Here is a 113,275-nt window from a genome sequence, read left to right as displayed (position 1 = left end):
TTTTTGACATTGCCGGCTCAGCGATGACCGCGCAATCCCAGCGACTCAACGTCAGCGCCAGCAACCTGGCCAACGCCGACAGCGTCACCGGCCCGGACGGCAAGCCCTACGTGGCGAAGCAGGTGGTTTTCCAGACCGATGCGGCGCCCGGCGCGGCGACCGGCGGCGTGAAAGTGGCGCAGGTGCTGGACGATCCCTCTCCGGCGAAGCTGGTCTACGACCCAGGCAACCCGCTGGCGGATGACAAGGGCTACGTGAAGATGCCGAACGTCGACGTGGTGGCGGAGAGCGTCAACACCATGTCGGCGTCGCGCAGCTACCAGGCCAACGTTGAGGTGTTGAACACCGTGAAATCAATGATGATGAAAACCCTGACGATGGGTTCTTAACGGAGAAACGACATGGGCATTGCGGTAGGCGTCAATGAGAATCTGGACCCCACGGTCCTCAGCTCATCCAGCAGCAGCACCAGCAACACGGCGCAGGATCTGCAAAATCAGTTCCTGACCATGCTGGTGACGCAGTTACAGAACCAGGATCCCACCAATCCGATGGACAACAGCCAGCTCACCACCCAGCTGGCGCAGATCAACACCCTGAGCGGCATTGAAAAACTCAATACCACGCTGGGATCGATCTCCGGCCAGATCAGCACCAGCCAGTCGCTGCAGAGTTCGACGCTGATTGGCCACGGCGTGATGGTGGACGGATCGCAGGTGCTGGTCGGCAGCGGCACCACCACGCCGTTCGGCGTCGAGCTGACCACCGCCTCGACCGCCACCACCGCCACCATTAAAGACTCAAGCGGCAACGTGGTGCGCACCATCGATCTGGGCGCGCTCTCTTCCGGCGTGCACACCTTCTCGTGGGACGGCACCCTGGCGGACAGCTCCACCGCGCCGGACGGCAAATATACGGTTTCAATCGCCGCCAGCAATGGCAGCACGCAGCTGGTCGCTCAGCCGCTCAACTACGCCTACGTCAACGGCGTGTCGACGGCAGACAGCACCACCAAACTGGATCTCGGCACCATGGGCTCCGCAACCCTTGATGAAGTACGTCAGATTCTCTGATTCATCTCTAAACAGGAGAAATACACATGTCATTTTCCCAAGCGGTGAGCGGCCTGGGCGCTGCCTCCAGCAACCTGGACGTTATCGGCAACAACATCGCCAACTCCGCGACCGCGGGCTTTAAGTCCAGCACCATCGCCTTCGCCGATATGTTCGCCGGCTCCAACGTCGGCCTCGGCACCAAAGTGGCGGCGGTGATCCAGAACTTTAACGACGGCTCGACCACCACCACCAGCCGTGGCCTGGACGTCGCGCTGAGCGGCAACGGCTTCTTCCGCATGACCGACACCAGCGGCGCGGTCTACTATTCGCGCAACGGCCAGTTCACGCTGGATGAGAACCGCAACCTGGTGAACACCCAGGGGCTGACCGTGACCGGCTATCCGGTGAGCGGCACGCCGCCGACCGTGCAGACCGGTGCCAACCCGGTGGCGCTGAGCATTCCGACCACGCAGATGGCGGCGCGCGCCACCACCACCGCGACCCAGGTGGCGAACCTGAACTCCACCAGCACCATTCCGAGCGTGACCACCTTCAGCGCCAGCGACGTCGACAGCTACAACGCCAAAAGCACCATGACGGTCTATGACTCACAGGGTAACGACCACACCCTGGACATGTACTACGTCAAAACCGCCGATAACAACTGGACGGTGCATGCGATGGACTCCACCACCGGCACCAGCGCGGGCGACTTTACCCTGACGTTTGACGCTAACGGCGGCCTGACCGGCATCAACGGCGGCACCGGCAACACGGTCAACCTGACCATCGACGGCTCCAACGGCGCGGCGGGCAACCAGAGCATCTCCCTGAGCATGCTCGGCAGCCTGCAGCAGAACACCGGCACCACTACCTTCGGCAACCCGACGCAGGATGGCTACGCGCCGGGCGACCTGACCAGCTACGCCATTAACGATGACGGCACCATTACCGGCAGCTACTCCAACCAGAAAACCCAGCTGCTGGGTCAGATCGTGCTGGCGAGCTTCTCTAACCCGGAAGGGCTGCAGTCGCAGGGCGACAACGTCTGGTCCGCTACCAGCTCCTCGGGTCAGGCGGCAATTGGTCTGGCGAACACCGGCACCTACGGCTCGCTGACCTCTGGCGCGCTGGAAGCGTCGAACGTCGATATGAGCAAAGAGCTGGTCAACATGATCGTGGCGCAGCGCAACTATCAGGCGAACGCCCAGACCATCAAAACTCAGGACCAGATCCTCAACACCCTGGTCAACTTGCGTTAATTCACTAACGGGATTGCTTTATGGATCACGCGATATATACCGCGATGGGCGCGGCCAGCCAGACGCTGGATCAGCAGGCCGTTACGGCCAGCAACCTCGCCAACGCCTCGACGCCGGGCTTTCGCGCGCAGCTCAACGCGCTGCGTGCGGTGCCGGTCAGCGGCTGGTCGCTGCCGACGCGCACGCTGGTGGCCGCCTCGACGCCCGGCGCCGATATGAGCCAGGGCGCGATGGACAACACCGGACGCACGCTGGACGTGGCGATGGGCGAGGATGGCTGGCTGGCGGTGCGCACCGCCGACGGCAGCGAGGCCTATACCCGCAACGGCAACATGCAGATCAGCTCGACCGGCATTCTGACCGTCCAGGGCAATCCCGTCATGGGCGACGGCGGTCCGATTGCGGTGCCGCAGGGCGCCGAGCTGACCATCGCAACGGACGGCACCATCACCTCGCGTAATGCGGGCGATGCGCCTAACGCCACGGTGCAGATCGGCAAGCTGAAGCTGGTGAAAGCCACCGGCAAAGAGATGCAGCGCGGCGACGACGGCATGTTCCGTCCGACCCAGCAGGCGCAGGCGACGCGCGGCGCGGCGCTGGCGGCAGACGCCACGGTGCAGGTAATGCCGGGCGTGCTGGAGGGCAGCAACGTCAAGCCGGTCGAAACCATGGTCGATATGATCGCCAACGCCCGACGTTTCGAGATGCAGATGAAAGTCATCACCAACGTCGACGAAAACGAACAAAAAGCCAATCAGCTGCTGAACATGAGCAGCTAAGGCAGAGGAAAACAGATGATTCGTTCCTTATGGATCGCCAAAACCGGTCTTGACGCCCAGCAAACCAATATGGACGTCATCTCCAACAACCTGGCGAACGTCAGCACCAACGGCTTTAAACGTTCGCGCGCGGTGTTTGAAGATCTGATGTACCAGACCCTGCGTCAGCCGGGCACGCAGTCGTCTGAACAGACCACGCTGCCGTCGGGCCTGCAGATCGGCACCGGCGTGCGTCCGGTCACCACCGAGCGCCTGCACACCCAGGGCAACCTGTCGCAGACCAGCAACTCGAAAGATGTGGCGATCAACGGCCAGGGCTACTTTGAAGTGCAGCTGCCGGACGGCACCTCCGCCTATACGCGTGACGGCTCCTTCCAGGTGGATCAGAACGGCCAGCTGGTTAACAACGCCGGCTATCCGGTGCAGCCGGGCATTACCATTCCGGCCAACGCCACCAGCATCACTATCTCGCGCGACGGCGTGGTGAGCGTGACGCAGCAGGGCCAGACCAACCCGGCGCAGGTGGGGCAGCTGACCATCAGCACCTTTATCAACGACGCCGGTCTCGACAGCATGGGCGAAAACCTTTACCAGGAAACCCAGGCGTCGGGCGCGCCGACCCAGAGCACCCCAGGCCAGAACGGCGCAGGCCTGCTCTATCAGGGCTATGTGGAAACCTCTAACGTCAACGTGGCGGAAGAGCTGGTCACCATGATCCAGACGCAGCGCGCCTATGAAATCAACAGCAAGGCGATCAGCACCTCCGATCAAATGCTGCAGAAGTTAACCCAGATCTAATTTCCGGTTATCAGGGCCAGCGCTGGCTGGCCTGAAGTCAACACATCTATAAGGTCGTGACTCCGTGGCGAAGCAACTGAATATAAAGCCTGGACATTGGTTGGCGGCGACACTGCTGCTGACCCTTAACGGTTGTGCGTTAGTGCCGCGCACGCCGCTGGTGGAGGGCGCAACGACGGCACAGCCGCTGCCTTCCGCGCCGCCGGTGGTCAACGGCTCCATTTTCCAGGGCGTCGCGCCGCTCAACTACGGCTATCAGCCGCTGTTTGAGGATCGTCGCCCGCGCAATATCGGCGATACGCTCACCATTACGCTGCAGGAGAACGTCAGCGCCAGCAAAAGCTCCTCGGCCAACGCCACGCGTGACGGCAGCGCCAGCTTCGGCCTCGACGCTATTCCTACCGGTCTGAACGGCCTGGTCGGCAGCGACGGCGCGAAAGCCAACCTCGGCGCCAACGGCAAAAACGATTTCGCCGGCAAAGGCGGCGCCACCGCTAACAACACCTTCACCGGCACCATTACCGTGACCGTGAATCAGGTGCTGTCGAACGGCAACCTGCGCGTGGTCGGCGAGAAGCAGATCGAGATCAACCAGGGCACGGAGTTTATTCGCTTCTCCGGCGTGGTGAATCCGCGCACCATCAGCGCCAGCAATGCGGTGCTGTCGACCGCGGTGGCCGATGCCCGTATCGAGTACGTCGGCAACGGCTATATCAATGAAGCGCAGACCATGGGCTGGTTCCAGCGTTTCTTCCTGAACGTTGCGCCGATGTAATGAGGTCATGATGAAAAGTGTGAAAAGTTTACTGTTGGGCCTGAGCCTGCTGCTTGGCCTCTGCCTGAGCGCCCACGCGGATCGCATTCGCGATCTCACCAGCGTGCAGGGCGTGCGCAACAACCAGCTGATCGGCTACGGCCTGGTGGTGGGCCTCGACGGCACCGGCGACCAGACCACCCAGACGCCGTTCACCACGCAAACCGTCAGCAACATGCTCTCCCAGCTCGGCATCACCGTGCCGCAGGGCACCAACATGCAGCTGAAAAACGTCGCGGCGGTGATGGTAACGGCGCAGCTGCCGGCCTTCGCCCGTCAGGGGCAGACCATCGACGTAGTAGTCTCGTCGCTCGGCAACGCCAAAAGCCTGCGCGGCGGCACACTGGTGATGACGCCGATGAAGGGGGTCGACAACCAGGTCTACGCGCTGGCGCAGGGCAATATTCTGGTTGGCGGCGCGGGCGCGTCGGCGGGCGGCAGCAGCGTGCAGGTCAACCAGCTCAACGGCGGCCGCATTACCGGCGGCGCCACCGTCGAGCGCGAGCTGCAGAGCAACTTTGGCAGCCAGAACACCCTTAACCTGCAGCTCAACAATGAAGATTTCTCGATGGCGCAGCGCATCGCCGACGCCATCAACGGACGCGGCGGCTACGGCGCGGCGACCGCGCTCGACGCCCGCACCGTGCAGGTGCGCGTCTCGCCCAACAACAGCTCGCAGGTGCGCCTGCTGGCGGAGATCCAGAACATCGACGTCGCCATCCCGATTGAAGACGCCAAAGTGATTATTAACTCGCGCACCGGCTCGGTGGTGATGAACCGCGAAGTGACGCTGAACACCTGTGCGGTGGCGCAGGGCAACCTGTCGGTCACGGTCAACCAGTCGCAGAACGTTAGCCAGCCGAATACGCCGCTGGCCGGCGGTCAGACGGTGGTGACGCCGCAGACGCAGATCGATCTGCGCCAGAGCGGCGGGGCGCTGCAGCGCGTCAACGCCAGCGCCAACCTGAACAACGTGGTGCGCGCGCTTAACGCCTTAGGCGCATCGCCTATCGAGCTGATGTCGATTTTGCAATCGATGCAGAGCGCGGGCTGCCTGCGCGCCAAACTGGAAATCATCTGACGATGGATACGCAATCGCTGACCAATGCGGCGTTCGACAGCCGCTCGCTGAACGACCTGAAGCGCGAAGCCAGCACCGATCCGAAAGGCAAGGCGCTGCAGGTGGCGAAGCAGGTCGAGGGGATGTTTGTGCAGATGATGATGAAGAGCATGCGCGAAGCGCTGCCGCAGGACGGCATCTTCAGCAACGAATCGACCAAAATGTTCACCTCGATGTACGATCAGCAGATTGCGCAGGAGATCGGCAAGCGCGGGCTGGGCATGGCCGATCTGATCGTTAAACAGATGCAGCCGGCGCAGGCGCCCGACGAGCGCGCCGGCACCGTGCCGATGCCGCTCGATGAAAGCTTTATCTACAGCGCGGCGGCCTCCAGCCAGCTGGAGCAGATGGTGCGTAAGGCGCTGCCGCGCCTGCCGGTGTCGCCGGCGAACCTGCCGGCCGACAGCAGCGAGTTTATCGCGCAGCTGGCGCAGCCTGCGCAGGCCGCCAGCGCCAGCAGCGGTATTCCGCACCATCTGATCCTGGCGCAGGCGGCGCTGGAGTCGGGCTGGGGCCAGCGTCAGATCCTGACCCGCGACGGCAAGCCGAGCTATAACGTCTTCGGCATCAAGGCGAGCGGCGACTGGAAGGGCGAAACCACCGATATCATGACCACGGAATATGACCAGGGCGAGGCGAAGAAGGTGCGCGCCAGCTTCCGCGTCTACCACTCCTATTTCGAGGCGCTGACCGACTACGTCAAACTTCTCTCGAACAACCCGCGCTACGCCGCGGTCACCAGCGCGCAGAGCGCCGAGCAGGGCGCGCACGCGCTGCAGGCCGCCGGCTACGCCACCGATCCCAAATATGCGCAGAAGCTGGTGGGAATGATCCAGCAATTCAAAAACATGGGCGAAAAAGTGGTAAAGGCGTACAGCAAAGATTTAAACGATCTCTTCTAGCGTTAAGCCTCAAGTTTCACTTAAGCACGCCGATAACAGTTGCAGATGCCAGACGCGTTTGCGCGCACGGGCGAGCACTATTGACTGCCAGCCCGGTTAACGGGAAAGAAAGGAACCGAGATGTCCAGCATAATAAACTCTGCGATGAGTGGGCTGAGCGCCGCACAGGCGGCGCTGAGCACCACCAGTAATAACATTACGAACTACACGGTGGCGGGCTATTCGCGGCAGACGATCCTGTTGTCGCAGGCCAACAGCACGCTGCAGGGCAGCAGCTACTACGGCAACGGCGCCAGCATCACCGGCGTGCAGCGCGAATATGACGAGTTCATCACGGCGCAGCTGCGCGGCTCCAGCGCCACCTACAGCGCGGCCAACACCCAGTATTCGCAGATCTCCAATATCGACGATCTGCTCTCTACCTCGACCACCAGCCTCTCGACGTCAATTCAGAGCTTCTTTACTAACCTGCAGAACGTGGTGAGCAACGCGGACGATCCCTCGGCGCGCCAGTCGATGCTGAGCTATGCGCAGGGTCTGGTGAACCAGTTCCAGACCACCTCGCAGTATCTGACTAATATGCAGAGCAGCGTCAACACCGACATCGCCTCGAACGTCGATCAGATCAACACCTATACCAGCCAGATCGCCGATCTCAACAAGCAGATCGCCAAACTCAGCACCGCCGACGGCGCGCAGCCGAACGATCTGCTGGATCAGCGCGATCAGCTGGTGAACAACCTTAACGATATCGTCGGCGTCAGCGTCTCGAAGCAGGATGGCAACTATATCGTCTCCATGGGCAGCCTGACGCTGGTTAACGGCAACAAAGCCACCAGTCTGGTGGCGATGCCCTCCAGCAGCGATCCGTCGCGCACCACCGTCGGCTATGTGGATAACAGCGCTGGCAATGTGGAAATCGCCGAGAAAAGCATCACCACCGGTTCGCTGGGCGGCCTGATGGCGTTCCGCTCGCAGGATCTCGACACCGCGCAGAACCAGCTCGGCCAGCTGGCGGCCGCCTTTACCACCAGCTTTAACGAGGTGCACAAGCAGGGCTACGACAGCAACGGCGATCAGGGCACCGACTTCTTTAACATCGGCAGCCCGTCGGTGGTCAGCAACAGCAAAAACAGCTCCACCACCACCGTGACGGCGGCCTGGACCGATAGCAGCGCGCTGAAAGCCTCTAACTACACCGTCAGCTATGACGGCACCAACTGGAACGTGACGCGCGCCTCCGACAACGTCAAGATCACCGCGACAGCGGGCACCGACGCCTCTGGCAACGCCACGCTGAGCTTCGACGGCCTGCAGCTGACGGTAAGCGGCACGCCAAACGCCAAAGACAGCTTCCTGGTGAAGCCGGTGCAGAACGTCATCAGCGGCATGTCGGTGGCGATCACCGATGAATCGCAAATTGCCGCGGCGGGTGCAACGGGCGGCGAAAGCGACAACCGCAACGCGCAGAAGCTGCTGGATCTGCAGGACGCCAACCTGGTGAACGGCAACGCCACGCTGTCACAGGCCTACGCCAGCATCGTCAGCAGCGTCGGCAACAAAACCAGCACGCTGGAAACCGCCAGCACCACGCAGAAAAACGTGGTGGATCAGCTGACGGATCGTCAGCAGTCCGTCTCCGGCGTCAACCTCGATGAAGAGTACGCCAACCTGACCAAATATCAGCAGTACTACATGGCGAACGCGCAGGTGCTGCAAACCGCCAGCACCATCTTCGACGCGCTGCTCAACATCAGCTAAGGAAAAGAACCATGCGACTCAGTACCAACATGATCTTTAACCAGCAGGTGCGCGGGATTTCCGATTCGCAAGCCTCCTGGCTGAAAGTCGGCGAGCAGCTCTCCAGCGGCCGCCGCGTCAACAATCCGTCAGACGATCCTATCGCCGCGTCACGCTCGGTGGTGGTGGCGCAGAGCCAGGCGCAGAGCAGCCAGTATGCGCTGGCGCGCACCTTCGCCAATCAGGGGCTGTCGATGGAAGAGAACACCCTCAGCAGCGTAACCAGCACCATTCAGGACGCGCAGACGCTGATCGTTTACGGCTCTACCGGCACGCTGAGCGACGACGACCGCGGCTCTATCGCCACCCAGCTGGAAGGGCTGCGCTCGCAGCTGCTGAACCTGGCGAACAGCAAAGACGGCAACGGCCGCTATATCTTCGCCGGCTACAAAACCGACAGCGCGCCGTTCGCCGACAACGGCAGCGGCGCCGTCAGCTATGTCGGCGGCACCGACGCCATCACGCAGAAGGTCGACACCAGCCGCACCATGACCGTCGGGCACACCGGCGACGATATCTTTATGTCGATTACCGGCAACGCCACTCAAGAGCCAGACGGCAGCGCCAGCGAAACCAATCTCTTTAATATGCTCGACAGCGCGATTGCTGCCCTGAAGACGCCGCAGGCAGATGCCGACGACGCTACTAAACAGACGTTCCAGGATGCGATGGATAAAACCAACCGCGGCCTCAGCAACTCGCTGAATAACGTGCTGACGGTGCGCTCCGAAATCGGCACCCAGCTCTCTGAGCTGAGCACGCTGGACGGTCAGGGCGACGACCGCGACGTGATCCTGAGCAGCGAAATGAGCAACCTGGTCGACACCGACTATACCTCGGCCATCTCCAGCTACACCATGCAGCAGACGGCGCTGCAGGCTTCTTATAAGACCTTTACCGACATGTCCAAGCTGTCGCTGTTCCAGCTTAACAGCTAATAAAAACCCCATTCGAGCATGCCTGAACCGGACATGCTCATTTTGTCCCACGACCCTGACCGGCATCGTGGGATTTTTTTTGCCTGTTAAACGGCGGCAATAAAAAACCCCGGCAAGCCGGGGTTTGGAAGGTTATTGCGTCGGATTAGAGGCTGTCAGGACGGGTCGCCGGGGCGGTGGCCTGATGCGAGGCGCTGTGACCGCCCGCTGAGCCTTTGCCCTCGAAGGCGAACGGCGCGCGCACCCAGTCGCTGTGGCGAACCGGCTCCGGCTGCCAGGCTGGTGCCGGTGCTTTGGTCATCGGCGCGGTAGCGTGATGGGTAAAGCGAACGGCGGCCTCCTGCGGCGCGGTTGCCTGCGGCGCGACGTCGCGTGCCGGGACCGGCGCATGCGGTTCGCTAACCGGTTCAGGCGCGCTTTCCGCCGCAACCGGCGCGTTCAGCACCTCTGCAACCTGCGCTTCCGCTTCCGGCGTCACGTCATGGGCCGCTTCAGCGGCGATCTCCGTGGCGACGGCAGGCGCCTCTTCTTCTACTGGCGCAGCCGGCTCCGCCTGTTCCGCGATCGCGTCTGCCTGCGCTTCGAGCGCGGCCGGGATCACGGCAGGTTCATGGTTAACCGGTGCGTCGATCGGCGCGGTGTTGTCGGTATTCACCAGCGTTACCGGCGTTTCCGCCTGCGGCTCAGCCTGATGCACAGTGTCAGCCTGCGGGGTCGCTTCAGCAGCAGCCTGCGGCACGATCTCGTCAGCCGCGACCGGCAGCGCGATAGCGGCTGCGGTTTCCTGCTGGATCTCGTCCTGCACGTCGTTCTGCGTTTCCTGCGTCTCAACCGGCTGAGCGACCGGATAACGTACCCAGACCTTGCCGGACGCCATCTCTGGCGACGCAGCGGCGGCGGCCAGCGGCATAGCGGACTCGGTCGGATAACGCTCGTCACGATAGCGACGACGACGCTGACCGCTGACGCGCAGGTGGCGCGGCGAACGGCGCGAGCGACGCGGCATATTGCCGTTATCGCGGTTTTCCGCGTCATCCTGCTCGATCGGCGCTGCCTCTTCGCTCTGCGGCGCGCTGTACGCCACCTCAGGCTGCGGCGCGACCGCATCTTCGGCCGGCTGCTCGCTCTCGCCGCCGACGCGCACCTTCTGCGCCAGCTGGCGCGGCTTGCGACGCGGCATCACCTGAACGCGCTCTTCTTCCTGCGCCTCTGGTGACTCAACGATTTCAGCGACCGCCGGTTCAACGGCTTTATTCGCGTCCTGCTGCGCGCGTTTCTCTTCCTGACGACGACGCTGGCGTTCAGCGCGCTGTTCGCGACGCTGCTGCTGCTGCTCTTCACGCTGCTGGCGCGCTTCCTCGCTCAGAACCGGTGTGCGCTCTTCGCGCGCCTCGTTCTGCGGCGCCTGGCGCTTGTTGCGGCGTGCGTCAGCGTTGTCGCGCGGTTCGCGGTTTTCACGCGGCTCACGATTTTCACGGGGTTCGCGGTTTTCGCGTGGCTCGCGGTTTTCACGCGGCTCACGGCTTTCACGCGGTTCGCGGCTTTCGCGCGGCTCGCGATTGTCGCCGTTGCGCGGCGTACGCTCGCGACGGTTATTATTGTTGCGGCGATTGTTGCGACGGTCGCCGCGCTCTTTGGCGCTGCTGTCGCTCTCTTCGCTGCTGGCCTGCGGCGCAGGCGCCGCCGCCTCCTCAACAACCGGTGCCGGTGCAGGTTCGTTGCTGCCAAACAGTTTTTTCAGCAGGCGGCTAAAGAAGCCGGTTCCGCTGGTGCTGGCGGCGGTTGGGGCAGGGGCCGCGGCAGGTTTGGCCACCGGCTGCGCCTCCTCTTTCGGCTGCTCTACCGGCTTCTCTGCTGGCATTGGCGGCGCGTCAGGCATGACAAACGCGGCCAGCGCAGGCTGCTCTGGACGACGACGCTCGGCGTGCTCTTCTTCTGACGGCATCGCCATTTCTGCTTCGTGCAGCTTCGGCAGATGGTAGCTGAGGGTCTGGGTCTCTTCCCCTTTGCGCACGCGCAGCACCGAGTAGTGCGGGGTTTCCATACGATCGTCCGGCACGATAATCGCGCGAACGCCGTCCTGGCGCTTCTCAATCGCATTCACCGCTTCACGCTTTTCGTTCAGCAGGTAAGAGGCGATCTGCACCGGCACAATGGCGTGCACCTCTTTGGTGTTGTCTTTCAGCGCTTCTTCTTCGATCAGGCGCAGAATCGACAGCGACAGCGACTCGTTGTCGCGGATGGTGCCGGTGCCGCTACAGCGCGGACAGACGTGATGGCTCGACTCGCCCAGCGACGGGCTAAGGCGCTGACGCGACATCTCCAGCAGGCCGAAGCGTGAAATATGGCTAATCTGGATACGCGCGCGATCCTGGCGCACCGCTTCGCGCAGGCGATTTTCCACCGCGCGCTGGTGGCGTACCGGCGTCATATCGATAAAGTCGATGACGATCAGACCGCCCAGGTCGCGCAGGCGCAGCTGGCGCGCAATCTCGTCGGCCGCTTCCAGGTTGGTATTGTACGCCGTCTCTTCGATATCGCCGCCGCGCGTGGCGCGTGCCGAGTTGATGTCGATAGCGGTCAGCGCTTCAGTGCTGTCGATAACGATAGAGCCGCCAGAAGGCAGACGCACTTCACGCTGGAAGGCGGACTCAATCTGCGATTCGATCTGGTAGTGGCTGAACAGCGGGATCTCGCCGGTGTAGAGTTTAATCTTGCTGCTGAAGTCCGGGCGGCCGAGCGCGGCGATATGCTGACGCGCCAGCTCAAGCACTTTCGGGTTGTCGATCAGGATCTCGCCGATATCCTGGCGCAGGTAGTCGCGGAAGGCGCGCACGATAACGTTGCTTTCCTGATGGATCAGGAAGGGCGCAGGGCGGTTTTCCGCCGCTTTTTTGATCGCTTCCCAGTGCTTCAGGCGGAAGCTCAGATCCCACTGCAGCGCGTCAGCGGATTTGCCAACGCCCGCGGTGCGCACGATCAGGCCCATGCCGTCCGGCAGTTCCAGCGAGGAGAGCGCCTCTTTCAGCTCGGTGCGGTCGTCGCCTTCGATGCGGCGAGAGATGCCGCCCGCGCGCGGGTTGTTTGGCATCAGCACCAGGTAGCTGCCCGCCAGAGAGATAAAGGTGGTCAGCGCCGCGCCTTTGTTGCCGCGCTCCTCTTTATCAATCTGCACGATCACTTCCTGGCCTTCACGCAGCACGTCTTTGATATTCGGACGACCTTGCGCGTTATAGCTGGCGGGGAAATATTCGCGGGAGATTTCTTTCAGAGGGAGAAAACCGTGGCGTTCAGCGCCGTAATCGACAAACGCCGCTTCAAGGCTGGGTTCAATGCGGGTGATTTTACCTTTATAGATGTTGGCTTTTTTCTGTTCGTGTCCGGGACTTTCAATATCCAGATCGTACAGACGTTGTCCATCAACCAGGGCAACGCGCAACTCCTCCTGCTGAGTTGCATTAATTAACATTCTTTTCATCGTATCTGACTCGTTATTCTCACATGAGTGATAAAGCTGCGGGCATAGTTACCCTGGACGAGTTCTGACCGATGGCCCCGTGACTAAGTGCTTTACGTCAACCTCCCGGTTGTCGACTGCGCGAGGGGCGCAAATAACGTCGGTGGCCTGTTTTTCATAAGGAAAAACAGCGCCGTTGCGCTGAAATGCCTGAGAGAGATTGTAAACTCCTGCATCTCAAACTTCCGTCCAGGCTGCAACCCGCAGCCCGCTAAGTGCCTGAATAAACATCACGTCTTACGCCATTGCTGCGTGTCCGTTTCATTCGGCAAAATGACTAATTAGCTCTTTTTCTGGCCTGAAAAGTGATCAGACGAGAAACTCAGGCATTATTCCATTGCTCACCTTCATATAGCAAGGCGACTTTCACCGCCTGATGAAGATTAGTGATGCTTAACACCTTAATATGTCGGACGATTGAGCGGGTTGCTGAAAAAGCCAGCGCACGCTGCGCTTTTTCGCGCGACACGAGGAGAGTTAAGCACAGAAAAAGGGGTGGCGCTATCACAGGACACTATTTAGAATCGCCGCCATGAAAACAGAGAATCCCGGCGTACAGCTTGTCGCCATTTCGGCTGAAAATGCCGGACAACGCATTGACAACTTTTTGCGCACCCAGCTGAAGGGCGTGCCGAAAAGCATGATTTATCGCATCCTGCGTAAAGGCGAGGTGCGGGTGAATAAAAAACGCATCAAACCAGAGTATAAGCTGGAAGAGGGCGACGAAGTGCGTATTCCGCCGGTGCGCGTTGCCGAGCGCGAAGAGCAGGCGGTGTCGCCGAAGCTGGAAAAGGTGGCAGCGCTGGCGGAGGCGATCATCTATGAAGATGAGCACATTCTGGTGCTGAACAAACCCTCCGGCACCGCGGTGCACGGCGGCAGCGGGCTGAGCTTCGGCGTGATCGAAGGACTGCGCGCGCTGCGGCCTGAGGCGCGCTTCCTTGAGCTGGTGCATCGCCTTGACCGCGATACCTCTGGCGTGCTGCTGGTGGCCAAGAAGCGCTCGGCGCTGCGTTCGCTGCACGAGCAGCTGCGCGAAAAGGGGATGCAGAAAGATTATCTGGCGCTGGTGCGCGGCAACTGGCCGTCGCACGTGAAAGCGGTGCAGGCGCCGCTGCTGAAAAATATTCTGCAAAGCGGCGAGCGCGTGGTGCGCGTCAGCAGCGAAGGCAAGCCTTCGGAGACGCGCTTTAAGGTCGAGGAGCGCTTCGCATTCGCTACGCTGGTGAAGGCGAGCCCGGTCACCGGCCGCACCCACCAGATCCGCGTTCATACGCTGCACGCCGGCCATCCTATCGCCTTCGACGATCGCTACGGCGAGCGCGAGTTCGACAGCCAGCTGGCCAGCACCGGGCTGCGTCGCCTGTTTCTGCACGCCGCCGCGCTGACCTTTACCCATCCCGCCAGCGGCGAGACGCTGCGTCTCGAGGCGCCGCTGGATGAAGAACTCAAGCGCTGCCTGCAGGCGCTGCGTCAGCAGAAGCGCTGACGCGCCGTCGGCATCATTCCAGCGGATTGATGCCGACCGTTCGTAACATGCCGCTGAGCGCAATCAGCGGCAGGCCGACCAGCGTGTTCGGGTCGCGCCCCTCCAGCCGTTCGAACAGGCAGATCCCCAGCCCTTCGCTTTTAAAACTCCCCGCGCACTGCAAAGGCTGCTCTTTCTCTATATAGGCGCGGATCTCTCCCTCGCTGAGATCGCGGAAGTGCACCACAAAAGGTTCACAGCACTGCAGCAGCCGCTGGCTGCGCGGATGGTAGAGCGCCAGCCCGGTATAGAAGGTAATGGCGTTGCCGCTCGCCTGGCGCAGCTGCGCGCAGGCGCGATCGGGCGTGTGCGGTTTGCCGGTGATCGCGCCGTCGAGCACGCACACCTGATCGGAGCCGATAATCCAGCTGTCGGCATAGTCGGCGGCCAGCGCCTGCGCTTTGGCGACGGCGAGGCGCGTCACCAGGGTTTCGGCATCTTCGCCGGGGCGCGGCGTTTCATCGACCGCAGGCGCGGCGGTGATAAACGGCAGGCCGAGCTTGCCTAAAAGCGCCTGGCGAAAAGGCGAGGTCGAAGCTAAAACAAGGGAGTCAGGCATTTTTTCACAATAGTAATGGCGAATTGGTGACACTCATTTTAAACTGTGCGCCGCACTGGATGCGAATAACTGGTGAAAGATGCTGTCACACGGCCTTTTTCTTTGACTCTATGACGTTACAAAGTTAATATGCGCGCCCTATGCAAAAGGTAAAATTACCCCTGACGCTGGATCCGGTCCGCGCCGCTCAAAAACGCCTGGATTATCAGGGCGTTTACACCCCTGAACTGGTGGAGCGCGTAGCCGACTCAGTTGTTAGTGTGGACAGTGACGTGGAATGTGCCATGTCGTTTGCGGTTGACAGCCAGCGCCTCGCCGTACTGCAAGGTACAGCGGATGTGCAGGTTACATTGCGCTGTCAGCGCTGCAACCAGCCGTTTCCTCACGCTGTCCACGTAAGCTATTGCTTCAGTCCTGTCTCAAATGATGAGCAGGCAGAGGCACTGCCGGAAGCCTACGAGCCGATCGATGTCGATGATTTTGGCGAAATCGATCTGCTGGCGGTGATCGAGGATGAAATCATTCTCGCCCTGCCGGTCGTTCCGGTGCATGATTCTGAACACTGTGAAGTGTCCGAGGCGGACATGGTCTTTGGCAAATTGCCTGCAGAGGCGGAAAAACCAAACCCATTTGCCGTATTAGCCAGTTTAAAGCGTAAGTAATAGGAGTAAGGTCCATGGCCGTACAACAGAATAAACCCACCCGTTCTAAGCGTGGCATGCGTCGTTCGCACGATGCGCTGACCACCGCTGCCCTGTCTGTAGATAAAGTTTCTGGCGAAACGCATCTGCGTCACCACATCACTGCGGATGGCTACTACCGCGGTCGCAAGGTTATCACCAAGTAAGACTTGCGCTTAGCAAGGTGATACTTTGACACGTTTGACCCTGGCTATTGATGCCATGGGCGGGGACTTCGGTCCCTGCGTGACAGTGCCTGCAGCTTTGCAGGCACTGGCCTCTCATTCGCATCTCAATCTTCTTCTGGTCGGCATCCCCGACGACATCACCCCATTGCTTGCCAAAGCGGATTCCTCCTTACTGGGGCGTTTGCAGGTTATTCCTGCGGAATCGGTTATTGCAAGTGATGCGCGGCCCTCTCAGGCGATCCGCAGCAGTCGCGGCAGCTCGATGCGCGTTGCGCTGGAGCTGGTAAAAGAGGGACGAGCGCAGGCCTGCATCAGCGCCGGCAACACTGGCGCCCTGATGGGGCTGGCGAAATTATTGGTCACACCGCTGGACGGCATTGAGCGCCCGGCGTTAATGACCGTGCTGCCGCATCAGCAGCGCGGTAAAACGGTGGTGCTGGATTTGGGCGCCAACGTGGATTCGGACAGCGAGATGCTGGTGCAGTTCGCCGTAATGGGCGCGGTAATGGCGGAAGAGGTGTTAGCGATCCCCAACCCGCGCGTGGCGCTGCTCAATATTGGTCAGGAAGAGACCAAAGGGCTGGAGAGCATCCGTGCCGCCGCCAGCACGCTGAAAGCGTCCGCACAGATTAACTATATTGGTTACCTGGAAGGCAACGACCTGCTTACCGGCAAAACAGATGTGCTGGTGTGTGACGGATTCGTCGGCAACGTCACGCTGAAAACCATGGAAGGCGTGGTAAGAATGTTCCTCTCTCTGCTGAAGTCGTCAGGTGAGGGGAAAAAACGGTCATGGTGGCTGAAGCTGCTGGGGCGCTGGATTCAGAAACGTCTGGCGCAGCGCTTCGGTCATCTCAACCCCGACCAGTATAATGGCGCTTGTCTGTTAGGATTGCGCGGAACAGTGATCAAAAGTCACGGCGCGGCGAATCAACGCGCGTTCGCCGTGGCGATAGAACAGGCAGAGCAGGCGGTGCGACGGCAGGTTCCCGAACGAATCGCCGCGCGCCTTGATGCTGTATTAGCCAGGAGTGACAAAGCCTAGATGTTTACCAAAATTATCGGTACGGGCAGCTATTTGCCTAGCCAGGTGCGTTCGAACGCAGATCTGGAAAAAATGGTGGAGACGTCGGACGAGTGGATCGTAACCCGCACCGGCATCCGCGAGCGCCGCATTGCCGCGCCGGATGAAACCGTCGCCAGCATGGGCTTCGCCGCCGCGCAGCGCGCGCTGGAGATGGCGGGCGTAGAGGCAGGCGAGATCGGACTGATTATCGTCGCCACCACCTCGTCCAGCCACGCGTTCCCCAGTTCAGCCTGCATGATCCAGCAGATGCTGGGCATCAACGACTGCGCCGCGTTCGACCTCGCGGCCGCCTGCGCCGGCTTTACCTACGCGCTCAGCGTGGCGGACCAGTACATTAAAAACGGCGCGGTGAAGCATGCGCTGGTGATTGGCTCCGACGTGCTGGCGCGCACCCTCGATCCTGAGGATCGCGGCACCATTATTCTGTTCGGCGACGGCGCGGGCGCGGTGGTATTAGGCGCAAGCGAAGAGCAGGGCATCATCTCTACCCATCTGCACGCCGACGGCCGCTACGGCAAACTGCTGACGCTGCCCTATCAGGATCGCGCGCATCAGGACGAACCGGCCTACCTCACCATGGCGGGCAACGAAGTCTTCAAGGTGGCGGTGACTGAACTGGCGCACATCGTTGATGAAACCCTGCAGGCCAACAATCTCGATCGCGAAATGCTCGACTGGCTGGTGCCGCATCAGGCTAACCTGCGCATCATCAGCGCCACGGCGAAAAAGCTCGGCATGGGCATGGATAAAGTCGTGGTCACGCTGGATCGTCACGGCAACACCTCGGCGGCGTCGGTGCCCAGCGCGCTGGACGAAGCGGTACGCGACGGCCGTATCAAACTCGGACAACTGATTCTGCTGGAAGCCTTTGGTGGCGGTTTCACCTGGGGTTCCGCGCTGGTTCGCTTTTGATTCACAGGAAAGAAAAATGACGCAATTAGCCTTTGTTTTTCCCGGTCAGGGTTCACAGACCGTCGGTATGCTCTCTGAACTGGCGGCAAGCTATCCGCAGGTGGAAGCAACCTTCCGCGAAGCGTCCGACGCGCTGGGATACGATTTATGGCAGCTGGTCAGCAACGGACCGGCTGAAGAGCTGAATAAAACCTGGCAGACGCAGCCTGCGCTGCTGGCCGCCTCCGTGGCGATCTATCGCGTCTGGCAGCAGCAGGGCGGCAAGCAGCCGGCGCTGATGGCCGGTCACAGCCTCGGCGAATACTCTGCGCTGGTGTGCGCCGGCGTGCTTGATTTCGCCGACGCCATTAAACTGGTGGAGCTGCGCGGCAAGCTGATGCAGGAAGCGGTGCCGGAAGGCACCGGCGCGATGCAGGCGATTATCGGCCTGGACGACGCAGCGATCCGCAAAGCCTGCGAAGAGAGCGCGCAGGGCCAGGTGGTGTCGCCGGTGAACTTCAACTCGCCGGGCCAGGTGGTGATTGCCGGCAACAAAGAGGCGGTTGAACGTGCGGGCGCCGCCTGTAAAGCCGCAGGCGCCAAGCGCGCGCTGCCGCTGCCGGTCAGCGTGCCGTCGCACTGCGCGCTGATGAAGCCAGCCGCCGATAAGCTGGCGGTGGCGCTGGAAAACATCACCTTCAACGCGCCATCGGTGCCGGTGGTCAATAACGTTGACGTCAAATGCGAAAGCGACGCGGCGGCAATCCGTCACGCGCTGGTGCGTCAGCTCTATAGCCCGGTTCGCTGGACCGAGAGCGTGGAATTTATGGCGTCGCAGGGCGTGACCCAGCTGCTGGAAATGGGGCCGGGCAAAGTGCTGACGGGCCTGACCAAACGCATTGTGGACAGCCTGACGGCGGCAGCGGTAAACGATCCGACGTCGCTTTCTGCGGCCCTTGAACAGGAATAAGAGGAAAAACATGAGCTTTGAAGGTAAAGTTGCGCTGGTCACCGGCGCGAGCCGCGGCATTGGTCGCGCCATCGCAGAAACGCTGGTGGCGCGCGGCGCCAAAGTGATCGGCACCGCGACCAGCGAAAGCGGCGCAGAAGCCATCAGCGCTTACCTCGGCGATAACGGCAAAGGTCTGCTGCTGAATGTGACCGATCCCGCATCGATCGAAGGCGTGCTGGAGAAGGTTCGCGCAGAATTTGGCGAAGTAGACATTTTGGTCAATAATGCAGGCATTACGCGTGACAATCTGTTGATGCGCATGAAAGACGACGAATGGGCGGATATCCTGGATACCAACCTGACGTCGGTTTTCCGCCTTTCCAAGGCGGTATTGCGCGCCATGATGAAAAAACGCGTGGGTCGTATCATTACCATTGGTTCCGTTGTTGGCACCATGGGCAACGCGGGTCAGGCAAACTACGCAGCAGCCAAGGCGGGTTTGATTGGCTTTAGCAAATCACTGGCGCGCGAAGTCGCGTCACGTGGCATTACCGTAAACGTCGTGGCTCCGGGCTTTATCGAGACGGACATGACGCGTGCACTGAGCGAAGATCAACGTTCCGGCATTTTGACGCAGGTTCCCGCAGGTCGTTTAGGCGACGCGCAGGAAATCGCCAATGCTGTTGCATTCTTAGCCTCTGACGAAGCAGCCTACATCACGGGTGAGACGCTGCACGTCAATGGCGGCATGTACATGGTCTGATATTCACGAAATCATTTGCATTATTTGCGGTAAAAACCGCAAAATAGCGTAAAATCGTGGTTCGACCAGCCGGGATTTTGTTGCATCTTTTTCAACATTTTATACACTACGAAAACCATCGCGAAAGCGAGTTTTGATAGGAAATTAAATAGTATGAGCGATATCGAACAACGCGTTAAGAAAATCATTGCTGAGCAGCTGGGTGTGAAAGAGGACGAAGTAACTAACTCTGCATCTTTCGTTGAAGACCTGGGTGCTGATTCTCTTGACACCGTTGAGCTGGTAATGGCTCTGGAAGAAGAGTTTGATACTGAAATTCCAGACGAAGAAGCTGAGAAAATCACTACCGTTCAGGCAGCGATCGACTACATCAATAGCCACCAAGGCTAATGAATACCTTCAGGCGGTCGCTCGACCGCCTGAGTTTTATGCTTGTCCCACAGAGTTTTTATTTCCCCCTCCCTGGAGGACGAACGTGTCTAAGCGTCGTGTAGTTGTGACCGGTCTTGGCATGTTGTCTCCTGTCGGCAAAACCGTAGAGTCTACCTGGAGTGCTCTCCTTGCCGGTCAGAGCGGCATTAACCTGATCGACCATTTTGATACGAGTGCCTATGCAACCCGTTTTGCAGGCATCGTAAGAGATTTTAATTGTGATGAAATCATCTCGCGCAAAGATCAGCGCAAGATGGATGACTTCATCCAATACGGCATTGTTGCCGGCGTGCAGGCCATGCAGGATTCGGGTCTGGTCGTGACCGATGAGAACGCAGCCCGCGTTGGCGCGGCGATCGGTTCTGGCATCGGCGGACTGGGTCTGATCGAAGAGAACCATACCTCGCTGGTCAACGGCGGTCCGCGCAAAATCAGTCCGTTCTTTGTGCCGTCGACCATCGTCAACATGATCGCCGGCCATCTGACGATTATGTACGGCATGAAAGGCCCCAGCATCTCTATCGCGACGGCCTGTACCTCAGGCGTGCACAACATCGGCCATGCGGCGCGTATCATCGCCTATAACGATGCTGACGTGATGCTGGCGGGCGGCGCAGAAAAAGCCAGTACGCCGCTGGGCGTTGGCGGCTTCGGCGCGGCGCGCGCGCTCTCCACGCGCAACGACAACCCGCAGGCGGCAAGCCGTCCGTGGGATAAAGATCGCGACGGTTTCGTGCTGGGCGACGGCGCAGGCATTATCGTGCTGGAAGAGTATGAGCACGCTAAAAAGCGCGGCGCGAAAATCTATGCGGAAATCGTCGGCTTCGGTATGAGCAGCGACGCTTACCACATGACTTCGCCGCCGGAAAACGGCGCAGGCGCGGCCCAGGCGATGGAAAATGCGCTGCGTGACGCGCAGCTGTCGCCTGAGCAGATCGGCTACGTCAACGCGCACGGCACCTCTACGCCGGCCGGTGACAAAGCGGAAGCGCAGGCGGTGAAATCGATTTTCGGCGCCGCGGCGAAAACCGTGATGGTCAGCTCGACCAAGTCGATGACCGGCCACCTGCTGGGCGCGGCGGGCGCGGTAGAGTCGATTTACTCGATTCTGGCGCTGCGCGACCAGGCTGTTCCGCCGACTATCAACCTGGATAATCCAGATGAAGGCTGTGACCTCGACTTCGTGCCCCATACGGCGCGCCAGGTCAGCGGTCTGGAGTACACGCTGTGTAACTCTTTCGGCTTCGGCGGCACCAACGGCTCGCTGATTTTCCGTAAGGTCTGACGCTTCACGTTCTGCCAAAAGGCTCGCACATGCGGGCCTTTTTTCTATTCAGAAAAACCCTGAAACGGATTATCACCACGCAACGCGCTACCATACCCCTTTTCCCTGCGAGAGAGAGCCATGTGGATAAACGGAACGGAGCAGCCCACGCTGCTGGCCAGCGACCGCGCCACCCAGTTCGGCGACGGCTGCTTTACCACGGCGGCCATTCGTCATGGCGCCGTGCAGCTGCTGGAGGCGCATCTGCGCCGGCTGCGCGAGGGCTGCGCGCGGCTGATGATGCCGCCGGTTGACTGGGCGCGGCTGGAGAGCGAAATGCGCGCCGCCGCGCAGCCGCACGCGCAGGGCGTGTTGAAAGTGATCCTCAGCGCCGGATCCGGCGGGCGCGGCTACAGCCGCCGCGGCGTCAGCGACGCCACGCGCATCGTCTCGGTCTCCCCCTGGCCAGGCCACTATCAGCCGCTGCGCGCCCAGGGCGTCAGGCTGCAAACCAGCCCGGTGCGGCTGGCGCAAAATCCGCTGCTGGCGGGCATTAAACATCTTAATCGGCTGGAGCAGGTGCTGATCCGCGCGCATCTCGACCAGAGCGACGCCGACGAGGCGCTGGTGCTTGACACTGCAGGCGCCGTGGTGGAATGCTGTGCGGCCAATTTATTCTGGCGGCAGGGCGAAAACGTCTTTACGCCCGACCTGAGCCAGGCTGGCGTCGACGGCGTTATGCGGCGCCACCTGATGGCGCAGATGGCCGCCGCCGGGCAGATTTGTCACGTTGTTCGCGCGGAGGCGGCGCAGCTGCTGGCGGCCGACGAAATCGTGATCTGCAACGCCCTCATGCCGCTCCTGCCGGTGCGGCAGCTGGACGACAGGCTGTTCAGCGCGCGCTCGCTCTATCACCGGTTACAGGACAGTTGTCATTTAATGGAAGCAAAATGAGTCGAACTAAAAAAATTCTCGCCGCCGTCATCGTGCTGCTGGCTGTGACGGCCGCCTTCAGCTACTGGCAGATCCAGCGTTTCGCCGCGACGCCGTTAACCATCGATCGCGAAACGATCTACACCTTGCCGGCCGGCACCGGCCGGGTGGCACTGGAGGCGCAGCTGGAGAGCCAGCATTTGATCCCGCCGAGCATCTGGTTCGGCCCGCTGCTGAAGCTGGAGCCGGAACTGGCCCGGTTTAAAGCGGGCACCTATCGGCTGGAAAAAGGCATGACGGTGCGCGCGCTGCTGGCGCTGCTCGCCAGCGGCAAAGAGGCGCAGTTTCCGCTGCGGCTGGTCGAAGGGCAGCGGCTCAAGGACTGGCTCGGCGAGCTGCGCGCCGCGCCCTACATCAAACACCAGCTGAATGATGACCAGTTCGCCACCCTGGCGAAGGCGCTGAACATCGATCCGCTGGCGCTGGAAGGCAGCTTCTACCCGGACACGTATCTCTACACCGCCAACACCAGCGATATCGCGCTGCTGCAGCGCGCGCACGCCCGCATGACAACGCTGGTGGATGAGATCTGGAAAACGCGCATGGCGGATTTGCCCTATAAGAATCCGCATGAGATGGTGACCATGGCGTCGGTGATTGAAAAAGAGACGGCGGTCAGCACCGAGCGCGCCCGCGTCGCCTCGGTGTTTATCAACCGCCTGCGCACCGGCATGAAGCTGCAAACCGATCCCACGGTGATCTACGGCATGGGCGATAAATACAGCGGCACCCTGACGCGTAAAGACCTCGAGACGCCGACCGATTACAATACCTATACCATTAGCGGTCTGCCGCCTGGCCCGATCGCCGTGCCGAGTAAAGCGTCGCTGGAAGCGGCGGCCCATCCGGAAAAAACGGATTACCTCTATTTCGTCGCGGACGGCAAGGGCGGTCATACCTTTACCACCAATCTCGCCAGCCATAATCAGGCGGTACAGGCCTACCGGAAAACGCTGAAGGAAAAAGATGAAAAGTAACTTTATCGTCATTGAAGGCCTGGAAGGCGCCGGGAAAACCACGGCGCGCGAGGCCATTGTCGCCACGCTGCGCGAGCGCGGCGTGCAGGATATCGTCTTCACGCGCGAGCCGGGCGGCACGCCGCTAGCGGAGCAGCTGCGTGTGCTGGTGAAGCAGGGCATCGAGGGAGAGCAGGTCACCGACAAAGCGGAGCTGCTGATGCTCTACGCCGCGCGCGTCCAGCTGGTCGACACGGTGATCAAGCCCGCGCTGGCGCGCGGCGCCTGGGTGATCGGCGATCGCCACGACCTCTCTTCGCAGGCCTATCAGGGCGGCGGCCGCGGGCTGGACAGCACGCTGATGCGCACCCTGCGCGACGCGGTGCTGGGCGACTTCCGCCCCGATCTGACGCTCTATCTCGACGTGACGCCGGAAATCGGCCTGCAGCGCGCCCGCGCCCGTGGTGAACTGGATCGTATTGAGCAGGAGTCGCTGCGCTTTTTTGAACGCACCCGCGCGCGCTATCTGGCGCTGGCGGCCGACGACGAACGCATTCTTACCGTGGATGCCACCCAGCCGCTCGACAGCGTGACGCAGGCAATTAAAACCACCCTGACGCGCTGGCTGGAACAGCAGGCATGAACTGGTATCCGTGGCTGAATCAGCCTTACCGACACATTATCAGCCAGCATCAGGCGGGACGGGCGCATCACGCCCTGCTGATTCAGGCGATTGACGGCATGGGCGACGACGCGCTGGTGTGGGGCGTCAGCCGCTGGCTGATGTGCCAGCAGCGGGACGGGCTGAAAAGCTGCGGCCTCTGCCACGGCTGTCAGCTGATGCAGGCGCAGACGCATCCCGACTGGTATCGCCTCGAGGCGGAAAAGGGCAAGAGCACGCTGGGCATCGACGCGGTGCGCCAGGTGACGGAGAAACTCTATCACTTTGCCCAGCAGGGCGGGGCGAAAGTGGTCTGGCTGCCCGACGCCGCGCAGCTGAGCGAATCGGCGGCGAACGCGCTGTTGAAAACCCTGGAGGAGCCGCCGGCCAACAGCTGGTTCTTCCTCAGCAGCCGCGAGCCGTCGCGCCTGTTAGCCACGCTGCGCAGCCGCTGTATGGCGCTCTCGCTGACGCCGCCGGACGAGGCGCAGAGCCTGCAGTGGCTGAGCCGTCAGATGTCGCAGGACGAGGCGGCGCTGCAGGCCGCGCTGCGCCTGAGCGCCGGCGCGCCCGCCGCCGCGCTGCAGCTGCTGGAGCCGGCGCGCTGGCAGGCGCGTCAGACCCTCTGCAACGCGCTGCCCGCCGCGCTGCGTCAGGATATCCTGCAGCTGCTGCCGGCGCTGAACAGCGAAGATGTCGCCGCGCGCATCAGCTGGCTGCTGGCGCTGCTGGTGGACGCGTTAAAATGGCAGCAGGGCGCCACCCGCTGGCTGAGCAATCCCGATCGGCAGGATGTGGTGGCACTGCTTGCCGACACCTTTTCCTCTCGCGCGCTGGATGAGAGCGCGCGCGAGTGGATGCAGTGTCGGGAGCAGCTGATCCATGTTGCCGCTGTTAACCGCGAACTTCTGTTAACCGACCGACTTCTGAGCTGGGCCGACAGACGCAAGCCCGGCGTTGTCGCTTAACGTTAAAACGAGAGTAACTATGTTTATTGTGGATTCCCACTGCCATCTTGATGGCCTGGATTATGAAAAGAGCCATCGCGATCTCGACGACGTGATCGCCAAAGCCGCCGCGCGCGACGTGAAATTTATGCTGGCGATCGCCACCACGCTGCCCGGCTTTCATACGCTGAAAGCGCTGGTGGGCGAGCGCGACAATATTGCGCTCTCGGTCGGCGTGCATCCGCTGAATCAGGAAGCGCCCTATGACGTGGAAGAGTTCCGTCGCCTGGCGGCGGATCCGCGCGTCGTGGCGCTGGGCGAAACCGGCCTCGACTACTACTACCAGCAGGAAACCAAAGCGCAGCAGCAGGCATCATTCCGCGAGCATATCCGCACCGGCATCGCGCTGAACAAGCCGATCATCGTGCATACCCGCGACGCGCGCGACGATACGCTGGCGATTTTGCGCGAAGAGCAGGTAGAGCGCTGCGGCGGCGTGCTGCACTGCTTTACCGAGGATCAGGCCACAGCGGCGAAGCTGCTCGACATGGGCTTCTATATCTCTTTTTCCGGCATCGTTACCTTCCGCAACGCCGAGCAGCTGCGTGACGCGGCGCGCTATGTGCCGCTGGATCGCATGCTGGTAGAGACCGACTCGCCCTATCTGGCGCCGGTGCCCTACCGCGGCAAAGAGAACCAGCCCGCCTACACGCGCGACGTGGCGGATTATCTCGCCGTGCTGAAAGGCGTTGATATCGACACGCTGGCCGCAGCCACCACGCAAAACTTCTCGACGCTTTTCCAGGTGCCGATGAGCCGCCTTGGCGGCTAAGCGTTTATTTCAAAGTCTGTAATAATTCAGTAATCGCCAACAATAGCCCTGTTTTTCGCGCCAGGGCTGTTGTTTTATGGTGCAATCTGACACTGAGTCACTCAGAATCTTCTGCTATCAACCGTGATGAATTCTGGAAACGTGATAGTCATCAAAGTAACGCTGAGGGATTTATTTTACCCTTCGTAATAATTAAAAGGCGGTCACCGTCAATTGGGTTGCGGATCCTCCCCCACGACCCCGCGCACTGCGCAAAATCGCACTCATACTCAGGAGCTTCAGGCTATGTTCAAGAACGCATTTGCGAACCTGCAAAAGGTCGGTAAATCGCTCATGCTGCCGGTATCGGTTCTGCCGATCGCCGGCATTTTATTAGGTGTCGGTTCGGCTAACTTTAGCTGGTTGCCGGCCGTGGTTTCCCATGTGATGGCGGAAGCGGGCGGCTCGGTGTTTGCTAATATGCCGCTAATCTTCGCTATCGGCGTAGCGCTCGGCTTTACCAACAACGACGGCGTCTCCGCGCTGGCGTCGGTGGTGGCCTACGGCATCATGGTGAAAACCATGGCGGTGGTCGCGCCGCTGGTGCTGCATCTGTCGGCGGAAGAGATTGCTGCGCATCATCTGGCGGACACAGGTGTGCTGGGCGGCATTATCGCCGGTGCAATAGCGGCCTATATGTTCAACCGCTTCTACCGCATCAAGCTGCCAGAGTATCTGGGCTTCTTCGCCGGTAAGCGCTTTGTGCCGATTATTTCTGGCCTGGCGGCGATCGTGCTGGGCGTGCTGCTCTCCTTTATCTGGCCACCGATTGGTTCAGCGATTCAGGAGTTTTCGCAGTGGGCCGCGTATCAGAACCCGGTGGTCGCCTTCGGTATTTACGGCGTCGTCGAGCGCGCGCTGGTGCCGTTTGGCCTGCACCATATCTGGAACGTGCCGTTCCAGATGCAGATCGGCGAGTTCACCAACGCGGCGGGTCAGGTTTTCCACGGCGATATTCCGCGCTATATGGCGGGCGATCCGACTGCGGGCAAACTCTCTGGCGGCTTCCTGTTCAAGATGTACGGCCTGCCGGCGGCAGCCATCGCTATCTGGCATTCGGCGAAGCCTGAGAACCGCGCCAAAGTGGGCGGCATCATGATCTCCGCTGCGCTGACCGCGTTCCTGACCGGCATCACCGAGCCGATCGAGTTCTCGTTTATGTTCGTTGCGCCGATCCTCTATGTGATCCACGCCATTCTGGCTGGTCTGGCATTCCCGATCTGTATCCTGCTCGGCATGCGTGACGGCACCAGCTTCTCGCATGGCCTGATCGACTTTATCGTGCTGAGCGGTAACAGCAGCAAAATCTGGCTGTTCCCGATTGTCGGCATCATCTACGGTCTGGTGTACTACACCATTTTCCGTCTGCTGATCGTCAAGCTGAACCTGAAAACCCCTGGCCGCGAAGAGACGACCACCGAGTCCACTTCTGCGACCGGCAGCGAGATGGCGGGCAAACTGGTTGCGGCCTTCGGCGGCAAAGAGAACATCACCAACCTGGACGCCTGTATCACCCGTCTGCGCGTGAGCGTGGCGGATGTGGGCAAGGTTAACCAGAATGAGCTGAAGAGCCTCGGCGCGCGTGGCGTCGTGGTGGCCGGCTCTGGGGTTCAGGCGATTTTCGGCACCAAGTCCGATAACCTGAAAACCGATATGGATGACTACATTCGCAGCATGTAATGCGTAGGTAAGAAAAAAGCCCCGCATATGCGGGGCTTTTCAGTTAAAGTGATGTTCAGGCAAGGCCGCTATTTTCTCTAAATAGCGGCCTTTTCTTATGCACGTATGAACATGCCGGTGGGGGCCACCGCGCCTCCTCTGCTGCCGGGCCGTCCTCGCGCCGCTACGCGGAGCCTTCGGCTGCAACGTCGTGCCGGCCGGACCGTTCGGGTACGGCCATCCTGGCCTGCCCGAACTGCCTGTCGTATCCCTGCGACCGGCTCCTGGCACAACGTTTCCGCCTCAGCGCTGCGAATAGCCCTCTACAGCAGAGAAGGCGCGGTGGCCTCAGACAGGGTGCCCTGAGCGGCACCAGACTGCGTTATCACCCCATGCTTCACTGACAAGCATTACGCACACACGGGGCTTTTTCTCTGGATGCTCTATCAGAGGTAAACGCGCAAATACTCCGTCAGGCACAGCAGCGCCATCGCCTGACCATAGGGCATCGAGGTGAGCGGCACGTTGCGGTAGTAGTCGAGGTCGCTGCCCATCGCCGTGCCGAACGACACCTGTTTCAGCTCGCCATCTTCGTCGATATTGGCCAGCACGCCGCGCAGCGCGGCGATGCCGGTCGGCAGATAGTCGGCGCTGAGATAGCGTTTACGCACCGCCTTAATAATGCCGTAGGCGAAGCCCGCCGTGGCCGACGCCTCCAGATAGCTCTCAGGATCGTCGAGCAGCGTATGCCACAAACCACTCGGATGCTGACATTCGCGCAGCGCTTTAACCTGGCTCTCCAGCACCTGCTGCAGGAAACGGCGCGTCGCATGCTGCTCCGGCCAGTTCATCATCTCAAGGAAGTCAGGGATCACGATGGTGAGCCAGCTGTTGCCGCGCGCCCAGCGCGCATTGGCAAAATTGTGGCGTCCGTCGAAGGTCCAGCCGTGGAACCATAACCCGGTCTGGCGATCCATCAGATACTGAGTGTGCAGCAGGAACTGATAGCTCGCCTCCTCGATAAACTCCGGGCGGTCAAGCAGCTGGCCGATTTTCGCCAGCGCCATCACGCTCATCATCAGCGTATCGTCCCAGAGCTGCTGATGGTTCTCGTTGTTATAGACGATATGCTGCAGGCCGCCTTGCTCGGTGCGCGGCATCTCGTACATGACCCATTCCGCCCAGCGCTCCAGCACCGGGCGCCAGGCGGCGTTGCCGGTCTCCTCGTAGCGGTAGGCCAGTGTCAGGAAGGGCGCGACGGTATTGACGTTTTTGGTCGGCATGCCTTCCGCCAGCCGTGCGGCGAACCAGTCGTCGATAATGCTCAGCGTTTGCCGATCGCCCGTCTGCTGGTAGAAGTGCAGCATGCCGTAAAGGCCGATGCCGTGCGTCCACTCCCAGCCTGCCCAGCCTTTGGTGTCAATCACGCGTCCGTCGTCAAGACGCAGCAGAAATTCTCCCGTTTCGTCGGTGATATTCACCAGGTTTTGCGTCAGCTTGTGAATCAGTTGCAACAGCTCCTGGCGCGGCAGCAGAAATTCTGGTTGGCACAAAAGAGCACTCTGTTTCACAGGAAATACAGTCATGGTTCATTCCTATCGTTTCAAGGTCGTAGTAAGGGGAGACGCGATCGGACGCGCAGACTTCAGCGGCGGCGCGGCCGGTTTATGACGGTTAAGGAAGCCGATATTGTTGTTGCCCCAGAGATTTTCATAAGGCATGCCGGCGAGGGTTTCGACAATCTCGCGCGCTTCCGGCGCAATGCGCTCCGGCAGGACGCGGTCGGCTTCGCGCATTTTCAGCGTTTCCTCGCGCAGCACGGTGTGGGTTTGCAGATTCAGCTTAAAGCGCAGCGATACGATAAATCCGCAGGCCAGCACGCACAGCGTGCCGAGGCTGAGAATGCCCAGAATGGTGTGGCCAACGCCCGGCGCCTGTGTCGCCTGGCCGGAGACAAAGCCGGAGAGCTGCAGCACGACGCCGACCAGCATCACCGCGCCCGCCTGAGAGGCTTTGCGCGTCAGGGTCATAATGCCGGCGAAAATGCCTTCGCGGCGCTGGCCGGTGATCACCTCGTCCACGTCGGCGATATAGGTGTAGGTATTCCACGGCACATAGTTAATGCCGCCGCGGCCCAGACCGGCCAGCGCGGAGATCAGCAGCAGCAGAGAGAAGTTGTCGTTCATGCCCGCATACCAGAGCCCGGCGTAGGAGAGCGCGGCGATGCCAAACAGCACCACCACCAGACGATAGGCTGGCGCCGGTCCCATGCGGATACAGAGCGGGATCATGCCCATCACGGCGATAAACTGCAGCACCGCCATGGTGCCCATCAGGTTAGAGGCGATCTGCGCGCTCTGCATCAGCACAAACACCACATACCAGGTAAACACCGCGTTAAAGACGTCCTGCGCGATATAGCCGCCCAGGTACATGCCAAGATGCTGACGGAAAATACGAATGCGCAGCGTCGAGGCAAGCTCGACGTAGAGACGCTTCAGATTCTGCATCAGCGTCAACTGCTGTTTCTCCTCTTCGGCGCGGCGCGACTCTTCGGAGAAGTCGGCGGGATCGCGTTCCCAGGTGAAGATCCAGACCAGGGTCAATACCAGCGCGCAGATTACCGAGAACACCAAGCTGGCGTAGAAGAAGGAGAGCGGGTTGTCTTTGCCCAGCGCGCCGATCAGAATGCCCGGCAGGAAGGCGGCGAGAATCGCCGACAGCTGCGCTAGCGCGATACGCGCGCCGGAAAAGCGGGTTTTCTGTTTGAAATCGTCGGTCATCTCCGGCACCAGCGTCTCGTAAGGCACCAGGATCATGGTGTAGACCACGTCAAACAGCAGGTAGGTGGCGAGATACCACCAGAATCCCATATCGCTCAGCCACATCAGGCTGTAGCTAAAGACGCAGGGAATGCCGAGCAGGATAAAGAACTTGCGGCGGCCGAAGCGTTTCCCCAGCCAGGTGGAGCCGAAATTATCGGTCAGAAAGCCCATCAGCGGGCTGACCACGGCGTCCAGCACGCGCGCAGCGGCGAAAATAAAGGTCGCCTGAATCGGACTGAGTCCGCAGAAGGTGGTGTAGAAGTAAAGCAGCCAGGCGGCGGTTAGCGCCGTGGTGCCTGCGCCAAGAAAATCCCCGGAACCATAAGCCAGATAGTGGCCAAAACCAATTTTACGTGAGCGCATACGGATGCTCCTTTTATTGCCATTGTCATACATCCCTTGTTATCCGGACGACATACTCGGAATAGATAGAAAGTAGAGCCGCAGGCCAGGGTAAACCTTCGCATTTTCGACAGAGTCCTGGCGTGTCTGGCAAAAATGCAAAGAAAAGGGCGGCGTATTTCTAATTTATAAAACAGCGTTTCATTTTACAGTAAGGCAAAGCGCTAATTTGCGAAGCGGCGCACAGGGAAAAGAACGCGCAAAAATGGCGCAAAGGCAGGCAGTTAATCAGGGAAAAGTGGCCCTGAGCTTGAAAGAAATCAAATTCCTCACGCATACTGATCGACTGTCAATCAGGCTTAAGGAATTGCACCATGGCTGAAGAAACCATTTTCAGTAAAATCATCCGTCGCGAAATCCCCGCCGACGTGGTGTATCAGGACGAGCTGGTCACCGCGTTTCGCGACATCTCTCCCAAAGCGCCGACCCATATTTTGATTGTCCCCAACGTGTTGATTCCTACCGCCAACGACGCCTTGCCGGCTCACGAGCAGGCGCTGGGCCGTCTCTTCACCGTGGCGGCGAAAATCGCGCGCGCCGAGGGCATTGACGAAGACGGCTACCGTCTGATCGTCAACTGCAATCGCCACGGCGGTCAGGAGGTGTATCACATTCATATGCATTTGCTCGGCGGCCGTCCGCTGGGTCCGATGCTGGCCGACTGATTTTTTCCACACGGAAGCGAGCTATGCGTCAATGGCTGATGTGCCTGCCGCTCCTGCTGACACTGGCAGGCTGCAGCAGTGATAAACCGCAGATCGATACGTCGCAGTCGCTGGTGATGGAGTCGTCTGTGCTCTCCGCCGGCATCATTACCGACGAGCCGGTGGTCGATGAAGAGGATGGGCAGCAGCGCGCGCGCAGCGTGCTCTATAATCAGCGCGAAACGCCGGTGGTGATCCACTATCGTTACTACTGGTATGACGACAAAGGCCTGGAAATTACGCCGCGCGAACCGGCGCAAAGGGTCACCGTTCCGGCGCACGGCAGCATTGTCGCCGCTTCCCAAATGGGCAACCTGACGGCCAGCAAGGTTCGTCTCTATCTTTATCTCTGAGGATTGCTACGTGATTCGCCGACTCCCTCGTTCCGGAGCGCTGCTAATGGCGCTCATTCTTTCCGGCTGCGTGATTAAACAGCAGCAGCCTGCGCCCGTTGAACCGACGCAGCCCACTGAACCGACCCAGCCGCAGCCCGTGCCGCAGCCGCAGCCGGTTCCAGAACCGACGCAGCCGGTGCCGCAGCCACCGAAGCTCAAAACCATCAACTGGGACGCCAGCGTACAGCCGCTGGTGGCGCAGATGCTGCGCTCCTCCAATGGCGCCGCGCCGGGCAGCGTGCTGATGGTGGATCGCATCAAAAACAGCACCAACGGCGCGCTGCAGAGCGAAAAAGCCACCAATGCGATTCAAAACGCGCTGGCCAACAACGGCAAGTTCCAGCTGGTGACCAACGATCAGCTGGCGCAGGCCAAGCAGACGCTGGGACTCTCGCCGGACGACAGCCTTAACTCGCGCAGCAAGGCGATCGGTTTGGCCCGCACGCTGAACGCGCAGTACGTGCTCTACAGCACCGCGCAGGGCGATGTGAAAACCCCGACGCTGCAGATGCAGCTGATGCTGGTGCAGACCGGCGAGATTATCTGGTCCGGCAAGGGTGTCGCCCAGAATTGATCGCTGGCTGCGGGATAACACCCTGTTGGGCGGCGCAGGAAGCCTGACGCCGCTGCAGGGGCTAAGCGGCCACAGCAGCAGGCTGGTGAACGAGCAGGGCGCCTTCGTCCTGCGTCCTGCGCCGTGCTCGCCGATCCCCTTTGTCGATCGCCAGCGCGAAGCCCGCCTGCTGCGCAAACTGCACCCCAGCGGCCTGACGCCGCGTCCGGTCATCGCCGAGGCGCGGCGGCTGGTGCTGCCGTGGCAAGAGGGCGAAGCCCTGTCGCCGCACGGTTTCCAGCAGCGCCGCGAGGAGGTAATCGCGCTGCTGCTGCGCCTGCATCAGCAGCCGCTGACCGGCTACCGGCTGCATCTGCTGCCGCTGCTGCAGCGCTACTGGCAGCTCTGTGAAAAGCGCAACCTGCGCTGGCAGCGCGCGCTGCGGCGGCTTGCGCGCAGGGGCGAACCGCGGCCGCTGCGCCTGGCGCCGCTGCATATGGACGTGCACGCCGGCAATCTGATTGCTGATGGGCGCGGCCTGCACCTGATCGACTGGGAGTACGCCGCGGACGGCGACGTGGCGCTGGAGCTGGCGGCGCTGTGCGCCGCCGATCCTGAACACGCGGCGCGCTGGCTTGATGCCTATGCGCAGGCGGCTTGCCTGTCGCCTGTGGCGCTGGCGCGTCAGGCGACGCGCTGGCAGCCCTGGCTGCGGCTGTTGATGGCCAGCTGGTATCAGCTGCGCGCCGAGCAAGGCGACGACCCACAGCTGCGTCAGCTGGCGCGGCTGAGCTGGCAACACCTTTAATTCGCGCGGCGACGACGCCGCGTCAGGAACAGATAATGACGACACAACATCCCGGCCCGCTGATGCTGGATGTCGAAGGTTTTGAACTGGATGCAGAAGAACGCGATATTCTGCAGCATCCCACCGTAGGCGGCGTGATCCTGTTTGCGCGCAACTATCACGATCCGGCGCAGCTGGCCGAGCTGGTGCGCCAGATCCGCGACGCGTCGCGTACCCGGCTGGTGGTGGCGGTGGATCAAGAGGGCGGACGCGTGCAGCGCTTCCGCGACGGCTTCACCACGCTGCCGGCGATGCAGTCTTTCGCGGCGTTGCACGATGCGCAAACCGGCGGCGAGCTGGCGGAGCAGGCAGGCTGGCAGATGGCGGCGGAGATGATCGCCATGGATATCGACATCAGCTTCGCGCCGGTGCTCGATCTGGGCCATATCAGCGCGGCGATTGGCGACCGCTCCTTCCATGAGGATCCGCAGATTGCACTGGCGATGGCGCGCCGCTTTATTGCCGGCATGCACGAAGCGGGCATGAAAACCACCGGCAAACACTTTCCCGGCCACGGGGCGGTGAGCGCCGATTCGCACAAAGAGACGCCGCGCGACCCGCGCGATCGGGAGACGCTGCGTCGTCACGATATGGCGATTTTCCAGGCGCTGTTCGACGAAGGCGCGCTGGACGCCGTGATGCCGGCGCACGTTATCTATACTGAGATCGACCCGCTGCCCGCCAGCGGCTCGCCCTACTGGCTGAAAACGGTGCTGCGTCAGGAGCTGGGCTTCGATGGCGTCATCTTCTCCGACGACCTGTCGATGGAGGGCGCCGCCATCATGGGCAGCTACGCGGAGCGCGCGCAGCAGTCGCTGTCGGCCGGATGCGACATGATTCTGGTCTGCAACCAGCGGCAGGGCGCGATCAGCGTGCTGGATAATTTGATCGCGATCGGCGCTGAACGCGTGCCGCGCCTGTACCATCGGGGAACTCTTACCCGTCAGAGCCTGCAGCAGAGCGCGCGCTGGAAGCAGAACGCGCAGCAGCTAAGCAACCTGCAGGCGCGCTGGCTGGAACACAAAGCGTCAGGGAAGTAATCCGTTCTCCCGGCGCGCCCAACGCTGAGGAGCATCATGATTATTTATCTGCACGGTTTCGATTCCAACAGCCCAGGCAATCATGAAAAGGTGCTGCAGCTGCAGTTTATCGATCCTGACGTCAGGATGATCGGCTACAGCACCCGCCATCCTAAACACGATATGCAGTTCCTGCTGAAAGAGACCGACAAGCTGCTGACGCGCGGCGGCGGCGCCCAGCCGCTGATTTGCGGCGTCGGCCTCGGCGGCTACTGGGCGGAGCGCATCGGCTTTCTCTGCGGCATTCGGCAGGCGATTTTCAATCCCAACCTTTTTCCCTTCGAGAATATGGAGGGGAAAATCGACCGGCCGGAAGAGTATCTCGATATCGCCACCAAGTGCGTCAGCGATTTTCGCGAGAAAAACCGCGATCGCTGCCTGGTGTTTTTGTCGCGTCGCGACGAGGCGCTGGAGAGCCAGCGCAGCGCGCAGACCCTGCATCCCTTTTATGAGATCGTCTGGGATGAGGTCGAGAGCCACAAGTTCCGCAATATCTCGCCCCATCTGCAACGCATTAATGCTTTTAAAACATTAAGTTAAACCGAAGGGCGCCTGAATGGCGCCCTGGCTTTTTGCGTAATATTCCGAGTTGTCCGCAGAGTAATTGATGTGGATCAATTTTGGTATGACCATCTTCCCTCTGCATGCTATTCTGCCCTCAGCAGCGATTTTAACTTCGCCAACCCTATGTTTATTAAGGTTTAATTTAACCATTGATTAACTATTGGTTCACAATTTGAGGGGGTCTTGTTGACTACATCCATGAAAAAAATCGTTATTGTCGGCGGCGGCGCGGGCGGGCTGGAGATGGCCACGCAGCTCGGCCATAAGCTGGGCCGCAAGAAGAAAGCCGAGATTATTCTGGTGGATCGCAACCACAGCCATCTGTGGAAACCGCTGCTGCATGAAGTGGCAACCGGCTCGATGGACGAAGGCATCGACGCGCTGAGCTATCTGGCGCACGCGCGTAATCACGGCTTTCAGTTCCAGCTCGGCTCGCTGACCAATATCAACCGCGAGCGCAAAACCATTGAGCTGGCGGAGATGCGCGACGACAATGGCGAAGTGCTGGTGCCGCAGCGCGAGCTGGCCTACGACACCCTGGTGATGGCGCTGGGCAGCACTTCCAACGACTTCGGCACGCCGGGCGTGAAAGATCACTGCATCTTCCTCGACAACCCGCATCAGGCGCAGCGTTTCCACAATGAGATGCTGAACCAGTTCCTGAAATTCTCCGCCAGCGAAGGCCGGCTGGAGAAGGTCAATATCGCCATCGTCGGCGGCGGCGCTACCGGCGTCGAGCTGTCGGCCGAGCTGCACAACGCGGTGAAACAGCTGCACAGCTACGGCTATAAAGGGTTAAGCAGCGAGGCGCTCAACGTCACGCTGGTGGAAGCGGGCGAGCGTATTCTGCCTGCGCTGCCGCCGCGCATCTCCGCCGCCGCGCACAGCGAGCTGACCAAGCTCGGCGTGCGCGTGCTGACGCAAACCATGGTGACCAGCGCCGATAAAAACGGCCTGCACACCAAGGGCGGCGAATTTATCGAGGCGGATCTGATGGTCTGGGCGGCGGGCATCAAGGCGCCGGACTTCCTGAAAGAGATTGGCGGACTGGAGACCAACCGCATCAACCAGCTGGTGGTGAAAGAGACGCTGCAAACCACGCTGGACGACGATATCTACGCCATCGGCGACTGCGCCTCCTGCGCGCTGCCGTCAGGCGGGTTCGTGCCGCCGCGCGCCCAGTCGGCGCACCAGATGGCGTCGCGCGCGATGGAGAATATCCTCGCCCAGCGCAGCGGCAAGCCGCTGAAAGCCTACGTCTACAAAGATCACGGCTCGCTGGTGTCGCTGTCGCGCTTCAGCACCGTCGGCAGCCTGATGGGCAACCTGATGCGCGGTTCAATGATGGTAGAGGGGCGCATCGCGCGTTTTGTCTACATCTCTCTCTATCGTATGCACCAGATTGCGCTCCACGGCTATTTCAAGACCGCGCTGATGATGCTGGTCGGCAGCCTGAACCGCGTGATCCGTCCGCGCCTCAAGCTGCACTAATGTTTGACAGGCGGCGCAAGCCGCCTTTTCCCGCCTGTTCCGCCCCTTAACCCGCTGACCCATAACACAAATTAATTGAAATTCGTGGGTCGAGCCTGCTCAGAACTCTCCGAAAAGCTGGTCCTGATCCGCCTGCGGTGCGTTTTCCTCCATTAATCTGATGTTGCAATTTCGGGCCATCTGTAAAACTTCTTGCAACGATACGGCGGGTCGTGCACGCCGTTCTGTGCCACAGCGACAGGGGACATCGTCGCGGCACGCATGCACGGTAACAACTTCAGGAGGACAATCCTGTGAATAAATCAATGTTAGCGGGTATCGGTATCGGTGTAGCAGCAGCGCTGGGCGTGGCGGCTGTCGCCAGCATGGATGTGTTTGACCGTGGCCCGCAGTATGCGCAGGTGCTTTCCGCGACGCCGATCAAAGAGAGCATTAAGCAGCCGCGACAAGAGTGTCGCAACGTGACCCTGACTCATCGTCGCGCGGTGCAGGATGAAAACCGCATCGCCGGTTCGGTGCTGGGCGCGGTAGCAGGCGGCGTGCTGGGTCACCAGTTCGGCGGTGGACGCGGTCGCGATGTGGCCACGGTCGCAGGCGCGCTGGCGGGCGGCTATGCCGGCAACCAGGTGCAGGGCGGTTTGCAGGATCGCGACACCTACACCACCTCAGAGCAGCGCTGCAAAACGGTTTACGATAAACAAGAAAAGATGCTGGGTTATGACGTGACCTATAAAATAGGCAACCAGCAGGGCAAAATCCGCATGGAAAACGACCCTGGCACCCGCATCCCGCTGGACCGTAACGGCCAGCTCATCCTGAACAGTAATCAGGCTTAACGGGCAAAGATTCCCACACAGCACACCCATAGTAAAAAGGCCCATCGCAAGATGGGCCTTTTTTTATGGTGCTGATACGGATGAGACGGCTCGAGGAGCAAAGCGTCCGCGTCAGGGATGACGCGGACCGAGCTGGCAGGGATGCCGTTTTTTGCGTCTTTGCGATCGGGCCGTCTCATCCGTTCGCGAGATTGATTAGCCGATGGTCATCAGACTGGCGTTGCCGCCCGCCGCCGCGGTGTTGACGCTCAGCGAGCGCTCAATCAGCAGACGCTCCAGCAGCAGCTGCGTATCGCCGCGCGCAAAGCCCTGCACCGAGACAATCGCGCCGTCGCGCGCCGCAATCTGCTCGCACAGCGTGCGCAGCTGATCGGCGTCGCCGTGGTAGATCACCGCGTCGAAGTGGGCAGCGAGCGGATCCTTCGCCAGCGCGATACGCGCCTGCACCGCCTGCGGCAGAGTGCCGCGCAGCTTGCGGTGCAGCTCGTCGTCCGGCCACAGCGCCTGGCTGCCGACGCTGGTCACCGCCGCCAGCTGCACCAGCGCATCCTGCTCGTTGTCGGCGAGGCAGAGCACGCCTTCGCGCGGCAGCAGCGAGAAGGTATTGCGCTCGCCGGTTGGACCGGTCAGCAGCCGCACGGTGCCCGCCTGCGCCAGGGTGGCGTAGCGCTGGCAGATGGCGGCCAGCTCCGGCTTATCCTGCTGCGCCCAGGCGGTCAACGCCTTATGCGGCTCCAGCAGCGCCTCGCGCAGCGTGCCGTCCGCCGGACGCTCGCTGTCCTGACGATCGAAGGTTTTGCTTAGCGCCGCTTCCGGACGGCTGGCCAGCAGGCGGTAAAGGTAGAGCGGACCGCCCGCTTTCGGGCCGGTACCGGAAAGCCCCTCGCCGCCGAAAGGCTGCACGCCGACCACCGCGCCCACCATATTACGGTTGACGTAGAGGTTGCCGACTTTGGCGTTGGCCGTGACCTGCGCGATGGTTTCATCGATGCGGGTGTGCACGCCCAGCGTCAGGCCGTAGCCACCGGCGTTGATCTGATCGATCAGCTGCGGCAGGGCGTTGCGCGCGAAGCGCACCACGTGCAGCACCGGGCCAAAAATCTCCTGGTCGAGATCGCTGACCTGATCCAGCTCGATCAGCGTCGGCTTGATAAAGGTGCCGCTTTGCCACTCGGCGCGATCCTGCGGATGCTCCTGCGCCGCCTGATAAACGGTATTGCCTTTATTGCGCATTGCCTGGATGTGGCGCTCGATATTGGCTTTCGCCTCGGCGTCGATCACCGGGCCGATGTCGGTAGAGAGGCGCTCCGGGTTGCCCATGCGGCATTCGGCCATCGCGCCGCGCAGCATCTTCAGGGTGTGATCCGCCACATCATCCTGAATGCAGAGCAGGCGCAGCGCCGAACAGCGCTGTCCGGCGCTGTCGAACGCCGACGCCATAATATCGACCACCACCTGTTCGGTCAGGGCGGAGGAGTCGACGATCATCGCATTCAGCCCGCCGGTTTCGGCGATCAGCGGCGTCGGACGGCCCTGCGGATCGAGACGACCGGCCAGGTTGCGCTGCAGCAGCGTCGCCACGGCGGTGGAGCCGGTAAACATCACGCCGCGCACGCGCGCATCGCGGGTCAGCTGGGCGCCGACGGTTTCGCCGTTGCCCGGCAGCAGCTGCAGGACGCCAGCCGGCACGCCCGCGTCCAGCAGGATGCGCACCGCCTGCGCGGCGATCAGCGGCGTCTGCTCCGCTGGCTTGGCCAGCACGCTGTTGCCCGCCGCCAGCGCGGCGGCAATCTGGCCGGTGAAGATCGCCAGCGGGAAGTTCCACGGGCTGATGCAGACCACCGGGCCAAGCGGGCGATGGGTTTCGTTATCAAAATCGTGACGCACCATGCCAGCGTAGTAGCGCAGGAAATCGACCGCCTCGCGCACTTCGGCGATGGCGTTGTTGTAGGTTTTGCCCGCTTCGCGCACCAGGATGCCGATCAGCTGCTGCATGCCGTCTTCCATATGCTGCGCGGCGCGGTCAAGGATCGCCGCGCGTTCGTCCGGCGGCGTGGCGAACCAGATGGGACCGGCGTTGACCGCCGCATCCAGCGCCCGCGACACTTCTGCCTCGCTGGCCTCGCGCACCTGACCGACGATATCGCCCGGCGCGGCTGGGTTCAGCACCGCGCGCGCCTCGCCGTCGCCCAGCTCGCCGTCGATGATCGGCTGCGCCAGCCAGGGCTGCGCGGCGCTGCTCAGCAGGGCGCTGGAGAGCGACGCCAGGCGATGTTCGTTGGCCATGTCGATGCCCGCCGCGTTGCTGCGTCCCGCGCCGTAGAGATCGCGCGGCAGCGGAATTTTCGGATGCGGCAGGCCAATCGCGCCTTCGCTCGCGCCCAGCTTCTCGACCGCCGCCACCGGATCGGCCACCAGCTCGTCGAGCGGCAGCGTGGTGTCGGCAATGCGGTTAACGAACGAAGTGTTGGCGCCGTTTTCCAGCAGGCGACGCACCAGATAGGCGAGCAGGGTTTCATGGGTGCCGACCGGCGCATAGATGCGGCACGGGCGGTTCAGCTTGCCGTCCGCCACTTTGCCGACCACCTGCTCATAGAGCGGCTCGCCCATACCGTGCAGGCACTGGAACTCATACTGGCCAGGGTAGTAGTTATTGCCCGCCAGCTGATAGATCGCCGCCAGCGTATGGGCGTTGTGGGTGGCGAACTGCGGGTAGATCAGGTTCGGCACCGCCAGCAGCTTGCGCGCGCAGGCGAGATAGGAGATATCGGTGTAGACCTTGCGGGTGTAGACCGGATAGCCTTCGAGGCCTTCCACCTGGGCGCGTTTGATTTCGCTGTCCCAGTAGGCGCCTTTCACCAGGCGGATCATCAGGCGGCGACGGCTGCGCTGCGCCAGGTCGATCAGCGAGTCGATCACGAACGGACAGCGCTTCATATAGGCCTGGATCACGAAGCCGATGCCGTTCCAGCCCTCCAGCTCCGGCTCGAAGCAGAGTTTTTCCAGCAGATCGAGCGACAGCTCCAGACGGTCCGCCTCTTCGGCGTCGATATTAATGCCGATATCGTAGGAGCGCGCCAGCAGCGTCAGGGATTTGAGGATCGGATAAAGCTCCTCCATCACGCGGTCGTACTGGGCGCGGCTGTAGCGCGGATGCAGGGCGGAGAGCTTGATAGAGATGCCCGGCCCTTCATAGATGCCGCGTCCGTTGGAGGCTTTGCCGATGGCGTGGATCGCCTGCTGGTAGGAGACCAGATAGGCTTTGGCGTCGCTGGCGGTCAGCGCCGCTTCGCCCAGCATATCGTAGGAGTAGCGAAAGCCTTTCTCTTCCAGCTTGCGCGCGTTCGCCAGCGCCTCGGCGATGGTTTCGCCGGTCACGAACTGCTCGCCCATCAGACGCATCGCCATATCGACCCCTTTTCGGATCAGCGGCTCGCCGCTCTTGCCGATAATGCGGTTCAGCGAACGCGACAGGTTGGCTTCGTTATGCGTGGAAACCAGACGGCCGGTAAACAGCAGACCCCAGGTGGCGGCGTTGACGAACAGGGAAGGGCTGCGGCCGAGATGCGACTGCCAGTTGCCGTTGCTGATTTTGTCGCGGATCAGCGCGTCGCGCGTCGGCTTGTCGGGAATACGCAGCAGCGCCTCCGCCAGGCACATCAGCGCCACGCCCTCCTGAGAAGATAACGAGAACTCCTGCAGCAGGCTTTGCACCATACCGGCGCGTCCGGTTGCCCCTTTTTGGTGCCGCAGCTTGTCGGCAAGGCTGTAGGCGAGCTGATGGGTTTTCTCCGCCAGCGCCGCCGGCAGGCGCGCCTGTTCCAGCAGCATCGGCACCGCGTCGGTTTCCGGACGGCGCCAGGCAGCGGTAATGGCGGCGCGCGCCACCGACTGCGGCAGAATATGTTCGGCGAAGTCGAGGAAGGGCTGATGCGTCTCTTCCGGCGCGTTCTCTTCCGGCTCCGCCAGCGTGCCCGCCGTCATGGGGATTTCCGGCAGCGCGTCGCCGCTCTCCAGCTGGCCGAGATAGTTGAAAATCGCCTGCTTAATCAGCCAGTGCGGGGTGCGGTCGATTTTCTGCGCCGCCAGTTTAATGCGTTCGCGGGTGGCTTCATCCAGCTTCACCCCCATGGTAGTCGTGCCCATGACGTCTCTGCTCCTGTGTCTGTATCTTACTGCGTGGGCAGCACTATTACTGATGTTGCAACTTTGTGCAACCGTGTTAAGTGTGACCTGTGTAGCAGCCTTTTTAATGAGTAATTTGTTAATGCTAAAAAAGACGGCACGGAACTTGCTGCAAGAATCTCGCCAGAATGACACGGCGCTAACTCACTGCATTTGTGAGGGTTATCAGGAGTGCAACTTACGAACTGTGAGCGAGTGCAACCTGTTAGCAAAATTTAGCCATTAACAGGTGAAATCCCTGTGATGCCTGTGTTAAATCCATTGTGCGCGTCGCACCTTTCCGGCAGGATACCGCGCCTCAGGAAACGTCACGCGCCTGAATCTGGACAAAAACCTGCCGCGTCGTCCCGTTCCGGCGTCGCGGCAGAGTGCGGTTTCTCTCGGGAAATCAACTATAAAGTGGAGAGACGAATGAGTGTAAGCACACCGATGCTGGTGACTTTTGTAATTTATATCCTTGGGATGGTGCTAATAGGCTTTATCGCCTACCGATCCACAAAAAACTTTGACGATTACATTCTCGGCGGACGCAGTCTGGGCAGCTTCGTGACGGCGCTCTCAGCAGGCGCGTCGGATATGAGCGGCTGGCTGCTGATGGGCCTGCCTGGTGCAATTTTTCTCTCCGGCATTTCGGAAAGCTGGATCGCCATCGGTCTGACCATCGGCGCCTGGCTTAACTGGAAAATCGTCGCGGGCCGTCTGCGCGTGCAGACTGAGCATCACGACAACGCCCTGACGCTGCCTGATTTCTTTACCAGCCGCTTTGAAGACAACAGCAAAATCCTGCGCGTTATCTCCGCGCTGGTGATCCTGATTTTCTTCACCATCTACTGCGCCTCTGGCGTGGTGGCGGGCGCGCGCCTGTTCGAAAGCACCTTCGGCATGAGCTATGAAACCGCGCTGTGGGCCGGTGCGGCGGCAACCATTCTCTATACGCTGGTGGGCGGCTTCCTGGCGGTGAGCTGGACCGACACCGTGCAGGCGAGCCTGATGATTTTCGCCCTGATCCTGACGCCGGTTATCGTGATTGTCGCCGTTGGCGGGTTGAACGATTCGCTGGCGGTCATCGAAGCCAAGAGCATCGAAAACCTCAATATGCTGAAGGGGCTCAACTTTGTCGCGGTGATCTCGCTGCTCGGCTGGGGACTCGGCTATTTCGGCCAGCCGCATATTCTGGCGCGCTTTATGGCGGCGGATTCGCACCGCTCGATCCGCACCGCGCGCCGCATCGGCATGGCGTGGATGGTGCTCTGTCTGGCAGGCGCGGTGGCGGTTGGCTTCTTCGGTATCGCCTATTTCCAGAACCACCCCGAGCAGGCGGCGAACGTTAGCGGCAACGGCGAGCGCGTATTTATCGAACTGGCGCGCATTCTGTTCAACCCGTGGATCGCTGGCATTCTGCTTTCGGCCATTCTGGCGGCAGTGATGTCGACGCTGAGCTGCCAGCTGCTGGTTTGCTCCAGCGCGCTGACGGAAGATCTCTACAAAGGCTTCCTGCGTAAAAACGCCAGCCAGAAAGAGCTGGTGTGGTTTGGCCGCGCCATGGTGCTGCTGGTGGCGCTGGTGGCGATTGCGCTTGCCTCCAACCCAGACAACCGCGTGCTGGGCCTGGTGAGCTACGCCTGGGCCGGTTTCGGCGCGGCCTTCGGCCCGGTGGTGTTGTTCGGCGTCTGCTGGAAACGCATGACGCGCAACGGCGCGCTGGCGGGCATGGTGATTGGCGCAGCGACGGTGCTGATCTGGAAACAGTATGGCTGGCTCGATCTCTACGAGATCATTCCGGGCTTCGCCTTCGCCAGCATCGCGATTGTGCTCTTTAGCCTGCTGGGTCGCGCGCCGTCTGCCGCCGCGCAGCAGCGCTTCGACGCCGCCGAGGCTGAATACCTGACTAAGTAATTTGTTACAACATACAAGCCCGTTTTCTCCCTGAAAGCGGGCTTTTTTGCGTCTGCAGGGCCACAAATAATTTCGGAGGATTACTTGTTTTTTCTTCCGCGATAATGATAATCGGTATCGTTCGCATTTTACCTAACTTTACCCGCGATTGACGCTGCTTAACATTCCAGAGGTCAGCTATGTTTGTTCCCTTTCTTATCATGCTGCGCGAAGGCCTCGAAGCAGCGCTGATCGTTAGCCTGATTGCCGGTTATCTGAAGCGCACCGGGCGCAGCCAGTGGTTCCCGGCGCTCTGGGCGGGCGTCTTTGTCGCCGCCGCGCTTTGTCTGGCGCTCGGCATTTTCATCAACCAGACCACCGGCGAGTTTCCGCAAAAGCAGCAGGAGCTGTTTGAGGGCATCGTCGCCGTGGTGGCGGTGGCTATCCTGACGTCGATGGTGTTCTGGATGCGTAAAGTAGCGCGCAATATGCGCGTGGCGCTGAAGCAGGCGGTGGATCAGGCGCTGAACCGGTCAGGACGCGGCGGGCTGGCGCTGGTGCTGATGGTGTTTCTCGCCGTGGCGCGCGAAGGGCTGGAGTCGGTGTTCTTCTTGCTGGCTGCCTTTACGCAGGATGTCGGCTATGCGCCGCCGATCGGCGCGGTGCTGGGGCTGGCGACCGCCGTGGCGCTGGGCATGCTGCTCTACTGGGGCGGCGTGCGTCTCAATATGGCGCACTTCTTTCGCTGGAGCAGCCTGTTTATCCTGTTTGTCGCCGCCGGGCTGGCGGCGGGCGCGATCCGCGCCTTCCATGAGGCGGGCCTCTGGAACCAGTTTCAAACCGTCGCCTTCGATCTGAGCGGCGTGCTCTCTACCCATTCGCTGGCAGGCACGCTGCTTGAGGGCGTGCTGGGCTATCAGGAGACGCCGAGCGTGAGCGAAGTGGCGGTCTATTTCCTCTATCTGATTCCGGCGCTGCTGCTGTTTTTACTGCCGGCGCGTCCGGCGCGCCAACTTTCGACTAAACAGGGATAACTCTATGAAGATTCGCTTTCGCCGCAAAACCGTGCTGGCTTCCTTGCTGGCGCTGTCGGGCGCCGCTGCGGCGGCCGATATTCCTCAGGTTCAGGTCAGCGTGACGGATACGCAGTGTGAACCAATGCAGCTCACCGTCAAAGCGGGCAAAACCCAGTTTTTAATTAAAAACAACAGTCAGAAAGCGCTGGAGTGGGAAATCCTGAAAGGGGTGCTGGTGGTGGAAGAGCGCGAGAATATCGCGCCGGGCTTCAGCCAGAAGCTGACCGCCAACCTGGAAGCAGGCGAATATGAGATGACCTGCGGCCTGCTGAGCAATCCCAAGGGCAAACTGATCGTCGAGGGCGACGCCTCGCCTGCGGCAAAAGGTGGCAAGCCGGACGTGCTGGCGCTCGCCGGCCCGATCACCGCCTATAAAGCCTATGTGACGCAGGAAGTGGCGCAGCTGGTCGCCAGCACCGAAGCCTTTACCCACGCGGTGAAGGCGGGCGATCTGGCGAAAGCCCGCTCGCTCTACGCGCCGACGCGCCAGCACTACGAGCGCATCGAGCCGATCGCCGAACTCTTCTCCGATCTGGATGGCAGCATTGACGCGCGCGAAGACGACTACGAGAAAAAAGCGGAAGATCCGAAATTCACCGGCTTCCACCGTCTGGAGAAGGCGCTGTTCAGCGACAACAACACTAAGGGCATGGAAGGCTACGCCACCCAGCTGAACCGCGATGTGCAGGATCTGCAGACCCGCATCAGCGAGCTGGCGTTCCCGCCGGTGAAAGTGGTCGGCGGCGCGGCGGGCCTGATCGAAGAGGTCGCTTCTAGCAAGATTTCCGGCGAGGAGGATCGCTACAGCCGCACTGACCTGTGGGATTTCCAGGCGAACATCGACGGCGCGCAAAAGATTGTCGATCTGCTGCGTCCGCAGCTGCAGCAGGCGAATCCGCAGCTGCTGGCGAAGGTGGACGGAAACTTTAAGAAAGTCGACGCCATCCTGAGCAAATACCGCACGGGCGAGGGCTTTGCCTCCTATGAGAAGCTGACCAGCGCGGATCGCAATGCGCTGAAAGGACCGATTACCGCGCTGGCGGAAGATCTCTCTTTGCTGCGTGGAACCTTAGGTCTCGATTAGGATGAGTCGTCAACACAATGAGGCGCAGCCCGCACGGCGGCGCCTGTTAAAAGGTCTGGGGCTGCTCGGCGGCGCGGCCGCGCTGAGCGGCGGCTGCCCGTTCCACGCGGCGGCCGACAGCTTTTCTCCCGGCACGGTTGCGCCCGACGCGCGGCGCCAGGTGCAACCCTTCTACGGGCAGCATCAGGCGGGCATTATCACGCCGCAGCAGGCGTCGATGATGCTGGTCGCGTTTGACGTGCTGGCCAGCGATAAAGCCGATCTGACGCGCCTGTTTCAGCTGCTGACCGCGCGCATCGCCTTTTTAACCACCGGCGGCCCGGCGCCTGCAGTGAGCAATCCAAAGCTGCCGCCGATGGATTCCGGCATTCTGGGCGCGGAGATCGCGCCGGACAACCTGACGATAACGGTGTCGGTGGGCGAGACGCTGTTTGACGACCGTTTCGGCCTGCAGGCGCTGAAGCCGAAAAAGCTGCAAAGCATGACGCGCTTTCCCAACGATTCGCTGGACGCAGCCCAGTGCCACGGCGACCTGCTGCTGCAGATTTGCGCCAACACCCAGGACACGGTGATCCACGCGCTGCGCGATATCGTCAAGCACACGCCCGATCTGCTGGGCGTGCGCTGGCGGCGCGAAGGCTTTATCGCCGACCACGCCGCGCGCAGCCAGGGGAAAGAGACGCCGATTAACCTGCTGGGCTTCAAGGACGGCACGGCGAATCCTGATAACGCAGATAAGCCGCTAATGGACCAGCTGCTGTGGGTGACGGCCGATCAGGATGAGCCGGCCTGGGCGCGCAACGGCTGCTATCAGGCGGCGCGTATTATTCGTTTTCGCGTGGAAATGTGGGATCGCACCCCGTTGGGCGAACAGCAGGCGATCTTTGGCCGCGACAAGCTGAGCGGCGCGCCGCTGGGCATGCAGCACGAGCATGACGTGCCTGACTATGCGCAGGATCCCAACGGCGAGGTGATCGCGCTCGACGCGCATATTCGCCTGGCGAATCCGCGCACCCGCGAGACCGAGAGCAGTCTGATGCTGCGCCGCGGCTACAGCTACTCGGCAGGCACCACCGCGTCGGGCCAGCTCGATATGGGCCTGCTTTTCGTCTGCTATCAGCACGATCTGGAAAAGGGCTTTATCACCGTGCAGAAACGTCTTAACGGCGAAGCGCTGGAGGAGTACGTGCGTCCCATCGGCGGCGGCTACTTCTTTGTGTTGCCCGGCGTGGCGGACGCTAATCACTATCTGGCGCAGCCGCTGCTGGAAGCCTGACGCGCCTGCGTCGCCGTTGCGGCGGCGCAGGCGTCAACGCGCGTAACAATTTTATCGCTAACCGCGCGTCACGCGTAATTCCCTGATTGCCTTACTAAATCGCGTCGCGCACCGCGCCGTTTTTTCGCTGACAGTTGATTTCTGCGACCGCTAGTAAAATTAATGTTGCCAACTCTGTTAAAATTAGTGCAGTTTAATGGATAAGCGTGTTAGTTCGCAGACTGGAGTCGCGCATGGGAAGGTCCTTTACAGGACAGAGAGCTTTACCTCAGGTTTCACACTCTTCAGCGAGGGCATGCGCGCCTTCGACAGCATCCTCTTCTTCATCAAATTGTTTTTTCACTTCTGATTTTACCGGTGTGCAGTTGCGCTTCGGTGCGGCACATCTTTATCAACGGCACGTCATGGCTCAAAAGGAAGCCAATCAAACCTCTAAAGCGTTCAGTTAATCGTGGCGGGCATCGGCCCAACGCGGGAAATGAAACCAACTGTAAGGTGCGACTATGGGAAGACAGAAAGCAGTGATCAAAGCGCGTCGTGAAGCCAGAAGGGTGCTTCGTAGTGACTCTCGCAGTCATCGTCAGCGCGAAGAAGAATCGGTCACTTCGCTGGTGCAGATGGGTGGGCTGGATGCAATCGGGATGGCGCGTGATGTGCGCGACCGTTCGCCGATCGCCGCCAGAAACGATGCTCAGGCGCACTATCTCCAGGCCATAGAATCGAAACAGCTGATCTTTGCCACCGGCGAAGCCGGATGCGGAAAAACCTGGATCAGCGCCGCGAAAGCGGCAGAGGCCCTGATACATAAGGATATCGACAGGATTATCGTTACACGTCCGGTGCTACAGGCCGATGAGGATCTGGGATTCCTGCCAGGGGATATCTCGGAAAAATTCGCCCCGTATTTCCGGCCGGTCTACGACGTTCTGGTTAAACGTCTTGGCGCTTCCTTTATGCAGTACTGTCTGCGACCCGAAATCGGCAAGGTAGAAATTGCGCCTTTCGCCTATATGCGCGGTCGTACCTTTGAAAATGCGGTAGTGATCCTCGATGAGGCACAAAACGTGACCGCGGCTCAGATGAAGATGTTCCTGACACGCCTTGGCGAAAACGTCACGGTGATTGTTAACGGCGATATTACCCAGTGCGATTTGCCCGCTGGGGTGCCTTCCGGTCTCGCGGACGCGCTGGCGCGGTTCGAAGAGGACGAGATGGTCGGCATTGTACGCTTCGGCAAAGATGACTGCGTGCGCTCGGCACTGTGCCAGCACACGCTGCATGCGTATGGTTGATTGAGTCAGCCTGTGTAGCGAGCAAAACCCGGCGCAAGCCGGGTTTTTTTTATGGCTAATATGGCCAAATGGCACCTTTTTTATTCTGGAAGGAACATTACTCAGATAAAAGCAGAATGCGATAACGCTTTCTGGTTTGGTAAAATGCCTGGTCTGATAACGCCTGGGGATAGAGAGCGATGGAAGGAAACTTAATTTTCTGTTCGGATGCCATACTGCGATTTCAGTCCGCGTACGATGAAACAACAGCGGTTCCCTTGCTCTCAATACAGAACGCAATAGCCAGCACCGATCCATTCTTTCTTCTTCGTTTTTTCCGCCATGACGTTCTGATAGAGGAAGGAACCACGCTGGCAAGCATCTTTCTGGCGATAGAGCCCTGGACGGCGTTGTTAGCCGCTTACCTGAACAGTGATGTTGGCGCTTATATCGATGAGGTCAGAAAACCGTCGGGACCCGCGACATGGGCGATTGAATGGATTGGAATAGACCGCCATAGTTCCGTTTACCGTGCTTACCAGCATGAGGAGATGGGAGAAGAGGAGGATCTCACAAGCTATTTCAACCGTGAGCGCATCCCGACTGAGGAGTTTGACATAGAAACGCGCTGTGATGCTTCCGGCTTCGCTAAGGGTGATAAAGAACGCTGGAGCATCAGCGGCGATATTCACGAAATTAAAAATCTGCCTGTTATCCTTTATAACAAACAGGTAATGGTAACGTCGTCGAAAGAGAGCCTGCTAAACCAAAAGGTATCAGGTGTGAAAAGTGCCGGACATAGCCGCTTCGTTTATGGCGACACCTCTTTTTCTTTTAGTGACGTTATGGAGGCTATTTTCACTAGCGGGCTCTTTTTTTATGCGCCCGAGGATGCCGCCAGTAGTCTTACTACACTCAAGGCCAGCCTGGAAGAACTGAAAGACGAACTGACTGAAGAACCTGCCGTGGTTACGGACGACAACGAATCAGATAAAGAGCCTGCCATTATTATTGCTGAAGGTGCTTTTGACTCGGTTACAACCCAAATGGAATCAGAGACTGAAGAGTGGCACGCTATTAAGAGTCTATGCCATCGTGAGGGGACCTTACCTGTACGTATTGGGCGTATTAAAATGGCAGAGCCTCCAGAGCTGCGGCTGTGCGGTGAAATTGTGCAGGGATAGAGACATGAGAATAAGTGTCATGTGCGAATGAACATATATTTGATCTTGGGTTATTTTTGACTTCATGTTTGTTACAGTAAAGGAATAGGTACAGATAATGAATATATCAGATCTGGTGGAAGATTCGGCGGTCTTTAACGATATTTTGATAAATGTGATCGGGCCTTTAATGCTTAGCGCAGTTTCCAGGTTAATATCTCCAACAAAATTTTTTTCTATCCACTTTTATTCGTCTTCAAAAACGACCTTTCCTCTTGTTTTAATAAGCTGTCTGTAGAAGACAAGTCAAGCGCCTTGCTATTGATTTTTGAGTGCAAAGAAGCAGACGTACATTACAATATTTTAATCAAAGAAATAAAGCTTCAAAAATATGGATTGGTCTACCCTATACCAGTTTTGAAAGTGCTATTTGACTATCTATATATGAAAAATATTGATATGGGTGGGGCGAGCTTTTTATCATTTCTAAGTTGCAACCAAATTTTTGATTATGACAGGAATAAGATGCCCGTATGGTCATTAAAAAAACTCATTGCACATATAGTTGTCTATACTCTGTTCTTAGCTTTTCTAACCTGGTATATGTATAGCATTTACAATGGGGTTGTTTCCCTCGCTCATGCCGCTGTCACTATTAGTAATTCACTTAACCTTTTTCTGATGGTTGTTAATATTTTCATATCAATAAGAATATTTTATATTTTTGCAAAGCAGTTTATTTATTTTTTCTTTGCAATTTCATTTTCGAAAGAAATGGAAAGGTATATTTTGTTAAAAGATGAAGAGGAGTTGATGAGGAATTTTAAGTTATAAATTAACTTTCTTTTATTTTTCAAGCGCTAATAATTTTCAAAAATGATTTTTAATTTTTGTTTAGACTCGCTTTTAAGATGATGGCGGTGAGAGGGGGATTGACTCGCTGCGCTCGCCCTGCGGGCAGCGTCGCAAGCTCCGCTGTCCAACGGGCTGTGCCCGTTGTCGAACCCCGGCGGGGGTTCTCATATCCCTCTCACCGAAGAATATGTAAAAAAAATGCCTGAACGTCAGTTCAGGCACTTTCTTGAATTTGTGGCGGTGAGAGGGGGATTGACTCGCTGCGCTCGCCCTGCGGGCAGCGTCGCAGGCTCCGCTGTCCAACGGGCTGTGCCCGTTGTCGAACCCCGGCGGGGGTTCTCATATCCCTCTCACCGAAGAATATGTAAAAAAAATGCCTGAACGTCAGTTCAGGCACTTTCTTGAATTTGTGGCGGTGAGAGGGGGATTGACTCGCTGCGCTCGCCCTGCGGGCAGCGTCGCAGGCTCCGCTGTCCAACGGGCTGCGCCCGTTGTCGAACCCCGGCGGGGGTTCTCATACCCCTCTCATCGAGGGATATAAACGAAAAAAGCCTGAACGTGAGTTCAGGCTTTTCTCTGAAATGATGGCGGTGAGAGGGGGATTCGAACCCCCGATACGTTGCCGTATACACACTTTCCAGGCGTGCTCCTTCAGCCACTCGGACACCTCACCACATTTTTCCGCTGACCTTGCTGGGTCAACGGGGCGCTACTATAGGGAGTCGGCCCAAAAGGGTCAAGCACTATTTTTCTCTTTTTTTCTATCCGCTTAAGCTCTGTTCGAATCGTTTTATCCCTGCGCATCTCGCTCAGATTGTCATCAAAAAGCCATCTCACAGCCACAAAAATGTCACCAAAGCATCACAGACTTAACCGCTGAAACTTCTGGTAAATTTTTCTCATAAAGGAATACAAGATGAAACCGATGCGCCTCTTTACCTTTTCGCTGCTCGCCTCGCTGGTGAGTCTATCCGTGCACGCTGAAACCGCCAGCGCGCCCGCAGACGCAGGCTACTCGCGCGCCGCCACCGGCGATATCACCCAGCACGGCGGCGCGCGCCGTCTTACCGGCGATCAGACCGAGGCGCTGAAAGCGTCGCTGCGCAACAGCACGGCGAAAAACGTCATTCTGCTGATTGGCGACGGCATGGGCGATTCAGAGATCACCGCCGCGCGCAACCTGGCGGAAGGCGCAGGCGGTTTCTTTAAAGGACTGGACGCGCTGCCGCTCACCGGCCAGTACACGCACTATTCGCTCGACAAGAAAACCCACAAGCCTGATTACGTCACCGATTCCGCCGCCTCCGCCACCGCATGGGCCACCGGCACCAAGAGCTACAACGGCGCGATCGGCGTCGACGTGAACGGCAAGGATCAGCAAACGTTGCTGGAGATCGCCAAAGCGGCAGGCAAAGCGACCGGCAACGTCTCCACCGCAGAGCTGCAGGACGCTACGCCCGCCGCGCTGATGGCGCACGTTACCAGCCGCAAATGCTACGGCCCGGAAAAAACAAGCGAGCTGTGCGCCAGCAACGCGCTGGAGCAGGGCGGTAAAGGCTCGATCAGCGAGCAGATCCTGAAAACCCGCGCCGACGTGGTGCTGGGCGGCGGCGCGAAATCCTTTAACGAGCTGGCGAAAGCGGGCGACTACCAGGGCAAAACCCTGCGGGAACAGGCGCAGGCGCGCGGCTATCAGCTGGTGAACGACTGGCAAAGCCTGAATGCGGTAACGGCAGCGAATAACGATAAGCCGCTGCTCGGCCTGTTCGCCGACGGCAATATGCCGGTGCGCTGGAAAGGGCCGCAGGCGAGCCACTATGGCAACATCGAGCAAGCGGCGGTGACCTGTGAGGTGAATAAAGATCGCCCGGTCGCCACCCCGACGCTGGCGCAGATGACCAACAAAGCGATTGATCTGCTGAAAACCAACCCGAACGGCTTTTTCCTGCAGGTAGAGGGCGCGTCGATCGATAAAGAGGATCACGCGGCGAACCCGTGCGGTCAGATCGGCGAAACGGTGGATCTCGATGAAGCGGTGCAGCAGGCGCTCGCCTTCGCGCGGGCGGAGGGCAATACGCTGGTGGTGGTCACGGCGGATCATGCGCACAGCAGCCAGATCATCGCCAACGGCAGCAAAGCGCCCGGCCTGACGCAGGCGCTGAATACCAAAGACGGCGCGGTGATGACTATCAGCTACGGCAACTCGGATACGGATTCGCAGGGGCATACCGGCACGCAGCTGCGCATCGCGGCCTATGGCCCTTATGCGGCTAACGTGGTGGGACTAACCGATCAGACCGATCTCTTCTTTACGCTGCGTAGCGCGATGGCACTGAAGTAAAAGACGTCACGTCTCCCGCTCGCGGGAGACGTTATCACTACACTAAATGCGGTTTTCGCGCAGCTGCGCCATAAAGCTCTGCACCCACTCCATCCGCAGCTTGCGCTCCGCCAGATCGCGCGTAAAGCGCAAACGGGTTGGGCCGTCGAGCTTCCACTGCTGCGGATCCTTCTGCAGCAGGCTAATCAGCCAGCCGGGATCGACGCTGTTCTGCGGCGCAAAATCAAAGAAGCCGCCTTTGTCGCTGACCTCGATCTTACGGATGCCGAGACTGCGCGCCACCAGCCGCAGGGTGGCGATATCCAGCAGATTGCGCGCCGCATCCGGCAAGACGCCGAAGCGGTCGATCATCTCCACCTTCAGCTCCTGCAACTCTTCTTCGCTGTCGGCGCTGGCGATGCGCTTATAGAGCGACAGGCGCGTATTGACGTCAGGGATAAACTCCTCCGGCAGCAGCGCGGGCATACGCAGCTCGATCTCGGTCTGATTGCTGGTGAGATCTTCCAGCGACGGCTCGCGCCCCGCCTTCAGCGCATCCACCGCGTTTTCCAGCAGCTCCATATAGAGCGAGAAGCCCAGCGTCTCCATCTGCCCGCTCTGCTCCTCGCCGAGCAGCTCGCCCGCGCCGCGGATCTCCAGATCGTGCGTCGCCAGCGCGAAGCCTGCGCCAAGATCTTCCAGCGAGGCGATCGCCTCCAGACGCTTCTGCGCGTCGCTGGTCATCGCCTTGGGATGCGGCGTCAGCAGCCAGGCGTAGGCCTGATGATGCGAACGCCCGACGCGACCGCGCAGCTGGTGCAGCTGCGCCAGACCGAAGTGGTCGGCGCGCTCGATGATAATGGTATTCGCAGTCGGGATGTCGATGCCGGTTTCGATGATGGTGGTGCAGACCAGCACGTTGAAACGCTGGTGGTGGAAGTCGTTCATCACCCGCTCGAGATCGCGCTCGCGCATCTGGCCGTGGCCGATGGCGATGCGCGCTTCCGGCACCAGCTCCTCCAGCCGCTGCGCCGCTTTCTCGATATTCTCGACGTCGTTATAGAGGTAGTAGACCTGGCCGCCGCGCAGCACTTCGCGCAGGATCGCCTCGCGCACCACCAGACTGTCGTACTCGCGCACAAAGGTCTTTACCGCCAGACGACGCGCGGGCGGCGTGGCGATAATCGACAGATCGCGCATGCCGCTCATCGCCATATTCAGGGTGCGCGGGATCGGCGTGGCGGTCAGCGTCAGGATATCGACGTCGGCGCGCATCGCCTTGATACGCTCTTTGTGGCGCACGCCGAAGCGGTGCTCTTCATCGACGATCAGCAGCCCTAAATCGTGCCACTTCAGGTCGCTCATCAGCAGCTTGTGGGTGCCGATCAGGATATCGATCTTGCCCTCGCTCGCCGCCTGCAGCACCTGCGTCTGCTCTTTGGCGCTGCGGAAGCGCGACAGCATCTCGATACGCACCGGCCAGTTGGCGAAGCGATCGCGGAAGTTGTCGTAGTGCTGCTGCGCCAGCAGCGTGGTCGGCACCAGCACCGCCACCTGCTTGTGGTTCTCTACCGCGAGGAACGCCGCGCGCATCGCCACTTCGGTTTTGCCGAAGCCAACGTCGCCGCACACCAGACGATCCATCGCCAGCGGCTGGCACATGTCGCTCAGCACCGCGTTGATCGCCTGCGCCTGATCCGGCGTGGTTTCGAACGGGAAGCTCTCGCAGAACAGCTGATACTGTTCGCGGTCATGCTTAAAGGCGTAGCCCGCTTTGGCCGCGCGCTGAGCGTAGATATCCAGCAGCTCGGCGGCGACATCGCGCACTTTTTCCGCCGCTTTCTGACGCGCGCGCGTCCAGGCGTCGCTGCCCAGCTTGTGCAGCGGCGCGTTTTCATCCGCGCCGCCGGCGTAGCGGCTAATCAAGTGCAGCGACGACACCGGCACGTAGAGTTTGGCGTCGTTGGCGTAGGAGAGCATCAGATACTCCGCCATGATGCCGCCCGCTTCCAGCGTGGTCAGGCCGATATAGCGGCCGACGCCGTGTTCCAGATGCACCACCGGCTGACCGGGCGTCAGCTCCGCCAGGTTGCGGATCAGAATATCGGGATTGATGGTGCGGCGCGTATCCTGGCGGCGACGGCTGACGCGTTCGCCCAGCAGATCGCTTTCGCAAATCAGCGCGCGGCCGCGCAGCGTATCGACAAAGCCGCGCTCGCTGGCGCCAATCATCAGCGTAAAGCGTTCACTCTCCGCTTCATCGAAGCGGTGCACCGTCTGCGGACGCAGCTTGATACGCGCCAGCAGCTCCTGCAGGCTCTCGCGCCGGCCTTCGCTCTCTACCGAGAAGGTGACCTGGCCGCTGAAGCCGTCGAGGAACTGGCGCAGCGGATCGAGCGGCGCTTTGGCCTGCGCCTGCACGGCGATATCCGGCAGCGGCTGATAGCCAAGATTGGTGTTGGCCGCTTTTTCCGGCAGCGCCTCGTTGCTCATCTGCACGCGCGGCCACTGGTTCAGCTCGCTCAGCAGCGCGTCGGGGCGCAGCCACAGCGTGGTCGGCGTCAGCAGCGGACGCATCGGGTCGACGCGGCGGTTCTCATAGCGCGCCTCCACGTCCTGCCAGAAACGCTCTGCGCCGCCGCTGAGATCGCCGCAGTTCACAATCAGGGTATTGTCGGGCAGGTAGCTGAACAGCGTCGGCAGATCCTGCTCGAAAAAGAGCGGCTGCCAGTATTCGATCCCGGCGGGCAGCGTGCCTTTGCTCACCTGCTGATAGATATGCTCCGGCTCGCGGCGCACGTCGAACAGCTCGCGCCAGCGGGTGCGGAACAGCTCGATGGCCGCTTTGTCGGTAGGAAACTCATGGGCCGGCAGCAGATTGATGGCTGGCACCGCTTCCAGCGTGCGCTGGCTGTCGACGTCGAACAGCCGCAGGCTGTCAATTTCGTCGTCGAAAAAGTCGATGCGGTAGGGCTGCTCGCTGCCCATCGGGAAGAGATCGAGCAGCGCGCCGCGCGTGGCGTATTCGCCATGCTCCATCACCTGGTCGACGTGGCGATAGCCCGCCTGTTCCAGCTGATCGCGCAGGCGATCGCGCGACAGCTTCTGTCCCTGCTTCATCACCAGCGCGTGACCGTGCAGATAGGGATGCGGACAGACGCGCTGCATCAGGGTGTTGACCGGCATAATCAGCATGCCGCGCGTCATGGTCGGCAGCTGGTACAGCGTCGACAGACGCGCCGAAATAATGTCCTGATGGGGCGAGAAGCTGTCGTAGGGCAGCGTTTCCCAGTCGGCGAGATGGCTGACGGGCAGATCGGTAAACTGACGGATTTCATCCAGCAAACGCAGCGCGGTTTGCATATCAGGGGTCACCATCAGCACCGGACCGGCGTGGCGCTCGGTGATGCTGGCGCATTCCACCGCGTGCGCGGCGCCGATCAGCTGGCCGAGCTGGCGACGATCGCCGGGTTTTACGGGCAGGGCATAGCGGGTCTGTTCGGACATGGGATCTTGTGCTTCTCTCCATTTTTTCCAGGGCGTCATGATTCCACATTACGCCCTGGCGATCACCTGCTGCGACGGTTTTTCCTTTGCGCGGTGGCCGGGTTATTTAGCGGATGGTTGGGTATAGTGCATGCGCGGACGATCGACATTCGCCCAGCTCAACTCTGTTTCCAGATGGTAGCTGTGGTTGCCGTCGTCCCACTTGACGTAGTAACCGGTGGGCGCGTCTCCCTGTTCAAAAACGTTAACAACTTCGCCTTTAATCTCTCCCGATTTGTGCTTCACAATACTGCCTTTGGGATATCTGAACATGGTGTTTACTCCAGCGCCTGAGGAGCGGGATATCGGCTCCAGTTAATAGTGTAGCCTACCCGGTCGGCTGGCGATTAAGCGTACAGGCCAGCCCGTTAGCACGCTTTTTAACAAAAATCGGCCATACTTTGCCGCGTACTCAGAGGGTTAGAGGTTTCATAAACAGGACGCCTCCTTTATCATCACTGGTCTACTTTCAGGCTACTGCCAAGACGGAATACATGTATCAACCTGTCGCGCTATTTATCGGCCTGCGCTATATGCGCGGGCGAGCATCGGATCGCTTTGGTCGCTTCGTTTCCTGGCTCTCCACCATCGGCATCACGCTCGGCGTGCTGGCCCTTGTCACCGTTCTCTCGGTGATGAACGGCTTTGAACGCGAGCTGGAGGGCAATATTCTCGGCCTGATGCCGCAGGCGCTGGTCACCAGCGAGAAGGGCAGCATTAACCCGCAGCAGCAGCCCGCCGACAGCCTTAAGCTGGCGGGCGTCAGCCGCATGGCGCCGCTTACCACCGCCGACGTGGTATTGCAGAGCGCGCATAACGTGTCGGTCGGCGTGATGCTCGGCATTCAGCCCGATGAGAAGGATCCCCTCACGCCTTATCTGGTCAATACGCCGCAAAGCATGCTGCAGTCGGGCCAGTACAACGTCATCCTCGGCGAACAGCTGGCGACGCAGCTCGGCGTCAAGCGCGGCGACGAGCTGCGTCTGATGGTGCCGTCGGTCAGCCAGTTTACCCCGATGGGCCGCGTGCCGAGCCAGCGCCTGTTTACCGTGGCGGGCACCTATGCCGCCAACAGCGAGGTGGACGGCTACCAGATCCTGGTCAACCAGCAGGACGCCTCGCGCCTGATGCGCTATCCGGCGGGCAACGTGACCGGCTGGCGCCTGTGGCTGGATAAACCGCTGGCGGTAGATGCGCTGAGCCAGCAGGCGCTGCCCGCCGGACTGGTGTGGAAAGACTGGCGCGAGCGCAAAGGCGACCTTTTCCAGGCGGTGCGCATGGAGAAAAATATGATGGGGTTGCTGCTTAGCCTGATCGTCGCCGTCGCCGCCTTTAATATCATTACCTCGCTCGGCCTGCTGATTATGGAGAAGCAGGGCGAAGTGGCGATCCTGCAAACCCAGGGGCTGACGCGCCGTCAGATTGTCGCGGTCTTTATGGTGCAGGGCGCCAGCGCCGGCATTATCGGCGCGCTGCTCGGCACGCTGCTCGGCGTGCTGCTCGCCAGCCAGCTCAATAATCTGATGCCGGTGATCGGCCTGTTTTTAGACGGCGCGGCGCTGCCGGTCGACATCAATGTCTGGCAGGTGGTGACCATCGCCGTGACGGCGATGGTGGTCGCGCTGCTGTCGACGCTCTATCCCTCCTGGCGCGCCGCCGCCGTTCAACCCGCTGAGGCTTTACGTTATGAGTAACACCCCTTTGTTGCAGTGCCGCGCGCTGTGCAAACGCTATCAGGAAGGCAGCGTGCAGACGGACGTGCTGCGCGACGTCACCTTTAGCCTGCAGCCCGGCGAGCTGATGGCGATTGTCGGCAGCTCCGGCTCCGGCAAAAGTACGCTGCTGCATCTGCTGGGCGGTCTGGACGCGCCGACCTCCGGCGATGTGGTGTTTGACGGTCAGTCGCTGAACGCCATGTCGTCGTCAGCCAAAGCGGCGCTGCGCAACCGCGAGCTGGGCTTTATCTACCAGTTCCACCATCTGCTGCCTGACTTTAACGCGCTGGAAAACGTGGCGATGCCGCTGCTGATCGGCAAGGTTGGCAAGGCGGAAGCGCAGCAGCGCGCGCGCGAAATGCTGGCGGCGGTCGGGCTGGAGAAGCGCGCGCATCATCGTCCTTCGGAGCTGTCGGGCGGCGAGCGTCAGCGCGTCTCTATCGCGCGCGCGCTGGTGAACCGTCCGCGTCTGGTAATGGCGGATGAGCCAACCGGCAACCTCGACGCGCGCAACGCCGACGCCATTTTCGAACTGCTGGGCGAGCTGAACGTCCGTCAGGGCACCGCCTTTCTGGTGGTGACGCACGATCTGCATCTGGCGAAGCGGCTGTCGCGTCAGATGGAGATGCGTGACGGGCAGTTAAGCGAGCAGGTGACCTTAGCAGGAGCGCTGTAATGGGTTCGTCGTTATCCCTGTTGTTAGGGCTGCGTTTCAGCCGCGGTCGTCGCGGCGGTGGCATGGTGTCGCTGATTTCCATTATCTCCACGCTCGGCATCGCGCTGGGCGTGGCGGTGCTGATTATCGGCCTGAGCGCCATGAACGGCTTCGAGCGCGAGCTGAATAACCGCATTCTGGCGGTGGTGCCGCACGGCGAGATCGAGGCGGTGAATCAGCCGTTCCGCAACTGGCAGTCGCTAATTACGCCGGTTGAGCAGGTGCCCGGCATCGCCGCCGCCGCGCCCTACGTTAATTTTACCGGGCTGATTGAGAGCGGTGCGAAGCTGCAGGCGCTGCAGGTGAAGGGCGTCGACCCGGCGCAGGAGCCGCGCCTGAGCGCGCTGCCGCAGTTCGTTGAGGGCGACGGCTGGAAAACCTTCGCCGCCGGCAAGCAGCAGATTATTTTAGGCGGCGGCATCGCCCGCACGCTGAACGTGAAGCAGGGCAGCTGGATCACCATCCTGATCCCTAATAACGACGGCGGCACGAAGCTGCTGCAGCCGAAGCGCATTCGCCTGCAGGTGAGCGGCATTTTGCAGCTGAGCGGCATGCTGGACCACAGCCTGGCGCTGGTGCCGCTGGCGGACGCGCAAAACTACCTCGATATGGGTGACAGTGTCACGGGCATTGCCCTGAAGATGAAGGATCCCTTTCAGGCGGTGAAGCTGGTGCGCGACGCGGGCGAGGCGACGCACGGCTACGTCTATATTCGCAGCTGGATTGGCACCTTTGGCTATATGTATCGCGATATTCAGATGATCCGCGCCATTATGTATCTGGCGATGGTGCTGGTGATTGGCGTAGCCTGTTTCAATATCGTTTCGACGCTGGTGATGGCGGTGAAGGATAAGAGCAGCGACATCGCGGTGCTGCGCACGCTCGGCGCGAAAGATGGGCTGATCCGCGCGATTTTTATCTGGTACGGCCTGCTGGCGGGGCTATTAGGCAGCGTCAGCGGCGTGGTGATCGGCGTGCTGGTGGCGCTCAATCTCACCACGCTGGTGCGCGGGCTGGAATCGCTGACCGGGCATCATTTGCTGGCGGGCGATATCTATTTTATCGATTTTCTGCCCTCGGAGCTGCACTGGCTGGACGTCGGCTCTGTTTTGCTGACCGCCATCGTGCTGAGCCTGCTGGCAAGCTGGTATCCGGCGCGTCGCGCCAGCCGCATCGATCCGGCGCGCGTGCTGAGCGGGCAGTAACCGGGCGGCATCGCGCTGTCATACGCGGCCGCTACACTTGAGATTTTCAGGCGGCGACCCGAACGTCGCCCACAAGGAGTTTTTATGCGTACACCGCGTCGACGCTTGCGACTCGCCCGCTATAAGAAGACCCGCCGCAAGGTGCATCAGCGCTTTCGCCAGCGTATTTTTGAGCGCGATCGTCAGGTTGAGCTGGCGGCCCATCCGCAGCCGTTTGTGGTGGTGCTGACCGGCGCGGGCATTTCAGCCGAGTCAGGCATTCAGACCTTCCGCGCCGCCGACGGGCTGTGGGAGGAGCATCGCGTGGAGGATGTGGCGACGCCGGAGGGCTATCGTCGCGATCCCGAGCTGGTGCAGCGTTTTTACAACGCGCGCCGGCGGACGCTGCAGTCGAGTGATATTCAGCCTAATGCCGCGCACAAGGCGCTGGCGGAGCTGGAGCAGGTGCTGGGCGACAACTTTTTGCTGGTGACGCAGAATATCGACAATCTGCACGAGCGCGCGGGCAACAGCCGCGTGCTGCATATGCACGGCGAGCTGCTGAAGGCGCGCTGCACCAGCAGCGGACAGGTGATTGCGTGGCACGAGGATCTCACCACCGAGGATCGCTGCACCTGCTGTCAGTTTCCTGCGCCGCTGCGTCCGCATGTGGTGTGGTTCGGAGAGATGCCCATCGGCATGGAGGAGATTTATCGTGCGCTGGAGCAGGCGGATCTGTTTATCGCCATCGGCACTTCAGGGCATGTTTATCCGGCGGCGGGCTTTGTGCACGAGGCTAAATTACAGGGTGCGCATACCGTGGAGCTGAATCTGGAGCCGAGCCAGGTGGGCAACGAGTTTGCCGAACGGCATTACGGGCTGGCGAGCGAGGAAGTGCCGCAGTTTGTGGATGGATTTTTACGCAGTTTGTATAAGTAAGGCTGAAAAAAGCCGCTGTAGGGTAAGTGCTCACCGCAGGTGGCAGGGACCGATCGCAAAGACGCAAAAAGCGGCATCCCTGCCAGCTCGGCCCGCGACATCCTTGTCGCGGGACGCTTTGCTCCTCGGTCCCTGTCACCCGCTGTTAAACTCTGGCGTGGCTGTTAGACGACAACTCCTGCTCCCAGCCTTTTTGTTACCGGCCCGCCTTAAGCTTCTGGAACAGCGTCTCATACTGCACGCTGGCGTCGCCGACGTCGTTCTGCCATTCGCCGTTCTTAATCACCTCAGCTGACGGGTAGAGCGACGGATCGTTCGCCACCGCCTTCGGCAGCAGCGCTTTGGCGGCGAGGTTTGGCGTCGGGTAGCCGATGGTTTCCGCCACTTTCGCCGCCACGTCGGGACGCAGCAGGAAGTTGATCAGCTTCAGCGCGCCCGCCTTGTTTTTGGCGTTGGCCGGGATCGCCAGGTTATCCATCCAGAAAATGCCGCCCTCTTTCGGCCATACCACCTCCAGCGGCGTGCCCGCCTGACGCGCCACATAGGCGGAACCGTTCCAGATCATGCCGAGATTCACTTCCCCTTCCATATAGGGGTTGCCGGGGTTGTCGGAGTTAAAGGCGAGCACGTTCGGCATCAGCTTCTTCAGCTCTTCATAGGCGGCGTTGATCTCTTTGGGATCGCGGGTATTGCCAGAGAGGCCCAGCTTGCGCAGCGCCATCTGGAACACCTCGCGCGCGTCGTCGGTCAGCAGCAGGCTCTGCTTATACTCCGGCTTCCACAGATCCGCCCAGCTCTGCACCGACTTCGCGTCCACCGCGTCGGTATTGACACCAATTGCCGTCGCGCCCCAGATATAGGGGATCGAATAGTCGTTGTTGGGATCGAACGGCTTGTTGAGCAGATTGGGATCGAGGTTTTTGAAGTTGCTCAGCTGCGCCTTGTCGATCTTCTGCAGCATGCCCTCATTGCGCATCTTCGCCACGAAGTAGGTCGAGGGCACCACCAGATCGTAGGCGCCATCTTTCCAGGTCTTCAGCTTGGCGTACATGCTCTCGTTGGACTCGTAGGTGGAGTAGATCACCTTAATGCCGGTTTCTTTGGTGAACTGCTCCAGCACCCCCGGCGGCACATATTCGGTCCAGTTGTAGAAGTAGAGCGTGCTGCTGTCGTCAGCCTGCGCGCCCTGCATGCCCAGCGCCAGCGCCCCAGCCGCCAGCCAGTGAGACCATTTTTTCATCATCAATCCTCTATTTGGTTTTATCACGGAGCAACAGCTGGCTGACGCCGACCAACAGCAGCGACAGCAGCAGCAAAATGGTCGCCAGCGCATTCACCTCCGGCGAGACGCCGACCTTCACCATCGAATAGATCTTCAGCGGCAGGATCTCAAAGGTCGGCCCGGTCACGAAGGAAGAGACCACCACGTCGTCCATCGACAGGGTAAAGCTCAGCAGCCAGCCCGCCGCCACCGCCGGCATCGCCAGCGGCAGAATGATTTTACGCAGGATGGTGGTTTCGCTGGCGCCCAGATCCTTCGCCGCCTCCAGCATACGCACGTCAAAGCCCTTCAGCCGTGAATAGACGGTGATCACCACAAACGGCAGGCAGAAGGTGATATGGGAAAAGAGCAGCGACCAGAAGCCGAGCGAAATGCCCAGCAGCATAAACAGCACCAGCAGGGAGATCGCCATCACGATATCCGGCGACATCATCACCACGAACAGCATGCCGCTGACGAAGGGCTTGCCGCGAAAACGGTAGCGGTAGAGCGCCACGGCGGTGAGCGAGCCGATCAGCGTGGCGCAGCTGGCGGAGAGCACGCCCATCAGCAGCGAGTGCTGCGCCGCCTGGATCAGGCTGTCGTTATTCATCAGCAGGCTGTACCACTGGGTGCTGAAACCCTGCCAGTTGATGCCGAAGCGCGAGGCGTTGAACGAGTTAACGATCAGGATCGCGATAGGGATATAAAACCAGGCGTAAATCACGGCCATAAAGCCGCCGCGTAGCAGGCGCGCAATCATTCCAGCTCCACCTTTTTATTCAGCAGGCGCGCGGCGCGCCAGTAAAACAGCAGCATCAGGCCCATCAGCAGCGTCATCACGATGCTGGTCGCCGCGCCGAACGGCCAGTCGCGGATATTGAGGAACTGACTCTTGATAACGTTGCCGATCAGCAGGTTCTTCGCGCCGCCCATCAGATCCGCCACGTAGAACAGCCCCATCGCCGGGATCAGCACCAGCAAACAGCCCGCGACGATGCCCGGCATGGTCAGCGGCAGAATGATGCGGAAAAAGGTCTGCGTTTTGCTGGCACCGAGGTCGCGCGCCGCTTCGAGACAGGCGCGATCCAGCTTCTCCAGGCTGGAGTAGAGCGGCAGCACCATAAAGGGCAGCAGAATGTAGATCAGGCCGAGGATCACCGCCTGCGACGTGTACATAATGCGGAAGGGCGTCTCAATCACCCCCAGCCACAGCAGAAAATCATTCAGCCAGCCGCGCGTGCTGAGAAAGATTTTCAGCCCGTAGATGCGGATCAGCGAGTTGGTCCAGAAGGGAACGATCAGCAGAAACAACAGCAGCGGGCGCAGCCGCGCCGGCAACTTCGTCAGGCACCAGGCGAAAGGATAGCCCAGCAGCAGGCAGCAGAGCGTGGCGATCGCCGCCATATTGAGCGAGTGCAGCAGCACCTCGCCGTAGAGCGGATCGAGCAGCCGCGTATAGTTGCTGAGGGTGAACGCCATCCGCACGAAGTGCGCGTCGTCGCGCGTCAGAAAGCTGGTGACGAAGATCATCAGGTTCGGCAGCAGCACGAACAGCGCCAGCCAGCCGACGATCAGCGCCGTGACGCTTTTCTGGAAACGGTTACGCATCAGCTTCATAGGGCAGCACCACCTCCCAGCTGGGAACCCAGTTCACCGCCATTTTCTGATTAAGGGAGTGATCGAAGTCGGGATCGTCCTCGTTAAAGAATTCGCTGACCGTCACCAGCTTGCCGTTTTCCAGCTCGACGGTGGACTCCAGCGTCATTCCCTTGTAGTTGCGCTCGCGCACGTAGCCGATCAGGCCTTCAATCGGCTGGTCGCTGTGCACCTCGTCGACGCGCAGATCTTCCGGGCGCAGCAGCACGTGCAGGCGATCGCCGACGCTGACCGGGAAGGCGCAGTGAATGTCGCACTCGCGGCCCTCGACGCGGGCGCGCACGCGCGGTGCGGCGCTGGCGTCGAGCACGTCGGCGTCAAACACGTTGATCTCGCCGATAAAGCGCGCCACGAACAGGTTTTTCGGCTCTTCGTAGATTTCGCGCGGCGTGCCGTCCTGCTCGATCTTGCCGTCGCGCATCACCACGATGCGGTCCGACATGGTCAGCGCCTCTTCCTGATCGTGCGTGACGAAGACAAAGGTGATGCCGAGCTTGCGCTGCAGCGCCTTCAGTTCGTTCTGCATCTGCTTGCGCAGCTTGTAGTCCAGCGCGGAGAGCGACTCGTCGAGCAGCAGCACTTTGGGGCGGTTCACCACCGCGCGCGCGATGGCGACGCGCTGCTGCTGACCGCCGGAGAGCTGATGCGGTCGGCGGTCGGCGAAGCTTTCCAGCTGCACCATCGCCAGCGCCTCGCTGACGCGCGCGGCGATCTCGGCGTTCGGGGTTTTCTGCATGCGCAGACCGAAGGCGACGTTTTCAAACACCGACATATGCGGGAAAAGCGCGTAGCTCTGAAATACCGTATTGACGTGGCGATGTTCGGCGGGCGTGTCGGTGATGTCGTGGTCATCCAGCTTCACGCGGCCGCTGTCGACCTCTTCCAGCCCGGCGATCAGGCGCAGAATAGTGGTTTTGCCGCAGCCCGACGGGCCGAGCAGGGTAATAAATTCCCCGTGATCGATAGTCAGGTTAAAGTTGCTGATGATGGACTTGCCGTCGAAAGCTTTACTGATGCCAGAAAGCGTAACCAGCGCCTGCTGCGCGCGTGTTTGCGTCATTTTAGTCACTCAGTCGGTAATGAGGTCGAACAAATTACAGCATAGCCGTTTGCGTCGGCCAGCCAGCGAGAGGGCGCGATGATACCTGAAAAATGGGGCAATGCCATGTTTTGGCGGTGAAAAGAGGCAATCAGGCGCGGATGCCCGATCCTGACCACAGATGTTAACAACGATGTTAAAAGTTCCTTCTGCAAACGTGCAGCGCAGGTTAACCTGTCAGATAATGATATGACGCAACACGCGTCGGACGCGGCTGTTGATAATGATAGTCGGCTTCTTTTGAAGGATGGCATATGGATCAGTTACTTGAACGGTTTCTAAGTTACGTGGCGGTAGAGACACAGGCAAAACCGCAGGCGCGTCAGGTGCCGAGCAGCGAAGGGCAGTGGACGCTGGCGCGCAAGCTGCAGGAAGAGTTGATTGCGCTCGGTTTTGTCGACGTGTCGCTCAGCGATCACTGCTGCGTGATGGGCACGCTGCCCGCCAACGTTGACTGGCCGACGCCGGTGATCGGCTTTATCTCGCATATGGACACCTCGCCCGATTTTACGGCGAAGAACGTCAATCCGCAGATCATTGAGAACTATCGCGGCGGCGACATCGCACTCGGCACCGGCGAAGAGGTGCTCTCGCCGGTGATGTTCCCGATCCTGCATAAGCTGATCGGCCATACCCTGATCACCACCGACGGCAAAACGCTGCTCGGCGCCGACGATAAAGCGGGCATCGCCGAGATCATGACGGCGATGGCGCGTCTGGTGGAAGGGGATATTCCCCACGGCGCGATCCGCGTCGCCTTTACCCCGGATGAAGAGATCGGCCGCGGCACCTCCCATTTCGACGTTGAGGGCTTCGCCGCCGACTGGGCCTACACCATCGACGGCAGCGATCTGGGCGAGTTTGAGTATGAGAACTTCAACGCGGCGTCAGCGGTGGTGAAGGTGGTCGGCAATAACGTGCACCCAGGCTCGGCGAAAGGGGTAATGGTGAACGCGCTGGATGTGGCGACGGCGTTTCATGCCGAGGTGCCATCACAAGAGCGTCCGCAGTTTACCGACGGCTACGAAGGTTTTTACCATCTGCATCAGATGAAGGGCACGGTTGAGCACGCCGAACTGCAGTATATTATCCGCGACTTCGACACCGAGGCGTTCGAGCAGCGCAAGCAGGTGTTAACGGCGATTGCCGAGCGCCTTAATGCCGGGCTGCATAAAGACTGTTCCGTGACGGTGGAGATCAGCAACAGCTATCGCAATATGCGCGAGAAGGTCGAGCCGCATCCGCATATTATCGAGCTGGCGCTGCAGGCGATGCGCGACTGCGGCATCGAGCCGAAAGTGAAGCCGATTCGCGGCGGCACCGACGGGTCCGCGCTGTCGTGGAAAGGATTACCGTGCCCGAATATCTTTACCGGCGGCTATAACTACCACGGCAAGCACGAGTTCGCCTCGCTTAATATTATGGCGCAGTCGGTGGAGGTGATCGTACGGCTGGCGGCGCTGGCGGCAGAGAAAAAGGGGTAAAGCAGGCGTCGAACCCAGAATTTACAGACGATGCCATAAGGTAGAAAGCAGGTGGCGCCACCTGCACTGGCACCCGGTTACAGACTTTAACGCTCCCGGCAGGGAGCGTTTTGCTCTCGGTTACTCAGCGTCGCCAAAGTACCAGTACCCGGCGTTCACCAGCGCGGCGAGCTGCGCCAGCAGCGACGGGTCGTCCAGCGCCTCGCCGAAATCTTCCAGGCTCAGCGTGTGGCGGTGCGCCAGCGCCGTCAGCACCTCCGGCTGTGAACACTCGACGCGCTCGCCGTTGACGAACACCGCCTCGCCGATGGTCAGCACGCGCAGGCCGCCAAGGCGCGACAGCGTGTCGCCCTGCTGCAGCGCATCGTAAATCTCATCCGGCTGATAGGGCGGCTCCGGCGGGGCGACGTCCAGCTCGTGGCGCGACTGAGAGATAAACTCCCCGAACCAGTTGGCGAAATGCTCCGGCTGGTCAATCACGTCGAGCATCACCTTGCGAATGCCCTCGATCTCCTGCGGCAGGATCTGCGACGGACAGTCGCGCGCCGGCACCTCGGGATCGCTGTAGCGGTAGCTGCCCAGCTCGCGCGCCAGCACGTAGTCGGCGAAGCCGCTGATCAGCTCGCGGCCGCTCGGCGCGCGGAAGCCAACAGAGTAGTTGATGGCGTTCTCGAGCGAATAGCCCTCGTGCGGGAATCCCGGCGGAATATAGAGAATGTCGCCTGGCTCCATCTCTTCATCGATGATGGCGTCGAACGGCTCGACCTGCAGCAGATCGGGGTGCGGGCAGTGCTGCTTCATCGGCACTTTCTCGCCGACGCGCCAGCGGCGACGGCCGGTGCCCTGAATGATGAACACGTCATACTGATCGAAGTGCGGGCCGACGCCGCCGCCCGGCACGGCGAAGGAGATCATCAGATCGTCGATGCGCCAGTCCGGTAAAAAGCGGAACGGACGCATCAGCGCCGCAGAAGGCTCATGCCAGTGGTTCACCGCCTGCACCAGCAGCGACCAGTTGTTTTCGCCGAGATGATCGTAGCTCTCGAAAGGCCCGTGGCTCACCTGCCATTTACCGTCGTTATGGCTCACCAGGCGGCTGTCCACCTCGTTTTCCATCGCCAGGCCGGCCAGCTCGTCAGGAGAGATAGGATCGATAAAGTTTTTGAAGCCGCGCTTGAGCAGCACCGGACGTTTTTGCCAGTAGCGCTGAATAAAGTCGGGCCAGTTGAGGTCGAGCTGATAATCCATGAGTCATTCCACACAGGGCTGTAAATGCAGGCAAGTATAACAGCCCGCACGCCTTTCTACTCGCGGCGATGTTCAACTTCCTGACGGCGGAAGATGACCTCCATACGCGCGCCGCCCAGTGGGCTGGATGTGGCAATCACCTGGCCCTCATACTGCTCCAGAATATCCACCACCACCGCCAGCCCCAGCCCCTGGCCAGGGCGCAGGGTGTCGGCGCGCTGGCCGCGCACGAAAACCAGATCGCGCTTGCTCTCCGGGATGCCGGGGCCGTCGTCGTCGATAAACAGGTGCAGCGCATCCTCGGTCTGGCGCGCGCTCACCTCGATAAACTCCAGGCAGTATTTGCAGGCGTTATCCAGCACGTTGCCCAGCACCTCCATAAAGTCGTTTTTATCGCCGATAAAGGTCACCTCCGGCGAGACATCGAGGGTGATCTCCACGCCTTTATGCTGATAAACCTTGTTGAGCGCCGAGCAGAGGCTGTCGAGCAGCGGCGAGACCGGATGCAGGTCGCGCAGCAGCGGGTTGTGATCCGCCTGCATGCTGGCGCGGTGCAGATAGTAGCCAATCTGCTGCGAAATACGGCTGATCTGCTCCAGCATCACCGGCTCGGCCTGTTCGATGGTGAGATCCTTGCCGTTGCGCAGCGAGCGCAGCGTGCTTTGCAGCACCGCCAGCGGCGTCTTCAGGCTGTGCGTCAGGTCGGAAAGGGTGGTGCGGTAGCGCGTATAGCGCTGGCGCTCGTTGCTTAACAGCAGATTGAGGTTGCGCACCAGGCTGCGCAGCTCCTGCGGCGGCGAATCGTCGAGGTTCTCGCGCTGGCTGGTCTCCAGCTCGCGTATCTGCGTCGCCAGGTGGCCAATCGGACGCAGGCTCCAGTGCGCCGCCAGCCACAGCAGCGGGATCACCAGAATCAGGTTGGCGGCCAGCACATAGCTGAACCAGGACCAGACCACGTCTGAATGCTGCAGCTCCTGCGGAATAGAGTCCACCACCACAATGGTCAGCGCCGGCAGGTTGGTGGTGGCGTCGTAGCGGTTGACGGCGACCGAGTGGGTAAAGGTGTCGTTGCTGTCATTATCGATCGCGTGCAGTCGCTTTTGCGCCGAGAGATCGTTGCCGATGGCCGCGGCGCTGGTGCGATTGCTGGTGTCGATTTCATAAAAGTCGGGCTTCAGCAGCCACTCGTGCCTGATTTTTGCGCGGATTTCCGGCACGTCGCGCTGCTGCCACAGCAGTTTGCCATGCTCATCGTAGATAAACACCAGCGTGGGGAAGTTAAGCGTCATACGCTCCGGCTGCGCGATGGTGAGCCGGTTGTTTTGCCACTGCGCCAGCGTAAAGAAGAGATTGCTTTCGCCGCGCATCACGCGGTAGGTGTTCTTATCGAAGCTGACCACGTAGCCGATAACGGCCACCATGCCGTAGGAGAGCGAGAGAAACAGCACAATGGCCGAGCACGCCAGCAAAAAGCGGGCGCGCAGCGACAGGGGACGGTAGCGTTGAAACCAGCGCATCAGAGATCGAAGCGGTATCCCTGACCGCGTACGGTAGTGATCACCTCATCCGCATGCAGCGCCTGGATCTTTTTACGCAGTCGTCCCATCAGTACGTCGATGGTATGGCTTTCGCGTAGTTCAGCGTCGGGATAGAGCTGCAGCATCAGGGAGTCTTTGCTCACCACTTTACCGGCGTTGCGGATCAGCGTTTCGACGATGGTGTACTCAAAGGCGGTCAGCTTGACCGGCTGGTCATGGATAGTCAGCTCGCGGCGCGAGAGATCGACCTGAAACGGCGCCATGTCGATAATTTGCGAGGCGTGTCCGCTGTTGCGACGCATCAGCGCCTGCAGGCGTGCGGCCACTTCTTCAATATGAAAGGGTTTGGTGACGTAGTCGTCGGCGCCCGCTTCCAGCGCTTCGACTTTGGCCTGCCAGCCTTCGCGCGCGGTCAGCACCAGAATCGGCTGACGCACCGACTGGCCGCGCCAGCGGCGGATCAGCGACATGCCATCTTCATCCGGCAGGCCGAGATCGACCAGCGCGATATCGGGCAGATGCTCCTGCAAAAAGTAGTCGGCTTCCTTTGCGTCCTCTGCGGCATCGACCTGATGACCCATCTCGCGCAGCTGAACCGCAAGATGATGGCGCAGCAGAGCATTATCTTCCACAACCAAAACACGCATGGCTTGTCCTTACTCTCAGAGCATTGAAGTAAAGATAAAGTATACGCAAAAACATTTAAACAACAGCTTAACGCAGGCGAGGCGCGCCCCGCCTGCGCCTGCGCTTATTTCAGATCGTCAACCATCTGGATGGCGCGGCCGAGATAGTTCGCTGGCGTCATCTGCTTCAGGCGCACTTTTTCCTCTTCCGGCAGCGCCAGGCTGTCGATAAAGGTCTGCATACCTGCGGCGTCGACGCGTTTGCCGCGCGTCAGCTCTTTCAGCTTCTCATACGGCTTCTCGATGCCGTAACGGCGCATCACGGTCTGAATCGGCTCGGCCAGCACTTCCCAGTTGTGATCCAGCTCGTCCAGCAGACGATCGCGGTTCACTTCCAGCTTGGAGATGCCTTTCAGCGTCGCCTGATAGGCGATCAGCGCGTAGCCGACGCCGACGCCGAGGTTGCGCAGCACCGTGGAATCGGTGAGATCGCGCTGCCAGCGTGACACCGGCAGCTTGCTCGCCAGATGCTGCATCACCGCGTTCGCCAGACCCAGGTTGCCTTCGGAGTTTTCGAAGTCGATCGGGTTGACCTTGTGCGGCATGGTGGAGGAGCCGATTTCGCCGGCGATGGTTTTCTGTTTGAAGTGGTTGAGCGCGACGTAGCCCCAGATATCGCGATCGAAGTCGATCAGGATGGTGTTGAAGCGCGCCATACAGTCAAACAGCTCGGCAATATAGTCGTGCGGCTCGATCTGCGTGGTGTAGGGGTTCCAGGTCACGCCCAGCGAGGTGACGAACTGCTCGCTCAGCTGGTGCCAGTCCACTTCCGGATAGGCGGCGATGTGGGCGTTGTAGTTGCCCACCGCGCCGTTGATTTTACCGAGGATCTCAATCTTGCTCAGCTGGCGCTGCTGACGCTCCATGCGGTAGGCGACGTTCGCCATCTCTTTGCCCATGGTGGAGGGCGTGGCAGGCTGACCGTGAGTGCGCGACAGCAGCGGGATATCGCGGTATTCATGCGCCAGGCGCTTCACCGCGTCGATGATCTGCTGCCAGTAGGGCAGGATCACATCGCGGCGCGCGCTTTCCAGCATCAGCGCGTGCGACAGGTTGTTGATATCTTCAGAGGTGCAGGCGAAGTGGATAAATTCCGACACCGCGTGCAGCGCCGGGACGCTTTCCACTTTCTCTTTCAGGAAATATTCGACCGCTTTCACGTCGTGGTTGGTGGTGCGCTCGATAGTTTTGATGCGCGCCGCGTCCGCTTCGGTGAAATTAGCGACGATTGCGTCAAGGAAAGCGTTTGCGTCAACATCAAATGCAGGAACTTCCTTGATCTCTGCGGTGGCCGCCAGTTTTTGTAACCAGCGTACTTCAACCTCGACGCGGAACTTCAGCAAACCAAATTCGCTGAAAATCGCGCGCAGCGGGCTGACTTTATCGCCGTAACGACCATCGACAGGTGAGACGGCGGTCAGAGAGGATAATTCCATCAGTGCAACTCCTGAATCGTTTAACAGTATAGGCTCAGCGGCTTAATAAGCCGGAGAGAGCCGGGATAAAATGGTTTTCGCTTCGCGCAGCAGGCGCTGGCGCGACAGCATCAGCTGAAAACGGCCGCCGCCGACCTGCTGCCACAGCACGGCGGCGCGGATGCCCGCCAGCAGCGTGGCGCGTACCCGGCTCTGCAGCAGCGGATTTTGCAGCACGGTGGGCGAGCCGGTCACCTGAATGCGCGGACCGAGCGGGCTAATGACGTCGACGTAGATGCCTGCCATAGCGCTGGTAATGGTTTCCGAGCCAAGCTCATAGTGCGCCAGCTGGCGATCGAGCTGGCCGATGCGCTGCGCCAGCGTGGCCAGCGCGCTTTTATTGCCGCTCAGCTTGCGCTCCAGCACCATCATGCTCAGCGTATAGCGCGTCAGCTCCGCGCCCGCGCCCTGACGGCTGCTGCTGTTGAGCACCGCCATCAGCGTCTCCAGGCCGAGGCGCAGGTTGGCTTCATCGTTGCCGAACACCGCCAGCGTCGAGCCAGGATTGAGATCGATCACGCTGCGCAGCGAGACGTTGAGCGCTTCCGGCTGGCACTGGCCCTGATGCGCCAGCTGCTGGACCAGATGCGCCGCCTGGCAAATGCCCGCCAGCGCCAGCGTGATGTCATAATAATTTTTAGCCACGGTTACTCCTGTCTACGCGTCAGCCAGGCCGACTTACTCTGCGATCAGCGGCAGGCGCTCTTCGATAATGCCGCCGCCGAGGCACACCTCGCCGAGATAGAACACGGCGGACTGGCCTGGCGTCACCGCCGCGACCGGCGCGTCAAAGCGCACCTCGATGCGATCGTCGCCGCGCGGCACGATTTCGCAGGGAATATCCGTCTGGCGATAGCGCGTTTTTACCGTGCAGCGCAGCGGGGCGGCGATCGGCTGGCGATCGACCCAGTGCAGCTGCTGGGCGATCAGGCCCACCGACATCAGGCGCGGATGGTCGCCGCCCTGCGCCACGATCAGGCGATTGCGCGCCACGTCTTTGTCTACCACGTACCAGGGATCGTCGTTACTCTCTTTCAGGCCGCCGATGCCGAGGCCTTTGCGCTGACCCAGCGTATGGTACATCAGCCCCTGATGCTCGCCGACCACCTGACCGTCCACGGTTTCAATCGCGCCCGGCTGCGCCGGCAGATAGCGGCCGAGGAAGTCGCGGAATTTGCGCTCGCCGATAAAGCAGATGCCGGTGGAGTCTTTTTTCTTCGCGGTGATGAGGTCAAGCTGTTCGGCGATGCGGCGCACCTCCGGCTTCTCCAGCTCGCCGACCGGGAACAGGCTCTGGGCGATCTGCTCGTGGCTCAGCGTGTAGAGGAAGTAGCTCTGATCTTTGTTGCCGTCGAGGCCGCGCAGCAGCTGGCTTTTGCCGTCGACGTCCGCGCGGCGCACGTAGTGGCCGGTGGCGATATAGTCGGCGCCGAGATCTTCCGCTGCGAACTCCAGGAAGGCTTTGAATTTGATCTCTTTGTTGCAGAGAATATCGGGATTGGGCGTGCGGCCCGCTTTGTACTCTTCAAGAAAGTGCTCGAAGACGTTGTCCCAGTACTCTGCCGCAAAGTTGATTTTATGCAGTTTAATGCCGAGCTTGTCGCACACCGCCTGCGCATCCGCCAGATCGTCCGCGGCGGTACAATACTCCTCGCCGTCGTCTTCCTCCCAGTTCTTCATGAACAGGCCTTCTACCTGATAGCCCTGCTGCTGCAGTAACCAGGCGGATACGGAAGAATCGACGCCGCCGGACATACCGACGATCACTTTTTTCTGGCTGTTGTCAGACATGACGCACTCTTGATTACGATAAAAAAACAGGCGGCGCATTCTATCACGCGTCGGCGTGGCGCGCACCCTCGTGAAACGGCCACTGAAACGGCGCGATCAGATGCAGCGGGTAGCGCGCGCCCTGTTGCCACAGCCGCACGCTTTCGGCGACCAGCGGCGAACGCAGGCAATCGGCGGCGATAATCTGCTCAGGGGTGCGCCACCAGCAGCAGTCGATATCGCTGTCCTGCGGTGCGGTGCGGTCGCACGCTTCTCCGCCAGGTCGACGCCAAACAGAAAGCGCACGAAAGGCGTATTGTCCGGAGCGATCCACTGCTGCACACCGAGAAAATAGCTGAGCGGGCAGTCGATACCGGTCTCTTCGCGCAGCTCGCGGCGCGCCGCCTCCAGCAGCGTTTCATCCGCTTCCAGGTGACCGGCGGGCTGGTTCCAGGTGGCGCGACCGTTGACGCGCTCTTCCACCACTAACAGTTCGCCTTCGGCCTGCACGATACAGGCGACGGTGACATGAGGTTTAAACATCGATCCTCCGGGATTGTTAACCTGACGTTATCGAAAAAGGGTGATGCCTCTTACGTCGATTCGGTGATGTCGCGCCACTCGCCCGGCGCCAGGGCGTCGAGCCGGTAGTCGCCCATGGCGTAGCGGATCAGGCGCAGCGTCGGATGGCCGATATGCGCCGTCATGCGGCGCACCTGACGGTTACGCCCCTCGTAGAGCGTCACCTTCAGCCAGCTGGTGGGTATCGCTTTGCGCTCGCGGATCGGCGGCTGGCGCGGCCATAGCCACTCAGGCTCGGCGACCTTTTCGACGCCGGCGGGCAGCGTCGGGCCATCTTTCAGATTAACGCCATGACGCAGCGCCGCCAGATCCGCCTCCTGCGGCTCGCCCTCGACCTGCACATAGTAGATCTTGCCAGTACGCTTGCCGGGCTGCGTCAGCGCCGCCTGCAGCGCGCCGTCGTTGGTCAGCACCATCAATCCTTCGCTGTCGCGATCGAGGCGGCCAGCGGCATAAACGTCGCCTACCGGGATAAAATCTTTCAGCGTCTGGCGTCCGGCTTCATCGCTAAACTGTGGCAGAACATCGAATGGTTTGTTAAATAATATGACGCGCCGCGGCCCGCGCGCGCGTGGCGGTTTACGCTGAGCGCCGCGTGGCGTGCGGTCAGCGCGTTTATGCTGGTGAATTTGCTGAGAACTTTTTCGCATGAGATTTGCAGTCGGTGACAATCGGCGCATTATAACGTGAAACAGCGGCGATTGGCGCGGCGTAAATATTCAAGTATCATGGCGTCACATCTTACAATTTATTAACAAAATGCCCAGGAGAGGTTAATGGAAAGCAAAGTAGTTGTTCCGGCGGAAGGTCAAAAAATCACCCTGGATCAGGGCAAGCTCACTGTCCCGACTAACCCGATCATTCCTTACATCGAGGGTGATGGCATTGGCGTAGACGTTTCTCCGGTTATGCTGAAAGTGGTCGACGCCGCGGTGCAAAAAGCCTATAACGGCGAGCGCAAAATCTCCTGGATGGAGATCTACACCGGCGAGAAATCTGTCGAACTTTACGGCCAGGACGTCTGGCTGCCGCAGGAAACCCTCGACCTGATCAAAGAGTACCGCGTCGCCATCAAAGGCCCGCTGACCACGCCTGTTGGCGGCGGCATCCGTTCTCTGAACGTGGCGCTGCGTCAGGAGCTGGATCTTTACGTTTGCCTGCGTCCGGTGCGCTACTACACCGGCACGCCGAGCCCGGTCAAACGCCCTGAAGATACCGACATGGTGATCTTCCGTGAAAACTCGGAAGATATCTATGCAGGCATCGAATGGAAAGCCGGTTCAGCGGAAGCAGACAAGGTGATCAAATTCCTGCGCGACGAAATGGGCGTGAAGAAAATCCGCTTCCCGCAGGATTGCGGCATCGGCGTGAAGCCGTGTTCGGAAGAGGGCACCAAACGTCTGGTGCGCGCAGCGATTGAGTATGCGATCACCAACGACCGCGATTCTCTGACGCTGGTGCACAAAGGCAACATCATGAAGTTCACCGAAGGCGCGTTCAAAGACTGGGGCTACCAGCTGGCGAAAGAAGAGTTCGGCGCTGAGCTGCTGGACGGCGGCCCGTGGATGAAGATCAAAAACCCGAACACCGGCAAAGATATCATCGTTAAAGATGTGATTGCCGATGCGTTCCTGCAGCAGATCCTGCTGCGTCCGGCTGAGTACGACGTTATCGCCTGTATGAACCTGAACGGCGACTACATCTCTGACGCCCTGGCGGCGCAGGTTGGCGGCATCGGTATCGCACCGGGCGCGAACATCGGCGACGAGTGCGCACTGTTCGAAGCGACCCACGGCACCGCGCCGAAATATGCAGGCCAGGACAAAGTAAACCCAGGCTCTGTGATCCTTTCCGCCGAGATGATGCTGCGTCACATGCAGTGGTTCGAAGCGGCAGACCTGATTGTTAAAGGCATGGAAGGCGCGATCGCCAACAAAACCGTGACCTATGACTTCGAGCGTCTGATGGAAGGCGCGAAACTGCTGAAGTGTTCAGAGTTTGGCGACGCCATTATTGCCAACATGTAATACGCGTTAGCTTCTCACGCCGATCGCCGCACGGGCGGTCGGCGTTTTTTTTTGCGCGCGACAGCGGGGTCCACTTGTATTTTATCGCGCATCACCTCAACCCCGTTAAAACAGGCCGCAAATTCTTTTGCGGCTAAAGATATTTTCTATTCCGCCTGCATTTTTATTATTTTTTGACGCGCATGCGCTATTATTTTTTACAGCGCAATATCATAAGTAACATACAAACAACGTGCATTCCTGTTTGAAGTTGAAAATAGTGAAGGGCGCTCGTGGTAATTGATATAAGTCATAAACTTCACCTTATTACGCCGTAAAATAGTGCCTGAGTGTTGTCAGGCGACCCGGCTCACGCAACCTCATCAAAATGTAATTTTTATCTTATTGGTATTTAAAATTAACCCTGTTGATGCAGGGTTTTTTTTTGCTCTTTTAGGCTTTGTTGAATAAATCGAACTTTTGCTGAGTTGAAGGATCAGATCACGTATCTTCCCGACAACGCAGACCGTTCCGTGGCAAAGCAAAAGTTCAAAATCACCAACTGGCCCACCTACAATAAAGCCCTCATCAACCGTGGCTCCATAACTTTCTGGCTGGATGATGAAGCTATTCAGGCCTGGTATGAGTCAGCAACACCTTCTTCACGAGGCAGACCTCAGCGCTATTCTGACCTTGCCATCACGACTGTGCTGGTCATTAAACGCGTATTCAGGCTGACCCTGCGCGCTGCGCAGGGCTTTATTGATTCCATTTTTTCTCTGATGAACGTTCCGCTACGCTGCCCGGATTACAGCTGTGTCAGCAGGCGGGCAAAGTCGGTTAATGTCAGTTTCAAAACGCCCACCCGGGGTGAAATCGCACACCTGGTAATTGATTCCACCGGGCTGAAGGTCTTCGGTGAAGGCGAGTGGAAAGTCAAAAAGCATGGCCAGGAACGCCGCCGTATCTGGCGTAAGCTGCATCTCGCCGTTGACAGTAAAACACATGAAATCATCTGCGCTGACCTGTCGCTGAACAACGTTACGGACTCAGAGGCCTTCCCCGGGTTAATCCGGCAAACCCACCGGAAAATCAGGTCAGCCGCCGCCGATGGCGCTTACGATACCCGGCTATGTCACGATGAACTGCGGCGTAAGAAAATCAGCGCGCTTATCCCTCCCCGAAAAGGTGCGGGTTACTGGCCCGGTGAATATGCAGACCGTAACCGTGCAGTGGCTAATCAGCGAATGACCGGGAGTAATGCGCGGTGGAAATGGACAACAGATTACAACCGTCGCTCGATAGCGGAAACGGCGATGTACCGGGTAAAACAGCTGTTCGGGGGTTCACTGACACTGCGTGACTACGATGGTCAGGTTGCAGAGGCTATGGCCCTGGTACGAGCGCTGAACAAAATGACGAAAGCAGGTATGCCTGAAAGCGTGCGTATTGCCTGAAAACACAACCCGCTACGGGGGAGACTTACCCGAAATCTGATTTATTCAACAAAGCCACTGGACATGCATGAGTGTCTTCTAAACAGCGTTCGCTGATTGAGTCACTTATGCAAGAAGGTTTCTACTGGGTTAAATCGGGCAGCGAGCCGCTGCAGGTCTGGTATTATTTAGCGCAGTTTGGCTGGTATCGCCCGCAAAGCGCCATTCCTGTCACCACCACCTATTTTAAAATGATGGCGTTTGAAATTATCGGCGACAGATTAGTGCCGCCGTCGCGTTTTCATGCCGCCGAATCGCTGTGATGAGCAAGCCTCGCCAGGCGGCGGCATCGCAGGCGCCTGGCGAGGCGACAGGGCGTAAACCACAGAAGGCGTTAACGCAAGAGAACCCGCTGCCTTATTGTCGGTTTCCCTGAAAAAAGCGAGTTTATTTGATTTAAAACAACGTTGCCTGCTCTGCATAAAAACTGAAGCGCGAAATAACTTTTTTGAACACCAATGATTAACGCACTTGCACTATAATCCGCTGGCCCAAACGGCTGTCGGGCGCATGCATTAATTATTATCAGGTGAATAAAGTGAATTATAAGCAGTTTGAAAACAAAATTGAGTCCTGGGAGAAAATCTCTTTTACCGCCATTATATACAGCAAGTATGGTGCGGATTTTGAAATCTATGCCTTAGACGAGCATAGCAATACCAAAAGCAGGATTTTTCTCTGCTACGCCGAAAATGAAGCCGAAGCGCAGAGGCTGGTCGATCAGTTTTCGATCTGGCTGACGAAGCTCAATAACGTCACGCGCAAGCGTCTCAGCAGCGAGCAGGCGATGAGGGCAGCCTTAGTGCAGCAGGAGTAGCGCCTGCGCCAGAGGTGGTTAACTGGACGCTGCAGCAGCGTCCAGTCGCCTGCCGCAGGCAAGTGCGGCAAGGCTCAACGGTGCGTGCAGAGTTGGCTAATTTTTAGCTTGCTAATGTTATCTGGACGTGCGTTAATAGCCTGTCGGTCTGATTAGCAGACAGTTTGAAGGTTAGTTCATATTGTATTTCTCATCTCAGTTAGTGCCGCTCCATGGCCTTCTTTTTGAGTCTTCCTCACGTTCTGATTCGTTTCTGCAATTCAGCCTCTTTTGCCGTAAGGCGCATTAAAAAGGTCAATTATTATGTCGAACAAAATCCTCGGAACCGTTAAGTGGTTTAACTCAGAAAAAGGTTTTGGTTTTATTTCTCCTGAAAACGGCAGCAAGGACGTTTTTGTCCACTTTTCTGCTATTCAGGGCACTGATTATCGCTCGCTTGACGAAGGCCAGCGCGTTGAATTTTCTGTTGAGCAGGGTCCTAAAGGACCGTCAGCCGTTAACGTTGTAGGGCTTTAATATTACCCTTTCAGCCAGACGCTTTCGCTGCCCATCCTGCCAGAGCTCACAGTATCGTGTTTCTGCGTTCGACCAGTGCAAAAGTAATCCCCACGGCGCCAAATGCATTTTTTGCAAATCCGCCATGGTGTTTGCCGGTATGCTGACGCGCTAATATTCTCGCGCTCTGCCGTGCAGATAAGCAGGCAGAGGCGTAAAGCCAGGCAGCATTTTATTAAGGCATCCTTCGGGATGCCTTTTTTCGTTGCCGCAAAAAAAAGCCCCCAAACGGGGGCAAGGGGTTGGAGTAACAGCCGCTCAGTAAGTCATGTGGATTTCATTACCGAGCCGCTTAAATATAGCCAACTCTCCGCGTCGCTGCCCGTTTGACGGCGGGCAGATCCCGTTCAGCAGGAAAACTATTCGCAGCCTCAGAAAAGGGAGCGATTGAATTTTATTGTTTTTTTCGCTTCTGAAAACGATTACTAAGAATGCTCTGTAAATAAAATGGCGCGATTTATTGACTAACCAATGCGGCGGGCGAAAAAACAGGAAAAATTAGAGAGGTGCCAGTAAAAAAACGCCCCCGCAAAGCAGGGGAGAGTCATACTGGAAATAAAACGGACTCGTGGAGCAATATCTCTGGTGGAGGCTTGGGCTCAGAATTCGGCTTAATCATAACATAGTTAAAAAGGGCCGCCAGTGGTTTAAAATAAATAAATGCCTTAGCATCTAATTGTTAGGTATCTAACAATTAAGCGCTGGAAGCCACGCGTTTATTTCGCTGAATAATTTGAGTGGTTAATATTGTGGTTAAAAAAGCGCGTAAAAGTAAAAAAGTCTGAGATTCGGGCGCGCAAAAAGTCAGCCGTCAGAGAGGGAGAGCGCGGCGGCAAATAAGGGAAACGCCGCGGCGCAGCGTCACGGTCAGAGAGCAGCAGGAACAGGCTGTCACGTCATCAACGCGCGTAAAAAAGTGAGGGCGAACCCGCCGTAAGTTTTGCCAGGCGCGCTGGTGATATTCACGCCATATCAGTTTGAATTAAGTCGATATTTTGCGCAAATTGCTCTCAGGCCGCGCACGCTTACAAAAAATAATTCCTTCGGCGTCAGTGGCTTCAACATTTTTACCTGCGCTGCGCCTTGCTTAAATCATGAGTTTGATATTACTGTATTTATATACAGTAATGGATAAAAGGAGTCTTTCTCATGAAGTTATATCGCCCTGCAGAGGTGCGCGACCTGCTGCCGCTGCCGCTTTATATTGAACGCGTTCCCTGTGGTTTTCCCTCGCCTGCGCAGGATTACATCGAAAAGCGCATCGACCTTAATGACCTGATGGTGCAGCATCCCAGCGCCACTTACTTTCTCCGGGTCAGCGGCGACTCCATGATCGACGCTGGCATCTGCGAAGGGGATATGATCGTCGTCGACTCCTCTCTGACGGCGAAACATGGCGATATTATCGTCGCCGCCATCGACGGCGAATTCACCATTAAGCAGCTGCGTATTCATCCCTCTATTTTACTGATGCCCGCCAACAGCAAACACAGCCCGATCCCGATTAATACGCCCGACGGCCTGCAGGTGTTCGGCGTGGTGACCTACGTGATTAAATCGACGCACTGATATGTTCGCGCTGGTGGACGTCAACAGCTTTTACGCCAGCTGCGAAACCGTCTTTCGTCCCGATCTGAAAGGGGTGCCGGTGGTGGTGCTGTCCAACAACGACGGCTGCGTCATTGCCCGCAGCGCGGAGGCGAAGGCGCTCGGCATCACTATGGGCGCGCCCTTTTTTAAGCTGAAAGAGGCGCTGCGCAGGCACAGGGTGCAGGTGTTCAGCTCTAACTACGCGCTGTATGCCGATATGAGCCTGCGGGTCATGACCACGCTGGAGGAGATGGCGCCGGCGGTCGAAATCTACAGCATCGACGAAGCTTTCCTTAACCTGAGCGGCGTCAGCTTCTGTCAGCCGCTGGAGACGTTTGGTCGCGCGGTGCAGGCGCGCGTGGCGCAGGAGACGCATCTGCAGGTCGGCGTCGGCATCGCGCCGACCAAGACGCTGGCGAAGCTGGCCAATTACGCCGCGAAAAAATATCCCGGCACAAAGGGGGTAGTCGATCTTTCTCACCCGGAGCGGCAGCGCAAGCTGATGGCGCTGACGCCGGTAGAGGAGGTGTGGGGCGTCGGCAGCCGCATCGGCAAGAAGCTGAAGCAGATGGGGATTGAGCAGGCGCTGCAGCTGGCTGACAGCTCTACCTGGGTGATACGCAAACATTTCAACGTGGTGCTGGAGCGCACGGTGCGCGAGCTGCGCGGCGAAGCCTGCCTGGAGCTGGAGGAGATGACGCCGACCAAACAGCAGATTGTCTGCTCGCGCTCGTTCGGCACGCGGCTGACCGATTACGCCGAGGTGCGGCAGGCGGTTTGTCAGTACGCTGAGCGGGCGGCGGAGAAGCTGCGCCAGGAGAAGCAGTACTGCCGACAGATCGCGGTGTTCCTGAAAACCAGCCCGCATGCGGAAAACGAACCCTACTACGGCAATCAGGCGACGGGGCAGCTACTGACGCCGTCGAACGATACCCGCGATATCGTGCGCATCGCCACCGAGGCGCTGGACCGCATATGGCTGGAGGGCTATCGCTATATGAAAGCTGGCGTGATGCTGGGGGATTTTTTTAGCCAGGGCGTAGCGCAGCTGCACCTGTTTGACGCTTACGGGCCGCGCGCCAACAGCGAGGCGCTGATGCAGGTGGTGGATCGGATTAATCAGGCGGGCAGGGGAACGCTCTGGTTTGCCGGACAGGGCATTGAGAAAAGCTGGGCGATGAAGCGAGAGATGCTGTCGCCCAGCTATACGACGCGCTTTGCGGACCTGCCTGTCGTCAAGTAGGCGACCGGCCTGCACGCGGCATCAGTGCTTTTTCGCGCCTGCCGAAGCCTGTGCGCTCAGGCTGCGCGGCGGCGCGTCCGCCACGCCGCGCGCGGAAGGGAACTCTTCGCGTATCTCCGCCAGCGCCAGCGTTAGCGCCTGCTTACGGTCGCTGTCGGTTTCCATCACCGCCATGGTTTTCAGGCGGGCCGCCAGCGAAGCGCCAGAGATGGCGGCGTTCTGCTCCAGCAGGGCGGCGACGGCTTCGCCAATCACGTAGTCTGTCAGTCTTTCAATTTTACTTCTGTGCATACCCGCATCTCTTATTACAGTGGTTGCCCGTTAACTGGCCAGAGTGCCTAAAAGCAAGCCATCTGCGCTGGATCGCCTGCGGCGAATGTCCGTCAAAATGCTGTGCCTGACACACTCCACTGGGGATGATGCTGCGGGGAGGGGCTGAACGCAATGGTCAGCCCGAAAATTAAAGTTAACGTCCAAATAACAAGCCGATTAACTTTTGATAATGCTGCTCCTCTTCCGGGCTGGTGGCTGTCGCCAGTCGGGCAAGCAGTTTGGCGCAGATCGCTTTGCGGTTGAGCGGTTTACCCGCGCGCAGGATCTCGACTGCGATTTGACCTAACGTCTCCTGCTCACACGGCAGTTCGGCCTTGCTGAAGTAGTGAGCGATGTCGTTGGCTGCGATTGGCCTGTTTCCGGTCTGATGCATACACAACCCTTACATATCCGTGTGATTAAAACATGGTCAGTTAAGTCAGGCCTAAACTTATACAATTTTTATAAACTTGTACAGAATGTTCGCTAATTTAATTTGCTGGCCAGCAGGCGAATGGCGCGATCGCAGGCGTCCTGAATAGCAGGATCTTCGGTACGCGCGCCGGCGCGATAGAGCGCGCCAATAATTTCCTGTAAAGGCAGGACTTCCCCAGGCTGCAGGAGCTGGGCTACGACGCGGCCCAGTAACGCATAGATTTCGTCGCGATCGGCCGTTTCATTGGGGTTCACTCTGCCTCCTGAAAGGCGGTAACAACCAGAATATATTTGAATGCATTTATCTCTGTTACGGTTTAAGCGGGAAAAGCACCGGCCTGCTTAACAGCACGACCTGTGCGGATTATATTTAGGAAATAATTATTTCCTAATACGGCAGATAAATTAATCCAGAATGCCGAGCACCATATTAATCGTTTCCGCGCCGTTAGTCACATCCTGAACTTTACCGACGACGCGCATGCCGAAAGCCACACACAGCAGCAGGCCCGCCGCGGTGTCAACATCCAGCATGGCGGAGATCGAACCATCCTGCTGGCCCTCTCGAATCAGCGACATCAGGAAATGGCGGTTGCGCAGCACCGCCTGACGCACCAGCTCGGAAAGCTCGTCGTCGAGGCTTTGCAGCTCAACGGTGCTGCCCACCACCAGACAGCCGCGTCGTCCTTCGATTTCACGCGCGGAGTCGAGGTAAAACTGCAGCAGCTCGGCGATACGCGCTCTGCCGGTGGCGTGCGGCTGCAAACGCGCGCGCAGGTCGGCGTTGCGCACCGAGATATAACGCTCAAACACGCGCAGAAACAGGGTGCGCTTGTCTTTAAACGCCTTGTAGATGCTGCCGGCGGTCAGATTCATCGCTTCGCTGAGATCGGCTACCGATGAGGCGTGAAACCCTTTCTGCCGGAAAACGATCATGGCGTTATCCAGCGCTTTATCGGTATCGAAGGCTCTGGGTCTGCCACGCTCTCTGACGGGCGCGGCCGAGGTCCGGGGTGTCGTCATTGCTCAACTTAATAAAGTGTTTGTTTCCAAATTACCACACTCGGCGCTCAACGGGAAAAAATAAACTTTTGCGCGGTGGTCGTTGCCGTAAAAAAAAGCGAAGCGCGAACGGGAAAAGGCAAAATAAATAAGCAGGCTAAATAGTCATTTTTATTACACAAAGAAAAGGTGGCAATCACGCCGCATTATCGGCTTTCTCAGAAATTTCAGATACGTCACGCAAAATTATACGCTGCGCCGCCGCGGGATTAATCTGGAGGCGTCAACATAAAAAAGGATGACTTATGAAATCTCTGTTAATTTCTGGTGCTGCAGCGCTGATCGCTGTCGCCTGTTCCGCCTCAGCCGCAGAAACCACCCCGGCGAAAAATCCCATCAGCGTTCACGTGCTGAACCTGCAAACCGGCATCCCGACGCCTGGCGTCTCGGTCGAGCTGGATCAGAACCTCAACGGCAACTGGGTTAAGCTCGCCACCGGCGTTACCGACGCCAATGGTCGCATCAGCGCGCTCTATCCGGCGGGCAAGCCGGCGCAGCAGGGCACCTATAAAGTGGTGTTCAAAACCGGCGACTACTATGACAGCGTTAAGCAAAAGACCTTTTTCCCGGAGATCCCGGTGATCTTCACCCTCGACAACAGCAGCCAGCACTATCACATCCCGCTGCTGCTCAGCCCTTACGGCTACTCCACCTACCGCGGCAACTAAGCGGCACTGGTTACCCTCTGGCCTGAGGCGGCGACGCGCCTCAGGCTTTTTTTTGCCGCACGGGCCGCGTTGAGCGGCAGGCGCGCCGCGGCAGAATTAAGCGAAAACTAATCTTTATCCCGTACGCTGCGCAAACGGTAGGATGGTGCCCAGGGGAGAAGGAATCTCCGTGCCGCAACGCATGCTTCAAGGCCAGCCGGACGTTCAGGATTTTGACGGGAGCCTACCCCTTTGCTGCGACTGCTGTTTTTACTTATGGGCGGACCGGCGCTGCGCGCCAGTTGGCCCGCACTGCTGCTGGCCGGCCTGATCTGCCTCGGCGCCAGCCTGGGCATCGTGCTGGAGAGCCTCTACCACGGCACGCTGTCAGTGCCGCTGCTGCTGCTGGGGCTGTTTTTAACCGCCGAAGGGCTGCTGCAGGCGTGGCGTGCGCGCGCCGGCTTTGACCGCGGCTGGCCGGCGCGGATTAACGCGCTGGCGCTGCTGCTGCTGGGTGCGGCCTTGCTCGCCGCGCCGCATGAGAGGGGCGACTGCGTCGCCTGGCTGTTCGCGCTGGCCTTTTTCTTCGACGGCGGCTTTCGCCTCATCTCCTGTGGTCTGATGCGCTGCCGCCGCTGGCACAGCAAGCTGGCGATTGGCGGTGGTGAGTGGCTGTTCAGCCTGGCGATCGTCGCCAACTGGCCGCTTTCGCACCGCGTGCTGATCCCACTAGGCTTCGCTCTGGTGCTGCTGGGCTGGGCCTGCTCGCTGCTGCAGATGAGCAGGCAAATTCGTGCCCTGCCGGCGGAGACCAGCGTCGCGGCGCTGCCGCTGTTTACCCGTAAAGGGGTGCGCAAACCGCACGGCTTCAACTATCGCCACATTGCCTGCACGCAGGCGCCCGCCAGCGTGCCGCTGACCATCTATATCTGGACGCCGCTGGGGTCGGGCAGCGTCGCCGGACGCCGCCCCTGGTTTGACCGCTGGGTCGCCGCTATCGATCATCGGGGGAAGGTCTCCACCGGCCATACTTCGCTGGCGATGGGCGACGCGCTCTACGTCAGCTTTTATCCGGTAGAGGATATGAGCTGTAGCCTGGGCGGCTTTTTACAGATGCTGCATGCGCGCGAAGAGAATGACGTGGCCGGCTTTCACCAGCGCTCGCTGGAGCAGGAGATCAAAGCCTGGTGCCTGCCGGATAAGCGTCTCACGCTGACGCACTACAACCAGCAGGCGCTGGCCAACTACTGGGCGAGCCACGGCCAGGATTGCCGCTACAATCTGACGTCGCGTAACTGCTCGACCAGCGTGATGCAGGCGATCGACGTCGCCACCGAGGGCCTGCTGGGGCTGCGCGGCTTACGCGGCTACGCGGCGCTGCTCGATCCCGACTTCTGGCTGCTGAGCCTGATCCGCAGTCGGGCAGAGGGAATGACCTGGACGCCTGGGCTGGTGATGGATTATGTCGAGGTGCTGCGGCGCGTGCTGGCGGCGCAGCCGGAAGGCAACAGCCGCCGTTATTTATATGCTGAAAAAGAACCAGCCGTTAATAGGGCGTATCACACCGGACGTGGCTAAATTTTTCACCAGTAAGGGATATTTAGCAGAGGGAAGAAAGAAATGGCGAAATATAAAAAAATAGCTGGCTTGCTTCGCGGGTAAATAAAAAGCCGGGAAACGATTTCCCGGCGCTGTTTGCGCGTTAACCTGCGCTTTTATCGGCGGCTGAACGGCGGCTGAGCTTGCCGCCAACGCGTCCTGCCTCAACGGCGCGTTCGCGATTATATTTAAAATTACCGCTACTCATCTGGCCGCCTTTTTTCCCCGCTTCACGCGCTCTGTCAGGATTTTCGGCAAAATTACCTGCTCCACCACGACGCTGAGTCATATCAATTCCTCTCTGTATAAAAATAATAATAACGAAAAAGAGTTTCAACGCGAATTAACTATGTGTGGTGAATGGCGATTTTGCAATGTGACATTTGAGATGAATATTTAGCGATTTTCAGGGCGCAAATAACGCTGCGCGGAAAAGCGCAGCCTAATTGCCTGCCGGCTAACGAAAAATAACGTTAATATGTACAACTTTTATAATAGCTGTACAATTTAGCGCATAGTGCTAATCTGTGATGTTCGTCACAAAAATAAACGCAGTTTTTCATGACGAATAGCATAAAAAAACGCAGCGTCCGTTAGCGGGACGCTGCGTGCGCAGGTGAGAGGGTTATGGACGACGGAACAGCGCGAGGCTGCGGCCTTCCAGCTCGAAATCCTTCTCTTTGGTGATCACCAACCCACGGTTATCGTTATCGGAGGTGGTCAGCTCCAGCACCCAGCCGCCTTCGCCAAACTGCGGAATGCGGAACGGCACCGTGCCTTCAAACGGGTTAATCAGCATCAGCACGTCGTGCCAGATGCCTTCCTCGGTTTGCAGGTCCGGTCGGCCGATATAGACGCCGAGCGTCGAGCCTTCTTCCCACTGCTCTTCCTGCTGAAAACCGCCGCCGGCGTTAAACCACTTGATCTCCATGCCGTCGCGCCAGTTTTCGCGGCGCAGCAGCGGCTGCTCGGCGCGCAGGCGAATAACGTGGCGGGTAAACTCGCGCAGCGCCTCGGCGCTGGCGGGCAGGTTATCCCAGTGCACCCAGGAGATCTCGCTGTCCTGACAGTAGCCGTTGTTGTTGCCCAGCTGGCTGCGCCCGAACTCGTCGCCCGCCAGCAGCATCGGCGTGCCGTGGGAGAAAAAGAGCGTGGCGAGGAAGTTACGCTTCTGGCGCTCGCGCACCGCGTTAATACCTTCATCTTCGGTCGCGCCTTCCGCGCCGTAGTTGTAGGAGCGGTTGTCGTTATGGCCGTCGTTGTTATCCTCGCCGTTCTCCTCGTTGTGCTTCTCGTTGTAGGAGACCAGATCGTTCAGCGTAAAGCCATCATGGGCGGTAATAAAGTTGACGCTCGCCCAGGGACGACGGCCGCGCTGATCGTAGAGATCGCCGGAGCCGAGCAGGCGCGCGGCGAAATCGGTAGAGACGTTATCGCCCTTCCAGTATTCGCGCACCGTATCGCGGTATTTGTCGTTCCACTCCGCCCAGCCCGGCGGGAAGCCGCCGACCTGATAGCCGCCGGGGCCGATATCCCAGGGCTCGCCGATCAGCTTCAGCTTTGACAGCACCGGATCCTGCATCATGGCGTCAAAAAAGCCGCCGCGCTGATCGAATCCTTCCGGCTCGCGGCCGAGAATGGTGCCGAGGTCGAAGCGAAAGCCGTCGATATGCATCGATTCCGCCCAGTAGCGCAGCGAGTCCATCACCATCTGCAGCACGCGCGGATGGGAGGTGTTCACGGTGTTGCCGGTGCCGGTGTCGTTGATGTAGTAGCGGTGCTGATCGGGCAGGGTGCGGTAATAGGAGAAGTTATCGATCCCCTTGAACGAGAGCGTCGGCCCCAGCTCGTTGCCCTCCGCTGTGTGGTTATAAACCACATCGAGGATCACCTCGACGCCGGCGTCGTGGAAGGCGCGCACCATGTCGCGGAAGCCCTGAATGCCGCGCGGCCCGTAGTAGCGCGGTGCGGGAGAGAAAAAGCCGATAGAGTTGTAGCCCCAGAAGTTTTTCAGCCCTTTATCCAGCAGATGCTGATCGTCCGGGAACCAGTGCACCGGCAGCAGCTCTACCGAGGTGATGCCCAGGCTTTTGATATAGTCGACCGTGGCCTGATGTCCCATGCCCTCGTAGGTGCCGCGCAGCACCTCCGGCAGCGCCGGATTGAGCTGGGTGAAGCCCTTGACGTGCGTCTCGTAAATCACCGCGTTCGGCCAGGCGATAGTGGGACGGTTGTCGTCCTGCCAGTCGAATTCGTTGGGATCGATGACGCGACACTTGGGCATAAACGGCGCACTGTCGCGCGTGTCGAAGGTCAGATCCTTATCCTCATGCAGCAGATCGTAGGCAAAGTGCGCCTCGTTCCACTCGATATCGCCCGCCAGCTCGCGCGCGTAGGGATCGATCAGCAGCTTGTTGGGGTTAAAACGGTGCCCGTTCTCGGGATCGTACGGGCCGTGAACGCGATAGCCGTAGAGCGCGCCCGGCTTCAGGCCCGGCACGTAGCCGTGCCACACCTCATGCGTAAACTCCGGCAGCGCCAGGCGCGCGATCTCGTGCTGGCCGCTCTCATCAAACAGGCAGAGCTCGACCCCTTCGGCGTGGGCAGAAAAAAGGGCGAAGTTGACCCCTTCGCCATCGTAGTTGGCGCCGAGCTGCTGGCCCGAACCGGCCGTAATTTCAAAGTGTGTATCCTGAGACATTTATCCCTCTCCATCCAGTAAGACGCTATCCACAAAAACCGTGATGAATGACATGGTGTATTCCATTCTGTCAGACGCTGATAAGCACCAGCGGCGCGCCGCTGTTAAGCGCGACAAGGCTAAGCCGATCGGTCAGGTCACACATTTCTCCCGTAAAAACATTGCGATAGCGGCGCTGCGCCAGCGGCTCTGTCAGGGCAATCGCCGTGCTCTCGCCGTAGCGCTGACGGGCAAAGGCGAGGCGCGGCACCACCACGATCAGCGCGTGCTGCGCATCGGTGCGGGCAAAGGCGAGGGCATGCGACGCCTCGGTCCCGCCGATCACCAGCGGCAGATAGTCGCCGTGGCGGAACAGCGCGGCGTGCTGCTGGCGCAGCGGCAGCAGCGTGGCGATAACCTGCTGCTTGAGCTGGCCGCTTTGCCACCCTTCCGGCGCGGAGAAATCGCCGGTTTGGTCCAGCATGCGCTGCAGCGCGTCGAAGTCCGGCTCCAGACGGTTGTCGGGATCGACCAGGCTGAAATTCAGCGCTTCGCTGCCCTGATAGATATCGGGCACGCCTGGCGCGGTGAGCTTGATCACCGTCTGGCTAAGGGAGTTAATCAGCCCGGCGGCGATAAAGGGCAGCAGCGCCTGGCTGAAGTCGGCGAGGAATTCGGCGTTATCCGGCGAGAGCAGGCGGCGCGCGTAGTCGAGCACCGCCGTTTCATAGGCCTCGTCGCCGTCCGCCCAGTTGGTGCGCAGCTTCGCCTCGCGCAGCGCCTTCTCGACAAAGCCGGTAAAGCGCGGTTCGATAGCCGCCAGCTCGGCGGCGTCGGGCGCACCGGAAGCGGGCCAGACGCCCGCCAGCGCCTGGTAGAGCATCCACTCTACCGCCGGTTCCGGCGCCGGGCCGCTGGCGAGCGCCACCACCGCGTCGCGGTTCAGCTGCCGCCAGCGCGCCACATGCTGCGCCCAGCGCTGCGGCGACTCCGTCAGGGTGTAGAGGCGCGCGCGCGCATCTTCGCCGCGCTTGGTGTCGTGCGTTGAGGTGCCGGTCAGGCCGTCTGGCTGACGTTCGCGCCGCGTCTGCATTTCGTCGTGGAAGCGCGCCAGCGAGAAGGGGCGCGGCAGCGGCTCGGCGCCGACCTCATTCAGCGCCAGCGCCATATGCTGGCGGAAAAAGAGCGTGTCCTCGACCGACTTGGCCATCAGCGGGCCGGTGAGCTGCTGAAAGCGGGTGCGGAAGGTGGCAGCGTCGTGGGCGACGGCCGCATCGAGATCGCCGATCATAATGCGCAGCAGCAGATCCAGCGCCGCAGGCTGCAGGCCGGGCGCCTCGCGCCGCGCCGTGTCGGCCACGCGCCGCAGCAGCGCCGCGCCTTCCGGCGGCATGCCCGCCGGGGTGCCGTAGCTGCGATAGACCGGGAAGGCCACCAGCAGCTCGCGCAGCGCGGCACGCAGGTCGCTTTCCTGCAGCGTCTCGCCGGACGCCTCGGCGATGGCGCCCGCCAGCTTCAGCAGCGTGGTGAACTCGCCCTCGAAGTTTTTGTCCGCCATCAGCTGCTTGGCGGCGCGCAGCTCGGCGCGCATATCCACCGGCGCGCCGACCGTCTGGTCGTAGGCTTGGCGCAGCGCGGCGATCTGTCGGCCATCCACCAGCGCATCGGAGAGCGAGGCGATAAATTCATAGCCGGTGGTGCCGGAAACCGGCCAGTCCGCCGGCAGCTGTTCACCTTCGCCGAGGATTTTCTCCACCGTGATATAGCATTCGGCGCCGGCATGCTGGCGCAGCTGCTGCAGATAGCCTTTGGGATCGGCCAGGCCGTCGACGTGATCCACGCGCAGTCCGGTCACCGCGCCCGAATGCACCAGCTCCAGAATCAGCCGGTGGCTGTCGTCGAATACCTGCGGATCTTCTACCCGCACGCCCGCCAGCCCGGTGATTTCAAAAAAGCGGCGGTAGGAGAGGTCGCGCGGCGCGTCGCGCCACGACATCAGCCGGTAGGGCTGGCGCTCGTGCAGCGCGGCGATCTGCGCCTTGTCGGTCAGCGCCAGCACCTCCGCTTCCTCTCCCTGCCAGCTCGCCGGTGAGAGCGGATAAAAGCTGTCGTAATAGGCGAAGGCGGGTTTGCCGCTGGCCGGATCGGCCTTGATGGCGATTTCACCTTTTTCCAGCGCCGCGTCAAAGCTGTCGCCTAAAAACGGCAGCGTCAGGCGGCGCGTCCAGTCGATGTCGAAGTAGCGCGCGTAGCGGCTCTGCTCGCCGTGCTCAATCACGTCGCGCCACCAGGCATTCTCCAGCGAGGCGGCCATATGGTTCGGCACGATATCGATAATCAGCTCAAGGCCCGCCTGCTGCAGCGTCGCCACCAGCCGGTCGAAACCGGCGCGGCCGCCAATCGCCGGATCGATTTCATTGGCGTCGGTGACGTCGTAGCCGTGGGTCGAGCCGCGGGTGGCGGTGAAGATCGGCGAGGCGTAAAGATGCGTGATGCCGAGCCGTTTAATATAGGGCACCAGCGCCGCCGCGCGGTCGAAGGTCATGCCGTTGCGAAACTGAATGCGGTAGGTCGAGGCAGGAATACTCATTGGGCGTCTCCCTTTTGCAGGCGCACGATAATGGCGTTCTGCGGCAGATCGCGGCGGTTTTCCGGCCAGGCAAAAATCGTCTCGCCGGGCTGCTCAGGCAGCGGCTGCGTTTTCTCGCCGATATTGAGCGCCAGCGACAGGGTGCCGGCCGGGAAGCGCCAGCTCACCTGGATAAAACCCGCCTCGCTGCGCTCCACGCGGCCGGCGTGGCCGCGCGCCGAGGCGAGCAGCGGCACGATATGCTGCTGACGCAGCGCCAGCAGACGGCGCGACAGCTGCAGCCAGGCTTTGCCCTCGCTGCTCTGCGGCTTGTTCCAGTCGAGCTTCGAGCGGGTAAAGGTCTCTTCCGCGTTCGGGTCCGGCACGCTTTCGCCTTCATGCCCCGCGTGACCGGCGAACTCCTTCGCGCGTCCCTCGCGCACCGCTTTTGCCAGATCGCCGTGGAAATCGGTAAAGAAGAGGAAGGGATTGGTTTCGCCATACTCTTCGCCCATAAACAGCAGCGGAATATGGGGCGAGAGCAGCAGCGTGGCGAGCAGCACCTTATTGCGATCCGCGCCGATAAGGCTAATCAGCCTGTCCCCCAGCGCGCGGTTGCCGACCTGATCGTGGTTCTGGATAAAATCGACAAAGGCCGCAGGCGGCTGGCTGCGGCTGTCGACGCCGCGCGCCTCGCCGCTGTGGGGTGAGACTTCGCCCTGATAGGCGAAGCCTTCCGCCAGCACGCGGGCGACATATTTTTCCGGGTGCGGGGTGAAATCCTGGTAATAGGCGTGGGTTTCGCCGGTGGCGAAGACGTGGACGGCGTTGTGGAAGTCGTCGTTCCATTCGCCGCTGAACAGCGGGGCGTTGCCCTGTTCATCGCGCGGATGGAGGAACACTACGTTGCGGCTGTCTTCGGTGGTGAGATGGATCGGCCGGTCGGCGATCGCTGCGCGAATGCGCTCGGCGATCTCAATCAGCGCATGTTTCTCAGAGGTGTCTTCGATCTGATCGATGGCGTCGAAGCGCAGCCCGTCGAGGCGATACTCCTGCAGCCAGTAGAGCGGTGCCTCCACGATATAGCGGCGCGCGGCGTCGACGTCGTAGGCGATGCCTGCGCCCCAGGGCGTGGCGCGCTCTTTGTGGAAGAAGTCGGGCGCCAGCAGCGGCAGGTAGTTGCCCTCCGGGCCGAAGTGGTTCAGCACGATATCGAGCACCACCGACAGCCCGTGACCGTGCGCGGCGTCGATAAAGGCTTTGAAGTCGTCAGGCGTGCCGTAGGCGGCATGCGGCGCATAGAGCAGCACGCCGTCGTAGCCCCAGCCGCGGTTGCCGCCGAACTGCGACACCGGCAGCACTTCGATCATGGTGATGCCCAGCTCCGCCAGATAGGGCAGCTTTTCAATCGCCGCCTGGAAGGTGCCCTGCGGGGTAAAGGTGCCGATATGCAGCTCGTACACCACGCTCTCTTCCCAGGCGCGGCCCTGCCAGTCCTGATGCTGCCAGCGATAGCGCGTGGGATCGACGACCAGCGACGGGCCGTTGACCGACTCTTTTTGCGCGCGCGAAGCGGGATCCGGCACCACCGTGCCGTCAGCCAGTACAAAGTTATATTCGCTGCCGGGCGCGACCCCGTCGGCAAGCAGTTCGAACCAGCCATCCTCAGCCGAACGCATCGGCGTCTCCTGGCCGTTAAGGCGCAGCGTCACCTGCTGCTGGCCGGGTGCCCAGAGACGAAAGCGAACGGCATCGTCGGCGACAACTTCAGCGCCCCAGCTCTTGGAAAAGTGTGCTGACTCCATTCAATAACCTCGTCTGAATCAAAAGTGATCGATAAACCACACCGCGCGGCTCAGGTCCGGCGATGCAGGCTGCAAAGGGTAAGACGGAAACGATTCTGATACGTCGTCGGCGGCACGCGTGTCTGCTGCGGCCGCGCCGTATGCGGCTCTCTACGACGCCATACGAAAATCAATCATAGTCCACGCTGGAGGAGTTGCTGAGGCCGCGCGGCGGCCATTATCGCGCCCGCCGGAAATTTAGGTGACCTCCGTCACAAATCCAAAAGTGCATCTATACTTGTTACTCTTGCCTGAGTTGGTGGAATTGTGCGCAAATTCAGGATGTTAAACCTCATGGAGTGACTGTGGATCAGACTAAACCTGAATCAACCGATAACGGCGCGCCGTCGGCCGATACCGTTCGCCAGCGGCTCTTTTTTGTCGTGCTGGTGGCAACCATGGGCGCGCTCGCCTTTGGCTACGACACCGGCATTATTTCCGGCGCGCTGCCCTATATGACGCTGCCGCCCGATCAGGGCGGCCTCGATCTCTCGCCGTTCACCGAAGGGCTGGTGACCTCTTCGCTGATCTTCGGCGCCGCGGTCGGCGCATTTCTCAGCGGCTACGTCTCCGATCGCTTCGGTCGCCGCATTACCCTGCGCAGCCTGGCGCTGGTGTTTGTCGCGGGCGCCATCGGCACCGCCGTGGCGCCCAACGTTGAGATCATGATCGCCATGCGCCTGCTGCTCGGCATTGCGGTGGGCGGCGGATCCTCCACCGTGCCGGTGTTTATCGCCGAGATCGCCGGCCCGCGCCATCGCGCGCCGCTGGTGAGCCGCAACGAGCTGATGATCGTCTCCGGCCAGCTGCTCGCCTACGTGGTCAGCGCCCTGATGAGCTACCTGCTGCACGATCCGAAAATGTGGCGCTATATGCTGGCGCTGGCGATGATCCCTGGCGCGCTGCTGTTTATCGGCACCTTCTTCGTGCCGGCTTCACCGCACTGGCTGGTGGCGGAAGGGCGCGTCAAAGAGGCGATGCGCATCATGAAAAGGCTGCGCGAAACCCCGCGCGAGGTGCGTAAAGAGATGGCGGCGATGCGCAAACAGGCGCGCGAGGCGGAGCGCGGCCCGTCAGCCGGCGAGCTACTGCGCGAGAAGTGGGTGGTGCGCCTGCTGCTGCTGGGCGCCGGCATGGGCATCGTGATCCAGTTCACCGGCGTCAACGCTTTTATGTACTACACGCCGATTATCCTGAAAACCACCGGCATGGGCACCAGCGCCTCTATTGCCGCCACCATCGGCAACGGCGTGGTCTCGGTGCTGGCGGTGATGGCGGGCATTCGCGCGGTTGGCCGCTTCGGCCGCCGTCCGATGCTGATCACCGGCCTTTGCGTGGTGATTGCCGCGCAGCTGGCGCTCGGGTCGGTGCTGGTATTTATGCCGCAGAACCTGACGCAGAGCCTGCTGGCGCTCGCCTGCATTATGCTGTTCCTGTTCTTTATGCAGATGTGCATTTCGCCGGTCTACTGGCTGCTGATGTCGGAGCTGTTCCCGATGCAGGTGCGCGGCGTGCTGACCGGCGCGGCGGTCTCTTTCCAGTGGATCTGCAACGCGGCGGTCGCCTTTGCCTTCCCGCCGCTGCTGGCGCTGGCCGGCAACAGCACTTTCTTTATCTTCGCGGCGATCAACGTGGCGTCGCTGGCGTTTGTCATCCTTATGCTGCCGGAAACGCGCGGCAAATCGCTGGAGCAGATCGAAACCCTGATGCGCGAGCGCTTCGGCGAAGCGGATAAAACCGCCGCTAGCGACGCGGCATAAGCGCAGGCTGCGGATTATCTCGCTGATAATCCGCAGCTATCACACCAAATACTATTACCGTCTGGCGGCCAACGCGCCGTCCGGGAATAATCGCAGCATGGCTACTTATCGAATCAAAGTGGGATTTCATAATCCCTCCGCGCTGACCTTCCGGGAGCTGGATCTGATTCTGGCTGAAGCGTCATTCCGCGCCGCGCAGTCACAGCGAGCCGGCGTTCGTTATTTCACAGAGTATGAATATGAGTCAGAGGGCGATCTCTGTTCGGTGTGTGCGCTGGCCTACAGCCACGCCTGTAAAGTGAGGAAGTGTCCGCTGGTGCTGGTGGAGATGCAGAAGGCTGAGGCGGGCGTCTGAAGTCTGGCGACGCCGCGCCCCAGCGGCTTACAGCAGTTCGTCGGCCTGAATCGGCTGCGCCTGCCAGCGCTCGACCGCCTGTTTAACTTCATCTTCGCTGGGGTTCTCTTCCGTCGCCACGTTATAGCGTTTGCCGTCCACGGCGATCACCGTCACCGGCAGCACGTAGCGCTGCAGCTCGGCGCGGTTCGGCGAGGTGCTGCTCTCGGTCTCTTCCGGCGCTTTGATCTCGACTTCCACTTCCACCTGGCCGGCTTCGAAGCTTTTCACTTCGCCATGATAGCCTGCGCCGAAAATCAGATAATCCTGGTTCATACTCTCTCCTGAGCCTGAGCGGCATCGCACCATGCCATGCCGCTCGGGGCGCGTTATGCCTGTTTGGGCTGGCCGTTGGAGGCGGTGATGCCGCCGTCGACCGGCAAATTGACGCCGGTGATATAGCGTGCGTCGTCGCTGGCGATAAACAGTATGGCGCTGGCGATGTCGTCCGGCTGACCGGCGCGGCGCAGCGGAATGCGGTCGTAGAAGCGTTCCAGCAGCGCCTCGTCATCCTTCATATCTTCTGTCAGATCGGTCAGCGTAAAGCCGGGACAGATAGCGTTGACGCGCACGCCGTCGGCGCCGTAGTCCATCGCCAGCGAGCGGGTGAAATTGGTGACCGCGCCTTTCGCCGCGTTATAGACGCTCATGCCCCAGTCGCCGCCGAGGCCGGAGACTGACGAGATATTGACCACGTTGCCCTGAGTTTTCAGCAGGTCGGGCATAAAGTGGTGGATGCAGAAGTAGACGCCGTCCAGATCGACCTGCATCAGCTTGCGCCAGTCGTCCGGCTGCACCTCGTGAATGCGGCCCTGCACCACGCTGCCCGCGTTATTAATCAGCACGTCGACACGCCCATATTTTTCGGCGACGCGATCGCGCAGCGCCTTGACCTGGTCAACGTCCGCGACGTCGCACGGCGCCACCAGATGATCGCCTGCTGCCAGCTGGGACAGGGTTTTCTGCAGTTTTTCCTCGGTTCTGCCGACCAGCACCACCGCCGCGCCTTCACGGGAAAACTGTAGCGCCGTGGCCTGACCAATACCCGATCCCGCCCCGGTGACAACGACGACTTTTCCAGTAAATCTCGACATGCTCTCTCCTTATTGTAGGGGTATTAACATTACCCTTAAGCCTGGCAGCCAGACGGGATCGTTCAAGCCAGACGGCAATATCCCTGCAACTGCTCTGTACTTTATGGCTGACAGCTGGCCTACACTGTGTGGCGATAACCGAGGAGCCACTATGTCACGACACACGCTTTCCGCTGACTGCTGCATCGTCGGCGGCGGCCCGGCGGGGCTGATGACCGCATATCTGCTGGCGCGCGCGGGCCTGCAGGTGGTGGTCATTGAAAAACACGCCGATTTCCTGCGCGATTTTCGCGGCGACACCATTCACCCCTCGACGCTGGAGGTGATGCACCATCTTGGCCTGCTGGAGAAGCTACTGGCGCTGCCGCATCAGCGCGCGGAGACGCTCAAGGCGGAGATGGGCGGCGAGGAGGTGACAATGGCGGACTTCTCGCGGCTGCCGGTGCGCTGCCGCTTTATCGCCTTTATGCCGCAGTGGGACTTTCTGAACTTTCTGGCGGGCGAATGCGCCGCCTTTCCCGGCTTTACGCTGCTGACCTCGACCGCGCTCAGCGAGCTGATCGTCGAGCAGGATCGGGTGTGCGGCGTCACGGCGCTGCGCGACGGCGAGCCGCTGACCATCCGCGCCCAGCTGGTGATCGGCGCGGACGGACGCCATTCGGCGGTCAGGGCGCAGGCGGGGCTGACCAGCCGGTCGTTTGGCGCGCCGCGCGACGTCATCTGGTTCCGTCTCGACAAGCAGCCGGACGATCCCGTGATGGGCAGCGGCCATGCCGGGCCGCGCCAGAACTTTATCGTTATCGATCGCGGCGACTACTGGCAGTGCGGCTTTACCATCGAGAAAGGGGAGTTTGAGGCGCTGCAGCGCAGCGGGCTGGCGGCGCTGAAGCAGCGCATTGCCGCCGTGGCGCCGTTCAGCGCCGCCCGGCTGGAGGCGATCGACGACTGGTCGCAGATCCGGCTGCTGCTGATTCGCATCGACCGGCTGGAGAAGTGGATGAAGCCGGGGCTGCTCTGTATTGGCGATGCGGCGCACGCGATGTCGCCCATCGGCGGGGTCGGCGTCAATCTGGCGATCCAGGACGCGGTGGCCGCCGCCAACCTGCTGACGCCGCCGCTGCGGCGCGGCAGGGTCACGCTGCGCGATCTGGCGCGGGTGCAGAAACGGCGCCAGTTTCCCACCGTCGCCACCCAGTTTTTGCAGATTAAAATGAGCCGCAAAAAGGCGGGAGGCAGCGGTAAAAACCCGATGCCGGGCATGCTGCGCAAATGGCCGTTTTTGCGCTTTGTCTTTGGCCGCCTGCTCGGCATCGGCTTTCGCATGGAAACGCCGCGCTGAGGTGAGACGCACGGCGCGCGCCTATACTTGACCCCATTGAGCGGCCCGTTATTAAGGATACCTCTGTGGAAAACCCTCAGCTGCTGGCGCAGCGCCAGCGCCGCGCGCTGGTTGCCGGATCGGTCGGCAACTTTATCGAGTGGTACGAGTTTGCCGTCTACGGCTTTCTCGCCACGCTGATCGCCCAGAACTTTTTTCAGCTGCAGGGCGCCTCGGCGCTCAGCAGCCTGATCCTGACCTACGCCTCGTTCGCCATCGCCTTCTTTTTTCGTCCGCTCGGCGCGGTGATTTTCGGCCGCATCGGCGACCGCATCGGCCGCAAGCCAACGCTGATCGCCGTGCTGCTGCTGATGACGCTGGCGACCACGCTGATCGGGCTGGTGCCGACCAGCGCCGCGCTGGGCGTCGCCGCGCCGCTAATCCTCACCGGGCTGCGTATTCTGCAGGGCCTGTTCGCGGGCGGCGAATATGGCGGCGCGGTGTCGCTGATGACCGAGTTCGCGCCACCGGGCCGGCGTGGACTCTACGGCGCGTGGCAATCCTTTACCGTGGCGCTGGGGCTGCTGGCGGGCGCGGGCGTGGTGGCGCTGCTCTCCGCGCAGCTGAGCGGTGAGGCGATGCTGGCGTGGGGCTGGCGCGTGCCTTTTCTGCTGGCGCTGCCGCTCGGGCTGATTGCGCTCTGGCTGCGGCTGAGCATGGAGGAAACGCCGAGCTTTATGCGCCAGCGTCAGCAGCCGCGGCCGCGCGCCGACGCCGCGCAGACGGTGAAGATTATCCTGCTGGCGATCGCGCGCGTGATGCTCTGGTCGGCGGCGGGCTATACCTATTTAGTGATCATGCCGACCTATTTGCAGTCGGCGCTGCACACCGGCTTTAACCAGGCGCTGCTGATTGCGGTGATCTCTAACCTCGGCTTTGCCGCCGCCATTCTGCCTGCGGGCTGGCTCAGCGATCGCCTCGGACGCCGCCGCGTGATGCTGGTCGCCAGCGTGCTGCTGCTGCTGCTGGCGTTCCCGCTGCTAAAAATTTTGCAGGCTGAAGCGACTTCGCTGGCGGTCAGCGCGCTGGTGGTGTTTATCGCGGGCGCTCTCGTGGGGATGCTGGCGGGGCCCGGCCCGGCGATGCTGGCGGAGATGTTCCCCACCCATGTGCGCTACACCGGGCTGGGGTTGGCCTATTCGCTGTCGAACGCGCTGTTCTCCGGCTGCGCGGGGCTGATTATCACCGGCCTGATGAAGCAGACCGGCAATCTGGATATCCCCGCCTGGTATGTGATGGCGACGGCGCTGGTCACCATTCCGGCGCTGATGACGCTGGAGAAAGGCGTGGCGCAGCAGCGGCTCTAGCCGCCGCTACATCAGTGCAATGCCAAAACGCTTTAACAGCAAGGCCCATAGCGCAAAGAGCACGACGGTGAGCAGGCAGGAGAGGCCCAGCGTCGGCCAGAAGCCGGTGCGCTGGTAGAGAAACGGAAACAGAATAAACATCGGCAGCGTCGGCACCACATACCAGAAGGTGTACCAGGCGTGGGCGGCGATCTTCTCCTGCGCCTGGCCTTCGAGTTTCATCCAGATCAGCACCAGCACGGTCACCAGCGGCAGGGCCGCCAGCAGGCCGCCAAGGCGATCGCTGCGCTTCGCGGTTTCGGAAATCAGCACCACCATAAAGGCGGTGATCGCATATTTTGAGATAAGCCAGAGCATGTTTTTCTCTCAGAGGAGGTTATTTCAGGTAGGAGCGGATCACCGCGACAATCGCTTCCATATCGTCGCTGCGCGCCTGCGGCGTGGTCTCTTCATTCATCAGATGCTCGCGGATATGGCCCTCCAGCAGCTCGCTCATCAGCCCGTTAACGGCGCCGCGCACCGCTGCTACCTGCTGCAGCACCTTCAGACACTCTTCACCTGACGTCAGCGCCGTTTCCAGCGAGGCCGCCTGGCCTTTGATGCGGCGTACGCGGTTCAGCAGGCTTTTTTGGTTTTTCAGGGTATGTCCCATTCCAGATCTCCCGTTGATCATTACTATACTGGGGTATAGTATATAGGCGTAAATTCTACGGCCTTACGGGGCGGTTTGCAACTCACTCACTGGAGGTGTGGTATGGCGGTAAAATCGCCCTGTATCGATTTATGCGTGTTTGACGGGAAAACAGGCTGGTGCGAGGGATGCGGGCGCAGCCGGGAAGAGGCACAGACGTGGCGAAAGCTGACGCCTTACCGGCAAAAAGCGATAGCGCGTGCGCTGGCAGGACGGATGACAATATTGCAGAAGGCGCAGAAGTAGCAGAAAGAGAAGGGAAGGGACGGCTGCCCCTTCCCGGCCTCTCGCGTCACGCGAGAAGGCGCGCTGGGTTATTTACGGCCCAGCAGGAAACCGATAAAGACGCCGACGCCCGCCGCCACGGCCAGACCGGCCAGCGGATTGGACTGAACCTGGTCTTTAATGCAGTCAGCCGCGTCGCGCGCAGCATAGGACGCCTGGTTGGAATAACGGCGCGCTGCGCCGCGAACGCGATGACGCGGAGAATCGGTGGCTTCGCCCCATTGCTGCTCAGCGGCACCGGCAACTTCTTTTACGGTATCTTCGATTTTTCCTGACATAGTTCGTCTCCTTTGGGTTAGCACTCACTAAAGCGTAGCAAAGCCCGACGGTTATGCTGGATGCTTACGCTTTTGTTACGTTTTTCTGCTCAAGATTGCGGCTGACCGACCGGGCCGCTGCCGCCCGGCGCGCCTGGCGGTTGTTGCCCGCTGGGCGCGTGTGGCGGCGCTGGCGCGTCATGCGGACGCGGCGCGCAGGCCGTCGCGGCGACCGCGCCCATCCCGAGTAAAAAAATCATTACCAGCTGTTTCATCTGCTTCTCCCGGTTGAATAAAAAGGGTTAATCCGTTCAGGTGCGCCGCGTTTCCAGCGCCAGCGACCAGACGTTGCGACCGCACTCCGGGCAGTCGAGCTGGTCGCCGGCGTGCAGCGGTTGCGTCAGGCCGCAGCGGTTGCAGGCGTAGCGGCCGTCATGGGGGATCAGGGTAAAGCAGGGGCGATGCTCTGCCGGCAACACCGAAAGGCCTGGCACCACATCCTCGTCTTTATAGAAGTAGAGGCTGAGCTGCCCATCCACCTCCACCAGGCCGAGGCGGATCTGACCGAGGTGCTCCGCGCCGTCCTGTCGCAGCTCCATCAGAAATTCATCCTCGGAAATATTGAGCTTGTCGAGGTTGGCCGCGACATATTTGCCATTAGAAATCAGCGTGACGACGTCGCCCTCAATCAGCTTCGACAGCGCAGGCGAGTGGGACATCGCCCAGGTGGTCAGGCGATAGAGCAGCAGCAGCACCACAAACACCATGATCACCGGCAGAACCGGCACGTCGTCGTAAAAGGTCACGTCGCCGGAGGCGGATCCCAGCGTCAGTATGATCACCACTTCAAACAGCGACAGCTGCTGCACGCCGCGTCTGCCGGAGATTTTGAGAAAAATAAACACCACGCTGTAGGCGATAAACACGCGGATGATCACTTCAAACAGAAAGGTGTAGGGCTGGTCGTTAATCAGAAACTTATGCAGGTCGAAGTCTGCCATTTTTTCTCCTGTTTGCTCGCCTGGCTCCATTGATAAACAGACTTAGCGCAACGGTTTAATCAGCGTCGCCAGCTGGCGCAGGTCGCTGGCCACATAGTCAGGCGCGGGCGCCAGCGGGTAGAGCGCCTGACCCTTACGGGCGATAAACGCCGTGTGCATGCCCGCCCGTTTGGCGCCGCCCACATCCCAGCCGTGCGCCGCCACCATTAGCGATTGCGCGGCGGGCTGGCCCATCTCGCTCATGGCCCACTGATAGACGCGCAGATCCGGTTTGTAGCGTTGCGGCTGCTCCACGCTGAGCACCCGGCTGAAAAAGGGCCGCAGCGCGGTGGCGTTGAGCTGTTCTTCCGCCAGCGCCGCCGAGGAGTTGGTGAGCGCCACCAGGGTATAGCCCATGTTGCGCAGGGCAGAGAGGCCGTCGGCGGCGTCGGAATGGGCCGGCATCGCCGCCAGCGTCTCAGCAACCGAGCGGCCATCGTCGCGCAGGGTGATGCCGTAGCGTTCAGCCGTCATCTGCAGCACCGCTTCCGCAATCTCGCCGAAGCTGTGCCAGCTGCCGGTCGCCGACTCCACCAGCGAGTAGTGCAAAAGGGAGGTAAACCAGCCTTCGGCGAGATCCGGCCGGTTGTCGAGCCGTCGCGCCAGGTAGGCTTTGAGTTCTGTGGTGTCCAGCAGGGTTTCGTTAACGTCAAAGAAGATTACTGCACTGTGTTGACCGCCTGTCATCTCGCCTCCGCTCTCAAGAGTTTGTTTAAGGGTAGAAGGCGCGGTGCGTTCGCTCAACCAGGCGGGCGAGAAGAGGAGGCGCGTCAGCCACACAGGCCGTCGCGCCCCGGTGCGGGTCAGGCATTTTCGGAGGAGCGCACGGCGTAGACGCGTGCTTTCTGCTGCTGCTGTTTTTTACGCGGCATCAGCAGGCTGGCGATGATAATCACCAGCGTCAGGGCGCCGGTCGCCAGCAGTTCGCTTTGATGCTGCGCGTTGAACAGCATGCACACCAGCACGGTAAGGATAAACAGTATGGTCAGCCAGGTGAGGCCAGGGAACAGCCACATGCGGTAGCTCAGCGTTTCGCCCGCTTTTTCGCGTTTCTTGCGCAGCACCAGATGCGAGACGGCGATCACCAGATAAACCAGCAGCGCAATGGCGCCAGAGCTTGCCAGCAAAAACTCAAACACCACGCTCGGCGCCAGATAGTTCGCCACCACCGCGACAAAGGCGGTCGCCGTTGAGAGCAGCACCGCAATCCAGGGCGTGCCGCTGCGCGTGGTGCGTGACGCCGCCGCCGGCGCATCTTTACGACGCGACAACGAATAGAGCATGCGTGAAGAGGTATAGAGCGCTGAATTGAGACAGCTACAGACGGCGATCAACACTACCACGTCGACGATCAGTTTGGCGTGCGGGATGTTCATAGCCTGCAGCACGGTCTGGTAGGAGCCTTGTTCTCTGAGCCCCGGCGCGTTCCACGGCACCAGCGCGACCACGAAGAAAATCGACAGCAGGTAGAACAGCGCGATACGCCAGATCACCGAATTGGTCGCCTGGGTAATCTGCCTGCCGGGGTTTTTCGATTCAGCGGCCGCGATAGTAATAATCTCGGTGCCCATAAAGGAGAACATGGTGGTCAGGATCGCCGCCATCACCTTTTCCATGCCGTTTGGCATAAACCCTTGCGTATCGTAAAGATGCTGCAAACCGCTGGTGCTGCTGTTGGGCATATAGCCGAGCACGGCGAGGCCGGCGGCGCCTAAAAACAGGATAATCGCCGTGACCTTCAGCAGCGCGAACCAGAATTCAAATTCGCCATAGTTCTTCACGCTCAGCAGGTTGGTGGCGGTCAAAATCAGCGTAATGGCGAGGGTAAATTGCCAGATGGCCACCTGCGGGAACCACGCGTGCAGGATGGTGCCCGCCGCGTTCGCCTCCAGCGGAATAACCAGCACCCAGAACCACCAGTAAAGCCAGCCAATGGTGAAGCCCGCCCAGCGGCCCAGCGCGTGGTCGGCATAGGTAGAGAAAGAGCCGGAATCGGGCAGGGAGACCGCCATTTCCGCCAGCATACGCATAATCAGCACCACCAGCGCGCCAGCGGCAGCGTAGGCGATCAGCACCGCCGGGCCCGCTTCGGCAATCGCATGGCCGGACCCCACAAACAGGCCGGCGCCAATCACGCCCGCAATTGAGAGCATGCGCACATGGCGCGGCTTGAGGTTTTGGGCCAGTGCATCTTCATTCGACGTCTGCATACTCGTCATCAACATGTCTCCAGAACGGTTTCCAGGGCGTTTGCGCCCAGGACGAGCAGGGGGGCAGGCGCGCCGCAGCGAGCCGGAGAGAGTAAGGCCATCAGGGCGTGATGACATACCAGGCGATCGGGGCGATGCCGATGCGGCATCAGACGTTTTTGCGCGTTCATCTTATTAACCTCGCTGATATGTTTTCTTTACAATTCACGACAAACGCGTCTATTTATGCGCGTCAGGCGCTAAGTTGCCAGAGCCAATTTCAGCAAGGAGGAGGGAGCCAATTGCAGCTGCTTTATGCCGATCACCTATTAGAACGACTACAGGGTTTACAGAGTGGTTCGTTGCAGCAGCGACTGCTGGCCTGCATTCAGGCCGCAATCATTGAGGGGGTGTTTCCCCGCGGCGGGCGTCTGCCGCCCACGCGCGATATCGCACGCGAGCTGGGGGTGTCGCGCAACACCGTACTGCATGTTTATGACAGCCTGATGGCGCAGGGCTACGTGACGGCGCGCACCGGCAGCGGCACCTGGGTGGCGGAAACGCTGCCGGAAATCTGTTTGCAAAGCCAGGCCGTCGAGCTGCTCCAGCCGGCGGCCACGCCGCTACCGGCGACCCTGTCAAAACGCGGCGCGATGCTGTTAGGCCACGCCACCGCCTCTCCCTATCAGTGGGGCGCCTTCGTGCCCGGCGCGCCCGACGTCACCGAGTTTCCGCATAAGCTGTTTAGCCAGATTCAGGCCAGGCTCAATCGCGATCCCGATGTGCACCGGCTGATCTACAGCAGCGGCGGCGGCTGCCCCGATCTGCGCCATGCGCTGGCGGAGTATCTGCGCGTCGCGCGTTCGGTTAAGGCCGACGCCGATCAAATCCTGATCACCGAAGGGATCCATCAGGCGGTAGATCTGGTGAGCTGCGTGCTGGGCGATCCCGGCGACCTGGTCTGGATGGAAGAACCCGGCTACTGGGGCACGCGCAATGTGCTGCGTAAAAATGGCCTGAAAATTCGCGCCGTGCCGGTGGATGAGGAGGGGATCGTGCCCGTCTCCGGGCCGCCGCCGCGCATGGTGTTTGTCACGCCGTCGCATCAGTATCCGTTAGGGGCTCATCTGAGCCTGGCGCGACGTAAGGCGCTGCTGGCGCTGGCGCGGCGTCACCAGAGCTGGATTATCGAGGATGATTACGACAGCGAGTTTCGCTTCTCAGGCAAGCCCTGGCCGTCGCTGCAGGGGCTGGAGGAGGACGCGCCGGTGATCTATATGGGCACGTTCAGCAAGACGCTCTATCCGGCGCTGCGCATTGGCTACATGGTGGTGCCGAAGATGCTGGCCGACCCGCTGCGCACGGCGGCGGCCGAGCTTTATCGCGGCGGTCATCTGCTGATACAGCGCGCGCTGGGCGAGTTTATTCGCCAGGGGCATTACATGGATCACATCCGCCGTATGCGCTTGCTCTATGGCCAGCGGCGTCAGTTTTTATGCCGGCTGATTGAGCGCTATCTGGGGCCCTCTTTTTTACCGCCGGCAAACCATGAGGCTGGATTACATCTGGTGCTGAGGCTGCCCGCCGGCTGTGACGATGTGGCGATTGCCGCCCAGGCGCTGAAGCGCGGCGTTAAGGTCCGCGCGCTGTCGCAGTACTATATGCATCAGCAGAGCCAGCGCGGCCTGCTGCTCGGCTACGCCTGCGTCAATGAACGGCAGTGTCAGGATGCGTTTGGCGTGCTGAAGGGCTGTTTAGTTGAGGCGGGCGTTACGACGGCGGCGCCTTAGCGCGCGTAGAAAAGGGGCGCGGCGGCCGCCGCGCTGGAGGGAAAGTTTATGCCGAAGCTGCGGGCTGTTTTACCGCGAGCAGCACCGAAGAGGCTTTAATCAGGGCGACGACCCTTTTGCCCTTGCTGATAGCCATCTCTTCGCTGCTTTCATTGGTGATAACGGCCGTCAGGCTGACGCCGTCATCGGTCAGAAGGTGGACGGTGGCGTTGACCGCGCCCTTTTCCAGCGAAGTAACCTGACCAGCAAACTGATTGCGGGCTGAAAACAGCAGGCCGCTCTCTTCAGACGCGAGGATAATCCAGGGCGCCTTAATTAACGCTATCACCTCTTTGCCTTGCTCCAGGCCCAGCCTGACTCGGCTGCTGCTGGTCACCACTGCAACCAGTTTTCCTCCGTTATCAAGGGTGATTTCTATTTCATCATTAATGGAGCCGGGATGAATCGCCGAAACCTGGCCGTGCAGCTGATTACGCGCCGAAACTGACATGTCATTCTCCTTGAGGCGGAAAGGGGGCTGTCCGGAGAGTGTAGATGAAAACGAGCGCGATAATGACCGCTGCCTGACCCAACATTGGCGGAAAACTACCGTTTATTGTCGGCGCCGCCACTGTCTCAGATGCATGCTGCTTCATACAATCAGCAGACATTCAGTCAAGAGAGAATCGTCATGCCGAGTTTAATAAGTGAAATTGCCCCCGCGTCTCCTGCCGAAGCGTTGCAGCATTTTAGCCGTCGCCTGGCCTTTGAAACCGACTGCTCTGATGTGCACCAGAGCCAGACAGCGGGCAACGTCGACTATGTGCTGGTCGATGTCAGAAGCCATGACGCCTTTTTGGCCGCGCATGTGCCTGGCGCGATCAATATTCCGACGCGCACGATGTCTGAGCAGCGGATGGCCGACTATGCGCCCGACACGCTGTTTGTGGTCTATTGCGCAGGGCCGCACTGTAACGGCGTCCATCGCGCCGCGGTTCGTCTGGCGGGGTTAGGATTCGCGGTCAAAGAGATGATCGGCGGGCTGACCGGCTGGGTTGACGAAGGGCTGCCACTGCAGGGAGGAAGTAACGAGACGGCTGGTACGGGATTCGCCTGCGAATGTTAAACCCTGCGATCACCATACGAGTGGCGCTGCCCGGCGATGTCCCTGCTCTGCTGGAACAGATGCGTTCACTGGCGCAGTTCGAGCGCTATATCACCGACTTTAACGTTGATGAACAGGCGTTATTAACGCGCGCTTTTGGGCCCGATCGCCAATGTCATATTTTTGTCGCCGAGTGTCACGGCAACATTGTTGGCTATGCCGTGATGATAGTTATCCGCTTTACCTTTGATCTAAAAAGCACGCTGGTGCTAAAGGAGTTTTTTGTCGATGGCGCAAGCAGGGGTAAAGGGGTAGGTTCTGCGCTTTTTCGCTACGTGGCTGCCTGGGCTCTGGTTGAGGGCGGCGGCCGACTAAAATGGGACGTGATGGTCGGAAACCACAAGGCGGAGGCCTTCTATCAAAAGCATGGGGGCGCGCCTGATACCCAGTGGATCCCCTATGTGATGAATGAAGATGCGCTGCAAAAAGCCGCTGGGGTGAAGAGCACGGATGAAAAGTTAGACTCACAGGGTAGAGGCTGCGCTGTTGCTCAGGCGGTCAGCGTGAGAAGCGGCAGCCAGACTTAAAGGCAAACGGAAGAGGGCGCTTCTCTCTTCGGTTTGCAGCGTCTGCTTTGAGCGAGGAGCAGACTTTGACAGTTATTCTCACAGTTGAGGGCGCCATTACTAACCTTCGAGTATCGGTAATCCTCCCGCAGTCAGGTTCAATACTTTATGACTGCACTAACAATGGTCATACCCAATGCATTGCTGCGTTTACTGACGCGAAGTGTTGCACCATCAACATAATAGCCCGCAGGTTCACACACCTTTATGCGTCTTTTCAGGTCTGGATCGTCAACGTAAGCGCCAGAGCAGTCATTACGGCTGCGTGCCGAAAACTCACTGGTGGCAGTATAAGTGCTTATTGCACCTGGAAGCAGCCAGACAGCAGTGCTTAGCAGGATATAGCCAAAGAAGAGCACAATCAGAACTGACCCCACAAAGAGCTTTAAATTATCTATAATGCCGTGGACACGCTTACCGTTACCCCATTTTCTGATGCTAAACGAAAGGCAGAAACCGAGGATGAGGCCCACAACAAGCAGCACATGCAACGTGCATTGAGCCAGAAAAGTAAATCGATCAATTTCCTTTTGCCACACAAGGAAAGCAAATATGGCGCCCAGTACACCAGTGGTTACTAACAGTAATCGGGGATACGTCCAGCCATTCATCTGGCACTCTCTCCTTGAGTCAGTATTACGTTCAGGGGCTGAAATTAATTCCTTTGACGGGGTATTTGCGCTCGATACAGGCGCCGCCCATTTTCCTTAAACCGATGTCCGTGCAAATAGTAAAGATATTCTCATTCTGATGAAATATCATCCTGCTGACAACTATCAAAAACTCCGCTTTTGGCACAAAGCAGACTGACGCGCAGACCAGTGTCCGCTATGAGCGAAAAGCGGACATTTCGATAACATGCTCATTGTCAGAATAAGCAAGAATGCATAGTGAATTTTTACTCGATTCGATATAACTGAAACAAAGGACAATCCCACCAGAGAGGTAAGCATGGCGCTTTCGCATGAACTAATTCTTATTTACACCACTTACTTTGTCGCAACAGCCAGCCCAGGGCCAAGTAATATGGCTATTATGGGTACGGCCATGAATAAGGGCCGTGGTGCAGCCTTGGCTCTGGCAGGTGGTGTCATCGGCGGTTCGATGATGTGGGCGCTTCTGGCGGCCTGCGGCGTGTTAACCGTTCTTGCAACTTTTGCGCAATTGCTGATCGTGTTAAAAATTGGAGGTGGGTTGTATCTGTTATGGCTGGCATGCAAAGCGGGTAAATCTGCGCTTTCCCGCTCTGACGCCAGCGTGTGTAAATCACAGGACAAAAGCGTCGCATATGGCAAACTTTTCCAGCAGGGCATCCTGATGCACGTCGGCAATCCTAAAGCGATCCTCACCTGGGTGGCGATCATGTCCGTAGCACTTAAACCGGGCGCGGCAGCTTCTGCTTTACCTGAGATAGTTTTCGGCTGTGCGACTATTTGTGTGGCAGTATTCTGCGGCTATGCGCTGCTGTTTTCGACTTCATTAATGAGCGCGTTTTATCGTCGTATTCGTCGTGGGCTTGATGCGTTATTAGCCTCCTGCTTCGCTATTGCAGGGCTAAAGCTGATATTTAGCCGTAGCTGAAGATTTAGCGCCTTAATCCTTATTCATACTACATCTGTTTTAGTTGTGTCCGCTGCTGGCACAAAGCGGACATTATTTTTCCAGTATTACTTCTTTACCTTGGCTATACAGCGCTTACTCAACCCTCAAAACAGCAACTGCCATGCGTCTGTTCAGTCAATTGCGCAGGGAAGCTTACAGGCCTGACCCAGTCCGCCAGGCAAACCCTGTTAAGTCGGGTGATAAAATGAAGGTGGCTGGCCTGTAACCCGACGGAACATCGTCGCGAAGGAGGAACCATTATCATAGTCGAGCGACAACGCGACTTCATTCACCGGTGTGCCCGTTAGCAGCAATGCCAGCGCGCTGACCACACAGGCTCGCTGACGCCAGGCGGAAAACGACATGCCGGTTTGCTGCCGGAAATGGCGACGAAATGTGCTGCCGCTCATAAACAGCGCGCTGGCCCAGCGTTCGGCCGGATCATGGATGGTTGGTGCGCGTAAAAAAGCCTGACACAGGGCTAACAGCGCGGGCTGCTGCGGCAAAGGGATCTCGAACTCGCGCACCTGCATTGCCGCCAGTTCAAGCAGCATTAAGTCTGTCAGCGCCCGATCGCGTACGCTGTTATAGCGCGGTGGTAAATCAACCGCCTCCATCAATAACTGTCGCAAAAGCGGCGATACGGCAATTACTTCGCAGCGGCTGTTGTTACGTAAGCTGGCGGCGCATGCGGGTTCGATATACAGGCTACGCGTAGTGACACCCATAAACTTTACAGCATGCAGGGTTTCGGGGGGGATCCATACCGCATGCTGGGGCGGCACTACCCATTCCCCATCACGGGTTGAAACATGCATCAGGCCGGTTGCGCCATACAGAAGCTGCGCGCGGCGGTGCTGGTGCTGCGGCAGGAAAAATCCCTGCGCGTAGTCGTTGCCGAGCGCCACAACCTCACGATCCAGTCGATCGAAATCGTCAATTTTTCCGTTTCGCACATCCGCCCCCATCTGACCAGTTTGCAAGGGTAATTGAGCGCTGCGCAAATGGGAAGCGGGGCGCTGGCGCGATAAGCTGCTGCCTCATTTGCAAACGGGGTACGTCTTTGAACGATTTGATGATTATTGCACTTGCCGGTTTTACTACCGGCATAACCACAGTCCTTTTTGGCTTCGGCGGCGGTTTTGTGGTGGTGCCCTTTGTTTACCAGCTGCTGCTGCGGCAGCCTCAGCTGGCAGGCAATGCGATGCATATTGCTGTGGCCACCTCGACGGCGGTGATGATTTTCAACGCAGGCTGGGTCAGCTACCAAAACTGGCGCGCGGGCAGGCTTTCTTCACCCGTCTTGTTCCCCCTGCTGTGGTTTATCGCCACAGGTGCGGTAGCCGGTTCGTGGCTGGCGGGAATATTAAGCGAGGTGCTGATTCGCGAGCTGTTTATTTTTTATATGCTGATGACGATTGGGGACTGTATGTTGCGCAAAGGCTTCTTCAGCGGCAACGCGCCGCGTCGTTTGTCACTTTTGACGGTCACCGGTGGCGGTATGCTAATCGGCATGATTGCCGCATTGCTGGGCGTGGGCGGCAGCGTCATGACGGTGCCGCTGTTGCGGCGACACGGTCATGCGATGCGCGAGTGTATTAGCGCCGCCAACCCACTTTCCCTGCCGGTAGCGTTGTGCGGTGCGGTGACCTATGCGATAAGCGGCTGGCACAAAATTCCGGCAGGCGATTTTGTGGGTTTTATCAGTCTGAAGATTCTAGGCCTGCTCGTGGTGGCCGGCTGGGCGGGTATAGTGTTTAGCCGCAGGGCCATCCCCGCCGTCCCCGATGTCTGGCACGCGCGAATCTACGTGATGCTGTTGTGCATGGTACTGGTGGCTATGTTGCTTTAAACAAATCCTGCTTTGCAGATTTAGTTGCTTCTACAGCGGCAATATCTGCATGAACATCCGTTTCTGGCTCAAAGCGGAGGGCCGCAGTCAAGGTCCGCTATGAGCGAAAAACGGACATTCAGTGGATAAGTAAAAAAATGCTGATTTTGCATTCAAGGCTTGTTAACTTAAATGTCAATGAAAACACACTCTGTCCTGTTCCATTCAACCATTATTATCACCTGTCTGACCCAGGTGGGATAACGTTCGCCATTTTCCCGCCGGTAAGGCGGGCCTTACCGGTAACAGTCCAGTGAGGTAAATAATGAACACTGCTACAGTAACAACGTTAGAAAAACCTACTTTGCACCTGCTATGTGGAAAAATTGCATCAGGCAAATCCACATTATCAGCAAATTTGGGTTCATTACCCGGTACCATAATTGTCAGTGAGGATCAGTGGCTGGCAGCCCTCTTTGCTAATGAAATGCAATCCATATCTGATTATGTGCAGTATTCCTCAAGGCTTAGAAAGGCTATGAAACCTCATCTGGTGTTACTACTTAAAGCTGGTTTATCAGTCGTTCTGGATTTTCCGGCAAATACACAAACAAATCGTGAATGGATGATGAGCATCATTAAGGAGTCAGGTGCCAGTAATAGACTGCATTATCTGAAAGTATCAGATGAAGTATGTAAAGCCCGATTACGCGCCCGTAATGCAGAAGGCGGGCATGAATTTGCGGCCTCAGATCAACAATTTGAAACTATAACGCGTTATTTCTCAGAACCAACGGCTGATGAAGGGTTTGATATTACTGAATACAAGTGAATTTACCTTTCTGCCCATAAGTCGCCAGCTAGCGGCTTTATTATTTTCCATCTCTTATGGTTATACACAATGCTAAAGCGAATTAAATATCCGCTTCAGACTAAGAGCGGACAAGCCAACTGAGTTGAAGGTCCGCTGTGAGCGAAAAGCGGACGTTGGGTAATTGACGTCTCTACCAGGTATAGAGTGCTTAACAGCTTAATAACTGAACTCTTCCCTTAACAACCCAAAAATCCAGTCATCCTGCCAACAACCATGCAGGAAATAGTTTTGCCTTAGTGTGCCTTCATGCTGGAATCCAACCTTAAGCAATGTTCTGCGGGAGGCTTCATTACCTGAAGTCACCGTAGCGGTTAACTTTCGATACCCATGGGTGTTGAAAGCAAAACGAGCAACATCTTTTAGAGATTCACTACCAAAACCTTTGCCATGAAATTCGGCGGCAAGAATGAACCCTACTTCCGCAATGCCTTCATTACGCTCAATAAAGCCAGTAACACCAATCGGTATACCTGTATCCTTTTGACTGATAACAAGACATAACCAGTGTTCACTGCCTTTATGCCAGGGTTGCAAGCGCTTCTCGAAGGAGTGGATTCTGATTTCTTCATCCGTGCGTGAATCGCTAATAAAATGCATGACGTCACGGTCCTGATTTAATGCCTGGAAAAATGGCCAGTCAGTATGGTTGAGGCAGCGATAATCAAGCCTGGCAGAAGGTACATAATGCATTGGCGATTTCCTTGTTTCGCTTTAACTCGCGTTAGACCGAACGATAATACGGGCAGAACTTCATCAATACTCCTTAACACGCTGCAAAGTTTGCAATGTCCGCTTCTTGCACAAAGCAGACACAACGCAGCCACCCTGAAAAAGGGCTCCCCCCAACAACACACCCCTCAGCCTTCCAGCGCACCTACCACCACCGCTTCCATCTTCTCTGGCGTAGTAACAGGAGCAAAACGCTTCAGCGGTGTGCCGTCGCGTCCAATAAGAAACTTGGTGAAGTTCCACTTAATGCGCCCACCCAGCACGCCGGGCAGTGCATTTTTCAGGTAACGAAACAGCGGGTGCGCGGAGGCGCCGTTAACCTCGACCTTCGCGAACATCGGGAAGCTCACGCCGTAGTTAATGTGGCAGGTCTGCGCGATGGCGTCAGCGCCGCCGGGCTCCTGTTTGCCAAACTGATTGCAGGGAAAACCCAGCACCACCAGACCCTGAGCGGCGTACTTCTTGTAGAGCGATTCCAGTCCTGCGTATTGCGGCGTAAATCCACAGTGGCTGGCGGTATTCACCACCAGAACCAGCTTGCCAGCGTAGTCGGCCATCGGGATAAGCTGGCCGCTCAGGCTGGTGGCAGAGAGTTGATAAAAAGGGGTCATATCAAAATCCTCAGGGTGACTGACATCGCCGGTTGGTGATGTAACAGAGGATAATGGTCTGTCGATCAGAATGGCACATTTTTCACGTCTGCTTCTGCAAGGCGCGGCGAGGGGCGAGCAGGGAAGATACCCGGAAAAGCCGTCAAAAGCCGCTGTTCACCTCGCCGCAGGCATTAGCGCGCATAACCGTCACGCCCTCAGAGCAAAACGCCGTTTTGTGATTTACGGCAGTCGCGCGGGCTGCAGCCGAACCAGCGGCGGAACGCGCGTGAAAAAGCGCTGACTTCCGAGTAGCCCAGCAAAAGCGCCATTTCTGACACCGACAAATGGTGCTGTTTGAGATAGTGCGTTGCCATTTCTTTGCGCACGCTGTCGACCAGCGCGGAAAAAGAGGTTTGCCTGTCGCGCAGTCGCCGCTGTAGCGACCAGGCCGATAACCCCTGTTTCTCGGCGATAATCTCCAGCGAGGGCTCGCCGCTCAGTAGCTGCAGATGAATGTCGGTGCGGGTTTGATTAACGGTATCCTGACCGATCACCGGCGGGCTGAGTCGACGGATGGCGTCCTGCATCACCAGCAGCAGCATGGGGTCGTGATCCGGCATTTTGCGGCTCAGATCCGTTTTAGCAATCATCATCGAGTTAAACGGCTGATCGAAATAGACCGGCGCATCGAACACCTTACAGTGCTCATGCCAGTGCTCAGGGCGCGGATGCTCAAAATGCACTTCGCGCGGCGCCCAGTGCCGTCCTGCCGCGTGGCGGATCAGATTCAGAAACATGCCTAGCGTCAGCTCCGCATCCTGACGGCGCAAGAGGATGGCGCCGTGACGCACCTGATAATCGAGCTGCCAGCAGTCGCCGTGCTCCGTCAGACGGATACAGGTATTGTGCTGATGCCAGGGAAACGCATTCACCACGTTGCGCAGCGCCTGCTCCAGCGTGGCCGAACAGAGGCCGATATAGCCGATCAGCCCCAGCGACTGCGGTCGGAACTGATGACCATACTGCAACCCGAAATTATCCACGCCCGCCTGGCTGGCGGCTTCTTCCAGCACCCGGCAGTAATTCACCAGATCCAGACTCAGCGTCGGGCAGGCGAGCGTATCGGGATCGATGCCGCTGATGCCAAAAATGCGATCCACATCGCCGCCCTGAGCGTTAATGAAATCACCCAGTCCTGTCGCGGCGGCCGACAGGACGCCACGATGACTGCTGCCTGCGCTGGAGAGGGTCGTCAGCGCGACTTCGGGAAATCTGCTGGTCATGATGTTTTCCGCCTGAAACAAGAGATCTTTAGCTTCTGCAAAAAACATACCAGCCGTCGAGCGCGTGATAACAGTCACTTAGCGCTGTCTCTGCGCATTTTGCACAGCGGGCGGTCACGCAGGCACCGCCAGAGTGCGCTAAACCCCAATCGGCAAAGGGCTGCCTTCAAGGTAGCGGCGGCAGAGGCGCACCGTATCATCGGCCCAGCCGTCGCCCAGGCTGCGGGCCATCTCGGTTTCACTGTGGGAGGCCACCCAGGCCGTCAGCTGAATCCGGCGCTGAATCAGCATTGACGGGATGATGGCGCGCTCCTCATCGCCCAGATGCGCCACCTGCTCGTAGCCGTTTAACCAGTTTTCCACCCACTGCGGGGCGCTGGGATGATGTTCGACAAAGCTGATCGCCGCGGCAAGATCGTGCAGATACCAGCCCATGCCGCAGTCATCGAAATCGATGACCCGCGTTTCGCCTTTGTGAACCAGCAGATTGGTCAG

At 59.6% G+C, this 113,275-nt stretch carries 108 protein-coding genes, 1 tRNA gene, 1 other RNA gene and 1 pseudogene (2 of these 111 cut by a window edge); 66 read left to right on the top strand and 45 right to left on the bottom strand.

Going from position 1 to position 113,275, the window contains the following annotated elements:
• From flgC to flgL, 10 genes are all read left to right on the top strand, one after another.
• Positions 1 to 389 carry the 3' portion of a flagellar basal body rod protein FlgC gene (gene flgC / locus MC269_RS11375; RefSeq protein ID WP_033789486.1) on the top strand. The gene continues 16 nt to the left of window position 1, outside the view, so the window shows 389 of its 405 coding nt (coding positions 17-405); its start codon lies off the left edge, out of view; the stop codon is at positions 387 to 389.
• Between the two features lie 12 nt (positions 390 to 401).
• On the top strand, positions 402 to 1,073 hold the full coding sequence (gene flgD, locus MC269_RS11370) for a flagellar hook assembly protein FlgD (protein WP_239952465.1): 672 nt from the start codon (positions 402 to 404) through the stop codon (positions 1,071 to 1,073).
• A gap of 26 nt (positions 1,074 to 1,099) precedes the next feature.
• On the top strand, positions 1,100 to 2,317 hold the full coding sequence (flgE, locus tag MC269_RS11365) for a flagellar hook protein FlgE (protein ID WP_239952464.1): 1,218 nt from the start codon (positions 1,100 to 1,102) through the stop codon (positions 2,315 to 2,317).
• Between the two features lie 20 nt (positions 2,318 to 2,337).
• Positions 2,338 to 3,096 (top strand): flagellar basal body rod protein FlgF, encoded by a 759-nt coding sequence (locus MC269_RS11360; protein WP_081141010.1) that lies wholly within the window; start codon positions 2,338 to 2,340, stop codon positions 3,094 to 3,096.
• A gap of 15 nt (positions 3,097 to 3,111) precedes the next feature.
• Positions 3,112 to 3,894 carry a flagellar basal-body rod protein FlgG gene (flgG, locus tag MC269_RS11355; protein ID WP_033750971.1) on the top strand — a complete coding sequence of 261 codons (783 nt, stop codon included), beginning with the start codon at positions 3,112 to 3,114 and terminating at the stop codon, positions 3,892 to 3,894.
• A 64-nt stretch (positions 3,895 to 3,958) separates the two neighbouring features.
• The gene (locus tag MC269_RS11350; protein WP_081141011.1) at positions 3,959 to 4,669 is read left to right on the top strand and encodes a flagellar basal body L-ring protein FlgH; all 711 of its coding nucleotides are present in this window, start codon (positions 3,959 to 3,961) and stop codon (positions 4,667 to 4,669) included.
• A 19-nt stretch (positions 4,670 to 4,688) separates the two neighbouring features.
• On the top strand, positions 4,689 to 5,789 hold the full coding sequence (locus MC269_RS11345; RefSeq protein WP_371824338.1) for a flagellar basal body P-ring protein FlgI: 1,101 nt from the start codon (positions 4,689 to 4,691) through the stop codon (positions 5,787 to 5,789).
• A gap of 2 nt (positions 5,790 to 5,791) precedes the next feature.
• On the top strand, positions 5,792 to 6,730 hold the full coding sequence (flgJ, locus tag MC269_RS11340) for a flagellar assembly peptidoglycan hydrolase FlgJ (protein WP_081141013.1): 939 nt from the start codon (positions 5,792 to 5,794) through the stop codon (positions 6,728 to 6,730).
• A gap of 120 nt (positions 6,731 to 6,850) precedes the next feature.
• The gene (gene flgK / locus MC269_RS11335) at positions 6,851 to 8,491 is read left to right on the top strand and encodes a flagellar hook-associated protein FlgK (RefSeq protein ID WP_081141014.1); all 1,641 of its coding nucleotides are present in this window, start codon (positions 6,851 to 6,853) and stop codon (positions 8,489 to 8,491) included.
• A gap of 11 nt (positions 8,492 to 8,502) precedes the next feature.
• The gene (gene flgL, locus MC269_RS11330) at positions 8,503 to 9,468 is read left to right on the top strand and encodes a flagellar hook-associated protein FlgL (RefSeq protein WP_239952463.1); all 966 of its coding nucleotides are present in this window, start codon (positions 8,503 to 8,505) and stop codon (positions 9,466 to 9,468) included.
• 145 nt (positions 9,469 to 9,613) lie between these two features.
• Here flgL and rne read toward each other — a convergent pair whose 3' ends face one another.
• The gene (gene rne / locus MC269_RS11325) at positions 9,614 to 12,946 is read right to left on the bottom strand and encodes a ribonuclease E (protein WP_239952462.1); all 3,333 of its coding nucleotides are present in this window, start codon (positions 12,944 to 12,946) and stop codon (positions 9,614 to 9,616) included.
• A gap of 571 nt (positions 12,947 to 13,517) precedes the next feature.
• Between rne and rluC the strand changes: the two genes are divergently transcribed.
• The gene (gene rluC, locus MC269_RS11320; protein WP_239952461.1) at positions 13,518 to 14,474 is read left to right on the top strand and encodes a 23S rRNA pseudouridine(955/2504/2580) synthase RluC; all 957 of its coding nucleotides are present in this window, start codon (positions 13,518 to 13,520) and stop codon (positions 14,472 to 14,474) included.
• A 13-nt stretch (positions 14,475 to 14,487) separates the two neighbouring features.
• On the opposite strand, the gene MC269_RS11315 is transcribed toward rluC, so the two are convergent.
• Complete coding sequence (locus tag MC269_RS11315) at positions 14,488 to 15,072, bottom strand: nucleoside triphosphate pyrophosphatase (protein ID WP_239952460.1); 585 nt, start codon at positions 15,070 to 15,072, stop codon at positions 14,488 to 14,490.
• Positions 15,073 to 15,212: 140 nt separating this feature from the next.
• Between MC269_RS11315 and yceD the strand changes: the two genes are divergently transcribed.
• From yceD to ptsG, 14 genes are all read left to right on the top strand, one after another.
• On the top strand, positions 15,213 to 15,734 hold the full coding sequence (gene yceD, locus MC269_RS11310; protein ID WP_239952459.1) for a 23S rRNA accumulation protein YceD: 522 nt from the start codon (positions 15,213 to 15,215) through the stop codon (positions 15,732 to 15,734).
• Between the two features lie 14 nt (positions 15,735 to 15,748).
• Positions 15,749 to 15,919, top strand: a complete 171-nt coding sequence (gene rpmF / locus MC269_RS11305) for a 50S ribosomal protein L32 (RefSeq protein ID WP_007885783.1) — start codon at positions 15,749 to 15,751, stop codon at positions 15,917 to 15,919.
• Between the two features lie 25 nt (positions 15,920 to 15,944).
• Positions 15,945 to 16,985 carry a phosphate acyltransferase PlsX gene (plsX, locus tag MC269_RS11300; RefSeq protein ID WP_239952458.1) on the top strand — a complete coding sequence of 347 codons (1,041 nt, stop codon included), beginning with the start codon at positions 15,945 to 15,947 and terminating at the stop codon, positions 16,983 to 16,985.
• Entirely contained in the window at positions 16,986 to 17,939 is a 954-nt protein-coding gene (locus MC269_RS11295; RefSeq protein ID WP_239952457.1) for a beta-ketoacyl-ACP synthase III, read from the top strand.
• 16 nt (positions 17,940 to 17,955) lie between these two features.
• Entirely contained in the window at positions 17,956 to 18,888 is a 933-nt protein-coding gene (gene fabD / locus MC269_RS11290) for an ACP S-malonyltransferase (protein WP_239952456.1), read from the top strand.
• Between the two features lie 10 nt (positions 18,889 to 18,898).
• Positions 18,899 to 19,633: a 3-oxoacyl-ACP reductase FabG gene (gene fabG, locus MC269_RS11285; RefSeq protein WP_239952455.1), complete on the top strand. Its 735-nt coding sequence runs from the start codon at positions 18,899 to 18,901 to the stop codon at positions 19,631 to 19,633.
• Between the two features lie 153 nt (positions 19,634 to 19,786).
• Positions 19,787 to 20,023 carry an acyl carrier protein gene (acpP, locus tag MC269_RS11280; protein ID WP_025901771.1) on the top strand — a complete coding sequence of 79 codons (237 nt, stop codon included), beginning with the start codon at positions 19,787 to 19,789 and terminating at the stop codon, positions 20,021 to 20,023.
• Positions 20,024 to 20,108: 85 nt separating this feature from the next.
• Complete coding sequence (gene fabF, locus MC269_RS11275; RefSeq protein WP_081141023.1) at positions 20,109 to 21,350, top strand: beta-ketoacyl-ACP synthase II; 1,242 nt, start codon at positions 20,109 to 20,111, stop codon at positions 21,348 to 21,350.
• 120 nt (positions 21,351 to 21,470) lie between these two features.
• The gene (pabC, locus tag MC269_RS11270; protein ID WP_239952454.1) at positions 21,471 to 22,283 is read left to right on the top strand and encodes an aminodeoxychorismate lyase; all 813 of its coding nucleotides are present in this window, start codon (positions 21,471 to 21,473) and stop codon (positions 22,281 to 22,283) included.
• Positions 22,280 to 23,299, top strand: a complete 1,020-nt coding sequence (gene mltG / locus MC269_RS11265; RefSeq protein ID WP_239952453.1) for an endolytic transglycosylase MltG — start codon at positions 22,280 to 22,282, stop codon at positions 23,297 to 23,299. The genes pabC and mltG overlap by 4 nt, the downstream gene beginning before the upstream one ends.
• Positions 23,289 to 23,921 carry a dTMP kinase gene (tmk, locus tag MC269_RS11260; protein WP_239952452.1) on the top strand — a complete coding sequence of 211 codons (633 nt, stop codon included), beginning with the start codon at positions 23,289 to 23,291 and terminating at the stop codon, positions 23,919 to 23,921. Before mltG ends, tmk begins: the two co-directional genes overlap by 11 nt.
• A complete protein-coding gene (gene holB / locus MC269_RS11255; RefSeq protein WP_239952451.1) occupies positions 23,918 to 24,907 on the top strand; it encodes a DNA polymerase III subunit delta' in 990 nt (329 codons plus the stop codon). The genes tmk and holB overlap by 4 nt, the downstream gene beginning before the upstream one ends.
• Before the next feature lie 19 nt (positions 24,908 to 24,926).
• Complete coding sequence (locus MC269_RS11250) at positions 24,927 to 25,718, top strand: metal-dependent hydrolase (protein WP_239952450.1); 792 nt, start codon at positions 24,927 to 24,929, stop codon at positions 25,716 to 25,718.
• Positions 25,719 to 26,003: 285 nt separating this feature from the next.
• Positions 26,004 to 27,437: a PTS glucose transporter subunit IIBC gene (ptsG, locus tag MC269_RS11245; RefSeq protein ID WP_239952449.1), complete on the top strand. Its 1,434-nt coding sequence runs from the start codon at positions 26,004 to 26,006 to the stop codon at positions 27,435 to 27,437.
• A 425-nt stretch (positions 27,438 to 27,862) separates the two neighbouring features.
• Here the strand turns inward: ptsG and MC269_RS11240 are convergent, their stop codons facing one another.
• Positions 27,863 to 29,002: a glycoside hydrolase family 105 protein gene (locus MC269_RS11240; protein WP_239952448.1), complete on the bottom strand. Its 1,140-nt coding sequence runs from the start codon at positions 29,000 to 29,002 to the stop codon at positions 27,863 to 27,865.
• A gap of 9 nt (positions 29,003 to 29,011) precedes the next feature.
• Positions 29,012 to 30,604, bottom strand: coding sequence for an MFS transporter (locus MC269_RS11235; protein ID WP_081141031.1), 1,593 nt, complete (start codon positions 30,602 to 30,604; stop codon positions 29,012 to 29,014).
• 353 nt (positions 30,605 to 30,957) lie between these two features.
• Between MC269_RS11235 and hinT the strand changes: the two genes are divergently transcribed.
• The 8 genes from hinT (at position 30,958) to MC269_RS11195 (ending at position 37,112) form a co-directional block, all read left to right on the top strand.
• Positions 30,958 to 31,308: a purine nucleoside phosphoramidase gene (gene hinT / locus MC269_RS11230; protein ID WP_081141032.1), complete on the top strand. Its 351-nt coding sequence runs from the start codon at positions 30,958 to 30,960 to the stop codon at positions 31,306 to 31,308.
• 23 nt (positions 31,309 to 31,331) lie between these two features.
• The gene (locus MC269_RS11225) at positions 31,332 to 31,700 is read left to right on the top strand and encodes a YcfL family protein (RefSeq protein ID WP_239952447.1); all 369 of its coding nucleotides are present in this window, start codon (positions 31,332 to 31,334) and stop codon (positions 31,698 to 31,700) included.
• 10 nt (positions 31,701 to 31,710) lie between these two features.
• The gene (lpoB, locus tag MC269_RS11220; RefSeq protein ID WP_239952446.1) at positions 31,711 to 32,316 is read left to right on the top strand and encodes a penicillin-binding protein activator LpoB; all 606 of its coding nucleotides are present in this window, start codon (positions 31,711 to 31,713) and stop codon (positions 32,314 to 32,316) included.
• Complete coding sequence (gene thiK / locus MC269_RS11215; protein ID WP_371824337.1) at positions 32,300 to 33,103, top strand: thiamine kinase; 804 nt, start codon at positions 32,300 to 32,302, stop codon at positions 33,101 to 33,103. Before lpoB ends, thiK begins: the two co-directional genes overlap by 17 nt.
• Before the next feature lie 35 nt (positions 33,104 to 33,138).
• Positions 33,139 to 34,182 carry a beta-N-acetylhexosaminidase gene (gene nagZ, locus MC269_RS11210; RefSeq protein WP_239952445.1) on the top strand — a complete coding sequence of 348 codons (1,044 nt, stop codon included), beginning with the start codon at positions 33,139 to 33,141 and terminating at the stop codon, positions 34,180 to 34,182.
• A gap of 36 nt (positions 34,183 to 34,218) precedes the next feature.
• The gene (gene ycfP / locus MC269_RS11205; RefSeq protein ID WP_239952444.1) at positions 34,219 to 34,761 is read left to right on the top strand and encodes an alpha/beta hydrolase YcfP; all 543 of its coding nucleotides are present in this window, start codon (positions 34,219 to 34,221) and stop codon (positions 34,759 to 34,761) included.
• A 210-nt stretch (positions 34,762 to 34,971) separates the two neighbouring features.
• Positions 34,972 to 36,276, top strand: coding sequence for an NAD(P)/FAD-dependent oxidoreductase (locus MC269_RS11200; RefSeq protein ID WP_239952443.1), 1,305 nt, complete (start codon positions 34,972 to 34,974; stop codon positions 36,274 to 36,276).
• 293 nt (positions 36,277 to 36,569) lie between these two features.
• Positions 36,570 to 37,112 (top strand): glycine zipper 2TM domain-containing protein, encoded by a 543-nt coding sequence (locus MC269_RS11195; RefSeq protein WP_081141039.1) that lies wholly within the window; start codon positions 36,570 to 36,572, stop codon positions 37,110 to 37,112.
• 195 nt (positions 37,113 to 37,307) lie between these two features.
• Here the strand turns inward: MC269_RS11195 and putA are convergent, their stop codons facing one another.
• Positions 37,308 to 41,258: a trifunctional transcriptional regulator/proline dehydrogenase/L-glutamate gamma-semialdehyde dehydrogenase gene (gene putA, locus MC269_RS11190; protein ID WP_081141040.1), complete on the bottom strand. Its 3,951-nt coding sequence runs from the start codon at positions 41,256 to 41,258 to the stop codon at positions 37,308 to 37,310.
• Positions 41,259 to 41,708: 450 nt separating this feature from the next.
• Here putA and putP point away from each other — a divergent pair, with 450 nt between their 5' ends.
• The 6 genes from putP (at position 41,709) to MC269_RS11160 (ending at position 49,063) form a co-directional block, all read left to right on the top strand.
• Entirely contained in the window at positions 41,709 to 43,193 is a 1,485-nt protein-coding gene (putP, locus tag MC269_RS11185) for a sodium/proline symporter PutP (RefSeq protein ID WP_081141041.1), read from the top strand.
• A gap of 179 nt (positions 43,194 to 43,372) precedes the next feature.
• On the top strand, positions 43,373 to 44,206 hold the full coding sequence (gene efeU, locus MC269_RS11180; protein ID WP_239952442.1) for an iron uptake transporter permease EfeU: 834 nt from the start codon (positions 43,373 to 43,375) through the stop codon (positions 44,204 to 44,206).
• 4 nt (positions 44,207 to 44,210) lie between these two features.
• On the top strand, positions 44,211 to 45,332 hold the full coding sequence (gene efeO, locus MC269_RS11175) for an iron uptake system protein EfeO (protein WP_081141043.1): 1,122 nt from the start codon (positions 44,211 to 44,213) through the stop codon (positions 45,330 to 45,332).
• A 1-nt stretch (position 45,333) separates the two neighbouring features.
• Positions 45,334 to 46,608 (top strand): iron uptake transporter deferrochelatase/peroxidase subunit, encoded by a 1,275-nt coding sequence (gene efeB, locus MC269_RS11170; RefSeq protein ID WP_239952441.1) that lies wholly within the window; start codon positions 45,334 to 45,336, stop codon positions 46,606 to 46,608.
• Between the two features lie 503 nt (positions 46,609 to 47,111).
• A complete protein-coding gene (gene phoH / locus MC269_RS11165; RefSeq protein ID WP_048785246.1) occupies positions 47,112 to 47,900 on the top strand; it encodes a phosphate starvation-inducible protein PhoH in 789 nt (262 codons plus the stop codon).
• A gap of 179 nt (positions 47,901 to 48,079) precedes the next feature.
• On the top strand, positions 48,080 to 49,063 hold the full coding sequence (locus MC269_RS11160) for a hypothetical protein (RefSeq protein ID WP_239952440.1): 984 nt from the start codon (positions 48,080 to 48,082) through the stop codon (positions 49,061 to 49,063).
• A gap of 1,244 nt (positions 49,064 to 50,307) precedes the next feature.
• Here the strand turns inward: MC269_RS11160 and MC269_RS11155 are convergent.
• Positions 50,308 to 50,436: non-coding RNA, RtT sRNA (locus tag MC269_RS11155), on the bottom strand.
• Between the two features lie 46 nt (positions 50,437 to 50,482).
• Positions 50,483 to 50,570 (bottom strand) — tRNA-Ser (locus MC269_RS11150).
• 243 nt (positions 50,571 to 50,813) lie between these two features.
• On the opposite strand from MC269_RS11150, the gene phoA reads away from it, so the two are divergent.
• Entirely contained in the window at positions 50,814 to 52,238 is a 1,425-nt protein-coding gene (gene phoA / locus MC269_RS11145) for an alkaline phosphatase (protein ID WP_239952439.1), read from the top strand.
• 42 nt (positions 52,239 to 52,280) lie between these two features.
• On the opposite strand, the gene mfd is transcribed toward phoA, so the two are convergent.
• Together mfd and MC269_RS11135 are read right to left on the bottom strand one after the other, a co-directional pair.
• Entirely contained in the window at positions 52,281 to 55,724 is a 3,444-nt protein-coding gene (gene mfd / locus MC269_RS11140; protein WP_239952438.1) for a transcription-repair coupling factor, read from the bottom strand.
• 102 nt (positions 55,725 to 55,826) lie between these two features.
• Positions 55,827 to 56,036, bottom strand: coding sequence for a hypothetical protein (locus tag MC269_RS11135; RefSeq protein ID WP_081141048.1), 210 nt, complete (start codon positions 56,034 to 56,036; stop codon positions 55,827 to 55,829).
• Positions 56,037 to 56,257: 221 nt separating this feature from the next.
• Between MC269_RS11135 and lolC the strand changes: the two genes are divergently transcribed.
• The 4 genes from lolC (at position 56,258) to cobB (ending at position 60,316) form a co-directional block, all read left to right on the top strand.
• Positions 56,258 to 57,457 (top strand): lipoprotein-releasing ABC transporter permease subunit LolC, encoded by a 1,200-nt coding sequence (gene lolC, locus MC269_RS11130; RefSeq protein ID WP_239952437.1) that lies wholly within the window; start codon positions 56,258 to 56,260, stop codon positions 57,455 to 57,457.
• Complete coding sequence (lolD, locus tag MC269_RS11125) at positions 57,450 to 58,154, top strand: lipoprotein-releasing ABC transporter ATP-binding protein LolD (protein ID WP_081141050.1); 705 nt, start codon at positions 57,450 to 57,452, stop codon at positions 58,152 to 58,154. The genes lolC and lolD overlap by 8 nt, the downstream gene beginning before the upstream one ends.
• The gene (lolE, locus tag MC269_RS11120) at positions 58,154 to 59,398 is read left to right on the top strand and encodes a lipoprotein-releasing ABC transporter permease subunit LolE (protein WP_239952436.1); all 1,245 of its coding nucleotides are present in this window, start codon (positions 58,154 to 58,156) and stop codon (positions 59,396 to 59,398) included. The genes lolD and lolE overlap by 1 nt, the downstream gene beginning before the upstream one ends.
• A gap of 84 nt (positions 59,399 to 59,482) precedes the next feature.
• Entirely contained in the window at positions 59,483 to 60,316 is an 834-nt protein-coding gene (gene cobB / locus MC269_RS11115; RefSeq protein ID WP_239952435.1) for a Sir2 family NAD+-dependent deacetylase, read from the top strand.
• Positions 60,317 to 60,512: 196 nt separating this feature from the next.
• Here the strand turns inward: cobB and potD are convergent, their stop codons facing one another.
• The 4 genes from potD to potA are packed head-to-tail and all read right to left on the bottom strand — an operon-like array spanning position 60,513 to position 64,296.
• Positions 60,513 to 61,556: a spermidine/putrescine ABC transporter substrate-binding protein PotD gene (gene potD, locus MC269_RS11110; protein WP_239952434.1), complete on the bottom strand. Its 1,044-nt coding sequence runs from the start codon at positions 61,554 to 61,556 to the stop codon at positions 60,513 to 60,515.
• A 10-nt stretch (positions 61,557 to 61,566) separates the two neighbouring features.
• Positions 61,567 to 62,340, bottom strand: a complete 774-nt coding sequence (gene potC / locus MC269_RS11105; protein WP_081141054.1) for a spermidine/putrescine ABC transporter permease PotC — start codon at positions 62,338 to 62,340, stop codon at positions 61,567 to 61,569.
• Positions 62,337 to 63,197, bottom strand: a complete 861-nt coding sequence (gene potB, locus MC269_RS11100) for a spermidine/putrescine ABC transporter permease PotB (protein WP_081141055.1) — start codon at positions 63,195 to 63,197, stop codon at positions 62,337 to 62,339. The genes potC and potB overlap by 4 nt, the downstream gene beginning before the upstream one ends.
• Entirely contained in the window at positions 63,181 to 64,296 is a 1,116-nt protein-coding gene (potA, locus tag MC269_RS11095; protein ID WP_239952433.1) for a spermidine/putrescine ABC transporter ATP-binding protein PotA, read from the bottom strand. Before potA ends, potB begins: the two co-directional genes overlap by 17 nt.
• A gap of 293 nt (positions 64,297 to 64,589) precedes the next feature.
• On the opposite strand from potA, the gene pepT reads away from it, so the two are divergent.
• On the top strand, positions 64,590 to 65,819 hold the full coding sequence (pepT, locus tag MC269_RS11090) for a peptidase T (protein ID WP_239952432.1): 1,230 nt from the start codon (positions 64,590 to 64,592) through the stop codon (positions 65,817 to 65,819).
• 120 nt (positions 65,820 to 65,939) lie between these two features.
• On the opposite strand, the gene MC269_RS11085 is transcribed toward pepT, so the two are convergent.
• The 8 genes and pseudogenes from MC269_RS11085 to rluE form a co-directional block, all read right to left on the bottom strand.
• The gene (locus tag MC269_RS11085) at positions 65,940 to 67,067 is read right to left on the bottom strand and encodes a cupin domain-containing protein (protein WP_081141058.1); all 1,128 of its coding nucleotides are present in this window, start codon (positions 67,065 to 67,067) and stop codon (positions 65,940 to 65,942) included.
• A gap of 56 nt (positions 67,068 to 67,123) precedes the next feature.
• The gene (phoQ, locus tag MC269_RS11080) at positions 67,124 to 68,584 is read right to left on the bottom strand and encodes a two-component system sensor histidine kinase PhoQ (protein WP_305802639.1); all 1,461 of its coding nucleotides are present in this window, start codon (positions 68,582 to 68,584) and stop codon (positions 67,124 to 67,126) included.
• The gene (phoP, locus tag MC269_RS11075) at positions 68,584 to 69,252 is read right to left on the bottom strand and encodes a two-component system response regulator PhoP (RefSeq protein WP_033747880.1); all 669 of its coding nucleotides are present in this window, start codon (positions 69,250 to 69,252) and stop codon (positions 68,584 to 68,586) included. Before phoP ends, phoQ begins: the two co-directional genes overlap by 1 nt.
• A gap of 104 nt (positions 69,253 to 69,356) precedes the next feature.
• Positions 69,357 to 70,727 carry an adenylosuccinate lyase gene (purB, locus tag MC269_RS11070; RefSeq protein WP_239952431.1) on the bottom strand — a complete coding sequence of 457 codons (1,371 nt, stop codon included), beginning with the start codon at positions 70,725 to 70,727 and terminating at the stop codon, positions 69,357 to 69,359.
• A 42-nt stretch (positions 70,728 to 70,769) separates the two neighbouring features.
• Positions 70,770 to 71,411, bottom strand: coding sequence for a high frequency lysogenization protein HflD (gene hflD, locus MC269_RS11065; protein ID WP_081141061.1), 642 nt, complete (start codon positions 71,409 to 71,411; stop codon positions 70,770 to 70,772).
• Between the two features lie 33 nt (positions 71,412 to 71,444).
• The gene (gene mnmA / locus MC269_RS11060) at positions 71,445 to 72,557 is read right to left on the bottom strand and encodes a tRNA 2-thiouridine(34) synthase MnmA (protein ID WP_239952430.1); all 1,113 of its coding nucleotides are present in this window, start codon (positions 72,555 to 72,557) and stop codon (positions 71,445 to 71,447) included.
• Positions 72,558 to 72,600: 43 nt separating this feature from the next.
• Positions 72,601 to 73,079 (bottom strand): annotated as a pseudogene (locus MC269_RS11055) (NUDIX domain-containing protein).
• Between the two features lie 50 nt (positions 73,080 to 73,129).
• Positions 73,130 to 73,798, bottom strand: coding sequence for a 23S rRNA pseudouridine(2457) synthase RluE (gene rluE, locus MC269_RS11050; RefSeq protein ID WP_239952429.1), 669 nt, complete (start codon positions 73,796 to 73,798; stop codon positions 73,130 to 73,132).
• Between the two features lie 96 nt (positions 73,799 to 73,894).
• Here rluE and icd point away from each other — a divergent pair, with 96 nt between their 5' ends.
• The 8 genes from icd to umuC all read left to right on the top strand — a co-directional run bounded on the left by icd (position 73,895) and on the right by umuC (position 80,825).
• Entirely contained in the window at positions 73,895 to 75,145 is a 1,251-nt protein-coding gene (icd, locus tag MC269_RS11045) for an NADP-dependent isocitrate dehydrogenase (RefSeq protein WP_081141064.1), read from the top strand.
• A gap of 467 nt (positions 75,146 to 75,612) precedes the next feature.
• On the top strand, positions 75,613 to 76,581 hold the full coding sequence (locus MC269_RS11040) for an IS5-like element IS903B family transposase (RefSeq protein WP_000654812.1): 969 nt from the start codon (positions 75,613 to 75,615) through the stop codon (positions 76,579 to 76,581).
• 107 nt (positions 76,582 to 76,688) lie between these two features.
• The gene (locus tag MC269_RS11035; RefSeq protein ID WP_239952428.1) at positions 76,689 to 76,883 is read left to right on the top strand and encodes a hypothetical protein; all 195 of its coding nucleotides are present in this window, start codon (positions 76,689 to 76,691) and stop codon (positions 76,881 to 76,883) included.
• A gap of 275 nt (positions 76,884 to 77,158) precedes the next feature.
• Complete coding sequence (locus MC269_RS11030) at positions 77,159 to 77,437, top strand: hypothetical protein (protein ID WP_239952427.1); 279 nt, start codon at positions 77,159 to 77,161, stop codon at positions 77,435 to 77,437.
• Positions 77,438 to 77,740: 303 nt separating this feature from the next.
• The gene (locus tag MC269_RS11025; protein WP_033747854.1) at positions 77,741 to 77,953 is read left to right on the top strand and encodes a cold-shock protein; all 213 of its coding nucleotides are present in this window, start codon (positions 77,741 to 77,743) and stop codon (positions 77,951 to 77,953) included.
• A 1-nt stretch (position 77,954) separates the two neighbouring features.
• On the top strand, positions 77,955 to 78,107 hold the full coding sequence (locus MC269_RS11020; protein ID WP_239955108.1) for a hypothetical protein: 153 nt from the start codon (positions 77,955 to 77,957) through the stop codon (positions 78,105 to 78,107).
• Positions 78,108 to 79,141: 1,034 nt separating this feature from the next.
• Positions 79,142 to 79,561, top strand: coding sequence for a translesion error-prone DNA polymerase V autoproteolytic subunit (gene umuD / locus MC269_RS11015; RefSeq protein WP_081141069.1), 420 nt, complete (start codon positions 79,142 to 79,144; stop codon positions 79,559 to 79,561).
• Between the two features lies 1 nt (position 79,562).
• Positions 79,563 to 80,825, top strand: coding sequence for a translesion error-prone DNA polymerase V subunit UmuC (gene umuC, locus MC269_RS11010; RefSeq protein WP_239952426.1), 1,263 nt, complete (start codon positions 79,563 to 79,565; stop codon positions 80,823 to 80,825).
• Between the two features lie 21 nt (positions 80,826 to 80,846).
• Here the strand turns inward: umuC and MC269_RS11005 are convergent, their stop codons facing one another.
• The 4 genes from MC269_RS11005 to MC269_RS10990 form a co-directional block, all read right to left on the bottom strand.
• Complete coding sequence (locus MC269_RS11005; RefSeq protein ID WP_081141071.1) at positions 80,847 to 81,116, bottom strand: hypothetical protein; 270 nt, start codon at positions 81,114 to 81,116, stop codon at positions 80,847 to 80,849.
• Between the two features lie 175 nt (positions 81,117 to 81,291).
• Positions 81,292 to 81,531 (bottom strand): regulatory protein YcgZ, encoded by a 240-nt coding sequence (ycgZ, locus tag MC269_RS11000; protein WP_239952425.1) that lies wholly within the window; start codon positions 81,529 to 81,531, stop codon positions 81,292 to 81,294.
• A 92-nt stretch (positions 81,532 to 81,623) separates the two neighbouring features.
• Positions 81,624 to 81,827 (bottom strand): hypothetical protein, encoded by a 204-nt coding sequence (locus MC269_RS10995; RefSeq protein WP_239952424.1) that lies wholly within the window; start codon positions 81,825 to 81,827, stop codon positions 81,624 to 81,626.
• Positions 81,828 to 81,977: 150 nt separating this feature from the next.
• Positions 81,978 to 82,595 (bottom strand): TetR/AcrR family transcriptional regulator, encoded by a 618-nt coding sequence (locus MC269_RS10990; protein ID WP_371824336.1) that lies wholly within the window; start codon positions 82,593 to 82,595, stop codon positions 81,978 to 81,980.
• Positions 82,596 to 82,879: 284 nt separating this feature from the next.
• Between MC269_RS10990 and uraH the strand changes: the two genes are divergently transcribed.
• A complete protein-coding gene (uraH, locus tag MC269_RS10985) occupies positions 82,880 to 83,302 on the top strand; it encodes a hydroxyisourate hydrolase (protein ID WP_239952422.1) in 423 nt (140 codons plus the stop codon).
• A 231-nt stretch (positions 83,303 to 83,533) separates the two neighbouring features.
• Positions 83,534 to 84,859 (top strand): DUF4105 domain-containing protein, encoded by a 1,326-nt coding sequence (locus tag MC269_RS10980; protein ID WP_239952421.1) that lies wholly within the window; start codon positions 83,534 to 83,536, stop codon positions 84,857 to 84,859.
• A 124-nt stretch (positions 84,860 to 84,983) separates the two neighbouring features.
• Here the strand turns inward: MC269_RS10980 and MC269_RS10975 are convergent, their stop codons facing one another.
• The 4 genes from MC269_RS10975 to treZ form a co-directional block, all read right to left on the bottom strand.
• Positions 84,984 to 85,169 carry a general stress protein gene (locus MC269_RS10975; protein WP_081141077.1) on the bottom strand — a complete coding sequence of 62 codons (186 nt, stop codon included), beginning with the start codon at positions 85,167 to 85,169 and terminating at the stop codon, positions 84,984 to 84,986.
• A gap of 336 nt (positions 85,170 to 85,505) precedes the next feature.
• Positions 85,506 to 87,581, bottom strand: a complete 2,076-nt coding sequence (glgX, locus tag MC269_RS10970) for a glycogen debranching protein GlgX (protein ID WP_081141078.1) — start codon at positions 87,579 to 87,581, stop codon at positions 85,506 to 85,508.
• A gap of 70 nt (positions 87,582 to 87,651) precedes the next feature.
• Positions 87,652 to 90,150: a malto-oligosyltrehalose synthase gene (treY, locus tag MC269_RS10965; protein ID WP_239952420.1), complete on the bottom strand. Its 2,499-nt coding sequence runs from the start codon at positions 90,148 to 90,150 to the stop codon at positions 87,652 to 87,654.
• On the bottom strand, positions 90,147 to 91,934 hold the full coding sequence (treZ, locus tag MC269_RS10960; RefSeq protein WP_239952419.1) for a malto-oligosyltrehalose trehalohydrolase: 1,788 nt from the start codon (positions 91,932 to 91,934) through the stop codon (positions 90,147 to 90,149). Before treZ ends, treY begins: the two co-directional genes overlap by 4 nt.
• Positions 91,935 to 92,371: 437 nt before the next feature.
• On the opposite strand from treZ, the gene MC269_RS10955 reads away from it, so the two are divergent.
• Positions 92,372 to 93,733, top strand: coding sequence for a sugar porter family MFS transporter (locus tag MC269_RS10955; protein ID WP_371824381.1), 1,362 nt, complete (start codon positions 92,372 to 92,374; stop codon positions 93,731 to 93,733).
• A 97-nt stretch (positions 93,734 to 93,830) separates the two neighbouring features.
• Positions 93,831 to 94,088 (top strand): hypothetical protein, encoded by a 258-nt coding sequence (locus MC269_RS10950; RefSeq protein WP_081141082.1) that lies wholly within the window; start codon positions 93,831 to 93,833, stop codon positions 94,086 to 94,088.
• A 27-nt stretch (positions 94,089 to 94,115) separates the two neighbouring features.
• Here MC269_RS10950 and MC269_RS10945 read toward each other — a convergent pair whose 3' ends face one another.
• On the bottom strand, positions 94,116 to 94,403 hold the full coding sequence (locus MC269_RS10945) for a hypothetical protein (RefSeq protein ID WP_081141083.1): 288 nt from the start codon (positions 94,401 to 94,403) through the stop codon (positions 94,116 to 94,118).
• A gap of 53 nt (positions 94,404 to 94,456) precedes the next feature.
• Complete coding sequence (locus MC269_RS10940; protein WP_239952417.1) at positions 94,457 to 95,221, bottom strand: SDR family NAD(P)-dependent oxidoreductase; 765 nt, start codon at positions 95,219 to 95,221, stop codon at positions 94,457 to 94,459.
• A 151-nt stretch (positions 95,222 to 95,372) separates the two neighbouring features.
• Between MC269_RS10940 and MC269_RS10935 the strand changes: the two genes are divergently transcribed.
• Both MC269_RS10935 and MC269_RS10930 read left to right on the top strand, forming a co-directional pair.
• Complete coding sequence (locus MC269_RS10935; protein ID WP_239952416.1) at positions 95,373 to 96,560, top strand: FAD-dependent oxidoreductase; 1,188 nt, start codon at positions 95,373 to 95,375, stop codon at positions 96,558 to 96,560.
• A gap of 65 nt (positions 96,561 to 96,625) precedes the next feature.
• Positions 96,626 to 97,906 (top strand): MFS transporter, encoded by a 1,281-nt coding sequence (locus MC269_RS10930; protein ID WP_239952415.1) that lies wholly within the window; start codon positions 96,626 to 96,628, stop codon positions 97,904 to 97,906.
• 6 nt (positions 97,907 to 97,912) lie between these two features.
• Here the strand turns inward: MC269_RS10930 and MC269_RS10925 are convergent, their stop codons facing one another.
• On the bottom strand, positions 97,913 to 98,263 hold the full coding sequence (locus tag MC269_RS10925; RefSeq protein ID WP_081141087.1) for a DUF3147 family protein: 351 nt from the start codon (positions 98,261 to 98,263) through the stop codon (positions 97,913 to 97,915).
• A 19-nt stretch (positions 98,264 to 98,282) separates the two neighbouring features.
• The gene (locus tag MC269_RS10920) at positions 98,283 to 98,558 is read right to left on the bottom strand and encodes a metal/formaldehyde-sensitive transcriptional repressor (protein WP_239952414.1); all 276 of its coding nucleotides are present in this window, start codon (positions 98,556 to 98,558) and stop codon (positions 98,283 to 98,285) included.
• A gap of 102 nt (positions 98,559 to 98,660) precedes the next feature.
• Between MC269_RS10920 and MC269_RS10915 the strand changes: the two genes are divergently transcribed.
• The gene (locus MC269_RS10915) at positions 98,661 to 98,843 is read left to right on the top strand and encodes a DUF1289 domain-containing protein (protein ID WP_081141089.1); all 183 of its coding nucleotides are present in this window, start codon (positions 98,661 to 98,663) and stop codon (positions 98,841 to 98,843) included.
• A 68-nt stretch (positions 98,844 to 98,911) separates the two neighbouring features.
• Here MC269_RS10915 and MC269_RS10910 read toward each other — a convergent pair whose 3' ends face one another.
• The 5 genes from MC269_RS10910 to gabP form a co-directional block, all read right to left on the bottom strand.
• Positions 98,912 to 99,160 carry a YqjD family protein gene (locus MC269_RS10910; protein ID WP_081141090.1) on the bottom strand — a complete coding sequence of 83 codons (249 nt, stop codon included), beginning with the start codon at positions 99,158 to 99,160 and terminating at the stop codon, positions 98,912 to 98,914.
• 89 nt (positions 99,161 to 99,249) lie between these two features.
• On the bottom strand, positions 99,250 to 99,414 hold the full coding sequence (locus tag MC269_RS10905) for a hypothetical protein (RefSeq protein ID WP_167376588.1): 165 nt from the start codon (positions 99,412 to 99,414) through the stop codon (positions 99,250 to 99,252).
• A gap of 36 nt (positions 99,415 to 99,450) precedes the next feature.
• The gene (locus MC269_RS10900) at positions 99,451 to 100,140 is read right to left on the bottom strand and encodes a YetF domain-containing protein (protein ID WP_239952413.1); all 690 of its coding nucleotides are present in this window, start codon (positions 100,138 to 100,140) and stop codon (positions 99,451 to 99,453) included.
• Positions 100,141 to 100,182: 42 nt separating this feature from the next.
• On the bottom strand, positions 100,183 to 100,866 hold the full coding sequence (locus tag MC269_RS10895; protein WP_239952412.1) for a haloacid dehalogenase type II: 684 nt from the start codon (positions 100,864 to 100,866) through the stop codon (positions 100,183 to 100,185).
• Positions 100,867 to 100,982: 116 nt separating this feature from the next.
• Positions 100,983 to 102,398: a GABA permease gene (gene gabP / locus MC269_RS10890; protein ID WP_239952411.1), complete on the bottom strand. Its 1,416-nt coding sequence runs from the start codon at positions 102,396 to 102,398 to the stop codon at positions 100,983 to 100,985.
• A 272-nt stretch (positions 102,399 to 102,670) separates the two neighbouring features.
• Here gabP and MC269_RS10885 point away from each other — a divergent pair, with 272 nt between their 5' ends.
• Positions 102,671 to 104,158 (top strand): PLP-dependent aminotransferase family protein, encoded by a 1,488-nt coding sequence (locus MC269_RS10885; RefSeq protein ID WP_239952410.1) that lies wholly within the window; start codon positions 102,671 to 102,673, stop codon positions 104,156 to 104,158.
• A 46-nt stretch (positions 104,159 to 104,204) separates the two neighbouring features.
• Here MC269_RS10885 and MC269_RS10880 read toward each other — a convergent pair whose 3' ends face one another.
• Positions 104,205 to 104,648 carry a molybdopterin-binding protein gene (locus tag MC269_RS10880; protein WP_239952409.1) on the bottom strand — a complete coding sequence of 148 codons (444 nt, stop codon included), beginning with the start codon at positions 104,646 to 104,648 and terminating at the stop codon, positions 104,205 to 104,207.
• Positions 104,649 to 104,828: 180 nt separating this feature from the next.
• On the opposite strand from MC269_RS10880, the gene MC269_RS10875 reads away from it, so the two are divergent.
• Both MC269_RS10875 and MC269_RS10870 read left to right on the top strand, forming a co-directional pair.
• Complete coding sequence (locus MC269_RS10875) at positions 104,829 to 105,263, top strand: rhodanese-like domain-containing protein (protein ID WP_239952408.1); 435 nt, start codon at positions 104,829 to 104,831, stop codon at positions 105,261 to 105,263.
• Positions 105,257 to 105,829: a GNAT family N-acetyltransferase gene (locus tag MC269_RS10870; protein ID WP_239952407.1), complete on the top strand. Its 573-nt coding sequence runs from the start codon at positions 105,257 to 105,259 to the stop codon at positions 105,827 to 105,829. Before MC269_RS10875 ends, MC269_RS10870 begins: the two co-directional genes overlap by 7 nt.
• Before the next feature lie 137 nt (positions 105,830 to 105,966).
• Here MC269_RS10870 and MC269_RS10865 read toward each other — a convergent pair whose 3' ends face one another.
• Positions 105,967 to 106,479 (bottom strand): hypothetical protein, encoded by a 513-nt coding sequence (locus tag MC269_RS10865; protein WP_239952406.1) that lies wholly within the window; start codon positions 106,477 to 106,479, stop codon positions 105,967 to 105,969.
• Between the two features lie 340 nt (positions 106,480 to 106,819).
• On the opposite strand from MC269_RS10865, the gene MC269_RS10860 reads away from it, so the two are divergent.
• A complete protein-coding gene (locus MC269_RS10860) occupies positions 106,820 to 107,449 on the top strand; it encodes a LysE family translocator (RefSeq protein ID WP_239952405.1) in 630 nt (209 codons plus the stop codon).
• Between the two features lie 209 nt (positions 107,450 to 107,658).
• Here the strand turns inward: MC269_RS10860 and MC269_RS10855 are convergent, their stop codons facing one another.
• Positions 107,659 to 108,426 carry a helix-turn-helix transcriptional regulator gene (locus MC269_RS10855; protein WP_239952404.1) on the bottom strand — a complete coding sequence of 256 codons (768 nt, stop codon included), beginning with the start codon at positions 108,424 to 108,426 and terminating at the stop codon, positions 107,659 to 107,661.
• A 107-nt stretch (positions 108,427 to 108,533) separates the two neighbouring features.
• Between MC269_RS10855 and MC269_RS10850 the strand changes: the two genes are divergently transcribed.
• Positions 108,534 to 109,322 (top strand): sulfite exporter TauE/SafE family protein, encoded by a 789-nt coding sequence (locus tag MC269_RS10850; RefSeq protein ID WP_239952403.1) that lies wholly within the window; start codon positions 108,534 to 108,536, stop codon positions 109,320 to 109,322.
• Between the two features lie 304 nt (positions 109,323 to 109,626).
• Positions 109,627 to 110,133, top strand: a complete 507-nt coding sequence (locus MC269_RS10845) for an ATP-binding protein (protein ID WP_239952402.1) — start codon at positions 109,627 to 109,629, stop codon at positions 110,131 to 110,133.
• Between the two features lie 198 nt (positions 110,134 to 110,331).
• Here the strand turns inward: MC269_RS10845 and MC269_RS10840 are convergent, their stop codons facing one another.
• From MC269_RS10840 to MC269_RS10825, 4 genes are all read right to left on the bottom strand, one after another.
• Positions 110,332 to 110,865, bottom strand: coding sequence for a GNAT family N-acetyltransferase (locus MC269_RS10840; protein WP_239952401.1), 534 nt, complete (start codon positions 110,863 to 110,865; stop codon positions 110,332 to 110,334).
• 167 nt (positions 110,866 to 111,032) lie between these two features.
• The gene (locus MC269_RS10835) at positions 111,033 to 111,515 is read right to left on the bottom strand and encodes a glutathione peroxidase (protein ID WP_239952400.1); all 483 of its coding nucleotides are present in this window, start codon (positions 111,513 to 111,515) and stop codon (positions 111,033 to 111,035) included.
• Between the two features lie 197 nt (positions 111,516 to 111,712).
• Entirely contained in the window at positions 111,713 to 112,780 is a 1,068-nt protein-coding gene (locus tag MC269_RS10830) for an AraC family transcriptional regulator (protein ID WP_239952399.1), read from the bottom strand.
• Between the two features lie 138 nt (positions 112,781 to 112,918).
• A protein-coding gene (locus MC269_RS10825; RefSeq protein ID WP_239952398.1) for a phosphotransferase enzyme family protein crosses the window boundary here: on the bottom strand, positions 112,919 to 113,275 show its 3' portion. Its footprint extends 648 nt past the window's final position; the window shows 357 of its 1,005 coding nt (coding positions 649-1,005); its start codon lies beyond the right edge, outside the window; the stop codon is at positions 112,919 to 112,921.

It is taken from the genome of Pantoea sp. Z09 (genome assembly GCF_022394795.1).
GTDB lineage: Bacteria > Pseudomonadota > Gammaproteobacteria > Enterobacterales > Enterobacteriaceae > Pantoea > Pantoea latae.
Note: the sequence above shows the minus strand (reverse complement) of the source record. Positions and strands in the feature narration are given on the sequence as shown.

Excerpts from the sequence above, each read along its gene's own strand:
- gabP (WP_239952411.1), bottom strand. The coding sequence starts at position 102,398 with ATGACGAGTATGCAGACGTCGAATGAAGATGCACTGGCCCAAAACCTC.
- mfd (WP_239952438.1), bottom strand. The coding sequence starts at position 55,724 with ATGTCCGAACAGACCCGCTATGCCCTGCCCGTAAAACCCGGCGATCGT.
- efeO (WP_081141043.1), top strand. The coding sequence starts at position 44,211 with ATGAAGATTCGCTTTCGCCGCAAAACCGTGCTGGCTTCCTTGCTGGCG.
- MC269_RS10975 (WP_081141077.1), bottom strand. The coding sequence starts at position 85,169 with ATGACTCAGCGTCGTGGTGGAGCAGGTAATTTTGCCGAAAATCCTGAC.
- MC269_RS10845 (WP_239952402.1), top strand. The coding sequence starts at position 109,627 with ATGAACACTGCTACAGTAACAACGTTAGAAAAACCTACTTTGCACCTG.
- MC269_RS10915 (WP_081141089.1), top strand. The coding sequence starts at position 98,661 with ATGGCGGTAAAATCGCCCTGTATCGATTTATGCGTGTTTGACGGGAAA.
- ycgZ (WP_239952425.1), bottom strand. The coding sequence starts at position 81,531 with ATGCATCAGACCGGAAACAGGCCAATCGCAGCCAACGACATCGCTCAC.
- flgJ (WP_081141013.1), top strand. The coding sequence starts at position 5,792 with ATGGATACGCAATCGCTGACCAATGCGGCGTTCGACAGCCGCTCGCTG.
- MC269_RS10880 (WP_239952409.1), bottom strand. The coding sequence starts at position 104,648 with ATGTCAGTTTCGGCGCGTAATCAGCTGCACGGCCAGGTTTCGGCGATT.
- MC269_RS11250 (WP_239952450.1), top strand. The coding sequence starts at position 24,927 with ATGTTTATTGTGGATTCCCACTGCCATCTTGATGGCCTGGATTATGAA.
- MC269_RS10940 (WP_239952417.1), bottom strand. The coding sequence starts at position 95,221 with ATGTCGAGATTTACTGGAAAAGTCGTCGTTGTCACCGGGGCGGGATCG.
- MC269_RS10920 (WP_239952414.1), bottom strand. The coding sequence starts at position 98,558 with ATGGGACATACCCTGAAAAACCAAAAAAGCCTGCTGAACCGCGTACGC.
- MC269_RS11085 (WP_081141058.1), bottom strand. The coding sequence starts at position 67,067 with ATGGATTATCAGCTCGACCTCAACTGGCCCGACTTTATTCAGCGCTAC.
- umuD (WP_081141069.1), top strand. The coding sequence starts at position 79,142 with ATGAAGTTATATCGCCCTGCAGAGGTGCGCGACCTGCTGCCGCTGCCG.
- icd (WP_081141064.1), top strand. The coding sequence starts at position 73,895 with ATGGAAAGCAAAGTAGTTGTTCCGGCGGAAGGTCAAAAAATCACCCTG.
- lolE (WP_239952436.1), top strand. The coding sequence starts at position 58,154 with ATGGGTTCGTCGTTATCCCTGTTGTTAGGGCTGCGTTTCAGCCGCGGT.
- MC269_RS10835 (WP_239952400.1), bottom strand. The coding sequence starts at position 111,515 with ATGACCCCTTTTTATCAACTCTCTGCCACCAGCCTGAGCGGCCAGCTT.
- rluC (WP_239952461.1), top strand. The coding sequence starts at position 13,518 with ATGAAAACAGAGAATCCCGGCGTACAGCTTGTCGCCATTTCGGCTGAA.
- MC269_RS10955 (WP_371824381.1), top strand. The coding sequence starts at position 92,372 with ATGGGCGCGCTCGCCTTTGGCTACGACACCGGCATTATTTCCGGCGCG.
- MC269_RS10945 (WP_081141083.1), bottom strand. The coding sequence starts at position 94,403 with ATGAACCAGGATTATCTGATTTTCGGCGCAGGCTATCATGGCGAAGTG.
- fabG (WP_239952455.1), top strand. The coding sequence starts at position 18,899 with ATGAGCTTTGAAGGTAAAGTTGCGCTGGTCACCGGCGCGAGCCGCGGC.
- rne (WP_239952462.1), bottom strand. The coding sequence starts at position 12,946 with ATGAAAAGAATGTTAATTAATGCAACTCAGCAGGAGGAGTTGCGCGTT.
- rpmF (WP_007885783.1), top strand. The coding sequence starts at position 15,749 with ATGGCCGTACAACAGAATAAACCCACCCGTTCTAAGCGTGGCATGCGT.
- putA (WP_081141040.1), bottom strand. The coding sequence starts at position 41,258 with ATGGGCACGACTACCATGGGGGTGAAGCTGGATGAAGCCACCCGCGAA.
- flgE (WP_239952464.1), top strand. The coding sequence starts at position 1,100 with ATGTCATTTTCCCAAGCGGTGAGCGGCCTGGGCGCTGCCTCCAGCAAC.
- potD (WP_239952434.1), bottom strand. The coding sequence starts at position 61,556 with ATGAAAAAATGGTCTCACTGGCTGGCGGCTGGGGCGCTGGCGCTGGGC.
- efeB (WP_239952441.1), top strand. The coding sequence starts at position 45,334 with ATGAGTCGTCAACACAATGAGGCGCAGCCCGCACGGCGGCGCCTGTTA.
- hinT (WP_081141032.1), top strand. The coding sequence starts at position 30,958 with ATGGCTGAAGAAACCATTTTCAGTAAAATCATCCGTCGCGAAATCCCC.
- MC269_RS10925 (WP_081141087.1), bottom strand. The coding sequence starts at position 98,263 with ATGCTCTGGCTTATCTCAAAATATGCGATCACCGCCTTTATGGTGGTG.
- MC269_RS10905 (WP_167376588.1), bottom strand. The coding sequence starts at position 99,414 with ATGAAACAGCTGGTAATGATTTTTTTACTCGGGATGGGCGCGGTCGCC.
- umuC (WP_239952426.1), top strand. The coding sequence starts at position 79,563 with ATGTTCGCGCTGGTGGACGTCAACAGCTTTTACGCCAGCTGCGAAACC.
- purB (WP_239952431.1), bottom strand. The coding sequence starts at position 70,727 with ATGGAATTATCCTCTCTGACCGCCGTCTCACCTGTCGATGGTCGTTAC.
- MC269_RS10950 (WP_081141082.1), top strand. The coding sequence starts at position 93,831 with ATGGCTACTTATCGAATCAAAGTGGGATTTCATAATCCCTCCGCGCTG.
- nagZ (WP_239952445.1), top strand. The coding sequence starts at position 33,139 with ATGACGACACAACATCCCGGCCCGCTGATGCTGGATGTCGAAGGTTTT.
- treY (WP_239952420.1), bottom strand. The coding sequence starts at position 90,150 with ATGAGTATTCCTGCCTCGACCTACCGCATTCAGTTTCGCAACGGCATG.
- MC269_RS10870 (WP_239952407.1), top strand. The coding sequence starts at position 105,257 with ATGTTAAACCCTGCGATCACCATACGAGTGGCGCTGCCCGGCGATGTC.
- flgL (WP_239952463.1), top strand. The coding sequence starts at position 8,503 with ATGCGACTCAGTACCAACATGATCTTTAACCAGCAGGTGCGCGGGATT.
- cobB (WP_239952435.1), top strand. The coding sequence starts at position 59,483 with ATGCGTACACCGCGTCGACGCTTGCGACTCGCCCGCTATAAGAAGACC.
- MC269_RS11235 (WP_081141031.1), bottom strand. The coding sequence starts at position 30,604 with ATGCGCTCACGTAAAATTGGTTTTGGCCACTATCTGGCTTATGGTTCC.
- rluE (WP_239952429.1), bottom strand. The coding sequence starts at position 73,798 with ATGCGCCGATTGTCACCGACTGCAAATCTCATGCGAAAAAGTTCTCAG.
- MC269_RS11240 (WP_239952448.1), bottom strand. The coding sequence starts at position 29,002 with ATGACTGTATTTCCTGTGAAACAGAGTGCTCTTTTGTGCCAACCAGAA.
- holB (WP_239952451.1), top strand. The coding sequence starts at position 23,918 with ATGAACTGGTATCCGTGGCTGAATCAGCCTTACCGACACATTATCAGC.
- fabD (WP_239952456.1), top strand. The coding sequence starts at position 17,956 with ATGACGCAATTAGCCTTTGTTTTTCCCGGTCAGGGTTCACAGACCGTC.
- MC269_RS10935 (WP_239952416.1), top strand. The coding sequence starts at position 95,373 with ATGTCACGACACACGCTTTCCGCTGACTGCTGCATCGTCGGCGGCGGC.
- efeU (WP_239952442.1), top strand. The coding sequence starts at position 43,373 with ATGTTTGTTCCCTTTCTTATCATGCTGCGCGAAGGCCTCGAAGCAGCG.
- glgX (WP_081141078.1), bottom strand. The coding sequence starts at position 87,581 with ATGTCTCAGGATACACACTTTGAAATTACGGCCGGTTCGGGCCAGCAG.
- phoH (WP_048785246.1), top strand. The coding sequence starts at position 47,112 with ATGGGAAGACAGAAAGCAGTGATCAAAGCGCGTCGTGAAGCCAGAAGG.
- acpP (WP_025901771.1), top strand. The coding sequence starts at position 19,787 with ATGAGCGATATCGAACAACGCGTTAAGAAAATCATTGCTGAGCAGCTG.
- pabC (WP_239952454.1), top strand. The coding sequence starts at position 21,471 with ATGTGGATAAACGGAACGGAGCAGCCCACGCTGCTGGCCAGCGACCGC.
- phoA (WP_239952439.1), top strand. The coding sequence starts at position 50,814 with ATGAAACCGATGCGCCTCTTTACCTTTTCGCTGCTCGCCTCGCTGGTG.
- flgK (WP_081141014.1), top strand. The coding sequence starts at position 6,851 with ATGTCCAGCATAATAAACTCTGCGATGAGTGGGCTGAGCGCCGCACAG.
- MC269_RS10860 (WP_239952405.1), top strand. The coding sequence starts at position 106,820 with ATGGCGCTTTCGCATGAACTAATTCTTATTTACACCACTTACTTTGTC.
- MC269_RS11160 (WP_239952440.1), top strand. The coding sequence starts at position 48,080 with ATGGAAGGAAACTTAATTTTCTGTTCGGATGCCATACTGCGATTTCAG.
- potB (WP_081141055.1), bottom strand. The coding sequence starts at position 63,197 with ATGAAGCTGATGCGTAACCGTTTCCAGAAAAGCGTCACGGCGCTGATC.
- phoQ (WP_305802639.1), bottom strand. The coding sequence starts at position 68,584 with ATGCGCTGGTTTCAACGCTACCGTCCCCTGTCGCTGCGCGCCCGCTTT.
- MC269_RS11135 (WP_081141048.1), bottom strand. The coding sequence starts at position 56,036 with ATGTTCAGATATCCCAAAGGCAGTATTGTGAAGCACAAATCGGGAGAG.
- MC269_RS10895 (WP_239952412.1), bottom strand. The coding sequence starts at position 100,866 with ATGACAGGCGGTCAACACAGTGCAGTAATCTTCTTTGACGTTAACGAA.
- phoP (WP_033747880.1), bottom strand. The coding sequence starts at position 69,252 with ATGCGTGTTTTGGTTGTGGAAGATAATGCTCTGCTGCGCCATCATCTT.
- lolC (WP_239952437.1), top strand. The coding sequence starts at position 56,258 with ATGTATCAACCTGTCGCGCTATTTATCGGCCTGCGCTATATGCGCGGG.
- uraH (WP_239952422.1), top strand. The coding sequence starts at position 82,880 with ATGAAATCTCTGTTAATTTCTGGTGCTGCAGCGCTGATCGCTGTCGCC.
- pepT (WP_239952432.1), top strand. The coding sequence starts at position 64,590 with ATGGATCAGTTACTTGAACGGTTTCTAAGTTACGTGGCGGTAGAGACA.
- mnmA (WP_239952430.1), bottom strand. The coding sequence starts at position 72,557 with ATGTCTGACAACAGCCAGAAAAAAGTGATCGTCGGTATGTCCGGCGGC.
- potA (WP_239952433.1), bottom strand. The coding sequence starts at position 64,296 with ATGACGCAAACACGCGCGCAGCAGGCGCTGGTTACGCTTTCTGGCATC.
- MC269_RS10865 (WP_239952406.1), bottom strand. The coding sequence starts at position 106,479 with ATGAATGGCTGGACGTATCCCCGATTACTGTTAGTAACCACTGGTGTA.
- flgD (WP_239952465.1), top strand. The coding sequence starts at position 402 with ATGGGCATTGCGGTAGGCGTCAATGAGAATCTGGACCCCACGGTCCTC.
- MC269_RS11295 (WP_239952457.1), top strand. The coding sequence starts at position 16,986 with ATGTTTACCAAAATTATCGGTACGGGCAGCTATTTGCCTAGCCAGGTG.
- lolD (WP_081141050.1), top strand. The coding sequence starts at position 57,450 with ATGAGTAACACCCCTTTGTTGCAGTGCCGCGCGCTGTGCAAACGCTAT.
- ycfP (WP_239952444.1), top strand. The coding sequence starts at position 34,219 with ATGATTATTTATCTGCACGGTTTCGATTCCAACAGCCCAGGCAATCAT.
- putP (WP_081141041.1), top strand. The coding sequence starts at position 41,709 with ATGAGTGTAAGCACACCGATGCTGGTGACTTTTGTAATTTATATCCTT.
- ptsG (WP_239952449.1), top strand. The coding sequence starts at position 26,004 with ATGTTCAAGAACGCATTTGCGAACCTGCAAAAGGTCGGTAAATCGCTC.
- MC269_RS11225 (WP_239952447.1), top strand. The coding sequence starts at position 31,332 with ATGCGTCAATGGCTGATGTGCCTGCCGCTCCTGCTGACACTGGCAGGC.
- MC269_RS10910 (WP_081141090.1), bottom strand. The coding sequence starts at position 99,160 with ATGTCAGGAAAAATCGAAGATACCGTAAAAGAAGTTGCCGGTGCCGCT.
- MC269_RS11360 (WP_081141010.1), top strand. The coding sequence starts at position 2,338 with ATGGATCACGCGATATATACCGCGATGGGCGCGGCCAGCCAGACGCTG.
- MC269_RS10840 (WP_239952401.1), bottom strand. The coding sequence starts at position 110,865 with ATGCATTATGTACCTTCTGCCAGGCTTGATTATCGCTGCCTCAACCAT.
- treZ (WP_239952419.1), bottom strand. The coding sequence starts at position 91,934 with ATGGAGTCAGCACACTTTTCCAAGAGCTGGGGCGCTGAAGTTGTCGCC.
- yceD (WP_239952459.1), top strand. The coding sequence starts at position 15,213 with ATGCAAAAGGTAAAATTACCCCTGACGCTGGATCCGGTCCGCGCCGCT.
- MC269_RS11025 (WP_033747854.1), top strand. The coding sequence starts at position 77,741 with ATGTCGAACAAAATCCTCGGAACCGTTAAGTGGTTTAACTCAGAAAAA.
- MC269_RS11005 (WP_081141071.1), bottom strand. The coding sequence starts at position 81,116 with ATGCACAGAAGTAAAATTGAAAGACTGACAGACTACGTGATTGGCGAA.
- MC269_RS10990 (WP_371824336.1), bottom strand. The coding sequence starts at position 82,595 with ATGACGACACCCCGGACCTCGGCCGCGCCCGTCAGAGAGCGTGGCAGA.
- tmk (WP_239952452.1), top strand. The coding sequence starts at position 23,289 with ATGAAAAGTAACTTTATCGTCATTGAAGGCCTGGAAGGCGCCGGGAAA.
- MC269_RS10830 (WP_239952399.1), bottom strand. The coding sequence starts at position 112,780 with ATGACCAGCAGATTTCCCGAAGTCGCGCTGACGACCCTCTCCAGCGCA.
- potC (WP_081141054.1), bottom strand. The coding sequence starts at position 62,340 with ATGATTGCGCGCCTGCTACGCGGCGGCTTTATGGCCGTGATTTACGCC.
- MC269_RS11315 (WP_239952460.1), bottom strand. The coding sequence starts at position 15,072 with ATGCCTGACTCCCTTGTTTTAGCTTCGACCTCGCCTTTTCGCCAGGCG.
- MC269_RS11035 (WP_239952428.1), top strand. The coding sequence starts at position 76,689 with ATGCAAGAAGGTTTCTACTGGGTTAAATCGGGCAGCGAGCCGCTGCAG.
- MC269_RS10900 (WP_239952413.1), bottom strand. The coding sequence starts at position 100,140 with ATGGCAGACTTCGACCTGCATAAGTTTCTGATTAACGACCAGCCCTAC.
- flgG (WP_033750971.1), top strand. The coding sequence starts at position 3,112 with ATGATTCGTTCCTTATGGATCGCCAAAACCGGTCTTGACGCCCAGCAA.
- mltG (WP_239952453.1), top strand. The coding sequence starts at position 22,280 with ATGAGTCGAACTAAAAAAATTCTCGCCGCCGTCATCGTGCTGCTGGCT.
- MC269_RS10875 (WP_239952408.1), top strand. The coding sequence starts at position 104,829 with ATGCCGAGTTTAATAAGTGAAATTGCCCCCGCGTCTCCTGCCGAAGCG.